Here is a 115343-nt window from a genome sequence, read left to right as displayed (position 1 = left end):
TAGCGGTGTCGTTATGCAAGACGGCAAGCCCGCCGGCGGGGCTGAGATCCGCGTCAGTGCACATGTCTCGAGTGAAGTCCGCGCAGCCATCGCGGGTCCAGATGGCCGATTCAACACCGAATCCATTCGTAAGCTGCTACTCACGGCAACTCTCATTGGCGATCCGCTCTACGGCTACACAGTGGAAATTCGCAGCGCTGGCAACGTCTACTCGGGTTTCGTGGACTTCAGTGTTGGCTATGCGCCGTCCGCCATCCGCCTGAACTGCGATCTTTCGCGTCCTGTCGGTCGCGTTGGCCATCAGGTCTATTGCACAGCAACCGACGATCGGGACTCATCATGAAGACTTTGCGGCCCAGCCCATCATTCCAGCGGACGCCTAGCGGCGCCGCTGAATTCAGACGTAGGCCGCATGACCGTGTCGTCTGACGTCATCTTCCAGTTCGATTTCTTCACGCTCACTGCGCGTGCCGCGTCCTCGTGGATTCTTGCTACCAGCCTTGTGGTCAAGGTGGCCTCCACTCTCTACGGGCTGCGTCAGCGAGCGGTCGGACGATTGACAGTGTCGACTTGGTGGTGCTCCAAGTTGTCGGCGCTCATCCTATGCCTGGCAGCGGTTGCGCTGGCTGCTGAGTCTGGCAACTCATCAGCGGCCATCGCCTTCAGTCTCTTGTTTGTTGCCGCCTCTTTTGCCGTTGTCGGCATGGCTCGTCGACGCGCCGCCACATCTATCAAGCCCTTGTCGTGAGGTTCGCGGAATGACGTGCAGGTTGCTGCCTGACCCGCTGTTGCAGCCAACGCCAAACGGCACGGCTGAACGCAATCGGTCAGGCTCGCGGCTGCCCATCAGCCGCCGATCTTCTTCCCCTCCGGTTCGATAGCAGCTGGTCAAAGGCTGCTTCCGCCGTCAGCCGTGGCCGCTGCCGCCACAGCCGCATCCATCACCCCCGCTCATCCTTCGGCGAGTCCATCACGATATAGCTCGTGATCATGCTGACCTGGGGCAATCCCCCCAGCACGTCGGCATGGAAGCGCTTGTAGGCCGGCAGGTCGGTCACCTCCACGCGCAGCAGGTACTCGAACGAGCCCGTCACGTTGTGGCATTCGCGCACGACGGGACAGTCGCGCATGGCCTGCTCGAAGCCCAGCTGCTCGTCCAGGGTGTGGCGCGACAGGCCGATGGCCACATAGGCGACGAAGCCCAGGCCCAGGCGCGCCGGGTCCAGCACCGCCCGGTAGCCTTTGATGACGCCGAGCCGCTCCAGCTCCTGCACGCGGCGCAGGCAGGCCGAGGGGCTCAGCGCGATGCGCTGGGCCAGCTCGGCATTGGTGACGCGCCCGTCCTTGACCAGCTCGCGCAATATCTTGTCGTCAATCGCATCCATGACGGCAGATGATTGCACATCTGGCGATTCCCCCACCGCAGAACGCAAGCCCATTCGAGCCGCGCCTGCCTAGAGTTGCGCCCCATGGAAACCAGCGCCACCTTGATCGCCCTGACCGGCTTCGCCTTCGTCACCTCCATCACCCCGGGCCCCAACAACCTGATGCTGCTGGCCTCGGGCACCCGCTTCGGCTGGCGGCGCAGCCTGCCGCATCTGCTGGGCATCAGCTTCGGCTTTGGCGTCATGCTGGTGCTCGTCGGCCTGGGCCTGGGCCAGGCCTTCACGCGCTGGCCCGGCCTGCATGACGTGTTGAAGTGGGCGAGCCTCGCCTATCTGCTCTATCTGGCCTTCAAGGTCGCCACGGCACCGCCGCCCAGCGCGGCGGGCGACGCCCAGGGCCGGCCCATGGGCTTTGGCGCCGCGGCTCTCTTCCAGGTCATCAATCCCAAGGCCTGGGCCATGGCGCTGACGGCCGTGACGGCCTATGCCGAACTCGGCATCGCTGCACTGACCGCGGTCTTCGTCCTCGTCAACCTGCCCTGCTGCGGTTCCTGGGCCCTGCTGGGTGAGCAGATGCGCCGCTGGCTGCACCGCCCGCGCGCGCTGCAGGCCTTCAACTGGGGAGCCGCGGCGCTGATGGTCGTGTCGGTGCTGCCCTTGCTGAAAGCCTAGGGCTGCGAATGCCATGGCAATGGGCCGCGCAGGCCCTGCCGCGGCCGCTCTATCATCGGGCCACCATGTCAGCACATCGAGGCGTTAGCCCAGCCGGCATGGCCCTGCCAGCTCCGGGAGACAGCTCTGGCCCAGCCCGACACGCGTGCCACATCCCCTGCCCACCGGGCCTTGCCGGGCCTGCTGTTCGCGGCCGGCTGCGCACTGACGCTGGCCCTTGCGGCCTGGTCCGTGCAGCGCAATGCCACCGAACGCCAGGCCCTGGTCGCGCAACGCGCCGAGATGCTGCGGCTGTCGCTGGCTGCCGCCGTGCGCAGCCAGCTCGACCTGCTGCCCGCCCTGCGCTTGGCCGCGAGCGGCCCGGTGCCGCTGGATGACGCCCGCTTCGCCCGGTATGCCAGCAGCGTGCTCGGCTCGGGCCGCTACCCCGGCCTGATCCTGAGCTTCGTCGCCGAGCGCGTCGACGCCGGCGGCCTCACGGCCTATCTGCAGCGGGTGCGTGGCGACCGCAGCGCCGATGCCGCCGGACACCCGAGCTTCGATATCCAGCCACCCGGCGAGCGGCCCGAATACATGCTGCTGCGCCACCAGGTCCCGGCCGATGCCACCAACGACGGCTACGACCTCTACGATCCCGGCCAGCACTACCGCCTGGCCGTCGAGCGCGCCATCGCTGCCGGTGATCTCGTCGCCACCGCGCCGCTGCTGCTGGCACGCGACCGCCACCGCCCCAACCACCCCGAGCTGACCAGCATCGTCGTGCGCGCCGCCACCTATCGCGACGGCCGCCTGCCCGCCAGTGTGCAGGCGCGTCGCGCGGCCGCCACCGGCGTCGTCGGGATCGCCTTTCGCAGCGCGGAGCTGGTGCGCAGCGCCCTGCCCGCCGACCTCACGGCCCGCGTGCGCGTGACCGACGCGGACAGCCCCATGCCGGTCTTCGACAGCGCCCCCGCCGCCGCGCCGACGACGCCGGCCGTCAGCTTCGAATTGCCGGTGGCCGACCGGGTCTGGCGCGTCGAACTGGCGCCGCCCGCGCTGGCCTGTTGGCAGGACGCCGACGAGGGCACGCTGGCCCTGGTGCTGGCCGGCCTGGCCTGCGCTGCTTCATTGGCCTTGTTGGCGCGGCCCCCCCGGCAACCCGCCGCGACCCTCGAAGCCGACGCCGACGCGGTCCAGTGGCGCGCCTTCTTCGACCACGGCCTGCTGCCGGTTTTCAAGATCCATCCCGGCGGCGGCATCATCGCGGCCAACCCGGCGGCGCAGCGACTCTTCGGCCGCAGCGAAGCCGAACTCATCGCCAGCAAGCGCGCCGAGATCCTCGACCTCGAAGACCCGCGCCTGGCCGCTCTGCTGGCCCGGCGCGCCGCCCACGGTCGCGCCCAGGGCCGCATCCGCATGCGCCGCCCCGACGGCCGCCCCTTCGAGGCCGAGATCAGCGTCGTCGTGCATCGGGACAGCGAAGGCCGCGAACTGGCCAGCGTCGTCGTGCGCGACCTGGAGGCCGCCGACGAAGCCGAAGTCCTGGAAGACTGGCGTTAGCCGTCGACGGGCTCGACGGTGACACTCACCCGCAGCGTCGCCACGCCGCCGCCGCGCAGCACGCCGCGCAGCGGTGCCACGTCGGCATAGTCGCGCCCCCAGGCCAGGGTGACATGGTCCAGGCCCGCCGGCACGGCATTGGTCGGATCCAGGGCCAGCCAGCCCTGCTCGGGACACCACAGCTCGGCCCAGGCGTGCGAGGCATCGGCGCCGACCAGCTTGGGGCTTCCGGGGGGCGGGCGGGTCAGCAGATAGCCCGACACATAGCGCGCCGCCAGGCCCAGCGAGCGGCAGGCGGCGATGAAGACATGGGCGAAGTCCTGGCAGACGCCGCTGCGCTGGGCCAGGGCGTCGGCGGCGCGCGTCGCCACCGTCGTGCTCTGCGGCAGATAGCGCAGGTCGGCATGGATCTGGTGCATCAGCGACAACCCGCCGGCAGCCACGCTGCGGCGGGGGGTGAAAGCGCGGCGCGCGTAGGCGGCCAGCGTGGCATCGGGCGCGGCATAGGTGGACGCGAGCGCGAACTCATCCGCCTCCTGCAGGGCGCGGCCGGCGCGGTAGCGCAGGCCCTGGGCGACCGCCTCCCAGTCGGGGCCGCGCAGGGCGTCCGGCGGCGGGCGGTCCTGCAGCTCGGCGATGAAGCGGCTGTCGACGACCAGCTTCTCATGCACCCGCGCATGGCCAAAGCTGAGATGGCGGTTGCCCCAGGGGTCGCGGCGCAGATGACGGGCCAGCTCGGTGGCGTCCAGCTCCAGGCCCTCGACGCCCCAGCCGTCGGGCAGGGGATCGATGCTGAGCTGCCAGCCGCTGGCGTCCTGCCAGGGCGTGTCCCGCGGCGCCAGGCAGGCGGCGTGGTGGGCCCATTCCACCGAGTCGTCGTAGGTGTACTCGGTGACGTGGTGGACGGACAGCTTCATTGCCATACGCGTTGCTCCGCACCGATGACATGGGCGAAATAGCGCTGGCTGATCAGGCTGGACAGTTCGGCCGCCTGGGCCGCCGCGCGCTGCAGATGCTCGACCAGGGCCGGCCCCGGTGCGGACAGCTCGGCCAACGACCAGGCCTCGGGCACGGGCAGGTCGGCGGCGATCTCGGCCGCCCAGCCCGGGTCGTGGCGGGCCAGCTTGGTGAAGCGCTCGCGCATGGTGCGCGCCACCCAGCCCAGCGAGCGCGGGTTGTCGGTGTCGTGCACCAGCAGATGCAGCAGCGGCGCCGTCTCGCGGCGGGCCTGGAACTGGGCGCGGTAGGTGATGGTGGAGTCGAACACGCCCAGCAGCAGCGCGAAACCGTCCTCGGTCAAGGCCAGCCCCTGTTCAAACGTCTCGGCCAGCACCTCGGCATGGAAGGACAGGCGCTCGAGCTGGCGGCCGATGGACAGCAGCCGCCAGCCATCGTCGCGCGTCATGCGGTCGGTCTGGGCGCCGGTGATGGCCGCCAGATGGGTGTCGGCGCGGGCCAGCACGTTCAGCACGTCGGTGACCGAGGCGTTGGGGCCGGGACGGTCCAGCACGGCGCGCAGATGCTGCTCGAACTGGGCCGCCGTCTCGTGGATCAATCGCCAGGCCTCGGGCGACAGGCGCTCGCGCAGGGCCTGGGCGCAGCCCTGCAGGGCGCGCAGATTCCAGCCCACGCTGGTGACGCCGGAGCTGGGCAGCAGGGCCGTCAGCAGGGCGCGCTCGAAGCCGCGCGGGTCGTCAAAGGCATGCGGCGCCTCGGGCCCGACCAGGCCGTGGCGGCGCGCCAGCGCGTCCAGCAGCGGCAGCATGGGCGGCGGCATGGCGCCGCGCTGCACCATGACGCTGGCCTCGATGACGTAGCGGGCCAGCCGGGCGCTGTTCTCGGCGCGCTCGGTGTAGCGGCCCAGCCAGAACAGGTTCTCGGCGGCGCGGCTGGTCACGGTCCAGTGCACGTCGCGCAGGTCGGCGGCCTCCAGGCGCGGCGCCAGCAGGGATGTCGGATCGACCTCGCCGTCGGTCATGACCCAGGTGTCGGCGCTGAGTGACCCGCGCTGGATGGACAGCCAGGCGTCGGCCAGCGGGTCGCGGCGCGGCGCCACGCGGGTCAGGCCGCCGGGCAGCACCTTCCAGCCGCCCTGGCCGTCGGTCATGGCGAAGACGCGCAGCACGGCCACGCGCGGCTCCAGCGCGCCGCGCGTCCACACCGGCTGCTTGGTCGGTTTGACGCGGGCCTGCAGGGTGTAGGCGGTGGGGTCGGCGTCGATGCGCTCGGCCAGTTCGCGCAGTTGCTCATCGCTGAGCTCGGCGGCGACGATAGGGGCGAAGCTGCGCGTCGTGCTGCTGGCCGAGAAGGTGGCGACGACGATGAACTCGGCCAGCCGCGGCCGCAGCTTGCCCCAAGCGCTCTCCTCGCCGCACCACCAGCTCTGGATGGCGGGCAGCTTCAATTCCTCGCCCAGCAGGGTCTCGGCCACGCCGGGCCAGAAGGCGGCCAGGCCGGGGCTTTCCAGCCAGCCCGAGCCCGGTGCATTGGCGATGATGACCTCGCCGGCGCGCGCGGCCTGCAGCAGGCCCGGCACGCCGAGGATGGAGTCGGGGCGCAGCTCCAGCGGGTCCAGCCAGGTGTCGTCGACGCGGCGCAGCAGCACATGCACGCGCTCCAGGCCAGCCAGGGTCTTCAGATAGACCTTGTCGGCGCGCACCGTCAGGTCGGCGCCTTCGACCAGGGTGATGCCGAGGTAACGCGCCAGGAAGGCCTGCTCGAAATAGGTCTCGTTGCGCGGGCCCGGCGTCAGCAGGGCGACGCGGCTGCGCTCGCCGGCGGGCGACAGCCTGGTCAGCGTCTGGATGAAGTCGCGGTAGCTGGCGGCCAGGCGCTGCACGGCCATCTGGCGGAAGGCCTCGGGAAATTGCTGGGCAATGATGAGGCGGTTCTCGAGCACATAGCCCAGGCCCGACGCGGCCTGCGTGCGCTGCCCGACCACCCACCAGTGGCCGTCGGCGCAGCGCGTCAGGTCGAAGGCCAGCACATGCAGGTGCACGTCGCCACGCGCCGCGCTGCCGTGCATGGCGCGCAGGTATTGCGGATGGGCCAGCACCAGGGAGGCCGGCAGCAGGCCCTGCTGCAGCAGACGGCGCTCGCCATAGGTGTCGGCCATGACGGCGTCCAGCAGGCGGGCGCGCTGGGCGATGCCGGCCTCGATCTCGCGCCACTCCTGCGGCTCGATCAGCATGGGCAAGAGCTCCAGCGGCCAGTGGCGGGCCAGCGGCGCGCCATCCCGTTCATCCTGGCCCGGCAGGGGCGGGGCATCGCTGTGGACGTTGTAGCTGGCGCCGTCGTCCAGCACGCGGCGCTGCACGCGCAGGGCCTTGGCGCTGAGCTCCTGCCAGCCGGCCGAGCCGCCCGCCGCGAAGAAGCGCTGCCAGCGTTCGCTCAGGCCGCCCTGGGGCTCGCCGGGCTGGTTGACCTGGCCGGTCAGCTCGTAGAAATGGCCATCGCGGCTGCGCAGGGCGGCCGACAGGGCCATGGCCAGCGGGTCGGGCGCCAGCACCTCCTCGGGCTCGTCGGGGAGCAGGCTCCATTGGCTGGGAGTGAGCTCAGACATGGGCGAGGCGGGTCGATGCGGTCATGCGGCGCGTGGAAGGCGAAAGGGCATTGTCGAGCAATGTCCGCGCCACTCACCCATGAGCAAACACCGACGGCGCATACTGGCCGCCCCTATTCCTGTCTCGGAGATCTGTCTCATGCAGCAACGAGTTCTGAAGTGGAGCCTGGGCCTCGCCGCCCTGGCCGTCGCGGGCGGCCTGTTCGCCCAGGCCAACGGCCTGACGCGCACGGTGGTGGGTCGCGCCGACGTGTCGGTCCCGGGCCGCGAGGCCATCGTCGCCCGGGTCGAACTGGCGCCGGGTGCGATGGCCGCCCGGCACACGCATCCCGGCGACGAAATCAGCTACGTGGCCGAGGGCCAGGTCGAGCTGCTGATCGATGGCCAACCGCCGCGCATCGTCAAGGCCGGTGAGTCCTTCGTCGTGCCGGCCGGCACGGTGCATGCGGCCCACAACGCCACGGAGGCGACGACGCGCCTGATCGGCGTCTACGTGCTGGAGAAGGGCAAGCCGCTGGCCACGCCGGCTCCCTAGAGAAGCTAGGCCAGGAAGGCCCGCAGCACGCGCTCGGCAGCCTCGGGGTCGTCACGCCATGCGCCATGGCCGACGCCGGCAAAGCGCTCGAACTGCACACATGGCGCCGGCAGGGCCGCGACGATCTCCTCGGCGTCCTGCGGCGGCGTGACGGGGTCTTCCTCGCCGGCCATCACCAGCACCGGGCACTGCACCTTCGCCAGGCCCGGCCGCAGGTCCATGTCGCGCAGCTCGGTGCGGGTGTGGGTGAACAGGATCTCGGGCCTGAACATCATCCAGCCGCCCGCGTTCGGGTTCTTGGGCCGGGTGTTGTAGAGGTGGCGGCAGTGCTTCTCGTAGACCGCCCAGCTGGCCGGGCCGGGGTTCTCCCAGAACTCGCGCGTCGCCGCGGCGGCGTCGGGCCCGCCCAGGGCGCCGAAGCGGGCGATCTTGCGTTCCAGGCCGAAGTGGTGCGAGGTGCTGGACAGCACGACCTTGCTGGGATGCCCGGGGTGGCGGGCCAGGTAGCGCTGGGCGACGAAGCCGCCAAAGCTCTGGCCCAGCACGATGGGCTTGCTGACGCCGAGGGCATCGCAGAGCTTCACGACGTCGTCGGCGAAGACGTCCAGCACCCACTCGTCCGCCGGCCTCGGGTCGCTGCGGCCATGACCGCGCTGGTCGAAGTAGACGACCTGGCAGAGGTCGGTGAAGCGGCTGAAGAAGGGGCGGAAGGCGGTGTGGTCGAAACCCGGGCCGCCGTGGATGAGGATCAGCGTCGGCTTCTGGCGCAACTCCGGGCCGTTGGGCTCGTAGCCCAGGCCCTCGATGTCGACGAAGAGGCGGACGCCGGGTTCAATCTCGATATGCATCCGTTCAGGATACTTTGCGCAGGTCCAGCGTGAACGGGAACTCCAGGCTTCGCTGCGGCTCTTGCACTTCGACACGTCCCGGCGTGTGGCCGTGGGCGGTGAAGCGCGCCAGGCGGCGGCTTTCGGCCTCGTAGGCGTTGACCGGCAGCGTCGCGTAGTTGCGCCCGCCCGGGTGTGCGACGAAGTAGCGGCAGCCGCCCAGCGACTTCTGCTGCCAGGTGTCGACCAGGTCGACCGTCAGCGGCGCATGGATGCCGATGGTGGGATGCAGGGCCGACGGTGGCAGCCAGGCGCGGTAGCGCACGCCGCAGACGAACTCGCCGACGCGGCCCGTGGGCTGCAGCGGCACGGGCTGGCCGTTGACCGTGACGCGATGGCGCGGGTCGACCAGGCCGCTGACGTGGATTTCCAGCCGCTCCAGCGAGGCGTCCACATAGCGCACCGTGCCGCCGGCCGAGCCTTCCTCGCCCATCACATGCCAGGGCTCCAGCGCGCCGCGCAGCGTCACATGCACGCCGCGTGAGGCGAACTCGCCATACTTGGGGAAGCGGAACTCGTAGTGGGGCGCGAACCAGGCCGCGTCCATCGCGTAGCCGGCGTCCTGCATGTCCTGCATGACGTCGGCGAAATCGTCGCGGATGAAGTGCGGCAGCAGCCAGCGGTCATGCAGCTCCGTGCCCCAGCGCACCAGCGGTGCACGGTAGGGCTGCTTCCAGAAACGCGAGACCAGGGCGCGCAGCAGCAACTGCTGCACGATGCTCATGCGCGCATGCGGCGGCATCTCGAAGGCACGCAGCTCCAGCAGGCCCAGGCGCCCCGTCGACGAGTCCGGCGAATAGAGCTTGTCGATGCAGAACTCGCTGCGATGGGTGTTGCCGGTCACGTCCACCAGCACATTGCGCAGCGTGCGGTCGATGAGCCACGGCGGCGCGTCGTCGCCCAGCTTGTGGATTTCGCCCAGCGCAATCTCCAGCTCGCGCAACTGATCGTTGCGGGCCTCATCCACCCGCGGCGCCTGACTGGTCGGGCCGAGGAAGAGACCGCTGAACAGATAGCTCAGCGAGGGGTGGTTGTGCCAATAGGCCAGCAGCGAGGCCAGCAGCGCGGGCCGCCGCAAGAAGGGCGAGTCGGCCGGCGTGGCGCCGCCGAGCACGAAGTGGTTGCCGCCGCCGGTGCCACTGTGGCGGCCGTCGATCATGAACTTCTCGCTCGACAACCGCGTCAGCCGCGCGGCTTCGTAAAGGAATTCGGTGTGGGCGACCAACTCGCCCCAGTTGTGGGCCGGGTGGATGTTGACCTCGATGACGCCGGGATCGGGCGTGACGGCCAGCAGCTTCAGGCGCGGGTCGCGCGGCGGTGGATAGCCTTCCAGCACGATCTTGTAGCCGGTGTCCTCGCAGGCGGCTTCGACCGCCGCCAGCAGTTCCAGATAGTGTTCGAGCTTCTCCAGCGGCGGCATGAAGACGTAGAGCACGCCACTGGCCCTGCCCTTGCCTTCGGCGGCGGGGCCGTTGGCGCGGCGCGGATCGCGGGCCTCGACGCACAGCGCCGTGCGCGTGATGTCGTGGGCGCTCTCGAAGCGGGCCGGCGCCGATGGCGCCATGGCGTTGGCCGTTCCGGCGCCAGCGCCGGCGACGCCCGGCCGGCCCCCGGAGCGCAGGCCTGCGACGGGCCCGGCCGATGTGACGCCCAGGGTCTGCACGCGCAGCGCCGCCGCCGCGGGCAGCATGCCGCGCGGCGCAAACGGGTCCTGCTCGATCAGATAAGGGTAGTCGCCCTTGCTGACCCAGGGCAGCGAATCGAGGGGCAGGCGCCAGCCCATCGGCGAGTCGCCGGGATGGAGATAGAGGCGTTCGTCGCGGAAGAACCAGGGGCCCGTCTGCCAGCGCGGCCCGCTCAGCGAGGGCTGGCCGGCGTGGCGCAGGGGCAGCACATAGCCGACGACGTGCGAGAGCCCCTGGTCGAAGATGCGGCGCAGGCGCACCCGCTCCATCTCGTCATCCAGGCGCGAGTCGAAGGGGTCGACATTGACCGGCAGGCGACGCTCGCGCCACAGGTAGTAGAAGGTGTCTTCATAGGCCGGCTGGACATGCCTGTCGGGCAGGCCCAGGCGCCGGGTCAGCGCGCTCATGAACTTCTGGGCATGCTCGCTGGTGTAGGCGTGACCCTCGCGCTCGTCGGCGAACCAGTCGGGGTTGCGCCAGCAGGGTTGGCCGTCGGCGCGCCAGTAGATGGACAGGGCCCAGCGCGGCAATTGCTCGCCGGGATACCACTTGCCCTGGCCGAAATGCAGGAAGCCACCCTGGCCGTATTCATCGCGCAGCTTGTGCGTCAACTGCTGGGCATAGAGGCGCTTGGTGGGGCCCAGGGCCTCGGTATTCCATTCGGGCGCATCGCGGTCGTCGATGGCGACGAAGGTGGGCTCGCCGCCCATGGTCAGGCGTACATCGCCGGCGACGAGTTCGCGGTCCACCTGGGCGCCGAGCTGGAGCACCTCGGCCCATTGCTCTTCGGTGTAGGGCTTGGTCACGCGCGGCGACTCATAGATGCGCGTGACACTCATCTCGTGGTCGAACTCCACCTCGCTCTTGTCGACGCCGCCGCTGATGGGCGCCGCGCTGCCCGGCGTGGGCGTGGCGGCCAGCGGGATATGGCCTTCGCCGGCCAGCAGACCCGAGGTGGGGTCCAGGCCTATCCAGCCGGCGCCCGGCAGATAGACCTCGCACCAGGCATGCAGATCGGTGAAGTCCACCGTCGTGCCGCTGGGGCCGTCGAGCGCCTTCTCGTCGGGCGTCAGCTGGATCAGATAGCCGGACACGAAGCGCGCGGCCAGGCCCAGGTGGCGGGCCAGATGCACCAGCAGCCAGCCCGAGTCGCGGCAGGAGCCCGAGCCCTTTTCCAGCGTCTCCTCCGGCGTCTGCACGCCGGGCTCCATGCGGATCAGGTAGGAGACGCGGTTCTGCACGCGCTGGTTGAGGTCGACGATGAAGTCGATGGTGGCGCGCTCGGTGCGCGGGATGTCCTTCAGATAGGCGGCCAGCAGCGGCGTGGCGGCTTCGACCTGCAGATAGGGCGCCAGCTCGACCTGCTGGGCCTCGTCATAGGCGAAAGGGAACTTCTGGGCGTGCGGCTCGAGGAAGAAGTCGAAGGGGTTGTAGACCGCCATCTCGGCGACCAGGTCGACCGTGACGGTGAACTCGGTCGTCTTCTCGGGGAAGACCAGCCGCGCCAGGTAGTTGGCGAAGGGATCCTGCTGCCAGTTGATGAAGTGATCGGCGGGCTCGATGCGCAGCGAATAGCTCAGCACCGGCGTGCGGCAATGCGGCGCCGGGCGCAGGCGCACGACCTGGGGGCCGAGGCTGACCGGCCGGTCGTATTTGTAGCGCGTGACGTGCTTCAGCGCGACGTGGATAGACATGTCAGCCCCTCGTCCGACGGTTACGTCGGCCGATCCCCCGAGGGGATGCGGGCCGGCTTGGGGCGGCCCGGCGCTCGGCCCGCTGGTGATGGTTGTTCATGCGCATGCCCCGTTCACACGAGAAAGTCCTTGCTGATGCGGTCACCCAGGTCCGACACCTCGGCGAGGAAGCCGTCCAGGAAGGGGTGCAGGCCCTCGGCCAGGATCTCGTCGATGCTGCCGAAGGCGAGCTTGGCTTCCAGGCGGCCGACCCGCCTCAGCGTCTCGCCCGACTGCGGATTGGCCACGCGCTTGAGGTTGGCCTGCATGCGCGTGATGCAGTGCGACAGCGAGCGCGGCATGTCGGGCCGCAGGATCAGCAGTTCGGCGACCTTGTCGGGCTGGATGACATTGCTGTAGACCTTGCGGTAGATCTCGAAGCCCGACACCGAACGCAGCACGGCCGACCAGTAATAGAAGTCGCGCGCGGCGTCGTGCTCGGTCTGGGTCTGCTCCTGGCGGTAGAACTTGACGTCCAGCAGACGCGCCGTGTTGTCGGATCTCTCCAGGAAGGAGCCGATGCGGATGAAGTGGAAGGCCTCGTCCTGCAGCATGGTGCCGACCGTCACGCCGCGCGACAGATGGCTGCGGTATTTGACCCACTCGAAGAACTGCGAGGGGTCACGCTGCAGGGCGCCTTCGCGCAGCAGGCGGCGGAACTCCAGCCAGGTCTGGTTCATGGTCTCCCAGACCTCGGTCGTCAGCGACCCGCGCACGGCCCGCGCGTTCTCGCGGGCGGCCCGCAGGCAGTTGAAGATGGACGAGAGATTGCTCTCGTCGGCCACCATGAACTCCATGACATTGCGCCCGTTGATGACCGAGTACTTGCCGGCGAAGAGGGTGTTCAACTCGGAGATGGACACCAGGCTGCGCCAGGTCTGCTCGGACTCGTCGGCCGATTGCGGCTGCAGGGAGGTCTGGTACGCGATATCAAGCAGTCGCGCGGTGTTCTCGGCACGCTCGATGTAGCGGGACATCCAATAAAGATGGTCAGCAGTCCTAGACAGCATGCTTCGACTCCGAATCGTTGGCCGAGAACACCGCACGCGCTGACGCGCGTCGCCGTGTTTTGCCTTCGGCACAAGCGCTGTGCGCTTGAACGGCCCGCTCGATGTAGCGGGACATCCAACAGAGGTGATCTGCGGTTCTTGACAGCATCTATTAGTCCTCCAGCACCCAGGTGTCTTTCGTCCCACCGCCCTGGCTGCTGTTCACCACCAAGGAGCCCTCCTTCAACGCCACCCGTGTCAACCCGCCCGGCACCATGCGCACCGACGACCCCGACAGCACGAAGGGTCGCAGATCGATATGACGGGGCGCGATGCCCGATTCGACATACGTCGGGCAGGTCGACAGCGACAGCGTCGGCTGGGCGATGTAGTTGCCGGGGTTGGCCAGCAGGCGGGCGCGGAAGGCCTCGACCTCGTCCTGGGTGGCGGCCGGGCCCACCAGCATGCCGTAGCCGCCGGCGCCATGGACCTCCTTCACCACCAGTTCGGAGAGATGCGCCAGCGTGTAGGCCAGGTCCTCCTTCTCGCGGCAGACATAGGTCGGCACGTTCTGCAGGATGGGTTTCTCGCCGAGATAGAACTCGACCATCTTCGGCACATAGGGGTAGATGGACTTGTCGTCCGCGATGCCCGTGCCGATGGCGTTGGACAGCGTCACCTTGCCCGCCTTGTAGGCATTGACCAGGCCCGCGCAGCCCAGCTGCGAGTCGGCGCGGAAGACCTGCGGGTCGAGGAAGTCGTCGTCCAGGCGGCGGTAGATGACGTCGACGCGCTTCGGCCCCCGCGTCGTGCGCATGTAGACGAAGCCACCGTCGACGAAGAGGTCCTGGCCCTCGACCAGTTCCACCCCCATCTGCTGGGCCAGGAAGGCGTGCTCGAAGTAGGCCGAGTTGTACATGCCCGGCGTCAGCACGACGACCGTCGGGTCGGACACGCCCGATGGCGCCACGCTGCGCAGGGTGTCCAGCAGCAGGTCGGGGTAGTGGGCCACCGGCGCGATGCGGTGGTTGACGAAGAGCTCGGGGAAGAGCCGCATCATCATCTTGCGGTTCTCGAGCATGTAGCTCACGCCGCTGGGCACGCGCAGGTTGTCTTCCAGCACGTAGTAGTCACCCGAGCCGTCGGCATTGCCGGCGCGCACGATGTCGACGCCGGCGATGTGGCTGTAGACATTGCCCGGCACGTCCACGCCCATCATCTCCTTGCGGAACTGGGCGTTGTTGAGGATCTCGTCGGCGGGCACGATGCCGGCCTTCAGGATCTCCTGGTCGTGATAGACGTCGTGGATGAAGCGGTTCAGCGCCGTCACGCGCTGGGCCAACCCGGCCTGCATGGAGGTCCACTCGCTGGCAGGAATGACCCGCGGGATCAGGTCGAAGGGAATGAGGCGCTCGGTGCCCTCCCCCGAATCCTTGTCGCCATAGACGGCGAAGGTGATGCCGACGCGGCGGAAGATCAGCTCGGCCTGCTCGCGCCGCTCCCGCATCAACGACTCGGGCTGGTCGGCCAGCCAGCGGGCGTAGGACTCGTAGTGGGCGCGGGTCAGGGGCCCCGCGGCGTTCATTTCGTCAAACGCAGTCTGCATCGATCACCTCCAACCGGAGACTCCGCAAGAAGCGGGCCGGGTGTGACGGTAACCGATGCGGGCGTCGTTTTATGCGGCCCGGGGTTTGAACAGCAAGGCCGCCCCCAGGGCCACGAGGGCCAGGGTCCAGACGATGACCGCGCCAGAGGGCAGATCGGCCAGCGCCGACAGCGCCAGCCCCAGTGCGTAACCCAGGGCGCCGATGCCGAAGCCCACCGACCAGCGCCGCCCGTTCAGGGTCCGCGTGGCCAGGGCCGGCACGATGAGGCTGGTGAACACCAGGTAAACCCCGACCACCTGCACCGAGGCGGTGACCGCCACCGCAAATGCACCATAGAAGCCAAAGCGCCCCAGTTTGGTGACCAGCCCCAGGGCCATGGCGGCCAGCAGCAGCGCGGTGATGGCGGCCAGCCAGCCGATCTGGGCCCAATCCACCCAGAGGATCTGGCCCACCAGCAACTCCTTGAGGTGCTCGCCGCCATGCGGGTTGCCCGACAGCAGCAGCAGGCCGGCGCAGGCGGCCAGGATGAACATCACCCCGATCAGCGCCTCCTGCTGGTGCGCCGCGCGCTTTTCCGTCCAGGTCAGCAGGGCGGCGCCCAGCAGCGCCGCCACCAGCGCCGCGCCCTGCACCGCCAGGCCGCCTTCGGGCAGGCCCATGGCGTCGGCCGCGATCACGCCCAGGCCGGCGATCTGGGCAATGGCCAGGTCGATGAAGACGATGCCGCGGTCCAGCACCTGCGTGCCCAGGGGCACATGGGTCAGCAGCACCAGCAGGCCGGCCACGAAGGCCGGGCCCAGGATGCTCAGGTCGAGAGCGCTCCAGTTCATTTCGGCAGGCCTCCGAGCAGGCGCGCCAGGGTGTCGTCGAACAGGCCGAACAAGTCCTTGGCGCCGTCGGTGCCGCCCACGGTGAAAGGCAGCTTGACGGCGGGGATGCCGGCGTTGCGGCTCATCCAGTCACTGGGCCGCGAGTCCTGGTAGGCCGAGTACAGCACCAGCTTGGCCGGCGTCGCCTTCAGCGTGGTCTGCACCGCCTGCAGATGGGCCGCGCTGGGCTCCACGCCCGGCTTGGGCTCCAGCACCGCCACCTCCTTCAGGCCCAGCCAGTCGTAGAGGTAGACGAAGCCCTTGTGCTGGGACACCACCGGCACGCCCTTGAGCGGCGCGGCCTGGGTGTTCCAGCGCGCCAGGGCCTGGTCCCAGCGCTGCTTGAAGCTGGCCAGGCGCTGGGCGTAGTCGGCCGCGTGGGCGGCGTCCAGCTGGGCCAGGCGGGCCGACAGCACGGGGGCGATGGTGGCGATGTTGCGCGGGTCGGTCTGGATGTGCGGGTTGCCGGCGGCGTGCACGTCACCCTGGGACCGGTCCACGCTGCTGGGCACGTCCAGCTTGCGCACCGAGTCGGCCACGGCGAGGTTGCCCGGCTGGCCGGGCTGCACCTTGGTGTTGCCCGACTGCTGCAGCAGCACCGGCAGCCAGCCCACCTCCAGTTCGGCGCCGGTGCAGACCACCAGATCGGCCTTGCGCGCACGGGCGATCAGGCTGGGCTTGGCCTGGATCTGGTGGGGGTCCTGCAGGGCCGTGGTGGCGCTGCTGACCTCGGCCAGCGGGCCGGCCAGTTCCTGCGTCAGCGCGGCCCATTCGGGTTCGCAGGCCAGCACCTGCAGGGCGGCATGTGCCGGCAGCGTGACGACGGCCACCAGGGCGAGAGAAAGACGTTTCAACATGGTGATCGCTCCGATCAATAGCTGTGGGCGCCGTGGGCGCCCAGGCTCATCTGGTATTGCAGGACCCACTGGCGGTCGGTCATGCCGGGCTGTGCGCGGTCCTGCGCGGTCTGCAGGCGGATGCGCGAGAACTCGCTGGGGCTCCAGTCCAGCATCAGGCTGGTCTTGCGCGGCGCGTAGTCCTCCAGCACGCCGCTGGACGACAGGCGCTCGGTGCGCAGGCCCACGCGCCAGGCCGGCATGAACTGATAGACCGCCTGAAGATAGCCGCCGCTGGTGCGAGCCGCCTCCGGCGCGCCGCCCAGGTCGCCGCTGCGGCTGCCGCGCAGCCATTCGCCCTGCAGCTTGAAATAGGTGCGCGTGGCATTGCCGTTGGGCGCCCATTTCCAGACCGCGTCGGCCACCCAGACGCGGCTGCGCCCGCTGAAGGCGGCATCCACGAGGCTGCCGTCGGCCTGGGGCACGCGCAGGCCCTGGTCCTGCGCCTTGGCGTCGAGCAGCGAGATGCCGGCGCGCCAGCTCTGGCTCTCGCCGATGTCGCCGCCGGTGTGGGCGAACAGCGTCCAGGCGCCGGCGCCGTTGCGCGAGACCGAACTGCCGGGGAAGGTCCGGCCGCGGCCCAGCTCGGCGCCCAGCTCCAGGAACTGGTCGGTCGGCGCCAGCCACTTGAGCTGCACGCCATCGTCGTTGAACTGCGTGCCCAGCAGGGCCTGGTAGGCCAGCGGTGCGTCGGCAAAGTCCCAGACATGGGCGTGCTGGCTGTTCAGATAGCCGATGCCGGAGAAGAAGCGGCCCGCCGTGAGGTTGAAGCCGCTGCCCAGCGAGGTGGTCTGCACATAGGCCTCCTCGACGCTGATGCTGTCATCGCCATGCACGGAGATGTTGGCCACGCCGCGCCACCAGGGATCGACATTGGCCACGAAGCCCAGCTCGGACTCACCGAGGTTGAAGCTGCGCCCGCCCGGGCCGATCTCGGCATCGGAGGGCAAGGCCACGCCGCCGATGCGGTAGGCGGCCGGGTCGCGGCGGCTGGCGTTGAACTGGCCGGACAGCACCAGGGAGGTCGCCAGGATGGGTCCGGCGGCGGGTGCCGCAGCGGCGGGGACGGGTTGCGGCGGCGGGGCGGCCGGGGCTTCGGCAGCCTTGGCTTCGGCTGTTTTCAGCCGCTCTTCCAGCGCCTGCAGCCGGGCTTCATAGGCCGCACGCAGGGCGGCAATCTCCTGGCGCACGGCCTGGAGGTCGGTGGGTTCGGCCGCCAGCGCAGAGCTGGCAGCCACGGCGAGCGCAAGGCCCGCGGGGATTCGGAAAGACACGGTGGATCCCGTTGAACAAATGGTCGACAAGCCGCAAGCCTCCCGGGGAGGCGCGGCGGGCGTTCAATTCGTCAGCGAGGGTGGCGCGCGGCAGTGGTAAGGCAGGGTCTCGCACCCGGCCCGGCCCGCTTCCATGAACGGGATGGCCGCCTGGCCGGCGGGCGCCGACAGCACGGGTGCACCGGCCGCCAGGGGCGGCGCCATGCTGCCCAGGGCCGCCGCGGCGAGGCACAGCTCGCAATGCTCGGCCGTCAGGTCCAGGCGCTGGGTGCGCTGCTCGCCGAAGTGGGAGATCTCATGCCGCACGGCCGCCGCCTGCGCCAGGGGCAACAGCAGCGCCAACCACAGGGCCAGGGCCAAGCGGTGGGAGCGGTTGAACAGGCGGGTGAGGTTCATGGGCAGCCGCGATCCTATGCTGGTCCCCTTACAAAGGCATTGGTCATGCGCCGCCTCAGAACGGCTTGCTGAGCGCGAGGTAGAACGAACGCCGCATGCCGAACTGCGGCGCCCCCACGCCGATGCCGGAGCCGTCGCGCAGCTGGTACACGTGGTCGAACAGGTTCACGACCGCCAGCCGGGCGTCGAGCTTGCCGAAACTGCCCCCGAAATCGAAGCTCTTGGCCAGGGCGGCATTCGCGCTCACATAGCCCGGCAGATGCTCGGTGTTGGCGAAGCCCCGGCGCAGGCCGCTGCCGAAGAGCAGGTCGGCACTCGCGCTGACATCCGCACCGAAGCGGTAGGACACGCCCGCCGAGCCGCTCAGCCGCTGTTCGTGGTCGAGGTGCACCCAGTGGCCGCTGATGTAGTCCAGCTCGTCCTGCTCGAAATTGAACTGCCCGGTCTCTATGCCCTGGGCACGGGCCTGGCTCAGGCCCAGGTTGACGTAGCCGGAGGCCCGGTCGCCCTTGTAAGTCGCCGACAGATCCAGGCCCTGGATGCGGCCCTGCTCGTAGTTGAAGGCCGAGAAGATCAACGCGTTGCCGAACTGCCCTTCGTCCTGCAGGTGTTTGACCTGGCGGTAGTAGCCGTCGATGCCCAGCGTCAGCTGCGGCGACACCTGGTAGGCCAGGCCGAGGTCGAAATAGTTGGAACGCTCGGACCGGACCGCCGTGTTGGCGTCCGACGGCAGGGCGTTGGTGGTGCCGACGAACTTCTGCACCGAGGTGGTGTCGATCTTCTCCGTGGGCGGCGGCGTGAAATAGCGCGCATAGCCCGCATGCAGCCGCAGGTCCTGGGTCAGGTCGTAGACCACGCCGAGACGTGGGCTGAGCTGGCTCTCGTCGACGACGGTGCGGACCTGGTCGTAGCGCAGGCCGTAGTTGATGGTGAGCGCCTTGACCGGCCGCCATTCGTCCTGCAGATAGGCGCTCCAGAGCCTGCCGCTGATGCGCGAGTTGTCCTGAATGAAGAGCGGCACGCCACTGGTCTGCGCGCCATCGTCATCGGCCGGGAACACCGACGCACCGTTGTTGACCGTGAACCTCTCCTGCTGGGCGAACAGGCCCGCCCGCAAGGTGTGGGCCGTGTTGAGCTTGTAGCTCAGGTCGGCCTGCAGCCCGCTGGCGTCGTTGCGCCTCAGGATGTCCGCGCCAATGCCGTTGAACTGCAGGTCACCCGCCACGTCGGGCCGGTAGTGCACGTCCGTCAGGCGGTTGAAGACCGAAACCTGGTAATCCACACTGGTGCCGACCGAGCCCTGGTAGGACAGCACCACGAAGCGGTTGCGCTCGTTCTGGCGGGCGTCGAGCAGGGACGAGTCGGCCGGCGGTGCGCCGTCCAGCACGAAGCCGGGCGTCTGCCCAGGCAGGTTGGGGATCTGGAAGCGGTTGTTGGTCGTGCCGAACATCAGGCTGATGCGGCTGTCGTCGCCCAGCAGATAGGACAACTGCCCGAAGGACTTGGTCTGCCGGGTGGTGTCGTGCAGGGCGCGCCGCTCGGGCGTCGGGTTCTCGATGCCGATGTCGTTGCCGAGGTAGGAGCCCGTCAGGAAATAGCTCCAGGGGCCGTGGGTGGCGCTCACGTCCACGCTGGTCTCGGCATGGCCCTGGCTGCCGATCATCAGACCCACATGGCCCTCGTTCTCCAGCGTCTCGCCCTTGCTCTGGATGTCCACCACCGCCGCATTGCGCAGCCCGTACTGCGCCGGCAGCGCGCCGGTGAGCACGCTGAGATGGTCGGCAAAGCGGGTTTCCAGCGCCTGGCCGAAGCCGCTGATGGACTCGGGAATGATGACGCCGTTGATGCGGTACTGGACATTGGCGTGATCGCCGCGGACGTGCAGCTGGCCGTAGGAATCCTGCACCACGCCCGGCGTCTGCAGGATCACCTGGTTGAGCGGCGTGCCCTCCCCCAGCGGCAGGTTCTTGATGTCCTGGCGCTCCAGGCGGTAGATGCTGCTGCCGGTGTCCGGCGACAGGCCGTTGCGCGCCGCGTCGAGGCGCTGACGGGTGCCGCTGACCTCCACACGCTGGAGGCTCTGGGGCTCAACCGCGGAGGCTGCCGGGTCGGCGGGTGCTGCCGCATCGGCGGCGTGGGACAGGGACGGATAGGCGAAAGTGATGGCGAGCGCGAGAACGCGCAGGCGGGGTGCGTGCATGATGGATTTCCTCTGGACATGGATGACGGCCGCCCATCCCGCTTCCGGCTCAGGAAGCGATGGGCGGCATCACGAAGTTGCTGTCAGAGGAAGGCCGGTGGGCCGCGGTTTCGCTGGGAAGGAAGTTCGGCGGCCTGCCCGAGGTCGGCCTGGACGCTGGGGCATGCGTACGAAAGGTCCAGCGCCAAGACCGCAGCCGGCAGCTGCGGCGCCGCGGCGGCGCCCACCTGGGCGAAGGCCAGGCACACCTCGCAGGCGGCGGCATGGCCGTCCTGCCCTTGCTGGCGCTGTTCGGCCGTGCCCAGGTGCGAGAGCTCATGCCGTACCGCCGCCGCTTGCGCGAACGGCAACAGCAGCGCCAGCCACAGGGCCAAAGCCAGGCGGTTGGAGCGGTTGAAAAGGCGGGCGAACGTCATGGCCGGCCGCAATCCTAAACTCGACGTCTCACAAAGGCATTCGTCATGAAGCTCATCGACACCATCCTGGCCGACGCCCCGGCCATCACGGCCATCCGCCGCGACCTGCACAAGCACCCGGAACTCTGCTTCCACGAGGAGCGCACCGCCGACGTCATCGCCAAGGCGCTGACCGACTGGGGCATCCCCATCCACCGCGGCCTGGGCACCACCGGCGTGGTCGGCATCGTCAAGAACGGCACGTCCGACCGCGCCGTCGGCCTGCGCGCCGACATCGACGCCCTGCCGATGACCGAGCGCAACCAGTTCCCCCACGCCAGCAGCTATCTCGGCCGCATGCACGCCTGCGGCCACGACGGCCACACGGCCATGCTGCTGGCCGCGGCCAAGCATCTGGCGACGAACCGCAACTTCGACGGCACGGTCTATCTGGTCTTCCAGCCCGCCGAGGAAGGCGGTGGCGGCGCCCGCGAGATGATCAAGGACGGCCTGTTCGAGAAATTCCCCATGGAGGCCATGTTCGGTGCCCACAACTGGCCCGGCATGAAGGCCGGCCAGTTCGCGCTGAAGACCGGCCCTGTGTTCGCCAGCAGCAACGAGTTCAAGATCACGCTGAAGGGCAAGGGCTCGCACGCCGCCATGCCGCATCTGGGCATCGACCCCGTGCCGGCGGCCTGCCAGCTCGTCACGGCCTTCCAGACCATCGTCAGCCGCAACAAGCGGCCCATCGACCCCGGCGTCATTTCCGTCACCATGATCCATGCCGGCGAGGCCACCAATGTCGTGCCCGACACCGTCGTCATGGAAGGCACGGTGCGCACCTTCACGCTGGAGCTGCTGGACCTGTTCGAGCGCCGCATGAAGGAGATGACCGAGCAGCTGGCCGGCGCCTTCGAACTGCAGGCCGAGTTCGAGTTCCGCCGCAACTACCCGCCCACCATCAACCACCCGGTCGAGACGGAGTTCGTGCGCCAGGTGCTGACGGACATGGTCGGTGCGCCCAATGTTCAGGAGTTCGAGCCCACCATGGGTGCCGAGGACTTCAGCTATTACCTGCTGGAAAAGCCCGGCTGCTATTTCCTGATCGGCAATGGCGAAGGCGAGCACCGCATCGGCGGCCACGGCATGGGGCCCTGCACCCTGCACAACCCGAGCTACGACTTCAACGACGACCTCATTCCGCTGGGCGGCTCGATGTGGGTGCGTCTCGCCGAGGCCTGGCTGAATCGCAGCTGAGAAAACCAACACAGCCACAGAGACACAGAGGCACAGAGACAGCACCAATTTCTCTGTGTCTCTGTGCCTCTGTGGCTGTGTTCATTGAGTTCACGCATGAATCAAGAACAAGTCATCGCCGACACCCGCGACTGGGTCGTCAAGGCCGTCATCGGCCTGAACCTCTGCCCCTTCGCCAAGGCGGTGCACGTCAACGAGCGCATCCGCTATGTCGTCAGCGAGGCGACCGAGCCGGAAGCTCTGCTGAAGGACCTCGCGCGCGAATTGCTGGCCCTGAACCGCGCCGACCCCGAAGAGGTCGACACGACGCTGGTCATCCATCCCGGCGTGCTGACCGACTTCCTCGACTTCAACGACTTCCTCGACGCCGCCGATGCGCTGGTCGAGAACCTGAAGCTCGATGGCATCCTGCAGATCGCCGACTTCCATCCGGACTACCAGTTCGACGGCAGCGAGCCCGACGACATCGCCAACTACAGCAACCGCTCGCCCTACCCGACCCTGCACCTGCTGCGCGAGGAAAGCATCGAGCGCGCCGTCGAGTCCATGCCCGACACGGCCTCCATCTACGAGAACAACCTCGAGACGCTGGACAAGCTGGGGCATGAGGGCTGGGAAGCCCTCGGGCTCAAGAAGTAGGCCTCACTCCTTGACCCAAGAGAAGCCGCCGGTTTTCTTGGGCGAATTGGCCCTGGTGCGCAGCACCGCGTCGAAGCCGCTCTTGCCGCCGTTCCAGATCGCCGTCAGCAGACTGACCACGTCTTCGCGGGTGTAGGCATCGAGGTCGTTGCGGAACTGCTTGATGGCCGCGGCCAGCATGTCGCGCGGCAGTTCCTGGTGGGTGGCCAGCACGATGAGCATGGCGGCATAGAGATCGGGCCAGGACGCGCACAGCGCCTGGATGCGCCGCAGTGCCTCGGCCGGCGCAAAGCGGTGGCCGGGCTGCAGCCAGTCCAGTTCGTCCGGGCCTTCGTCCTGCGCGTCATCGGCCATCGCGTCTCCTCGTGCCGCTCGCTGGCGGCTTGATTTATCACAGCGCCCGCCTAGTGTCAGTCATTTATGACCCAAAGCGTGCAGCAAACCACGTTTTGACGGCTTTTCGACACGTCCTGACGCCTCAGTCATGCGGCAAACTCCGCGGCTGCTCTCGAGTCCCCCGCCGCCATGCAACCCAAGACCCTCGCCCTCATCGACGACGATGCCGAGTACTCCGAGTTCCTGACTCAGTACCTGCAGGAGCAGCAGGGCATTGCGGTCAGCCGTTTCGACGACAGCAATGCGCTGCTGGCTTCGCCGGACGCCTTTGCCTTCGACTTCTATCTGGTCGACCTGATGCTGCCCGGCGTCAACGGTGTCGAGCTGATCAAGATCCTGCGCCGCCGCACCGATGCCGGCGTGGTCGTCGTGTCGGGCCGCCTGGGCCCCGAGGTCTTCCGCGAGGTCATCACGGCCGGTGCCGACATGTACCTGGTCAAGCCGGTGCAGTTCGAGCAGGTGTCGCTGGCCATTGCCGCCGTGCAGCGCCGCGTCGCCAAGCCCTCGGCCGCCGATGCGGTCTGGAAGCTGGACCGCGCCAGCGGCGAACTCGTCGTGCCCGACGGTACCCGCATCCAGCTCAGCGAGGCCGACCGCCAGTTGCTGGAATGCTTTGCCCAGGCCAATGGCGAGCCGGTCACGCGCGAGGCCCTGCTGAACAAGCTGGGCCGCGAAGTGCCGGACGGTGAGACCGATGACGGCCTGTCGGCCACCATCTACCGCCTGCGCCGCCGCATCGAGCGCGCCACGCCCACGCTGGTGCCGCTGCAGAGCAAGTCGCGCGTCGGCTATGTCTTCCGCGCGCCGCTGCAGCTGATCTAGACCCGCTTGCGAAACGCGCCTGGCGCCAGAGCCTCCAGGCTCACATGGCCGAAGGCCTCGCTGGCCCCCGTGAAGAACAGCCCGCCAGGCCGGAGCCGGGACAGCAGGCGCTCGACCAGCAGCTGGGCCGCGCGCGCGTCGAAGTACGGCAGGGCATGGCGCAACAGGATGGCATCGAAGGGCCCGAGCCCGTCGGCGGACTGGCGCAGATCCCATAGGCAGAACTCGACCCGCTCGCGCAGCGCCGGCTGCATCTGCACCAGGCTGGCCGATCCCTCACGACCGCGCAGACCATGGCGCATGAGCCGCTCGGCGGGCACATGGCGCAGCCTGTCCTCGGCATAGATGGCCTCGGCGGCGACGCGCAGCGCGCGCTCGCTGATGTCGCTGCCGAGCACCGACCAGTCCGCGCCAATGCGCCCCGCCTGCTGCAGGTCGGCCAGCAGCATGGCCAGGCTGTAGGCCTCGTCGCCGAAGGCCGTGGCCGCACTCCACAGCCGCAGTCGTTGCGGACGCAGCCGGCTCAGTTCGGACGCCAGCAGGTCGAAATGGGCCGGCTCGCGGAAGAAGTGGTTGTCGGGCTGGGTCAGCAGATCGACGGCCATCTGCAACTCGGCCTCGCCGTCCGGGGCGGCGAGCAGCTCGACATAGGCCTCATAGCCATCCAGGCCCAGGCGCTGCAGGCGCGGCGCCAGGCGCTGGGCAACGGCCAGCGGCCTGGCGTTTCCCAGGCTCACACCGGCGCGTGCCTGCATCAGCTCGGCGAGTCGCTCAAAGCTGGACTCGCGCAGTTCCCGCAGCAGCATCGATCAGGCGACCCTCATGGCTGCGGCTCGCTGACGGTGGAGGCAATGAGGTCGGCCAGGCCCAGGGCCCGGCAGGCATGGACCAGCACGTCGCTGGCGTGCGTCAGCTGAAGGCGCTGGCCGCGGGCGCTCAAGGCATGGGCCAGGGCCAGCAGGCTCTGGGCGCCGGCGGCGTCGAATTGCTCGACGGCCGAGCCGTCCAGCTCGACGGCCTCGCCACCGTGGGCCTGGTGTTCCAGCGCCACGAGCCACTGCGAGCGCAGCTCGGCGGCCGTGTACAGGCTCACCTCCATGGGCAGCTTGCCCCAGAAGATGCGGCTGGAAGGGGAAGCTATGGACATGGCGCCAGCCTAGGGGGCGCCTCTGCCCGTGGATGCGGGGAATTCTTGACGCCGCCTGTCGGGTGGCTTCCAGACCGCCCTCAGACCGTCGCTTCGGCCGTCTTCAGCACCACGGCATTGCGCCCGCCCCGCTTGGCTTCGTACAGCGCCGCGTCGGCGCGGTCGATCAGCGGGCGCACGTCGGCGTCGTCCGGCGAGGCCAGGCTGACGCCGACGCTGATGGTCAGCTTGCCGACCTCGGGGAAGTGGGCGGCCTCGACGGCGGCGCGGATCTTCTCCGCCGCCATGACAGCCTCCAGCGGCCCGGCCAGCTCGGGCAGCAACACCGCGAACTCCTCGCCACCGAAGCGGGCCGCGACATCGGTGACGCGCACCGAGTTCTGCAGCAGCTCGGCCACCAGGCGCAGCACGGCGTCGCCCGCCGGATGGCCAAAGTTGTCGTTGACACGCTTGAAATGATCGATGTCCACCAGCAGCAGGCCATGCACGCGGCCGTTGCTGGCGCCGTAGCGACGATCCAGGGCCTGGGCCTCGGCCAGGCGGGCGTCCAGGCTGCGGCGGTTGTGCAGACCCGTCAGCGGGTCGCGCGTGGCCAGATGCTCCAGGGCCGCGTTGGCCGTCTTCAATTCGGCGGTGCGCTGCTCGACCTGGGCCTCCAGTGTGGCATTGGTCTTTTGCAACTGCTGCTCGGTGTCGAGCAGGGAGGTCGCCATGGATTGCATGGCGTCGCTGAGCTGGGCCAGCTCCCGGGCGGCCGGCTTGGCCGGGAATTCGGGCACGCGGCGCTCGGCCTCGACGCGCTGGGCGATGCGGGCGAGCTGCTCGACGGGCTGGCTGATGCGCCGGGCCAGCAACAGCGCCGCCAGCGTCAGCGCGGCGGCCATCATGGCGCCCAGCAGCACCAGCTCGCGGCGCAGGTCACGCACCGGACGCAAGGCCTGCTCCAGTGGCTGGCGAGCGACGATGCGCCAGCCCAGCTCGGCGTTGGTGCGCGCCAGCAGGGGCGCCTCGCTGGTCAGGTAGTCCTTGCCGTCGCCGAAGGTCAGCGGGCCCTCGAAGCGGCCGTTGACGAGGTTCTTGGGCAGCACGCTCTCGCCGGCGGCCTGGGCGATCTTCAGCGCCTCGGGATAGAGGATGCGGCCCTGGCGGTCGAGGATGAGGGCGTCGATGCCGCTGCCGGGCTGCTGGCGGCGCGCCGTGCCGTCGACGATACCGGTGATCCAGCGCCAGTGCGCATGCGCGCCGACGACGCCACGCAGCCGGCCGTCGGCGTCGCGGATGGGAGCGGCGAAATCGATGAAGCGCGTCGGCTCGCCGTTGGGCTGGGCCGGCAGCATGGTGGCCAGCAGCTTGGCCTCGTGCACGTCGCCCACATAGACGCGCTCGCGCGCCGCGACAAACCATTCGCGCTGGGCGACGGAGCGGCCAGTCAGCATGCCGCCGGTGGCCTGCAGCACGGTGCCCTCGGGGTCGGCCACGCCCATCCACGCGAACTCGTCGTGAAGCGCCTGGCGGCGGTCCAGGGCCTCGCGCACCGCGGCCGCATCGAGCTTGCCTTCGGTGAGATGAGGCGCGATGCTGAGCAGCTCGATCTCGCGCTCGCGGTCGCGCAGCTGGGTGGCCAGCAGCTCGGCGGCCGCCTGGGCCGTGGCGCGCACGGCGGACTGCTGGGCGGTGTAGAGCTCGCTGGTGGCCAGGTTGCCGAGGTAGCCGCCGACGCCCAGCAGGATGGCCAGGGCCAGACCACCCAGGACGAGGCTGAGCTGGCTGCGCAGACTGAGCGGGCCCTTCATGCAGCCGGGGCGGATTCGGATCGCTGACGCGACAGGTCGCGCATCAGCCGGGCGACGACGAGACGCATCACATGGAAGCCGAGCTTGGGGTTTTGATAATAGAGCAGCGCCATCTCCTCGGCCGTCAGGCTGTAGACGACGCAGTCGCTGGCCGCCTCCAGCGTCAGCGTGCGGCGGTTGTCGGGCGCGAACAGGCCGATCTCGCCGACCAGGGCCCCCGGCTGCAGCAGTTCGTCGTACTCGGCCAGGCGCAGCGTGCCGGCGTCCAGATAGAGCATTTCGGTCGCCGCGTCGCCCTGGCGCCAGAGCGTGGTGCCGGCGGCCACGGTGCGGCGGTGCATATGCGGCAGCAGCCACTCGGACACCGGCGTGTCGTCCTTCGCGCGCTCGATGGACTGCACCAGCTTGCGCATCTGCAGCGTCTTCTTCACGTTGATGGGAATCAGCACGCCGTACAGCACCAGGGTGGGGATGGCCTGCTTCAGCGCCCCGTAGGCGACGAGAAAGCAGCAGGCCGACAGCGCGGCGATGCGCAGCGGCAGCATGCTCTTCATCAGATAGCTGGCCAGCATCAGCGCGGCGCCGATGAGGCCGAGGGCGGTGGCAAGGTAGTCGGTCATGGAGGGTCCGATGAAGTAATCCGGGATCAGCTCAGGCTGAGGGCAAACACCTCGACCTCGCTCGTCTTGCCCTTGAACTGCACCGGCCCGAGCGGCTCGCTGGGCAGCAGCCCGGCCAGTTCGGCGTGCGTGGCGGCATCGAAGAGCACCGCGCGGCCGACGGTCTTGGTGTGGGCCTCCAGCCGGGCGGCGATGTTGACGGTGTCGCCGATGCAGGTATAGGTGGCGCGCTGGCGCGTGCCGGTGTAGCCGGCCACGACCTCGCCGCTGGCCACGCCGACGCCGATCTGGATCTCGGGCCGGCCGTCGGCGCGCTGCTCGGCGCTGAACTGGGCCACCATCTCCACCATCTCGACCGCGGCCAGCAAGGCGCACTGGCAGGCAGCCTCCAGCGGCTGCGGTGCGCCGAAGACCGCCATCAGGCCGTCGCCGATCATCTGGTTGACGACGCCGCCATGGCCGTTGATGGCCGCGAACATCAGCGTGTAATAGGTGTTCAGCAGCTCGATGATTTCCTCGGGTGGCCGCGATTCGACCAGGGCCGTGAAGCCGCGGATGTCGCAGAACATCACCGTCGCCTGCACCGCCCGCCCGCCCAGGGCGAAACCCTCGGCCTCGAGGTTCTGGGCCACCTCGCTGGTGGCGAAGCGGCGCACCAGCTCGCGCTGCTGGTCGCGCAGCCGCTTGCGCTCCAGGCTGGCGTTGATGCGGGCCTTCAGCAGCACGAGGTTGACGGGCTTGTGCAGATAGTCCTCGGCGCCGAGCTCGACGCAGCGCACGACGGCGTCCATGCCCTCGACGGCCGAGGTGACGATGACGGGCAGCTCGCGCAGCTCGGGCTGGGCGCGCAGCTTCTCGAGCAGCTGCAGGCCGTCCATGCCGGGCATGTCGATGTCCAGCAGCAGCAGGTCGAAGGTCGATTTCTGCATGTGCTCCAGCGCCGCGAGACCGTCCTCCACCATCTCGACCTGGTGGCCCAGCAGCTCGACGTGGCGGGCCAGCAGCAGGCGGTTGACCCGGTTGTCCTCGGCCAGCAGGATGCGGGCGGACTTGGCGCGGCGGTCACGCATGGCGGCGCTCCAGCAGGTCGGCACGCACCGCGCCGAACAGCTGCGCCAGCGCATCGACGCGGCCTCCGGCCGTACCGCCGAGATCGGCCAGGGTCGCATGCTCGAGCGCGCGCGCCGCCTCGGCAAAAGCCATCGCGCCGAAGGTGGCACCGTTGGACTTCAACGAGTGCGCATGGCGCCTGAAGGCCACGGCGTCGCCGGTCGCCACCGCCGCGTGCAGCGCCGCCAGGCCCTGCGGCGCGTCCTCGAGGAAGGAATCCACCAGCTCGACGACGAAATCGGCGCCGGCGCTGTCCTGCAGCTCGGCGAACACCTGCTCATCGATCACCCCGCTAGCCATCGCTCACCTCCTCCTTGTTGGCCTGCATCAACGCCTGCACCAGCTCGGCGACGCGGATGGGCTTGGTCACGTAGCCATCCATGCCGGCAGCGGCCGCGGCATCCCGGTCGGACTGCATCGCGCTGGCCGTCATCGCCACCATGCGGGGTCGCCGGTCGCCCAGCCTGTCGACGAGCTGACGCGCCGCCTGCAGCCCATCCATTTCCGGCATCTGTACATCCATCAGCACCAGATCGTAGGAGCCCGCCATGACGGCGCGCACCGCCTCGGCACCATTCACCACCAGGTCCGCCTCGTAGCCCAATTGACCAAGCAAGCGCAGGGCCAGCTTCTGGTTCACGACGTTGTCCTCGGCCAGCAGGATGCGCAGCGGATGGCGCCGCGCGAGGTCGGGCGTGGCGGCCACCGCCGGCGCCCCGGCCTGGGCTGGCAGCTCGGCGGCCGGTGCCTGGATGCTGAAGCTGAAGCAGCTGCCCTGCCCCGGTCCGGCACTGCTCGCCGTCATGCCGCCGCCCATCAGCTCGGCCAGCGTGCGGCTGATGGCCAGTCCCAGGCCCGTGCCACCGTACTGGCGCGCGGTGCCGTCATCGGCCTGGCTGTAGCGCTGGAAGAGGCGGCCCAGCGCCTCGGGTGTGAGGCCGATGCCGCTGTCACTCACTTCGAAGCGCAGCAGATCGCCTTCGCCGCGGCCGACCGTCAGCCTGACCGAACCCTGGGGCGTGAACTTGACGGCGTTGGACAGCAGGTTCAGCAGGATCTGGCGCAGCCGCGTCGGGTCCGCGGACACGGCGGCCGGCACGTCGGCCCCGACCTGCAGCGACAGCATCAGGCTCTTCTCGGCCGCCCGGAAGCGCAGCACGTCCAGGCAGGACTCCAGCAGCGGCCGCAGCGCAAACGGCAGTCGCTCCACCGTCATCCTGCCGGCCTCGATCTTGGAGAAGTCCAGGATGTCGTTAATGACCGTCATCAAGGCCTCCGCCGAGTCCCGGATGGTCTGGGCGTGCTCACGCTGCTCGTCGTTCAGCGGCGTGTCCAGCAGCAGCCCGCTCATGCCGATGACGCCGTTCATCGGCGTGCGGATCTCGTGGCTCATGGTGGCCAGGAACTCGCTCTTGGCCTGGCTGGCGGCTTCCGCGGCCCGGGCCAGGGCATGCTCCTGCTCGGCCTGGACGCGCAGGCGGCGGCCCTCCAGTTGATGGTCACGCGCCCGCCGCAGCATGGCGTAGACGAACAGCGCAGGCACCAGCAGGGTGACCAGGCTCTGCGTCAGGATCGAGGGCAGGAACCGGCTGACGTCGACCGGCCACCACAGGCTGATCAGGCCCGCGACCACCAACGGCCCCCAGGCGAGCAGGGAGGCCAGCCAGACGCCCGCCACCAGCAAGCCCATCCGCACCCCGCGCCGCCACGCCATCAAGGAGGCCGGGAAACCCACCAGCCAGACCGCCAGGCCGACGAGCTGCAGGGCGCGGGCACCCACGCCGCTGACCCCGTTGTCGTGGAGGAACCAGGGGATGGTCAGCAGGTAGGCAACGGCCAGGGCGACGAGGGCGCGGCCCAGGCGCGGTGCCACGCGCGGCAATTCCATCAGCATCACGCAGACGAGCAGGGACAGGCAGTTCTCGACGGGGTCGAACAGCGAATTCAGCCAGCTCGCCGCCGTGAACTGCGGCGTCAGGCTGAGCGCCAGGCCGGAGCTGGCCCATTCGCCGACCACGAGCCAGGCGAACAGCAAGGCGAACAGCAGCTGCCGGCGGTCCCGGCCGGTGGCCGCCAGCACGAGGGCGACCACCGCCATGCCGGCACAGCCGACGGCAAAGACCAGATGCAGGAACTCGTAGCCGCGATCATCGGCCAGGGCCACCGTCAGGTCGACGGCGTCGATGCGTACGGTGTAGAACGAACGCTCGACGCGCAGCACCAGCCCTCCCGCGCGACGCGACAGGTTGGGAAAGCTGACGCTGCCCAGGCCTTCGCCCGCGGTCACCAGGGCCTGGTGTCGGGGACCGAAGTCGACCGCATCGGCCAGCAGACGCCCCTGATCGTCGCGGACCTCCACGGCCTTGCGTCCCGCGGCGCCGGTCAGGCGAAGCGTCCGACCCTCAGGAATGGCCGTCGCATCCAGCCGCACCCAGCAGGGATTGCCGAACAAGCCCCGGAGCTTGCCGTCGCCCACCGGCTTCCACGCCGCAGCGGGCACGGCTGCCACCCCGCCCGCCGCGGCGGGACCGCAGGCGTAGTCGAAAGGCAGCGCGTCATCGGCCCGGCAGACGCCAGCCGCCAGAGCCAGCGACAGGCCGATCAACCACCGCAGCAGCACAAGGGCAACGCTCATGCCATCGCCTCCACCGCCTGCAGGGCCGCCACCAGCGCCTCGACGCGGATGGGCTTGGTCACGTAGTCGTCCATGCCGGCGGCCAGGCAGGCCTCGCGGTCGCCCTGCATGGCATTGGCCGTCATGGCCACGATGCGCGGTCGCCGCTCCGACTGGCAGATGCGCCGGCTGGCTTCCAGGCCGTCCATCTCCGGCATCTGCACGTCCATCAGCACCACGTCGTAGGGCTGCCGCTGCACCGCTTCCAGCACCTCCACGCCGTTGGCGGCCACGTCGGCCCGGTAGCCCATCTGCTGCAGCAGCCGCAGCGCCAGCTTCTGGTTCACGACGTTGTCCTCGGCCAGCAGGATGCGCAGCGGATGGCGCTCGGCCACGCCGGCGTCCACCCGCGGGCGCTCCGTCGGCTCGGCAGCCAGGACCTCGCCAGCCAGCAGGCCCATCAAGGTGTCGTGCAGCTGACTCTGGCGCAGCGGCTTGTGCAGATAGGCCGCGAAGCTGCCCTCGCTGTCGCCCACCTCCTTGCGTCCCAGCGAGCTGAACAGCACGCGCGGGAGCGCCGGCGCGACATCCTGCATGCGGCGCGCGAGCGCGAGCCCGTCCATGCCGGGCATGTGCATGTCCAGGATGGCCAGGTCGAAGCGCTCGCCGCCGGTCAGCCACTGCAACGCCTGTTCGGGCGACTCGGTGTCCCTGGGCACCATGCCCCACTTCGCCACCTGCAAGGCCAGGATGCGCCGGTTGGTGGCGTTGTCGTCCACCACCAGCAGTCGCCGGCCCTTGAGCGCCGGCTGGGGGCCGAGGAACTCGCGCCGGCCCGCCGTGGGAAGTTCGGCCTCGGGTGCCTGGATGGTGAAATGGAAGCTCGAACCCTGGCCGGGCCCGGCGCTCTCGGCCCACATGCGCCCGCCCATCAGCTCGGCCAGCAGCTTGGAGATGGCCAGACCCAGGCCGGTGCCGCCGTATTTGCGCGTGGTCGACGCATCGGCCTGGCTGAACTTCTGGAACAGCCGACCCATCGCTTCGGACGAGAGGCCGATGCCGGTGTCGCGCACGGTGAAGTGCAGCAGGCGGCCCTCGCCGGTCTGCTCGTCGCCCTCGACGGCCACGCTGAGCACCACCTCGCCGGCCTCGGTGAACTTGACCGCGTTGGCCAGCAGATTCAAGAGCACCTGGCGCAGCCGCGTCACGTCGCCGCGGATGGCCGCGGGCACCTCGCCCTCGAACAGATAGGCCAGGTCCAGACGCTTCTCCGCCGCACGCGCGCCCACCAGATCGAGGGCCGTCTCCACACAATCGCGCAGGTCGAAGGGCTGGGCCTCGATGTCCATGCGTCCGGCCTCGATCTTGGAGAAGTCCAGGATGTCGTTGATGATGGTCAGCAGCGCGTCGCCGCTGTCGCGGATGGTGGCCGCGAAGTCGCGCTGCTCGGCCGTCAGCGGCGTGTCCAGCAGCAGGCCGCTCATGCCGATGACGGCATTCATCGGCGTGCGGATCTCGTGGCTCATCGTCGCCAGGAAGGCGCTCTTGGCCTCGTTGGCGGACTCAGCCGCGGCGCGCGCCGCCTGGGCTTCATGGAAGAGGCGCGCGTTCTGGATGGCGATGGCCGCCTGGTCGGCAAAGATCTGCAGCAGGGCCAGTTCGCTGTCGTTGAAGGCATCGCCGGGCCGGCGGATGACGTTGATGACGCCCAGCGCCCGGTCGTTCCACAGCAGCGGGGCCATCGACATTGAGAAGTTCTCGCCGAAGTCCGCGGCCAGCTGCCGCAGGGTCGGTGGCACCTCGGGGTCGTTGGCCACGTCATGGAAGCTGACGAGACGCTTCTCGCGCAGCGCCAGCTCGCTGGCGGTGCCGGCGATGGGCATCGGGTAGGTGCGCTCGGCGCGGGCCCGCTCCTGCGAGCTGCCGACATGGGCAGCCAGGTGCAGGCAGCCGTCGTCCCCGGCCAGCAGCATCACCATGCGCTGGCTGCGGAACAGCCTTGCACAGCTCTGCAGGATGTCGTCGAACACCGGCTTGGGGTCGGCCACCGAGCGGCTGATGGTCTGCAGCACGCCAGCCAGCGCGGTCTGGCGCTCCAGGGCCTCCTTGGTCTCGTTGAACAGGCGGGCGTTCTGCAGCGCGACGACAGCCTGGTCGGCAAAGGAGCGCAGCAGCGCCAGCTCGCGCTCGTTGAAGTACTCGCCGGGCTCGCGAATCACGTCGATCACGCCGAGCGGCTCGCCCTCCCAGATCAGTGGTGCCATCGCGATGGCAAAGCTCTGGCCGTTCTGCACTGCCACATCGCGGGTGCTGGCCGGCACGTCGTCGTCGTTCAGCACGTCACCGAAGGACTGCACCTCGCCCGTCTTCAGCGCCCGCTCGGTGAGCGAGCCGGCCAGCGGCCGCGGATAGCGCTGCCGCGCCAGCACCCGGTCCTCCTCCGTACCCTCCACCGCCGCGAGTTCCAGCAGGCCTCGGTCGCTCGCCCTGACCAGCAGCATGCGCCGGGCGCTCAGCAGGCGTGAGCAGACGGCCAGGATCTTGTCGAACACCGGCTGCGCATCCGCCATCGAGCCACTGATCACCTGCAGCACCTCGGCGCTGGCGGTCTGGCGCTCCAGGGCCTCGCGGGTCTCGTTGAACAGCCTCACGTTCTGCAGCGCCACGCTCATGCCTGCGGCCAGGGTTTCGAGCAGGCGCTGGTCGGCGTCGGAGAAGGCGTGCTCGCGCTCGAGGTCATCCACGCTGACGGCGCCGAACACCGTCTCGCCGTCGACCAGCGGCACCATCAGCATGCTGCAGGCCTCCTGCACGTGCTCGGGCAAGACGCCGCCCAGACGACGCCTTGCCCCCACCAGATCGGCGTCGATGCGCAGCGTGCGGCGGGTGCGCATGACCTCGCCGGTGAAAGCAGTGGTGGCCAGCGGCTGCGGCGCCACCTCACGGCGCTCGCCATGGTCGGTCCAGTAGGGAAAGTGCACGCTGCCGGCGGCGGCGTCGATGAGGGTGATGGTGATGTCGCGCCCCCCGAACAGCTGCAAGAGGCGGTCGCCGACGAGGTCGATGACGCCATTCATGTCGAGCCGCGAGGCCATGGCCTGCTGGATACCGTTGATGACGGCCAGCTCGGCGTTGCGCCGCTCGGTCTCCTTCAAGAGGCGCTGGGTCTCGTCGAACAGCTTGGCGTTGACCAGGGCCACCGCCATGCTGTTGGCCAGGGTCTGCAGCAGGCGCACATCGGCCTCGTCGAAGGCATGCTCCCGGTGCATGTCGTGCAGGGTCAGCACCAGCGGTGTCTCGCCGGCCACGACCATGGGCACCAGCAGCTGCGACCTGGGCTGGGCGCCCAGGCCGGGCAGCACCACGCTGCCCAACTGCTCGGCACGAGCCTGCAGGTTCTCGTTGACCAACAGGGGCTCGCCGGTGCGCACCACCTCGGCCGTGAAGCCGCGCAGCGCACTCTCGAAGTTGGAGACGTCGCGCCGGCCGTCGGCCAGCTGGTAGGCGTAGCGCACCCGGCCACGCTCTCTCTCGATGACCCGGATCGTCACGCCCTGCTCACCGAAGATCTTGGCCAGCTCGTCGCCGATGACCTCGTAGATGGCCTGCATGTCCAGCCTGCCGGCCAGGGCCGTCTGCACGGCGTTGATGAGGGCCAGCTCGGCGTTGCGCTGCTCGGTTTCGTTCAGCAGGCGCTGGGTCTCGTCGAGCAGGCGCGCGTTCTCCAGCGCCGAGGCGAGGCTGTGGGTGATCAGTTCCAGCAACCGCACATCGCCTTCGGTGAAGGCGTCGAAGCGGTCCATGTTCTGCAGGCTGATGTAGCCGAACACGCGCCCCTCGTGCTGCAGGGGCACGAAGATGACCGACTTGGGCCAGCCGGTGCCGCCGATGGGGACGGCGCTGTCGGCGCTGGCCGGGGCCTGGACCTCGACGCGGTTCTCCCAGAGCGTCCGACCCGTCTCGATCAGCTGGCGCCGGATCCAGTTGAGGGGGCGCGGTGCCGAGTCATGGTGGCGGCCGAGCTCCCAGTGGTAGCCGAAATGCTCGACACCGGCCGCGTGGTCGAACAGCCCGATCAGGAAACCCTGGGCGTCGAAGACCTCGCGCAGCTTGTCGCCCACCAGACGGTGGATCTCGGGCAGGGACAGGCGCGCCGACAGGCCGCGCTGCACGGCCTGCAGCACGGCCAGTTCGGCTTCGCGCTGGGTGGCGCGCGCCTGCCAGTCCACGTCGCTCATCGAGGCACCTCCGCGGAGGGCGTCTGCGCGAGGGCGTCCACCAGCGATTCGACGCGGATGGGCTTGGTGATGTAGCCGTCCATGCCGGCGGCCAGACAGGCCTCGCGGTCGCCCTGCATGGCATTGGCCGTCATCGCGACGATGCGCGGCCGGCGGCTGCCCAGCTGCTGGTGGGTGCGCCGCGTGGCCTCCAGGCCGTCCATCTCCGGCATCTGCACGTCCATCAGCACCAGGTCATAGGTCTGGCGCTGCACCGCCTCGACGGCTTCGATGCCGTTGGCGGCCAGGTCGGCCCGGTAGCCCATCTGGGCCAGCAGGCGCAGGGCCAGCTTCTGGTTCACGACGTTGTCCTCGGCCAGCAGGATGCGCAGCGGGTGTCGCTGGGCCATGGCCGCGTCCAGCCGCGGCCGGCCGGGCGCTGGCTCCAGGGCAGCGGGCTGGCCGCCGAGCAGGCTCATCAAGGTGTCATGCAACTGGCTCTGGCGCAGCGGCTTGTGCAGAAAGGCCGAGAAGCGCTCGGCGCCCTCGGCCATCTCCAGGCGGCCCAGGGAGCTGAACAGCACCAGCGGCAGGGCCGGCGCCAGCGCGTGCAGGCAGCCGGCCAGCTCGACGCCGTCCATGCCGGGCATGTGCATGTCGAGGATGGCGAGGTCGAAGCTCTCGCCGTCGCCGACCCATTGCAGGGCCTGCTGCGGCGATTCGGTGTCGCGCGGCACCATGCCCCATTTGGCGACCTGCAGGGCCAGCACGCGGCGGTTGGTGGCGTTGTCGTCCACTACCAGCAGGCGCCGGCCCTTGAGCGCCGGCTGGGTGCCGATGAACTCGCGGCGGCTGGCGGCGGGCAGCTCGCAGGCCGGCGCCTGCAGCGTGAAGTGGAAGGTCGAACCCTGGCCGGGGCCGGCGCTGTCGGCCCACATGCGCCCGCCCATCAGCTCGGCCAGACGCCGGGAGATGGCCAGGCCCAGGCCGGTGCCGCCGTATTTGCGCGTCGTCGACGCATCGGCCTGACTAAACTTCTGGAACAGCCGCCCCATCGCCTCGGGGCCCAAGCCGATGCCGGTGTCGCGCACGCTGAAACGCAGCTGCCCGTCCTCGACGGCCACGCTCAACACGACCTCGCCGGCGTCAGTGAACTTGACCGCGTTGGACAGCAGGTTGAGCAACACCTGGCGCAGCCGTGTGACGTCGCCGCGCACGGCGCCAGGCACCTCGCCTTCGAACAGATAAGCGAGGTCGAGATGCTTCTCGGCGGCGCGCTGGCCGACCAGGTCCAGGGCCGACTCGACGCAGTCGCGCAGGTCGAAGGGCTGGGCCTCGATGTCCATGCGCCCGGCCTCGATCTTGGAGAAGTCCAGGATGTCGTTGATGATGGTCAGCAGCGCGTCGCCACTGTCGCGGATGGTGGCGGCGTAGTCGAGTTGCTCGGCCGTCAGCGGCGTGTCCAGCAGCAGGCCGCTCATGCCGATGACGGCATTCATCGGCGTGCGGATCTCGTGGCTCATGGTCGCCAGGAAGGCGCTCTTGGCCTCGTTGGCGGCCTCGGCGGCGGCGCGGGCCGCACGGGCCTCGTTGAACAGGCGCACGTTCTCGATGGCGATGACGGCCTGGCGGGCGAAGGTCGAGATGACCCGCCGCAGCGCCTCGGCCACGCCGCCGGCCTCGCGCCAGCCCAGCGTGATGACGCCGATGGGCTGGCCGTCGAGCAGCAGGGGTTCACCGTAGACGCGCTGCATGCCGGCACGGGCCAGGCCGGGGTCGTAGTCGGCGTCCTGGGCGATGTCCTCGATGACGACGGCGCGGCGCTCGAGCACGACCCGCCCGGCGCAGGAGGCCCGAGTCAGCGCGATCTCGGTGGCGGGTGGCATCACGTAGGCGCTGTCGGCGTCGGCCTTGCTCAGCGAGGCCAGCCGCAGGCTCCCGCCCTCGAGGCGGAACAGCAGGGCCCGGTCGGCACCGGCGAGCTCGCGGGCCAGGGCCACCACGCGGTCGAACACCGGCTGCACGTCGGTGGGCGAGTCGCTGATGACCTTGAGCACCTCGGCCGTGGCGGTCTGGCGGGCCAGGGCCTGCTGGGTCTCGTCGAAGAGGCGGGCATTCTGCAGCGCGACGGCCATGGCACCGGCCAGGGTCTCGAGCAGGCGCTGGTCGCTGTCGCTGAAGGCGTGCTCGCGCTCGAAGTCCATCAGGCTGATCAGGATGGGCGCGTCGCCGTCGAGCAGCAGGGGCACCAGCATCTGCGCCAGGGGCTGGCCGCGCGCCGGGTCGACGGCGAAGCTGCCCAGGCGCTCGCCCACCTCCTTCAGCCCCTCGTTGACGACGAGGGAGCGGCGCAGGCGCAGCGTCTCGGCCGCAAAGCCCGCCAGCCTGATGGTGATCGGCTCGCCACGGCTGCGGTAGGCGAAATGCTGGGTCTGCCGCGCGAGGTCGATGATGCGGATGTTGACCTCGGCCTGCGAAAAGATCTCGCCGATCTTGCGGCCGACCACCTGGTAGATGCCCTGCAGGTCGAGTTGGCCGGCCAGGGCCTGCTGCACGCTGTTGACCACCGCCAGCTCGGCAGCCCGCTGCTCGGCCGTCTGGCGCGCGGCCTGGGTGTCGGCAAACAGCTGGGCATTGCGGATGGCAATGCCCACGCCGGCCGCCAGCGTGGCCAGCAGGTTCTGGTCGGCCCGCGTGAAGCGGCCCTCGCGCTGGGTGCTCTGCACGCTGATGACGCCGACGCTGCGGTCGCGCACCCGGATCGGCACGCCCAGGTAGGACGCCGCCTTCCTGCCCAGCTGCGCGGCGCCCATGGCCTCGGCCGCCTCGTCGACGTCCTCGTTGAGCAGCAGCGGCTGGCCGGTCTCGATGATCTTGCCGGTCAGGCCCTCACCCAGGCGCTGCTCCGACAGGCTCTCGCCATGGACATAGGGGAAGCGGATCAGGCCAGCCGCGTCGTCCACCAGGGCCACGTAGACGATGTCGGCGTGGAAGGTCTCGCGCATGCGCTCGCCCACCGCCTGGATCAGCTCGGCCAGGTCGATCTTGCCGGACAACGCCTGGCCCAGGGCATTGACGGTAGCCAGCTCGGCGGCGCGCTGCTCGGCCTGCGCCAGCAGGGTCTGGGTCTCGTGGAAGAGGCTGGCGCTCTCCAGCGCCACGCTCATGCTGCCGGCCAGCGTGCCCAGCAGGCGCACGTCGGTGTCGGAGAAGGCCCGTTCGCGGTCGAGGTTGTCCATGCCCATCAGCGCGACGACCTGGGCGCCGCGCTTGATCGGCACGCGCAGCAGGCTGCGCGGTGGCTGGGTGCCGGGCACGACGAGAAGGGTGATGCCCAGCTCGCGCAGGCTCGTCTCGACGTTCTCGTTGACGAGCAGGGGCTCGCCAGTGCGGATGACATGGCCGGCCAGCGTGGAGATGGGGCCATCGGCCGCCTGGTGGCGCTGGCCGCGCTCGATCAGGTATTCGAAGCGCCGCAGGCCAGTCGCGTGGTCGAAGCTGGCGATGCTGATGCTCTGCGAGTCGGTCAGCTCGCCCAGCTTCTCGCCCACCAGCTCGTAGATGCCATGGGCATCCAGCTTGCGGGCCAGGCCCTGCTGCACGCTGTTGATGACGCTCAGCTCGGCGGCGCGCGCCTGGGTCTCGTCGAACAGGCGGGCGTTCTCCAGCGCCACGCCCATGGAGGCGCAGACGGTTTCCAGCAGCCTCACCTCGGCCGGGCCGTAAGCATGCTCGCGCTGGTGGTCCTCCAGCACGATGACGCCCAGCACGCGGTCGCCGGCGAAGATTTGCACGTTCAAGTAGGACAGGGCCTGATCCGTGCCCGCCACCAGCTTGACGCCGCCCGCGGCCTGCTCGGCCACCGTGCCGAAGACCCGCGGCGGACGTGCCACCGTCAGCTCGGGCCACATCGGCATGGCCGGCAAGTCCAGCCGCTGGCCATGCTCGTACTCGTACAGGAAGCGGGCGACGCCGGCCTCGCGGTCGAACCAGCGGATGCCGATGTCTTCGGTCTTCAGCACTTCGCGCAGCTTGTCCCCCACCAGGTTGACGATGGCGTGGAAGTCCAGCGACCCCGCCATGCCCTGCTGGATGCTGTTGATGACGGCCAGCTCGGCGTTGCGCTGCTCGGTCTCCTTCCACAGGCGCTGGGTCTCGTCGAACAGCCTTGCGTTCTCCAGCGCCACGCCCATGGAGGCGCAGACGGTTTCCAGCAACCTCACCTCGGCCAGGCCGTAGGCATGCTCGCGCCGGTGATCCTCCAGCACGATTTCGCCCAGCACGCGCTCGCCAGCCACGATCTGCACGCTCAGTGAGCACAGGGCCTGGTCGGTGCCTGGCAAGGCAGCGAGGTCGGCGGCCATCTGCTCGGCCAAGGTGCCAAGGTTGCGCGGCAGCCGCGCCACCAGGCGTTCCGGCTTCAACGGTGCCGCCGGCAGCGCCAGGCGCTGGCCATGCTCGTACTCGTACAGATAGCGGGCAACGCCGGCCTCGCGGTCGTACCAGCGGATGCCGATGTCGTCGGTCTTCAGCACCTCGCGCAGCTTGTCGCCCACCAGGTCGACGATGCCGTGGAAGTCCAGCGACCCCGCCATGCCCTGCTGGATGCGGTTGATGACGGCCAGCTCGGCATTGCGCTGCTCGGTCTCCTTCAGCAGGCGCTGGGTCTCGTCGAAGCGCTCTGCGCTCTGCAGCGCCACGCCCATGGCCGAGGCCACGGTCTGAAGCAGCCGGATCTCGGCCGGACCGAACGCGTGCTCGCGCTCATGGTTCTCCATGACGATGCTGCCCAGCACCTGGTCCCCGCCGATGATGGAGATGCGCGCCGAGCACTTGGCGATGTCGGTGCCGGGGACGATGCCCAGCATTTTCTGTTCGGCCGCGGTGTTGAGCACCCGGGGTTCGCGAAGCGAGACCAGCTCTTCCCAGCTCATGCTGCGCGGCGCGGCCGACGGGATATGCAGCCGCACGCCATGCTCGGTCTCGTAGAGGTAGTGGGTCACGCGGCGCTCGTGGTCGTACCAGCGGATGCCGATGTCGTCGGTCTTGAGCACCTCGCGCAGCTTGTCGCCGACCAGGTCGACGATGCCCTGGAAGTCCAGCGACCCCGCCATGCCCTGCTGGATGCTGTTGATGACGGCCAGTTCGGCGTTGCGCTGCTCGGTCTCCTTCAGCAGGCGCTGGGTCTGGTCGAACTGGCGCGCGCCCTGCAGCGCCACGCCCATGCCGGCACAGACCGTGGTCAGCAGCCGCAGTTCCGATTCGCCAAAGGCGTGCTCGCGCTCGTGGTCCTCGATGGACACCGAGCCCAGCAGCGTCTCGCCGCTGAGGATGGGCAGGTGCACCGAGGACAGGCTGGCATCCGTGCCGGGCAGGACCATGATGCCCAGCGCGGCTCTCTCGGCCGGCGTGTGAGTGACGACGGGCCGGCGGGTTTCCAGCAGCCGGCGCATGACCGCCCCGGTCAAGGGCTGGGGCGGGATGTGCAGGGGCTCGCCATGCTCGTATTCGTAGAGATGATGGACCAGCCGCGTCTCGGGGTCGATCCAGCGGATGCCGACGTCGCCGGTCTTCAGCACCTCGCGCAGCCTGTCGCCGACGACGTTGACGATGCCCTGGAAGTCCAGCGCGCCGGCCATGCCCTGCTGGATGCTGCCCAGCACGGTCAGCTCGGCCTCGCGCTGCGCCGCGCGGGCCTCGGCGGCCTGCAGCCGCGCCAGCAGTTCCGCTTCGCTCATCCTGCCTCCTCCAGCGGACGGGTCCGCTCCAGCGCCGCGACCAGGGCCTCGACGCGTATGGGCTTGGTGATGTAGTCGTCCATGCCGGCCGCGAGGCAGACCTCGCGGTCACCCTGCATCGCGTTGGCGGTCATCGCGATGATGCGGGGACGCGCGCTGCCCAGGTGCTCGACGATGCGGCGGGTCGCCTCCAGCCCGTCCATCTCGGGCATCTGCACGTCCATCAACACCAGGTCATAGGTCTGGCGCAGCACGCACTCCAGCGCCTCGACGCCGTCCGCCGCGACGTCGGCACGGTAGCCCATCTGCTGCAGCAGGCGCAGGGCCAGCTTCTGGTTCACCGCGTTGTCCTCGGCGAGCAGGATGCGCAGCGGATGGCGCGCCGCCAGGCCAGCGTCCAGGCGCGGCACCTGCAACGGCACGCGGGTTTGCGGGGCCTCGTCGCGGTGCAGCACGGTGACCAGGGTGTCGAAGAGCTGGCTCTGGCGCAGCGGCTTCATCATGACTGCGGTGAACAGATTCGCATCCACCTCGCGCCGGCCCAGCGAGGTGAACAGCACGCGCGGCAGCGCGGGCTTGAGTTCGCGCAGGCGCCCGGCCAGGGTGACGCCGTCCATATGGGGCATGTGCATGTCCAGCACGGCGATGTCGAAGGGCTCGGACAGGGCCAGCTGCAAGGCCTCCAGCGGCGACTCGGTGTCGCGCACCACCATGCCCCATTTGGCGGCCTGCAGGGCCAGGATGCGCCGGTTGGTCGCGTTGTCGTCGACCACCAGCATGCGTTGGCCCTTGAGCGCCGGCTGGCTGCCGATCAAGTCGCGCCGCGCACCGGGTGACGCATCCGTGGCCGTCGCCGGCAGCGTGAAATGGAAGCGGCTGCCCTGACCCGGGCCATCGCTCTCGGCCCACATCCGGCCGCCCATCAACTCGACCAGCCGGCGACTGATGGCCAGGCCCAGGCCGGTGCCGCCGTATTTGCGCGTCGTGCTGCTGTCGGCCTGGCTGAAGCTCTGGAACAGCCGCGCCAGGCCTTCCTCGCTCAGGCCGATGCCGGTATCGCGCACCGTGAAATGCAACTGCCCCGCTGCGGCCTTCAGGCCGACGACCACTTCGCCAGACTCGGTGAACTTGACGGCGTTGGACACCAGGTTGAGCAGCACCTGGCGCAGCCGCGTCACGTCGCCCAGCAGCACGACGGGCAACTCGCCCTCCGGCTCGTAGGCCAGGTCCAGGTGCTTGTCGGCCGCCCGCGGCGCGACCAGGTCCAGGGCCGACTCGACGCATTCCCGCAGGTCGAAGGGGTGGGACTCGACGTCCATGCGGCCGGCCTCGATCTTGGAGAAGTCGAGGATGTCGTTGATGATGGTCAGCAGCGTCTCGCCACTGTCGCGGATGGTGGCCGCGTAGTCGCGCTGTTCTTCGTTCAGCGGCGTGTCCAGCAGCAGACCGCCCATGCCGATGATGGCGTTCATCGGCGTGCGGATCTCATGGCTGACCGTGGCCAGGAAGGCCGATTTGTGGGCGCTGGCGGCCTCCAGCACGGCCGTGCGCTCGCGCACGCGCTGTTCGGTCAAGGCCTCGTTCAGCCGCTGGTTCTCGAAGCGCATGCGGATGGACGCCACCAGGGTCCGGGCGAAGTTGTGCGCATAGGTCAGCATGCAGACCTGGACGAGCAGCAGGGTGGCTGCAAACATGCGCGACACCTTGTCGGGCTCGAAAGCGGCCCGCAGGATGAGCAGGGCGCTGAAGGGCAGGAGGAAGGCGTAGGCATGCACCACCCGCACCGCAGCGGCCGGGCCGACGCTGACCATCATGGCCACCTGCAGCACCAGCAGCACGGCCAGCCGGGGCATCGCCGGCGTGAAGAAGAGCCAGCCCGACAGCCCCCAGCTCACGCCCAGGGCCACGCCGAAGATCTTCAGCGCGCGGTCCCAGCGCTCGATCTGCCCCGCCGCCTTCCAGGCGGCCATGCGAGGCCAGAGGACGGCGTAGAAGAAGCCGATGTGCGCCAGCACCAGCGCGGACCACAGCGCATAGACCGGCACGTCCAGCGGGCCGCTTGCCTGCAGGCCGACCGGCAGGATGGCCAGGCCCACACTGCCGCCGACCAGGCCGGCGCGCATATTGCGCGACAGGATGTCCAGCCTCACCTCGTCCAGGTGCCGGCGATCCCCCTCATCGATCTCGTCCCTTGCCATCAGCCCCCCCGGCATCGGATTTCTCTGGGAAGTCTCACGGTTCGCTGCGGTGAGATGCGCGCTCGAGACCAGCACGGTAGCCCAAGTCTTCGAGGCGGCGCAATCGGCGATTGCGCCTGTACCGGCCCCGGCAGCAAGCTCGACGACAGCGGGCTGGCCGGCCGCGGTCAGTCCGCCTGCGGCAGGCTGAGTCGCATGACAGTCCCCAACGGTCCGGTGCGCAACAGCTCGGCCGTGCCACCGTGCATGTCCATGACGCGGCGCACGATGTACAGGCCCAGGCCGTGGGCCGACTCGGTGCCGCCGCTGCCGCGCGCGCCGCGCGTGAAGAGGCGGGGCAGCAGTTCGCGGGGAATGCCGGGGCCGGCGTCGGCCACCTCGAACTGCAGCACGGCGGGCTCGTCGAAATCGATGACGTGCAGGGTCACCGGGCTGAGGCCGGGCGCGTACTTGAGCGCGTTGGACAGCAGGTTGCGCAGGGCCAGGCGCAGCAGGCTCATGTCCATCAGCGCCGTGCGCGTGGCCGTGTGGCGGTGCACGACGACGCGGTCGCGCTGCTCGCGCGGCAGGTCGGCAATCGTCACGGCGATCAGCGTGTCGATGTCGGCATCCTCGCGGGCGATGCGGCCGCCCCCGGCCAGCAGGCTGGCGGCGGCCAGGGTGTTGTCGACACCGGCCAGCACGGTGCCCAGCACGGCCTGGGCCCGCGTCAGCCTCTCCTGGGCCTGGCGCTCACCGCGGCCGGCCAGGCTGGCGGCGGCGCTCTGCAGGGCGGCGCTGGCGTTGTTCAGCGGCTGGCGTACCTCATGGGCCAGCACGTCCAGCATCTCGGAGCGTTCGTGCAAAAGCTGGTCGAGCTCCTGCACGTGGCGCTCGGTCTGGCGGCGCATGCGCTGCTCGTGGGCCAGCTCCGCGCGGCGCTGCAGGTCTTCGGTGATGTCGTCCACCAGGGCCAGGGCACGCAGCGGCCGGCCGTCGGCCGTGTACTCGGCAACGGCCGAGACCAGCACGTCGCGCAGCCGGCCGTCGGCACAGATCAGCTGCACCGGGCAATCGCTGACATGGCCGTCGCGCCACATGGCCGGACGGTAGACCTCGCGCACCTGCTGCGAGGACTCGGGCGTCATGAAGTCGTCCATCGCCCGGCCGATGACCTGCTGGCGCTTGTAGCCCAGGCGCTCCAGCCAGCGGTCGGACACGCTGAGCACGCGGCCGGCGGCGTCGACGGAATGCATCAGCGCCGGCGTCGATTCGTAGAGCGCCCGCAGGCGCTGGCGGTTGTGCTCCAGCTCGACGGCGGCGCGGTGGTGCTCGGTGACGTCCTGGAAGGCGCCCACCAGCCGCACCGGCACACCGTCCTGCCAGTCGACCTGGCCCTGGGACAGCACCCAGATCTCGCGCCCCTTGGCGGTGACCAGCGGCAGCTCCAGGCTCCAGGGCTCGCCATGCTGCATGCCGCGCTGCACCGCGGCCTGGATGACGACGCGCGCCTCGGGCTTGTAGTAGTTGATCGCCTCGTCCAGCGAGGGAACGTGGCCCGGCTCGAGGTCGTGGATGCGGCAGGTCTGGTCGCTCCAGACGATGGCCTCGGTCTGCAGGTCCAGGCTCCAGCCGCCGATGCCGGCGACGCGGCCGGTGCGGTCCAGCAGGGCCTTGCTCTCGTTGAGCTCGCGCTCCGCGGTGATGCGATCCGTGACGTCCTCGGTGATGCCGACATAGCCGCGCAGCCGGCCATCGGGCGCCAGCAGCGGCCGGGCGCGGGTCCAGACCTGGCGCACGCCATGGCCGTTGCCACCGCGGCGCGCCCGGTAGCGCATCTCGAAGGGCAGTTGCTGGGCGACGCAGCGCTGCCAGTGCTCCAGCACCGAGGCGCGGTCCTCCGTTGTCAGCGTGGCGGCCCAGCCCTCGCCGAGGGCGGCGCGGGCCGACAGGCCGCAGATGCGCTGCCAGTTGGGATTGGTGAAGATGAACTGGCCCGCCGCATCGGCGCGGAAGATGCCCAGGGGCGTCGTGTCGGCCAGTACCCGGAAGGGTTGCTCGGCGTCCTCCGCGTCGGCCCGGCTCAGGGCACGCTCGCGCATCATCAAGGCTTCGGCCGCGGCGTCGGCCAGGCGGGTCAGGGCCTCGCGCTGGGATTCGCTGAGCTCGCGCGGCTTGAAGTCGACGACGCACAGCGTGCCCGGGTGGCTGCCGTCGTCGAGGCGGATGGGAACGCCGGCGTAGAAGCGCAGCGGCGGGCTGGCCAGCACGTCGGGATGATCGGCAAAGCGCTCGTCCCGGCTCGCGTCCTGCACCTCGAACAGGCCGTCGGCCAGCAGGGTATGGGCGCAGAAGGTCTGGGCCCGCGGCGTCTCGCTGCGACCGAAGCCGACGGCGGCCTTGAACCACTGGCGCTTCTCGTCCAGCAGGCCGAGCAGGGCGACGGGCGTGCCGCAGATCTGGGCAGCCAGGGCGGTCAGGTGGTCGAACAGCGGTTCGGGCTCGGTGTCCATGACGGCCAGCGCCGCCAGGCGGGCGAGGCGGCGGTCTTCGTCGGGCGGCGGGGGCGGGGTCACCATGGAAGACAGCTTAGGGCAGGTCTTGAAGCCCTGCCCTCGCGCCGACTCAGGGCGCCGCGCGACCCAGGTTGCGCAGCCAGAAGGCCTCGTACTTGCGGTGCCAGCCGGCCGGCTTCACGATGCCGCCGAGAGCATGCACGCCGTCCGGGTCGAGGAAGAGTTCGACCAGGGACTCCTTGCCCGAATCCAGCAGCTCGCGGTAGACGTTGACCGTGTCCTGGTAGAGCACGTTGGGGTCCTGCATGCCGTGCACCAGCATCAGCGGATGCTTGAGGCCCTTGGCCAGCGGCAGCAGCGAGTATTTGCGCAGCACGGGCTTGGTCCGGTCGGTGGCCTTGCCGATGGTGCGGCCGCTGTACCAGCTGTTGTAGTTCTCCCATTCCGTCGGGCCCGCACCGGCGATGCCGGCGGCGAAGACGTCGGGGTGGGTGTACATCGTGTACTGGGTCTGGAAGCCGCCGAAGCTCCAGCCGTTCAGGCCGATGCGGGTGGCGTCCACGCCGTATTGCGTGGGCAGCAGCTTGGCCAGGTCTTCCAGGTCCTCGGCCTGGGGTTCGCCGGCGCGCTCCCAGTTGGCGTCGGAGAACTTGCGGCCGTAGTTGCTGTGGCCGCGCGGGTCGACCGAGACGGTCACATAGCCGTATTTGGCGGCCATGTACTGGCCGAACAGGTAGGCGGTGTTCTGGAAGCTGTCGACCTCGACAATGTGGCGGTCGTTCAGCGGGCCGCCGTAGACGTAGACGATGGCCGGGCGCTTGTCCGTCGCCTTCCAGCCGGCGGGCTTGAAGACATAGGCCTCGATGCGGTCGCCATGGCGGTTGGCGTAGTTGAAGCGCTCGGGCTGCAGCAGCTTGAGCTGGGCCAGGGCCTTGTCGCTGCTGTCGGTCAGCGTACGTGGCGCCGTCTTGCCGTCGGCGGCCAGCAGCTTGAGCTCGGGGCGCTGGGCCCAGTTGCCGGCATTGGCGGCCACCCAACGGCCGTCTTCCGACGACGCGGCGGCACGGTGGTATTCGCCGGCCGCACCCAGGGCCTGCGTCGCGCCGCTGGCGAGGTCGACGCGCAGCACATTCATGGCCGCCGTGTCGCCCTGGTTGGCCAGCACGAACATGGCCTTGCTGTCTGCCGTGAAGCCGACGACCTGGTGAGCCTCGAACTCGCCCTTGAGCAGCGGGCGCAGGGCCTGGCTGGCGACGTCGATGGCATAGGGCTGGCGCCAGCCGCCTTCGTCCAGCGTCAGCACCAGGGTCTTGGCGTCGGGCGTGAAGCGGGGATTGAGCACGTTGACGACCTCGTGGCCTACATCGCCGCGACGCTCCAGCACCATCTCGGGCTTGGCGCTCTCGTCGGCGTTGCCCAGGTAGACGCGCAACAGCTCCTTGTCGCGCTCCCAGGTCGTGAAGGCATAGTGGCTGCCGTCGCGGGCCCAGGCCACGTCGCTCATCTCGAACCAGACGTCGCCGCCGGCATTGGTGAACACCGGCTCGGCCTGCTTGCGCGGCGCTTCATTCGCGGCCGGCACCCGGCGGATGTAGAGGGCCAGCGGCTTCTCGGTGCGCTTGTCGTCCGAGACCTCGCGGTTGACCTTCTTGGCCGTGGCCCAGCGGTCGCTGTAATTCATGATCTCGACCTGGCGACCCGCCGGGGCCGGCTTGTCGTCGGCGCCCTTCAGCGGCGCCTTGCCCACCAGGGCCATCCAGCGGCCGTCCTCGCTGATGGTGGTCTCGGCGATCTTGTATTTCTTCTGCTGCTCGTCATCGCCATGGATGAGCTCGCGGTTGACGACCTGGATGCCGGCCTGCTTGAAGCTGGCGCGCAGCACGCGGGTGTCGTCGGTGAACAGCACGCCGGCGTCGTCGCCCGTGTAGGCCACCAGGCGCAACTCGCGCTGGGTGGCGACGATGGACGTCGGCGCGTTGTCCTCCGGCTTCCAGCGGTAGAGGCCGCCGCGGTACTGGAAGACCAGCTCGTCGGCCTTGTGGGCCCAGACGAACTGGGCCGCGCCGGGGTAGAGGTCGCTGGGCTTGAGCTTGTCGCGCGCCAGCTTCTTCTTCAGCTCGTCGCGCAGTTCCCAGGTTTCCTTTTCCTTGTCGTCCTTCTTGTCGGGCGACGAGGCGGCCGAAGCGGGTGCGGCAGCGGGGACCGGCTTGCCGGCGCGCTTGGCGGCCAGCGCGGCCATGGCCTGCTTCTCGGCGTCGGCCTCGGCCTTGTCGGCAGCCTTCTGCACGTCGTCCTTGGCCTTCCTGTCGGCCAGCTCCTGCTTCAGCGTGGCGAGCTGGGCGTTCTCCCACTGCGACAGGTCAACCTTGTCGCCGCGCAGATAGGCCTGCTGCGCGACCTCACGGGCCTGGCGCTCGGCGTTCTCGGTGTTGCGCTGCTTGAGCTTTTTGTCGAAGCGCTCCATGTCCTCGGGCGACTCGAAGCCAGCCATGACCTGGGGCGAGGTGACCCGCACCGTCTTGCCTGTCTTGGTGTCGTGCACCCAGAGGTCGGTGCCGGGCTCGCCAAAGGGACTCCACAGATAGGCCAGGTAGCGGCCGCTGCGGCTGAAGGCCGCTTCCTTGGCGTTCTCGCCGCGGTAGGGCTCGGCGCGGAAGATCTGCTCGAGGGTGGGGACGGTGGCGGGGGCGGTCTGCGCCTGCAGGGGCGCGGCGGCTGACAAGGCCAGGGCAAGGGCCAGGCTGCCGACGGCAGCGAAGGTCACGGGCTTCAAGGGGGTCTCCTGAGTTGGCCCCAGGGAAGCGCTGAACAGGCCTCGCGCGCGCCGCATGACGAGGCCTATTCAGCGCTTCCCTAAGGTTAGGGGCGGCGCATTTTAGGAAGCCTCCGCCCCCGGCCCATTCGTCACGGCCTAGAGCCAGTGGCTCAGTGCCGCGCCCAGGCCGGTGACACCACTGGAGGCGCCGATCAGCCAGACGTCGCGGCGGTCGTTGCGCAGGCGCCAGGCCTGCCAGGCGGAGGTGCCGAGCACGGCGGCGAGAAGGGCGAGGCAAATCGTCGAGGAATCCATCATTCGAGCGGGTTCAGGTTGAAGAGGAGAGGTGGGGCGCGCTGGATCGCGCCGACTTGCGCCACAGCGCGACGCCGACATGGATGGCCAGGCCGATCACCAGCAGCAGCAAGGCGCCCAGGGCCCACACCACCCAGGCCAGCACGGTGACGCTGCCCGACAGCGACGGCAGCGCGCCGGCCAGCGACTGCAGCTGCGGCGACAGGGTCTCGACCGTCGAGACCAGCCAGTCGCCCACTGCCGTCGGCAGCCAGTCCCTCAGCGACTCCGGCAGGCTCCAGCCGCCTGCGCCCAGCGTGCCGGCATGGGCCAGCAAGCCAGCGAGAAACGACTGCACGGCCACGACCAAGCCTGACCACAGGGCCAGCAGCAACAGGACCAGCACCCAGCCGACAAGAAAAGCCATCGCAGCGCTCCGTCAATCGAAGGCCGCAGTGTGCGCGACCCCGTGGCGGCGAGGAAGAAGCCGGCGGCTCAAGCAGGCTTCAGGAAAACCGAAGCGAACTCAAGCCACCCGTGCCAGCACCGGCTTCAGCGCCACCCCCGTATGGCTGCCGCTCGCCACCACCTGCTCCGGCGTGCCTTCGACGACGACACGCCCCCCCGCATCGCCGCCTTCCGGGCCCAGGTCCAGCACCCAGTCGGCCTCGGCGATGACGTCGAGGTCATGCTCGATGACGACGACCGAGTGACCGCCGGCCACCAGGCGGTGCAGCACGCGGATCAGCTTCTCGACGTCGGCCATGTGCAGGCCCACCGTCGGTTCGTCCAGCACATACAGCGTGTGCGGCGCCTTCTGGCCGCGGCGCGTGACGTCGTCGCGCACCTTGACCAGCTCGGACACCAGCTTGATGCGCTGGGCCTCGCCGCCCGACAGCGTCGGTGACGGCTGGCCCAGGGTCAGATAGCCCAGGCCGACGTCCTTCAGCAGTTGCAAGGGATGGGCGATGGACGGCATGGAGGCGAAGAACTCGACCGCTTCGTCGACCTCCATGGCCAGCACGTCGCCGATGCTCTTGCCGCGCCAGGACACACCGAGCGTCTCCGGGTTGAAGCGCTGGCCGCGGCACTGGTCGCAGGGCACCTTGACGTCGGGCAGGAAGCTCATCTCGATGGTCTTCATGCCCTGGCCTTCGCAGCCGGGGCAACGGCCCTCACCGGTGTTGAAGCTGAAGCGGCCCGGCGCATAGCCGCGCGCCTTGGACTCCAGCGTCTCGGCGAACAGCTTGCGGATGGCGTCCCAGAAACCGATGTAGGTGGCCGGGCAGGAGCGCGGCGTCTTGCCGATGGGGGTCTGGTCGACCTCCAGCACGCGGTCCACCTGGGCATGGCCCTCGATGCCGTCGCAGCCCACCCACTTGGCGGGCGCCTTGCGCAGCGGCACGGCGACGGCCATATTGGCCAGCAGCACGTCGCGCGCCAGCGTGGACTTGCCGGAACCCGACACACCGGTCACGCCGACGAGGCGCTGCAGCGGCACATCGACAGTCACGCCCTGCAGGTTGTGCAGGGCCGCATTCAGCACCTTCAGCCGGGGCGTGTCGGCGTCCACGGCGCGGCGATCCTGCAGCGGGTGGATCAACGGCCTGGCCAGCATGCGGCCCGTCGTCGAATCCGCCACCGCGGCCAGCTCGGCCGCCGTGCCCTGGGCGACGACGCGGCCACCACGTTTGCCGGCGCCGGGACCGATGTCGATGATGTGGTCGGCGCGGCGGATGGTGTCCTCGTCGTGCTCGACGACGACCAGGGTGTTGCCCTTGTCACCCAGCGTGCCGAGGGCCTTCAGCAGAATCTGGTTGTCGCGCGGATGCAGGCCGATGGTGGGCTCGTCCAGCACATAGCAGACGCCCTGCAGATTGCTGCCGAGCTGGGCCGCCAGGCGAATGCGCTGGGCCTCGCCGCCCGACAGCGTGGGCGCGGCGCGGTCCAGGGTCAGATAGCCCAGGCCGACTTCCTCGAGGAACTCCAACCGGCCCAGGATCTCGCTGACGACGTCGCGGGCGATGTCGGCATCACGGCCTTCGAGACGCAAGCCCTCGACCCATTCGCGCGCCTGGCCGACGCTCCAGGCCGCGACGTCGCCAATGCCCCTGTCGTTGAACTCGACGGAGCGCGCCGTCGCATTCAGCCGAGTGCCATGGCAGTCCGGGCAGGGCGAATCTTCCAGGCCCTCGACTTCGGCCTCCTCGGCCGGGAAGCCCTGCTCGCGACCGCGGTTGTCGTCGGCCTGGACGCTGTCGTCCAGGGCCTTGCGCTGCTCGCGCGTCAGCTGCAGGCCGGTGCCGACACAGCTGGTGCACCAGCCATGCTTGGAGTTGTAGGAGAACAGCCGCGGGTCCAGCTCGGGATAGCTGGTGCCGCAGACCGGGCAGGCGCGCTTGGTGGAGAACACCTTGACCGAGCCGACACCGGCGCCGGTGCCGCCATCGGCCAGGCTGAGGCCATCCAGCGGCGCCAGCACGTGCAGCACGCCCTTGCCGGCGTCCAGGGCCTTGGCCAGCAGCTCGCGCAGTTCGGCTTCGTGCTCGGGCGCGATGACGAGGTCACCGACCGGCAGCTCCAGCGTGTGTTCCTTGAAGCGGTCGATGCGCGGCCAGGGCGAGGTGGGCAGGAATTCGCCGTCCACGCGCAGATGGGTGTGGCCGCGACCCTTGGCCCATTTGGCGAGGTCGGTGTAGACACCCTTGCGATTCACCACCAGGGGCGCGAGCAGGCCGACGTGCCGGCCGCGGTAGTCGCGCATCAGCTGGGCGGCGATGGACTCGACGCTTTGCGGCCGCACCGGCGCTCCGTCGTTGACGCAGTGCTGCACACCCAGCTTCACGTAGAGCAGGCGCAGGAAATGCCAGACCTCGGTCGTCGTCGCCACCGTGCTCTTGCGGCCGCCGCGGGACAGGCGCTGCTCGATGGCCACGGTCGGCGGAATGCCCCAGACCGCGTCCACCTCGGGCCGGCCGGCCGGCTGCACGATGGAGCGCGCATAGGCGTTCAGCGACTCGAGATAACGGCGCTGGCCTTCGTTGAACAGGATGTCGAAGGCCAGGGTCGATTTGCCCGAGCCCGACACGCCGGTCACGACATTGAACTTGCCGCGCGGGATGTCGACGTTGACGCCCTTCAAGTTGTGCTCGCGGGCATTGACGATCCTGATGGCCTCGTCGGCGGCGCGGCGCGCCTTGATCAGGGCCTGCAGCGGGCGGCCCTCTTCCACGGCGACGGCCGGGCGGTCCATGTGCAGGGCGTAGTCGCGCAGGGCCGCTGCCGTATGCGAGGTCGGGTGTTGGGCCACCGCTTCGGGCGTGCCGACGCAGACCAGCTCGCCACCACCCTCCCCGCCTTCGGGGCCGAGGTCGATGAGCCAGTCGGCCGCGCGGATGACGTCGAGGTTGTGCTCGATGAGGATCAGCGAATGGCCGGCGCTGAGCAGCTTGCGCATGGCGCGCATCAGCTTGGCGATGTCGTCGAAATGCAGGCCGGTGGTCGGCTCGTCGAACAGGAAGAGCGTGCCCTTCTTGGCGACGCCGAAGCGCGGGCTGCTCGCCGCCTCGGCCAGGAAACCGGCGAGCTTCAGGCGCTGGGCCTCGCCGCCAGACAGCGTGGGCACCGGCTGGCCCAGCTTCACATACTCCAGGCCCACGTCGACGATGGGCTGCAGCTTGGCGACGACGGCGCGATGGGGGCTGAACAGGTCGACAGCCTCGGCGACGGTCAGCTCCAGCACGTCGGACACGCTCAGGTCGCGGCCCTTCAGGCTGAGCTTGACGTCCAGCATCTCGGCGCGGAAGCGCTTGCCGTCGCAGTCGGGGCAGCGCAGATAGACGTCGCTCAAGAACTGCATCTCGACGTGCTCGAAGCCCGAGCCGCCGCAGGTCGGGCAGCGGCCGTCACCGGCGTTGAAGCTGAACATGCTGGCGGTGTAGCTGCGCTCGCGGGCCAGCGGCGTGTCGGCCATCAGCTTGCGGATCTCGTCCCAGGCGCCGACATAGCTGGCCGGGTTGGAGCGGGCCGTCTTGCCGATGGGCGACTGGTCGACGAAGACGGCGTCGGCCAGATGGTCGGCACCCAGCAGGCGCTCATGCACGCCGGGCGTCTCGGTGGCCTTGCCGAACTGGCGGGCCAGGGCCGGGTAGAGCACGTCCTGCATCAACGTGCTCTTGCCCGAGCCGGACACGCCGGTGACCACCACCATGCGCTGCAGCGGGAACTCGACGCTGACGTCCTTCAGGTTGTGCTCGCGCACGCCTTCGAGGATGAGCTTGGGCGTGGACTCGTCCACCAGGCGCTTCAGCCCCATGCCGACATGCTTGCGCGCGCCGAGGTAGGCGCCGGTCAGCGTGTCCGCCGCACGGATGCTGTCGGGCGTGCCATCGAAGACGATCTGGCCGCCGCGCTCGCCGGGGCCGGGGCCCATGTCGATGAGGCGGTCGGCGGCCAGCATGACGGCGGGGTCATGCTCGACGACGACCAGGGTGTTGCCCGCGTCGCGCAGGCGCTGCATGGCCTGCACGATGCGGCCCATGTCGCGCGGATGCAGGCCGATGCTGGGCTCGTCCAGCACGAAAAGCGTGTTGACCAGCGAGGTGCCTAATGCCGTCGTCAGGTTGATGCGCTGCACCTCGCCGCCCGACAGCGTGCGGCTCTGGCGGTCCAGGGTCAGATAACCGAGGCCGACGTCGCAGAGATAGCGGCTGCGATGGCGGATCTCGTCCAGCAGCAGCTTCAGCGCCTCGTCCAGCATGGTGCTGGGCAGCTGCAGCTCGTCGACGAAATTGCGCAGCTTCTGGATGGGCAGCTGCATCAGGTCGTGCAGGCTCAGTCCCGGCAGCGCTTCGAGCTGCTCACGCGACCAGTCCACGCCCACCGGCAGGAAGCGCTGCGCCGCCGGCAGCGCGACATCCGCCAGCGCCTTCGAACCGACACGCCACAGCAGGGCCTCGGTCTTCAGCCGCGCGCCGCGGCAGCTCGGGCATTCGGTGTAGCTGCGGTATTTGGACAAGAGCACGCGGATGTGCATCTTGTAGGCCTTGCTCTCCAGGTAGTCGAAGAAGCGCTTGACCCCGTACCACTGCTTGTTCCAGTTGCCGTTCCAGTTCGGCGTGCCATTGATGACCCAGTCGCGATGGGCCGGGCTCAGCTCCTTCCAGGGCGTGTCACGCGGGATGCCGGCCTCGCCGGCGTACTTCAGCAGGTCGTCCTGGCAGTCCTTCCAGGCCGGCGTCTGCATGGGCTTGATGGCGCCGTTGCGCAGGGTCTTGCGCTCGTCGGGGATGACGAGGCCAAGGTCCACGCCGATGACGCGGCCGAAGCCGCGGCAGCTGTCGCAGGCACCGAAGGCCGAGTTGAAGGAGAACAGCGCCGGCTGCGGATCGGCATAGCGGATGTCGCTTTCGGGACAGTGGAGGCCGGTGCTGAAGCGCCAGAGTGTGGCGCCATCGTCACCGACGTGAACATTCACCCGCCCCATGCCGCGCTTCAAACAGAGCTCGATGGCCTCCATCGCGCGCTGCTTGTCGGCGCCGAGGATGCGGAAGCGGTCGGCGACCACGTCCAGCACTTTTTTACCTTCGACTTCGCGCTCGCCCTGCACCCGCGTGAAGCCGCTGGCGGACAGCCATTGCTGCACCTGCTCGGCCGAGGTGTTGCCGGGCAGTTCCACGGCGAAGGTCAGCACCATCCTGGGGTCGCCGTCGGCTTCGGCGCGCGCCATCAGCTCCACATAAATGCTCTGCGCCGTGTCATGCCTGACCGGCAAGGCCGTCTTGCGATCAAAAAGCTCCGCCGCGCGGGCGTAAAGCAGCTTCAAGTGGTCGTTCAGCTCCGTCATGGTGCCGACCGTGGAGCGGCTGGTGCGCACCGGGTTGGTCTGGTCGATGGCGATGGCCGGCGGCACGCCGTCCACCTTGTCGACGGCGGGTCGGTCCATGCGATCGAGGAATTGGCGCGCGTAGGCAGAGAAAGTCTCCACATAGCGACGCTGGCCCTCGGCATAGAGGGTGTCGAACACCAGGCTGGACTTGCCCGAGCCGCTCGGCCCGGTGACGACGGTCAGCTCGGCGGTGCGCAGATCGAGGTCGAGATTCTTGAGGTTGTGCTGGCGGGCACCTCGGATGCGGATCAGACCTTCAGACGACATGGGAGGGGGGTCAAAACGGCAAAGGCGAGCAGTGTAGGGAGCCGTGATGTCGAAAACTGTCAGCACTCGCAGCCGACGGGCGGTCGATTCAGGCGACATGGGCGGCGGTTATTCGCACCGTATTCGTGGGGCAAGCGGTTGCGCCGCGGCGCCGGCTGAGGCAACAATGGGCCACGGCCCCAGGACGGGCCTGATAAGAACAAGCTGACACAAGGACATGGGGATGGACAAGTCGAGGTTGCCCGAGCCAGCGCTGGCGCTGACTCCGTACTGGCTCAATGCCACCACCGAGGGTGCGGGTGTCGACGCGCCGCACCCCGACGAAGACGGCTCCTCCAAGAGCCAACGCCAAGCCCAGGTCCTGCTGGTCGAGGACAACCACATCAACCAGGTCGTCGCGCTGGAATTCCTGGCGCTGATGGGCATCCAGGCCCGTCTGGCCAAGAACGGCCTCGAAGCCCTGGCCGCTTGCGCCGAAGCCGCTCCCGACCTGGTGCTGATGGACATCCAGATGCCTGGCATGGACGGCCTGGAATGCGCCCGGCGCATCCGCATCCAGCAGCGCGAAGGCAAGCTGCCGGCCTTCCCCATCCTGGCCCTGACGGCCCACGCGCTGGACGCCGACGTCGCCGCCAGCCTCGAGGCTGGCATGGACGAGCACCTGACCAAGCCGCTGGACTTCGTTGCGCTGCGCACGAGACTGCAGCGCTGGTTGAAGTTGCCGATGGCGAATTGAAGCCCCTCGCCCAGTCTCGCCACGCTGAACGCGGGCAAGCCTAGTCGGTCCCCCGAGGGGACGGCGATGCTTGCGGCATCGAGCCGCAAGCACATCGCCAGACGGGCCGGCTCGGGAGCGGCCCAGCGCTCGGCCCGAATACAGGCACTACGGCCGCGACGATCAGATCAGCTGGCCGGAACGTAGACGTAGCCGACGTTCCTGACAGTCTTGATCACTTCCGGCTTGTCGGGGTTGCGCTCCACCTTGCGGCGCAGGCGCATGACGCGCAGGTCGATGCTGCGGTCGAACACATCCCAGCCGCGGTTGTGGGCCTGTTCCATGATCTGGTCGCGGTTCAGCGGCCGGTTGGGATGACGCGCGAACAGGGCCAGCAGGTCGAACTCGGCAGCCGTGATGTCGATCTCCTCGCCGCCGGCGCCGAACAGCTTGCGCTGGGCCATGTCCAGGGCGCAGGGGCCGAAGGCGACGCGCTCGGGGTCTGCACTCACCGGCGCCGGCGCAGCCGTCACCTGCAGGCGGCGCAGCACGGCACGCACGCGGGCCAGCAGCTCGCGCAGCTCGAAGGGCTTGGCCACGTAGTCGTCGGCGCCCACTTCCAGGCCGACGATGCGGTCGATGGCCTCGCCGGCCGTCGTCAGCATGACCAGGCCCAGGCGCGGATGCGATTCGCGCAGGGCCCGGGCCAGGGACAGGCCGTTCTCGCCCGGCATGTTGATGTCGAGCACGGCGACGTCGGGCACGCGCTCGGCCACCAGGGCGCGGGCAGCCGCCGCGCTCTCGGCCTGCATGACGATGAAGCCGCTGCGGCCGAAATATTCGGCCAGCAGCGCGCGCAGTTCGGGCTCGTCGTCGACGAGCAGCACGGTGGACGGGGCGTTGGTGTCTGCCATGGCGACGAATGATAGGCAGGCGCCGCGCCGCCGGGCGGCCTGCTGAAACAAACGCAACACACGGGCCCGCCGGTGAAGCGGCAGTGAAACCGGCGCCTCCGACAGTGGCGACACCCCAACCGGAGACCGCCATGCACTACCGCAGCGACAACCCCATGACCGACTGGCCGGAAACCATGGCCGTCATCTACCGCAGCGAGGCCTTCGCCGAGGACCTCGATGACCTGTCCACCCCGCCGGCCCCGGCCTGGCACCCCCTGGAGCGTCTCGTCGCGGCCCTGCCGCTGCTGTGCGTCTTCGCCCCGGCATTCGATGCCTATTTCCGCACCTGAGAGCCCTTCCATGACCCCCGAGCAAATCCACCTCATCCGCAGCAGCTTCGAGCCGCTCAAGCCCCTCGCCCCCACGGTGGCCGAGGCCTTCTATGCCCAGCTCTTCGCCCGCGACCCGGCCTTGCGCGCCCTCTTCCGCGGTGGCGACATGAGCGAGCAGGGCGCCCGCCTGATGCAGATGCTGTCCGCCGCCATCGAGCTGCTGGACCGCCCCCACTCGCTGAACCCGGTGCTGCTCAAGCTCGGCCAGCGCCATGCCGGCTACGGCGTCGTCGAGGCCCACTACGCCAGCGTCGGCGCGGCCCTGCTGGACACCCTGTCCGCCGGCCTCGGCGATGGCTTCACGCCCGAGGTGCGCGAGGCCTGGACGACGATGTACGGCCACGTCGCCCAGACCATGCAGCAGGGTGCTGCCGCTTCCACCGACGCGATCGCGGCTTGAGCCTACTTATCATCGGCGGCGCCCAGCGGAGAGCGCTTCAATGACCGATGACTTCCATTTCCATCCTGCGCCGGACGCCGGCGTCGGCGAGCTCGGCGGCGTGGTCAAGGCCACGCTGCCCCTGCTCGTCCAGCTGCTGGAGGCCGTGCCGGCCCGCGTGGTCGTCATCGACGTCAACGAATGCTTCGTCTGGGCCAACCACGAATTCTTCAAGTTCACCCGCCTGCATCCCAAGCAGGTGCTGGGCCAGCCCATCGGTCGCATCCTCGGTGACATCGCCTACGCGGGCTACAACGCCGTGCGCCAGCGCCTGGCCACCGGCCAGACCGTCGCCTGGGAGGGCTGGACCGAGCTCGCCGGCGTGGGCCGCCGCTATATGCGCGAGCACCTCGTGCCGGTGGACGTGCGCGAAGGGGTGCCCCAGGCGACGGTAGCCATCAGCCTGGACCTGACCGAGCTCAAGCTGCGCGACGCCCAGCTGTCGGCCAAGGTCGCCGAGCTCGAAGCCACGCAGGCCCTGAAGTCCTCCATCTTCGACAACGCCATGGCCGCCCTCGTCTCCACCGACGAGACCGGCCATATCGTCGAGTTCAACCCGGCGGCCGCGGGCATGTTCGGCATCCCGCGCGAGCAAGCCCTGGGTCGGTCGGTGGCCGACGTCATGATCCCGCAGCGGCTGCGGGCCGCCCACAACGCCGGCATGGCGCGCGTGACGGCCGGTGGCGAACAGCGCGTCATGGGCCGGCGCGTCGAGATGGCAGCACTGCGCGCCGACGGCACGGAGTTCCCCGTCGAGATGCTGCTGTGGCGCACCGCCGTCGGCAGCCAGACCTTCTACACCGCCTCGCTGTTCGACCTTTCCGAGCGCCAGACGGCGCAGAGCGAGATCGAGCGCCAGCGCGAAGCCCTGCGCCAGAGCGAGAAGCTGACGGCCATGGGCAGCCTGCTGGCCGGCGTGGCCCACGAGCTGAACAACCCGCTGTCCATCGTCATGGGCCGCGCCTCCCTGCTGGCCGAGAAGATGAGCGGCCATGCGCTGGCGGCCGACGCCCAGCGCATCCACGAGGCCGCCGAGCGCTGCGGCCGCATCGTGCGCACCTTCCTGAACATGGCGCGCAGCCGCCCGGCCAACCGCAGCGAGGTGGCGCTGAACGACCTCGCCACGGCCGCGGTCGACATGCTGGGCTATGTGCTGCGCAGCCATGGCATCGCCGTGACGCTGGACCTGCTGCCCGGCCTGCCGCCCGTCAAGGCCGATGCCGACCAGATCGGCCAGATCGTCCTCAACCTCATCGTCAATGCCCAGCAGGCCCTGGGCGCGCGCGACCATGGCCGGCAGCTGACGGTCTCCACCGGCGTGGCGCCCATGACCGACGGCGACCGCCGCCGCGTGCCACGCGTGTGGCTGCGCGTGCGCGACAACGGCCCCGGCATCCCGTCCGAGCTGCAGGATCGCATCTTCGAACCCTTCTTCACGACCAAGAGCGAGGGCGTCGGCACGGGCCTGGGCCTGGCGGTGTCACGCTCCATCGCGCGCGACCATGGCGGCGAGCTGACCCTGCAGGAAGACGGCGGCGGCGCCTGCTTCTGCCTGCAGATGCCCGTCAGCGGCGAGCCCGAAGCCAGCGAGACCGAGCCCGTGCCGCTGCCCGCGACCGATGAATGCAGCGCCCGCGTCCTGGTCGTCGACGACGAAGCCGAGATTGCCGAGCTCATCGGCGAGATGCTGTCGGGCGCCGGCTACGAGGTCATGACGGCCGAATCCGGTGCCGTGGCCCTGGCCATGCTGGCCGAGGCCCGCTTCGACGCCATCGTCAGCGACCTGCACATGCCCGACATCGACGGTGCCCAGCTGTGGCGCGAGGTCAGGCAGGGCCAGCCCCAGCTGGCGCGCCGCATGCTCTTCGTCACCGGCGACACCCTGTCGCCCATCGCCCGCCAGTTCCTCGACGAGGCCCGCTGCGACAGCCTCAACAAGCCCTTCTCCAAGCAGGAGCTGCTGGGCCGCGTGACGGCACTGCTGCAACCCTGAGCCCTGCCCATAATCCGCGCACCAAGATGGACTGAGCGGCCATGAATCTCTATTCCGCCCTGCGTGCCGGCTTCCCGGCCGATCTCGATGCGACGGCCATCGACAATGACCGCCTGCTCTACAGCTGGCGCGATCTCGACAACGGCAGCGCCATGCTGGCCAACTGGCTGGGCAAGCTGGCCCTGCCCGCCGGCAGCCGTGTCGCCGTGCACACCGACAAGAGCGTCGAGAACCTGATGCTCTACCTGGCCGTGCTGCGCGCCGGCTTCGTCTACCTGCCGCTGAACCCGGCCTATCACGCCGCCGAGCTGGAGCACTTCATCAGCGACGCGGCGCCCGGCGTCGTCGTCTGCGCGGGCAAGAACTTCGGCTGGGTCAGCAAGCTGGCCTTCCAGCGCGGCGTGCGCTGGGTCTTCACGCTGAACGACGACCGCAGCGGCACCCTGCTGGACCGCGCCGCGCAGATGCCGCTGGCCCATGAACCGGTGAAGCGCGCCGACGACGACCTCGCCGCCATCCTCTACACCAGCGGCACGACGGGGCGCAGCAAGGGCGCCATGCTCAGCCACGGCAATCTGCTGAGCAACGCGCAGACGCTCAAGACCTTCTGGGACTGGCGGCCCGACGACGTGCTGCTGCACGCCCTGCCCATCTTCCATGTGCACGGCCTCTTCGTCGCTTCCCACGGCGCGCTGCTGAACGGCAGCAAGATGCTGTGGTTCAACAAGTTCGAGGCCGGCGCGGTCGCGCGCCGCTTCCCCGAGGCCACCGTCTTCATGGGCGTGCCGACGCTCTATGTGCGGCTGCTGCAGGAAAAACAGCTCGACACGAAGAACATCCGCCTCTTCATCAGCGGCTCGGCGCCGCTGCTGATCGAGACCTGGCGCGACTGGCAGGCCCGCACCGGCCACCTCATCCTGGAGCGCTATGGCATGAGCGAGACGCTGATGCTGACCTCCAACCCCTGCAAGCCGGAAGATGGCGCGCGCATCGGTGGCACCGTCGGCCCGGCCCTGCCCGGTGTCGGCCTGCGCATCCTCGACGACGACGGCCGGCCCTGCGCGGTCGACGCGATCGGCCACGTGCAGGTGCGCGGCCCCAATGTCTTCAGCGGCTACTGGCAGATGCCGGAGAAGACGGCCGAGGAGTTCACCGCCGACGGCTGGTTCAAGACCGGCGACGTCGGTCGTATCGGCAAGAACGGCTATCTGACGCTGATCGGCCGCAGCAAGGACCTCATCATCAGCGGCGGCTTCAATGTCTACCCGGCGGAGATCGAGGGCTTCCTGAACGAACTGCCGGGCGTGGGCGAATCGGCCGTCATCGGCGTTCCGCATCCGGACTTCGGCGAGGCCGTCGTGGCCGTCATCACGCCCGCCGGCCAGCCCGACCCGGAAGGCCTCATCAAGGCGCTGAAGGAGCGCATCGCCGGCTTCAAGGTACCCAAGCGCGTCATCGTCGCCGCCGAGCTGCCGCGCAACGCCATGGGCAAGGTGCAGAAGAAACTGCTGCGCGAGCAGCACGCCGGCCTGTTCAGCGCGAAATAGCACCGCCCGCTGGCGGGGCTGCGGCGCAAAATGAGCCGCAAACCCCGCCCGCAATGAGCGACGCCCCACCCCTCGCCGAGCCGCCGCCGCTGGCCCGCCGCCGCCGCTGGCGCGAACGCGCCCTGCTGCTGGCGCCGGCCCTGGCCTTCGGCTCCGTCGTGCTGACGATCTGGGTCGTGGTGGGTTGGTATGCCGTCGAGAAGCCGCGCGAACTGCTGGCCCAGCAGCGCCAGGAGCTCGCCACCGGCGTGCGCGCCGTCGCCATGCAGACCGAACCGGTGCTGCGTCAGGCCGAGAGTGCGCTGCGGGTCGTCGACCTGTGGCTGCTGACGCGACGCGGCGACCGCCCGCTGGCTGACTCCATGCTGCGCCAGTTCGTCGACAGCGTGCGCAGCGGTTCGCGCCAGCTCGTCGACATCGTCCTCGTCTCACCCACCGGCAAGGTGATGCGGCTGCAGGCCGGCGCCGAGGACGACGACGCCAGCATCGCCGGCACCGCGGCCTTCGGCGAGATCGCCGGCCTGGTGCCCGAAGGCATCACCCTGGGCCTGCCGCTGCGCCTGGGCGGCCATGGCGACGACGGCCGCCTGCGCATGCCGCTGCTGATGCGGCTGTCCAGGCCGCTGGACGACTACGAGTTCGTCATGGCCACCATCGACCTGCAGCGCCTGCACGACGCCCAGGGCCTGTTCACGCCGCTGCCGCCCTCCTCCCTCGTCATGCTGCGCGCGGACGGCCTGGCCCTGTCGCGCCGGCCCGAGGTCCCCGGCTTCGCCGGCCGCAACCTGTTCGAACAGTTCCCCACGGCCCGCCGCGACCTCAGCGGCCACGAGGGCTTCTACGCCAGCAGCGGCGCGGCCACCGACGGCCGGCCGCGCGTCGGCGCCTTCGTCACCCTGTCCGACTACGGCCTCAAGCTGCTGCTGTCCGGCGCCGAGGAGGATGTCCTCGAACCCTTCGGGCGCCAGCGCAGCCTGCTGCTGGCCGCCGCCGCGATCGCGACCCTGGGCCTGGTGCTGCTGGCACGCTGGCTGGGTCAGCTGCAGCGCGCGGCACGGCTGCGCGAGGCGACGCTGCAGGCCACCAGCAATGCCATGCCCCTGGGCCTGTTTCGCACCGACGAGACCGGCCGCATCGTCTACGTCAACGACAGCTATCTGCGCGTGCATGGCCTCAGGCGCGAGGACATCGCCTGGGGCTGGACGACACTGGTGCATCCCGAGCAGCGCGACATGCTGATCCAGCGCTGGAAGCATCACATGGCCACCGGCGAGCCCATCGACATGGTGCGCAAGATGAAGCGCGGCGACGATGGCCGCATCCGCTGGATCGCCGTGCGCACGGCGCCGCTGTACTTCGGCGGCAAGGTCGCAGGCCAGTCCGGCACCGTCGAGGACGTCACCGAGCGCGGCGAGCAGGAAAAGGCCCACAAGACGCTGGCGGCCATCTTCGACATGACGCCCGACTTCGTCTGCCAGGCCCACGAACAGGGCGCCCTGAGCTATCTCAATCCCGCGGCCCGCGCCCGCCTGGGCATGGCCGCGGACGCGCCGCTGGACGACGCCCACATCGCCGACTATTTCTCCGCCGAGCAGCTCGACCTCTACGAGAAGTTCGTGCTGCCCGAGGCCCTGCGCCAGGGCCATTGGCGCGGTCGCGTCAGCGTGCAGCTGGGCCAGGCCCGCGTGCCGGTGGACTGCCTCATCATCATGCACCGCGACCTGCGCGGCCGCATCGAGACCATCTCCGTCATCCTGCGCGACATGTCCGAGCAGGTGCGCGCCCAGCGCGAGCGCGAGCGCAGCGAGGCCATGCTGCTGGCCGTCGCCCACACCGCGCAGGCCCAGTTCCTCGTCGGCGACACCGAGGGCCGCGTGATCTTCTTCAATGCCGCCTTCGAGGAGCAGCGGCGCGTGCAGCTCAAGGACTGGGTGGGCCGGCCGCTGGCGGAGCTCTTCGGCGCGCCGGCCTACGCCCGGCGCGCCGAGCTGATTGCCGGCGCCCTGGCGGGCGAGACGCGCCGCCTGGATCTCGCCGACGGCGGCGAACGCGACGCACGCAGCTTCGACGTGCAGTACGCGCCGCTGCGCGTGCAGAGCGGCAATATCGAGGGCCTGATCGCCATCGAGGTGGACGTGACCGAGGCCCGGCGCGAGGAGGCGCGCCTGCGCCTGGCCTCGCAGACCGACGCCCTCACCCAGTTGCTCAACCGCGCCGGCTTCGAGGAGGGCGCGCGCCACCTGCTCGATCAGGCCCAGGGCCAGCGCGTCGCCCTGCTCTACCTGGACCTGGACAAGTTCAAGCCCGTCAACGACCAGCACGGCCACCCGACCGGCGACGCGCTGCTGAAGGCCGTGGCCCTGCGGCTGCGCCATGCGCTGCGTCCGACCGACCTCGCGGCCCGCCTGGGTGGCGACGAGTTCGCCGTGCTGCTGCCGCAGATCCACGCGGCCCAGGCCGCCGCCGCGGTGTCGGCCAAGCTGCTGCAGGCCATCAGCGCGCCGTATCACATCGGCGAGCTGGAACTGGAGATCGGCGTCAGCGTCGGCTACTGCGTCGCGACGACGGGCACGGCCAGCCTGGAGCAACTGGTGGAGAAGGCCGACGCAAGCCTGTACGAGGCCAAGCGCGCGGGCCGCGGCTGCTGGCGCGGCGGCGAGCTGACGGGGCCCTGAAGACCGTCCGCCCAGGGCACGCCCCCAGCCGGTAAGCTGCGCCCATGAGGATTGCATGCATAGGCTGGGGCTCGGTCGTGTGGAAGCCGGGGGTGCTGCACTGCGCCGCCCCCTGGCAGACCGGCGGGCCGAGCCTGCCCGTCGAGTTCGCCCGCACCGCCCAGGATGGCCGCCTGACGCTGATCCTGCTGGACGGCGTGCCGTTGGTGCCGACCCGATTCGTCGAGCTGTCCTATGCCACCGGCGAGCAGGCCCAGGAAGCGCTGGCGGGCCGCGAGGGCAGCGGCGTCGAGTCCATCGGGCTGTGGCCGGGTCCCGAGCCGAAATATCCCGTCGGGGCGGCGGCCGTAGCCGCATGGGCCGCCACCAGCGGCTTCGACGCCGTGGTCTGGACGGCGCTGCAGCCCAAGTTCCGCGGTGTCTTCGGGCAGGTGCCTGAAGACACCGACGACGTGCTCCGCTACCTTCGCGAACTCGACGAGGAGACGGCGGCGCGCGCCCGCGAATACGTCTGCAACGCGCCGCCGGAAGTGCGCACGCCCTATCGTGCGGCCATCGAGGCCGCGCTGGGCTGGCTGCCCGCCGGTGAACCCTAGGCAGCGACGCCGTTCTTGATCTCGCCGAGGGCCAGCTGCAGCACGCGCGCGTCGCTGCTGGCGCGGTGGCGGGTCAGGCGCTGGCGCTGGCGCACGACGTCGACGACGCCACGCCAGTGCAGGGCCTCGGCTTCGTTGAGCAGGCCACGCAGATCGTCCAGCTTGAAGCGCAAGCCCACGCCAGCAGCGTCGTAGAGGCGCGCCAGCCACGGGTAGTCCTGGCCCCAGCCGTCGCAATAGACGGTCTGGCCGGCCAGGCGGGCGTTGAGCTGCTCGGCCATCCAGCGCACCGGCCGGCCGTGGCGCCGCAGCAGCTCGCGGCTGATGCCGTGCAAGGCCTCGGCGCCGGCGTCCCAGTGCTGCCATTCGGGCTCGGGAACGATCAGGCCGCAGAACAGGGCGCCCTCGCCACTGCAGAAGCCGATCTCGATGGGATAGCTGCCGCGGCCAAAGCCCGAGGCTTCGATGTCGAGGATGGCAGGCAGCTGCATGCGGCCGAGTATCAAGCGGCCGGATGCGGAAGTTACACAGGGTTGTCGCCGAGACGCTAGCCCGGCTCGTTCTCGATCACCTGCTCGGACTCGAACAGCTGCACGGCCGCGCGCCCGACCTGGCGCGTGTCCCAGTAGGCATAGGCGCCGACGCCGGCCGCGCCGACCAGGGGCACCCAGCGTGACAGGGCACGGCTTGCCGCCTTCTTGCCCAGATGCACGCCGACCGCCTCGGCCGCACGCTGCAGCAGCAGCTGGGCGGCCGGCCGCACGATGATGCGCTCGCCGACCCGAACGCCGAGATCACGCAGGGCCTGCGCCGCCGTGTGGCGGAACAGGCACCACAGCATCTGCGCCGGGCCGAGTTCGGCGCTGCGGCCATACAGGGCGGCGATGTCGGCGACGAGCTGGCGCTGGATATGCCAGACGGCCAGCATCTCCGGCGCGATGGTGGCCCAGCCCAGCGGCCCGGGTGGCAGGGCCAGCGTACCGGCAGCCAGGCCGGCCTTGGCCGCGGCGCCCTCGATGGCGCGCGCCGCAGCATCCTGGGGCCGCGGGCTGGGCGCGCAGTCCGCCAGGGGCGGCTCCACCACCAAAGCGAGGACTTTTTCACCCAGATTGCCCGTGACAGCCATGACCGTTCCGCCTTACGCTGCACCGCGCTTCGCGATGCGATGGCAGAGGATGACACAAGACGGGCAGCCCGAGCCGGCTCGTCCAGCCACGGGAGAAACAACATGCGCTTTCTGAACGACCTGCGTATCGGCCGCCGTCTCGGGCTCGCCTTCGCGTTGTCCATCATGTTCAGCGTGCTGCTGGCCGGCTACGCACGCAGCCAGTTGCACCAGATCAACGCGGCCCTGGAGCTGATGGTGGAGGACCGCATGGTCAAGGTCCAGCAGCTCGAGCAGATCAAGGACCATGTCAACGAGATCGCTCAATCCGTGCGCGACGTCGTCATGCTGAGCGACGAGGCCGCCAAGAAAAAGGAACTGGCCGACGTGACAACCGCCCGCGCCGAGATCTCCGCGTTGGAGAAGAAGCTGGATGCCATCCAGGACCCGCAGGGCCGCCAGTTGCTGGCCGCGGCGGCGCAGGCGCATTCACCTTATGAAGCGTCGGTGCAGCGCGTCATCGATCTCGGCATGAAGAACGAGGCGGATGCGGCCCGCGATCTGCTGCTGGCCGAGACCCGGGCCCTGCAGGACCGGTATTTCGCGGCGATCGAAGCCCTGGTCGGCTATCAGAAGACCTTGATGCATGAGGCTGCCAAGACGACCGACAACCATGTCGACTTCGCCGCCGTTGCCGTGGTCGTGGCTGCCTTGGTGGCCGCGGCCGTGGGTGCGGTATTGGCGGTGCTGATCACGCGTTCCGTCGTCACCCCCATCGATGAGGCGGTGGCCGCTGCCGAGACCGTGGCCACCGGCGACCTGCGCCTGCGCCTGGACACCAGTCGCAAGGACGAGCCGGGCCAGCTGTTGTGCGCGCTGCAGAAGATGAACGATGCGCTGGTGACCATCGTCGGCACCGTGCGCGGCAATGCCGACAGCGTCGCCACGGCCAGCGGCCAGATCGCCGAGGGCAATGCCAGCCTCAGCCAGCGCACCGAGGAGCAGGCCAGCAGCCTGGAGGAGACGGCCGCCTCCATGGAGGAACTGAGCGCCACCGTGAAGCACAACACCGACACGGCCCGCCAGGCAGCGCAGATGGCCGACAGCGCCGCACGCGTCGCCGAGACGGGCGGGCAGGTCATGGTGCAGGTGGTCAGCACCATGGAGCAGATCACGACCAGCTCCCGCAAGATCGCCGACATCATCGGCGTCATCGACGGCATCGCCTTCCAGACCAACATCCTGGCCTTGAACGCCGCCGTGGAGGCCGCGCGGGCCGGCGAGCAGGGCCGCGGTTTCGCGGTGGTGGCCGGCGAGGTGCGCACACTGGCCACGCGCAGTGCCGAGGCGGCGCGTGAGATCAAGTCGCTGATCGGCGCCAGTGTCGAGCGCGTCGACGCCGGCCACAAGCTGGTCGGCGAGGCCGGCCGCACGGTGGACGAGGTCGTGACCCAGGTGAAGCGCGTGGCGGACCTGATCAGCGAGATCAGCGCGGCCAGCGGCGAGCAGAGCAAGGGCCTGGGCCAGATCGGCGAGGCCGTCAACCAGCTCGACCAGGTCACGCAGCAGAACGCCGCGCTGGTGGAGGAGAGCGCCGCGGCGGCCGAGAGCCTGCAGCACCAGGCCAGGCAGCTGGCCGAAACGGTGGCTGCCTTCAAGCTGGACGGTGCCGTTGCCAGACCGCTCTGATCCCGCCATGAAGCGCATCCAGATCATCGACTCCCATACCGGCGGCGAGCCGACGCGCGTCGTCGTCGACGGCTTCCCCGATCTGGGCGGCGGCGGCATGGCCGAACGCCGCGAGCGCCTGGCCCGCGCGCACGATGCCTGGCGCCGCGCCACGCTGCTGGAGCCGCGCGGCAGCGAAGTCCTCGTCGGCGCCCTGCTGTGCACACCGCAGGATCCGGCCCACACGGCCGGCGTCATCTTCTTCAACAACACCGGCTACCTCGGCATGTGCGGCCATGGCACCATCGGCCTGATCGTGACGCTGGCGCATCTGGGCCGCATCCAGGCGGGCGACCACATCATCGAAACGCCGGTGGGCGACGTGCGCGCCACCCTGCACGCCGATGGGCGGGTCAGCGTGCGCAATGTGCCGGCCTATCGCCTGGCCGCGGGCGCCAGCGTGCAACTGCCGACCGGCCAGACCGTCACTGGCGACATCGCCTGGGGCGGCAACTGGTTCTTCCTTTGCGCCGACCATGGCCAGGCCGTGACACCCGACCGCGTGGCGGCGCTGACCGACTACGCCGCCATGGTGAGCGAAGCCCTGCATGCGCAGGGCCACCGCGGTGCCGACGGCGCCGTCATCGACCACATCGAGCTCTTCGTCGACGTCGACCCGGCCCTGGCCGATTCGCGCAGCTTCGTGCTCTGCCCCGGCCGCCAGTACGACCGCTCGCCCTGCGGCACCGGCACCAGCGCCAAGCTGGCCTGCCTGGCGGCCGCGGCCAGGCTGGCGCCCGGCGAGGTCTGGCGCCAGGCCAGCGTCATCGGCAGCGTCTTCGAGGGTTGGTACGAGCTGGATGCGGCCAGCGTCGTGCCCACCATTCGCGGCCAGGCCTTCATCAGCGCCGAAGCGACGCTGCTGATTGATCCAGATGACCCGTTCGGCTGGGGGCTGCCGGGCAGCTGATTCAGCGCCCCTATCGCGGGCATTGACACTTTGAGACCGCAAGCCGTGCGGCCAGGAGGCAAACTTGCCACGAGCCCTCGAGTCCTTGCCGCACATGCTGTCCGTGCCCGCCCTCCCTCTCGAAGCGCCGACCATCCTGCGCGAACTGCTGGCGCGCGCCGACGTGCATTTCAACGGCGGCCGGCCCTGGGACCTGCGCGTCAACCACAACCGCCTCTACCACCGCCTGCTGACGCAATGGTCACTCGGTGCCGGCGAGTCCTACGTGGACGGCGACTGGGACTGCGAGCGCCTGGACATGATGTTCGAGCGCCTGCTGCGTGCCGACCTCGACCGCACCGTGCCCGGCCTGGCCAAGCTGCAGCTCGTCATGGAGAGCCTGCGCCAGCGCCTCTTCAACCGCCAGAGCGTCGAGCGCGCTCACCAGGTCGGCGAGCGTCACTACGACGCCGGCAACGACGTCTTCGAGGCCATGCTGGATTCGCGCATGATCTATTCCTGCGCCTACTGGGAACATGCCGCGGATCTGGAGGAGGCCCAGCAGCACAAGCTGGCCATGATCTGCCGCAAGCTCGAGCTCCAGCCGGGCGAGACCCTGCTGGACATCGGCTGCGGCTGGGGCGGGCTGGCGCGCTACGCGGCCGAGCACCACCGCGTGCGCGTCACCGGCATCACCGTCAGCAGGGAGCAACTGGCCCTCGCCGAGCAGCGCTGCCAAGGCCTGCCCATCAGGCTGCTGCTGCAGGACTACCGATCGCTGCAGGGCCGCTTCGACAAGATCGTGTCGGTCGGCATGTTCGAGCATGTCGGCCTGAAGAACTACGCCACCTACTTCGACACCGCGCGCCGCCTGCTGGCGCCCGACGGCCTTTTCCTGCTGCACAGCATCGGCGTGGACCGCCGCGCGCCGCACACCGATCCCTGGATCGAGCGCTACATCTTCCCCAACGGCAAGCTGCCCTCGCCGGCCGAACTGGCTGGCGCCGTCGAAGGCCGCTTCCTCATCGAGGACTGGCACAACTTCGGCCCGGACTATGACCGCACGCTGATGGCCTGGGCCGAGCGCTTCGAGGCCGCCTGGCCGCGCCTCGCGCCCCGCTACGAAGAGGGCTTGCGCCGCATGTTCCGCTACTACCTGCTGAGCTGCGCCGGCTTCTTCCGCTCCCGCCAGGGCCAGCTGTGGCAGCTGGTGCTGAGCCGGCCGGAGCGGCGCGGCGCCTATCGCTCCTTCCGTCCCGCAAAGGCTTAAGCTCGCGGCTCCGCCGTCACGGAGCCCGCCATGCCCCTGCACCGCCCCCTGCTGCTGGCCGCCCTCTTCGCCAGCTCCGCCACGCTGGCCGAAGCGCCGCCCGCCAAGGTCGCGACCTGTCAAGCCTGCCATGGCGCCGCGGGTGTCAGCGTCGCGCCGGACATCCCCAATCTCGCCGGCCAGAAGGCCACCTATCTGTCGCGCCAGCTCGAAGCCTTCAAGGCCGGCACGCGCAAGAACGACCTGATGGCCGCCATCGCGGCCCAGCTGTCGACGGACGACATCAAGGTGCTGGCGACCTACTGGAGCAGCCTGCCGCCCTCTCCGGCCGATGCGACGCCGGCCGCGCCGCATGCGGCAAGCCTGTCGGCCATGGCCCTGCCCAAGGACTTCCCGCAGGCGTTCGTCGAATACAAGCGCGAGCAGGACGAGGCCAACAAGACGCTGACGCTGCGCTATGCCAACAAGCTGGCCGTCGATGCCGCGCGCGCCGGCAAGCCCTTGCCCGAAGGATCCATCCTGCTGACGGTCAACTACACGCCGCAGATCGCCGCCGACGGCCGCTGGACGCCGGGTGCGGTCAAGACCTACGTCGGCATGGAGACCCGTGCCGGCTGGGGCGATGCCATCCCGCCGCTGCTGCGCAACGGCAACTGGAACTACGGCGTCTGGAGCGCCGACGGCACGCCCCGCATTGCCCTGCAGCAGCCACGCTGCCTGGCCTGCCACCAGCCCAAGGCAGCGGACAGCTATGTGTTCACGCTGGCAGCCTTGAAGGGCGCGAACCCGTAGCCGCTTGTTCGCCGCGGCGGCGCTGCTGCAGTGCGTCCGCCACCTGCGCGAATGCGGGCACGAGCTCGCCCCAGGCGTGGCGGTCGAACCGCCCCGGCCGACGCGGTACGCCGGGACGCGCGCCCTCCGAAGTGACGCCGGGTCCGGCAAATGCGATGGTGTTGCTGCACTCGCTGTCGCTGACGAAGAGCACGTCGTCGTCGAAGGCCTTCTCGATGCGGGCGGCATGCAGGGCGAACTCGGGGTGGGCGGTGTGCAGATTGACCACCAGCATGCCGTCGGCACGCAGGATGTCGCGGCAGTCGTCGTAGAAGGCCTGCGAGCACAGCGCCGGCGGCTGCCCCTCGTGGTCGAAGCCGTCCACGAGCAGCACGTCCAGCCGGCTGCGGCCCTGGCGCACGAAGTCGGCGCCGTCGCCGCGGCGGATCTGCAGTCGCCCGTCGTCGGGCGGTATGCGGAAGTCGTCGCGCAAGGCGATGACGTGGGGGTTGATCTCGACGACCTCGAGGTGCGTCCCCGGCAGGTGGCGGTGGCAGAACTTGACCAGCGACCCACCACCGAGACCGATCATCGCCAGCCGCTCGGGCTGCGGCACGAACAGCAGGAAGGCCATCATCGTGCGCGTATAGGCGAGGTCCAGCGCATGAGGACGGTCGATGCGCATGCGGCTCTGGATCTCGCAGATCGAGAAGTGCAGGGCCTTGCTGTCCAGGGTTTCGTAGACGAAGGGCTTGATGAACGGCGTGGCGTCGGCGGTATCGGGCATAGGGAACAGGATTCAGGCGCGCTGCAGGTCGACGATCAGCGGCGGCGACGCCATCAGTACCAGCAGCAGCGCGATGGGAAGGGTGGCCGTGAAGCCGAAATGCTTGAAGGCCAGGGCGCCGACGACGCCGCCCAGGAAGAACAGGCCGAGCACGATGCCGTGGATTCGCAGCTTGTCGCGGTTGGCGCGCACGAAGTGCACCGAGCCGGGGTCGGTCGAGCGGTTCCAGTAAAGCAGGCGGCCCAGCTCGATGCCCAGGTCGGTCACCACCCCTGTCATGTGGGTGGTGCGAATCTCGGCCTGCGAGATCTTGGTCACGATGGCGTTCTGCAGGCCCATGATGAAGCACAGCAGCAGCACGGCCGTCGGCACCAGCAGGTGTGCCAGCGTGCTGAGATGGGCGCCGAGCAGGCCGAACAGCAGCAGCAGGCCGGCTTCCAGCAGCAGGGCCAGGGCGTATTTGCCATGCATCTGGCGGCGCCGCGCCCAGTTGATCAGCACAGCCGTGCAGGCCGCGCCTGCAGTAAAGGCCAGCAGCGAGGCCAAGCCCGCCAACGCCAGCGCGAAGCCACCGGTGGCGAGGTCGTCGGCCACGCCGGAGATCACGCCCGTCATGTGCGAGGTGTAGCGCCGCACCGCCAGGAAGCCGCCCGCATTCACCGCGCCGGCCACGAAGGCCAGCACCGCCCCCAGTTGCCGGTTGGCCGACCGCGTGCGGTGCTTGCCGGTGAGGCGGTGGAGGAAGGTGATCGTCACAACACGAATTTAATGTGATTTAACCTTGAATGCAATTATCATATTATTAACATAGGAGCCGACATGGAGCAGAAAACCGCACGCCTGACGGTCTTGATCGATCCGAACAAGAAAAAGGCTTTCGAGACGCTTTGCGCCCAGCAGGACGTGACGCCCTCGCAAGTCGTGCGGCGACTGATCCGCGATTACCTCGTGGCCCACGGCGCGGCGTTCACGCCCGCCGGCAGCGAGGATGGCGCCGCCGGCGGCTGAGCCGAACCGGCAAGAGCGATGGACTCAGTCGTCGCCGCGGCCGATGTAGGCGCGGATGGCGGCGATACGACCTTCGGAATCGAAGTCGAACACGTCGACGACATGGATCGTGTCCTTGCCGTCGATGCCTATCTTCAGTTCGGCCGCGGCACCGCCTTCCCGCTCGTAGGCGGCCAGCACGTCGATGCTCAGGCTCTGGATCGACTCGAAGTTCTTGCGCGTCTCGGCCAGGGCCGCGGCCTTGCCGACAACGCGGATCTTCCAGTCACGCAGGGTGATGGCGTCGGCGAACATGGGCTCCACGGCGGCAAGGTCGCGCGCGGCATAAGCGGCCAAGTAGGCACGCACGAGATCGAGTCTTGCCGTCATCACCAGGTGTCCACGAAGCGGTAGTTGGCCAGGGGCCGGATGATCGCCGAGGCCAGGCCGCGGGCCAGCCATGAGCGCGTCTCGGCGGGGTCGATCACCGCATCGATCTCCAGCGTCGCTGCGAGATTGATCGCCTCGCCATTGGCGTATTGCTGGGCGACAAGCCGCTGGAACAGGGCCTCGCGCTCGGCACCGGCCGGCAGCGCCTCCAGCTCCTTGCGATAGCCCAGCCTCACCGCCCCTTCCAGGCCCATGGCGCCGAATTCGCCCGTCGGCCAGGCGATGGTGAACAGGGGGCGATGCAGGCCACCGGCCGCAAGCGCCATCGCGCCCAGGCCATAGCTCTTGCGCAGCACGACCGCGAAGAAGGGCACGCGCAAGGCGCCGGCCGTGACGAAGAGGCGGCTGACATGTCGCACCTGGGCCTGCACCTCGATGTCGGGCCCGACCATGAAGCCCGGCGTGTCGATCAGGCTGACGAGAGGCAGGCCATGAGCATTGCAGAGCTGCATGAAGCGGGCCGCCTTGTCGGCCGCATCGGCATCGATGGCGCCGCCCAGGTGCAGCGGGTTGCTGGCCAGCACGCCGACCGGGCGCCCTTCGATGCGCGCCAGCGCCGTGTGGATGCCGGCGCCGAAGCCGCTGCGCAGCATCAGCACGCTGCCTTCGTCGAACAGGGCCGGCAGCGCCGCGCGGCTGTCGTAGACGCGCAGCCGGTTCTCGGGCACGACGTGGCGCAGGGCTCGCGTGTCAGGCGCCGTCCATTGCGGCATGCGCCCCTGGAAGAAGGACAGATAGTGCTTGGCCGCGGCCACCGCACCGGCCTCGTCGTCCACCAGCACGTCGATGACGCCATTGGCATGCTGGACCGCCGCCGGCCCGATCTGCTCGGGCTTGAAAACGCCCAACCCGCCGCCCTCCACCATGGCCGGGCCGCCCATGCCGATATTGCTGGCCCGCGTGGCGATGATGACGTCGCTGCAACCCAGCAGGGCCGCATTGCCGGCAAAGCAGCGCCCCGCCGCAATGCCGACGACGGGCACTCGGCCGGACAGCGCCGCATGGCTGGCAAAGGTCGGCACATGCAGGCCGGCGACCACGGGCATGTCGGTATCGCCGGGCCGGCCGCCACCGCCTTCGGCGAACAGCACCAGCGGCAGCGCCTGCTCGGCCGCAATGCCCAGCATGCGGTCCGTCTTGGCGTGGTTGCGCGCACCTTGCGTGCCGGCCAGCACAGTGGCGTCGTAGGCCATGACGACGGTGCGCGATTTCTCCTCGCCGAAGTCGCGGCCGTTGACCGCACCGATGCCGGTCACGATGCCGTCGGCTGGCGTGTTGGCGATCAGGTCTTCGGGCGTGCGGCGGCGCGACTGGGCGGCGACGGCCAGGGCGCCGTATTCGATGAAGGAGGCCGCGTCGCAAAGGTCGGCGATGTTCTCGCGCGCCGAGCGCAGGCCCTGGGCATGGCGCTTGGCGATGGAGTCCGGGCGTGCCGCATCGGCCGTGAAGGCAGTGCGGTCGACGAGGCGCTGCAGGTCGGGGCGGATGCGGCCGGGGTCGCCCGCCGCCCTGCCCGCTTCGGTCGGCGCGTCGGCTTCGTCGTCGGGCTCCAGCAGGACCAGGGGCTGACCGGCTTCGACGATGGCGCCCGTGGCCACGTTCAGCGCGGCGATGCGGCCGGCGCGCGGGGCTGCAACGACATGCTCCATCTTCATGGCCTCGACGATGGCCAGCTCGGCGCCGGTGGTCACGGGGTCGCCCACCTTCACGCTGAACTGCAGCAGGCGACCGGGCGTCGTCGCAGCAACGGCATGCGGATCGGCCGGCTGCGCTGCGGGCGCCAGCTCGGCCAGATGCTCTTCCAGCCAGCCAGTGTGCAGCTCTGCGCTCGCCAGCTCGGGCCGAGCAGCCAGACGACGCAGCAACTCGACATTGGTCGCCACGCCCTCGATGCGGCATTCCGCCAGCGCCCGCTGCGAGCGCCTGAGCGCATCCTCGAAGCGCGGGCCGCGCACGACAAGCTTGGCGAGCAGGCTGTCGTAGTCAGGTGAAGTCGACATGCCGGCCACGACATGCGTATCGACACGCACGCCCGGGCCCGCGGGCAGGTCGAGGCGATCAACCCGGCCGCCCAGGGACTCGGCATTGATGCGCCACTGGATGGCAAAGCCCTGCGGTTGCGGCGCTACCGTCAAGCCGAGATTGACCAGGCTAGAGCCGGCGGCCAACTGGATCTGCAGTTGCACGAGATCCAGGCCCGTGACTTCCTCCGTGATGGTGTGCTCGACCTGCAGCCGTGCATTGGTCTCGATGAAGGCGAAGTCGTCGCCCGCCACCAGGAATTCGAAGGTGCCCAGGCCGCGATAGTTCACTGCGCGAGCCATGCGCAGGGCCGCGTCGGTCAGACGCTCACGCATCGCCTCGTTCAGCATCGGGCTGGGCGCGATCTCGACCAGCTTCTGGAAGCGCTGCTGCAGCGTGCAGTCGCGCTCGCCCAGGGCCAGCACCGCACTGCCGTCGCCCACCACCTGGACCTCGATATGCCGGGCGCTGCGCATCAGCCGCTCGGCGTAGACCGTGTCGATGCCGAAGGCCGAGCGCGCTTCGGAACGGCAGCGCTCGTAGGCAGCGGCCAGATCTTCGGCCCGCGTCACGGCACGCATGCCACGACCACCGCCGCCGGCGATGGCCTTCAGCATGAGGCCCTCACCGCCCTGGGTGGCAAAGAAGGCCTGGGCCTGTTCCAGCGTCAGCGCGCCTTCGCTGCCCGCCAGCACGGGCACACCACATTGCCGGGCCAGCGCGCGGGCGCGGGCCTTGTCACCAAACAACTCGAGCTGCTCCGGCGTCGCGCCAATGAAGACCAAGCCCGCTGCCGCACAGGCACGAGCGAAGTCGGCCCGCTCGCTCAAGAATCCGTAGCCAGGGTGAACCGCGTCGCAGCCCCTGCGCTTCGCGACCGCCACCAGCCCCTCGACATCCAGATAGGCCGCCGGCCCGCTGCCCGGCAGGGCGACGACCTCATCGGCCACCGCCGCGGGCGTGTCGTCCGCCGCATGCACGGCCACGCCGCGGCTCCCCAGGTCGTGCAGGGCTCGCAACACGCGCAGGGCAACCTCACCCCGGTTGGCGACGAAAACTTTCGTAAAGGCGGGCATCGTGGCGGCGGTCCTGGCAGAGAGGAAATCATCCTAGTCGGCGGCCTGACCCGCCCCTGTCCGCGGGATGACACGCAGACGAAACCTGGCTTCGCGCCAGGACAATCCCGCCCCCATGAACCGACTCCAACAAATGGCGGCCCGCATCCCCGAGGGCTCGGCCGTCCTCTTCCTGATCCAGGTGTTCGCGACCCTGGGCTTCGCCGTCCTGCAGTTCACGCTGACGCTGTACACGACCCGCCACCACGGCTTCACCAGCGAACAGGCGGCGCTCATCACCGGCGTGTTCGGCGCCTTCAACTACGGCCTGCACCTGTTTGGCGGCTATCTGGGCGGGCGCTTCCTGAGCAACCGCAACCTCTTCGTCGGCGGCATGCTGCTGCAGGTGCTGGGCTGCGGCACCGTCGCCGGCGGCAGCCTGGAAGGCCTGTACTGGGGCATGGCCCTGTTCCTGACCGGCAGCGGCCTGAACGTGACCTGCGTGAACATGATGCTGACGCAGCGCTTCAAGCCCGAGGACGACCGCCGCGAGGCCGCCTTCCTGTGGAACTACGCCGGCATGAACGTCGGCTTCTTCATCGGCTTCACGGTGTCGGGTGTGTTCCAGCTCAGCGAGGACTACCACTCGCTGTTCTGGTTCGCGACCCTGGGCAATGCCGCCTCCATCGCGGTGGCGCTGATCTTCTGGCGCACGCTGGCCGATCGCAGCACCCCGCTCATCCAGCGCAGCGGCGCCGACTTCTGGGGCCGCTTCGCCATCGGCGTCGCCATCCTCGTCGGCCTGGTGCCCCTGCTGGTCTGGCTGCTGAAGCAGCCTGGCGACACCGCCATCGGCATGAAGGCCTTCTGCGCCCTGGTCGCCATCGTCCTCGTCGTCCTGACCGTGCGCCATCCGGTGCGAGCCGAGCAGCAGCGCATGCAGGCCTATCTGGTGCTGACCGTCGGCTCGCTGGTGTTCTGGTCGCTCTACCAGATGTCGCCCAACGGCCTGCAGCTCTATGCGGTGGGCAATGTGCTGATGAATGTCTGGGGCGTGCCGGTGGCGCCGCAGTGGGTGCAGAACATCAACGCCTTCTCCATCGCCATCGGTGGGCCGCTGCTGGCCTGGCTGTTCGCCCGCTGGCGCGCGCGCGGCTGGCCGGTGGACATCCCGATGCAGTTCTCGGCCTCGCTGGTGCTGATGGGCCTGGGCTTTCTGGCGCTGCCCGTCGGCATCCATTTCGCCGACGGCACGGGCAAGTCGGACTTCTTCTGGCTCTTCCTCAGCTACGTGCTGCAGAGCGTCGGCGAGTTGCTGATCTCGCCCATCGGCTACGCCATGATCGGCCGCCTGGCGCCGCGCCAATACCAGGGCATCATGATGGGCAGCTGGATGCTGGTGACGGGCCTGGCCTCGCTGTTCGCGGGCGACTTCTCGGGCATGGTGTCCCAGCCCGTCAACGGCTCACCGCTGACGACCAACCCGCAGTACGCCGCGCTGTTCACCCAGCTGGCCGTGGGCAGCCTCGTCACCGGCGCCGTGCTGTTCGCGCTGCGCCCGTGGCTGAGGCGGTTGATCGACAGCCAGGCGCCGGCTCACTCCGGATAGGCCTTGCTCAGCGCTTCGAGCTGCTGCTTCGTCACGCTCATCATGAAGCCGTGCCTCAGCGTCGCCGGCATCTCGAAGCGGTTCCACTCCTTGATGCCCGAGTTGCCCCAGACCTCGATCCACGGGCCTTCCAGCCGCGGCGCCATCGACAGGCCATAGCTGGTGCCGGCGTACTGCTCGTAATACAGCAGCCAGTCCTGGCCGTTGGGCGCGCGGATCAGCGTCGGCGCTTCGCGGAAGGCGGGACTGAGCGGCCGGCCGGGCTCGGGATAGGGGCCGAGCAGGTTCGCCGCGCAGCTCATGCGGATGGTCTTGCCCGTCGTCCAGATATAGGACGGGAAGCGCTCGTCCTTGACCACCGCGCAATAGCCGCCCTCGGGGTTGTCGACGAGGAAGACGTCGATGGTGGCCATATCCCAGTCGAACAGCCGCTTGGGTGGCCCCTTGAACTCGCGCAGGTCCGGTGAGGTGACGTAGAGCGTGCGCTGGCTGGACCAGTAGCGCTCGGGGTCGTCGGGCGAGCCGGGCACATTGGGCGTGTGCCACATCAGCACGAACTGCTTGCTCGCCTTGTCGAAGAAGAGCTTGGGCGCGCCGATGCGCTGCAGTGGATGGGGCTGGCCCACGGCCGCGGCGAGGTCGGGCTTGTAGCTGCCGAACTTCGTCCATTTGACGAGGTCGTCGGAGACCCAGAAGCGGATCTCCTCATCGTCGTCGCTCTTGTTGCCGACGAGGTAGTAGCGGCCATCGCCGCCTTGCACGATGAAGGGATGGCCGTGATAGTCCTCGTTGACGGCCTTGCCCTGGTTGAGGCGCTTCCAGTGCAGGCCGTCGGTGCTGACGGCGTAGTGCAGCACGCCGTAGCGGGCATGCGTCATGTGGGCGAAGAGATAGCCGCCGGGTGCCACATCGGCAGCACGGGCCAGGCCCGTGACCGCGATGAGCAAACCCGCGAGCCAGGTTTGCAACTTCGTCATTGAGTCTCCTTAGGGCGCCAAGAGCTGCCAACGCTGGCAGTCGCCGCCCAGCCATTCCCACTGGGCCACGTTGGCGCCGTTGGCGGTCGAGCAGCCGGCCACATCGAGCACCCGGCCGCTGTTCTTGCTGACGATGCGGTAGTAGCCCGAGCCCACCGACTCGATGCCCCAGCGCTGGGCCGGCGCGTTGTTGCTGGTCCACTGGCGCACATTGGCGCCCATCTGCAGCGAGGCGTTCTCGACGTCCATCCGCAGTCCGCTGTTGACCGAGGTGAATTCGTAGAAGCCGTCGGGCATCAGCGTCACTGTCCAGCGCTGGCAGTTGGCGCCGCTGTAGGGCCACTGCTGGATATTGCCGCCGGCGGCCGTCGAGCAGGCATTGACGTCCAGCGCCTGGCTGCTGTGCTTGGCGATGACCTTGTAGGTGGCGTTGGCCACCGAGTTGGGGCTGACGCGCTCGAAGTGCCAGCGCTGGCAGTCGCCACCCAGCCAGGTCCACTGCTGCACATTGGCGCCCGCCGCCGTCGAGCAGGCATTGACGTCCAGCACCAGGCCGCTGTTCTGGTTGATGACGCGGTAGTAGCCGTCACCCACCGGCTCGATGCGCCACTGCTGGCAGGCCAGGCCGTTGGCGGTGTACTGCTGCACATTGCCGCCGGCCGCGGTGGAGCAGCCGTTCACGTCCAGGGCCTGGCCGCTGTGCTGGGCGGTGATGGTGTAGATGCCGTTGGCGGTGTTGGCCACCTTCCAGCGCTGGCAGTCGCCGCCGATCCAGTTGTACTGCTGCACATTGGCGCCCGGTGTCGTCGAGCAGCCGGCCACGTCCAGCACCTGGCCGCTGTGCTTGGCGACGACGCGGTAGACGCCGTCGTTGACGGGATTGTTCAACGGGCCGCTGGCGAACTGGATGCGGCAGCTCATGCCGGCCAGCTGCAGCACGCGGCTGTTGTCCGCCGAGGCCAGCAGCTGGCTGCTGTAGTTGGTGCAGGCGTCGCCGCCGGTGAAGACAGGCGTGGCCAGCGGCGTGGCGGCCTCGGTCCAGGTGCCGGTGCCGCCCGCGGTGTTGAACATGTAGACGCGGCCGGTGGCGTCCTCGTCCACGCTGTTGTCGCTGTTGCGGCGGAGCATCTGGCCGATCAGCAGCAGGCGACCTTGCGAGCTGCCGTCGTTCATCCAGGTGATGGTCGGCGTGTTGCTGAAGTGGTGGCCGGCCGTGGACTCGACCCGCGTGCCCATATTGCTGGCCGTGCCCCAGTTGCTGCCGTTGCTGGAGGTGCGGATGTAGACGTCACAGCCGCGCGAGCCGCAGATCTCGTAACTCATCGCATACGTGCCGTTGGGCAGCCTGCGCACCACGGCCATGCCGGGGCGCAGGTCGCCGCCGTCGCTGATGCCGACGTCGATGGTGTCGGCACTCCAGCTCACGCCGCCGTTGGTGGACACCTTGTGGGCCAGCAGCTGGTTGTAGCCGCTGCCCTTGTACTCCTCGCTGGAATAGAACATCAGCAGGCGGCCGGCGCTGTCGACGATGAACTCGGGCTCCCAGATGCCGGTGCTGCCGGTGGCGGGCACGGACAGCTGGGTCCAGGTGCGACCCACGTCGGTGCTGCGGTAGATGCGCAGCGAATAGGCATTGGTGCCGTTGCGGCCGGTGGTGGCCCAGAACAGCGTGCCGGCCGTGGTGGCGCCCAGGGTCTGCGGCACCTCCCACAGCGTGCTGCAGCAATGCCAGGTCTCGGGCACCGTGATGCTGCCGACCTGGGTCCAGCTGGCGCCCTGGTTGGTGCTCTCGTAGATCAGCGACTGGCTGCCGCCGAGGTCGTGCGAGGCGATCAGCCGCCCGTTGGCCGCGCCGCTGGCGGCGAGCCGGATCATGCGCGGGTAGAAGCTGTCCTGCGTGGTGTTCAGCACCACGTCGGCCGCGCGGGCCTGCGTGCTGAACAGCGCGCACAGCGCCATCATCAAAGCGAACAAAGCTCTCATGCCTGTCTCCTGTCGATTGGAAGAAGGCGGCTCTGACGGCCGCTCAGCGTGGGTGCCCCCAAAGAATCAGCGGCCGAACTGGATCAGCTCCCGGTTGGCCTTGCGCACGCGCTCGAAGTCCAGCTTCTGCACCTGGCGGTCGTAGGTGAAGAAGCCGTTCAGCTCCTCCTCGACGTCGGTCGTCTCGGTATAGACCGCGGCGCTCAGGCCTTGCGTCGCCGCGTACTCGCGCAGCCGCGCGGCCTGCTCGACATAGACTTTGGTGACGGCCTCCTTGCTCTCGTAGAGCAGGTAGCAGCACTTGGAGTCGGGCCGGTACATATGGCCGGGCGTGCGCAGGCTGTTGCCGCCGTACTCGCCCAGCACGGCGATGCGGCCGGGCTGCCAGTTCACCCAGGCCGGACCGGGGTAGTCGTGCAGGTCGATGAGGTCGCCCTTGCCCTGGTCGGCCGGCTCGAAGTTGATGCCGGAGTGGGTGTTGACGAGGCGGCTGGGGTCCAGGGCCTTGAAGGCATCGGCCATGCGGCGATGGTCGAAGTCGCCCCAGCTCTCGTTGAAGATGACCCAGGTGACGATGGAGGTCATGGAGCGAAGCTGGTCGACGATCTCGCGCATCTGGCCTTCGGCGCGCGTGCGCACGGTCAGGTCGGTCTCGGCGTCCCAGGTCTGGGGCATGTCCTGCCAGACCAGCAGGCCCAGCTTGTCGGCCCAGTAGAACCAGCGCGCCGGCTCCACCTTGATGTGCTTGCGGACCATGTTGAAGCCCAGGTCCTTGGTGGCCTGCAGGTCGAACTTCAGCGCGGCGTCGGTCGGCGCGGTGTAGAGGCCATCGGGCCAGAAGCCCTGGTCCAGCGGGCCGAACTGGAAGACGAATCGCCCGTTCAGCAGCGGGCGCGGCACGCCGGCCACATTGCCGATGGCGATGCTGCGCATGCCGAAATAGCTGTCGACCTGGTCGACCACCTTGTCGTTGCGGCGCAGCGTGACCTTGAGGTCGTAGAGGAAAGGATCGTCGGGCGACCACAGGCGGGGCTTGGGCAGGCCAATAGTCAGCTCGGTGCCGGGGCGACCGGTGACGCGGCCGACGGGTTTGCCGTCCTTGAGAGCCACAGCCTCGACTTCCGACTCCGCATCGGCACGCACGATGAGCTGCAACTGCTGCTTGGCGACATTGGGCGTCACGTCCAGCCGCGCCACGTGGGCGGCGCCCACCGGCTCCAGCCACACCGTCTGCCAGATGCCGGAACTCGGCGTGTAGAAGATGCCGCCGGGCTTGAGCGACTGCTTGCCCAGCATGCCGTCGCCGGTGCTGGGGTCGAAGGCGGCGACGACGACCTCGTTGCGGCCGGCCTTGAGCTGGTCGGTGATGTCGAAGCTGAAGGCCGTGTAGCCGCCGTCATGAAAGCCGACGCGGGTGCCGTTGACGTAGACGGTGGCGATGCGGTCCACGGCGCCGAAGTTGATGCGCACGCGCTGGCCGGCCCAGCCGGCGGGGATTTCGAAGCTGCGTCGGTACCAGAGGTTGACCTCGCCCAGGCGCTCGATGCCCGACAGGCGCGACTCCACCGGATAGGGCACGCGCACCTGCTCGACCTTGGCCGGGAAGGCCGGCGCCGTGGCCGGTACGTGGCGGGCATCGGGTGCGCCCTTGCCGCCCCAGTAGTCCCAGGCGCCATTCAGGTTGAGCCATTCCTTGCGCACGAGCTGGGGGCGCGGGTACTCGGGCAGGGGCACGGCGGCCTTCTCGGCCTCGGCAGTCCAGGGCGTGGTCAGGCGCACGCCGGGCACGAAGGGCTTGTCGGCGTCCTCGGCGTGAGCAGCCATGCCGGCCAGCGCCAGGACGAGAGATGAAATCAGCAGTCTCATGAGGGACCTCGTTGAACGAATCAGGGGATGGCGCGACGGCGCCCGCTCAGCAGCACCAGGAGGCGAGTCTTGGGAAGCAACACCAGAAGGCGTTGCAGGCCGCAGAACAGGCCCAGCAGCGCGCCGATGACGATGCGCGTCCACCAGGAGCTCAGGCTGCCGTCGAAAAGGATCAGGGTCTGGATCAGGCCGAGCATCAACACGCCGGTCAGGGCGCCCAGCAGATGGCCGGTGCCACCGCTGAGCAGGGCGCCGCCGATGACGACGGCTGCGATGGCATCCAGCTCCAGGCCCTGGGCATGCAGGCCATAGCCCGACAGCGTGTAGATGCCGAAGAGCACCCCGCCGAGGGCCGCGCACAGGCCGCTGACGGCATAGACGCCGATGCGCGTGGCCGCGACGGGCAGGCCCATCAGCCGCGCCGACGTGGCCTGGCCACCCAGGGCATAGACCGCGCGGCCAAAGCCGGTCGAGCGCGCCACCCACACGGCGAACACCAGCACCGCCAGCGCGCAGACCGCGCCCGGCGTGATCTCGCCCAATGGCCCGAGCGACCAGCGCGCCTGCGACCAGGCGGCCAGGGTCTCGTCGCCGATGGCGATGGAGTCAACGCTGATCAGATAGCAGAGGCCACGGGCCAGGAAGAGACCGGCCAGCGTGACGATGAAGGCCGGCAGCTCGAAGGCATGGATGACCCAGCCCATCAGCGCACCGAAGGCCGCGCCGGCCAGCAAGAGCAGCGGGATGAGCAGCCAGGGCGACAGATGCGCGCGCTCGACGCCCCAGGCCAGGCCCATGGTCGTCAGCGCCACGACCGAGCCCACCGACAGGTCGATGCCGCCGGACAGGATGACGAAGCTCATGCCGACGGCGACAACCAGCAGGAAGGCGTTGTCGATGAGCAGGTTGAGCAGCACCTGGCCCGACAGCAGGCCGGGGTAGGCCATGGCGCCGCCGAGGGTGGCCAGCACGAGCAGCAGCAGCGAAGCCAGGCTGGGCAGGTTCTGCCGGTTCATCATGACTTGCGCCTCCACACCGCCGACTGGCTGATGGACACGGCGAAGACGACGGCGGCCTTGACCACCAGGGTCACCTCGGGCGCGATGCCGAGTGCGTAGATGCTGGTCGTCAGCGTCTGGATGATCAGCGCGCCGAGCAGGCTGCCGCGCAAGCTGAAGCGCCCACCAAGCAGCGAGGTGCCACCCAGCGTAACGGCCAGGATGGCGTCCAGCTCCATCATCAGACCGGCGTTGTTGGCGTCGGCGCTCTTGATGTTGGCGGAGATCATCAGCCCGGCCACGCCGGCGCACAGGCCGCAGGCGATGTAGACGGCCAGCAGCAGCACGGCCGCGGGCACGCCGGCCAGCCGGGCCGCGGCGGGGTTGGCGCCGCTGGCCTGCAGGAACAAGCCGAGCGCCGTGCGGTGCTTCAGCGCGCCGAGCAGCAGCGCGAGCGCCAGCGCCAGCCAGGGCGCGAACGGCAGGCCGAACAGGAAGCCGTTGCCGATGAAGGCATAGCGCTCGTCGGCGATGGTCAGGATCTGGCCGTCGGTGATGAGCTGGGCGATGCCGCGGCCGGCCACCATCAGGATCAGCGTCGCGATGATGGGCTGGATGCCGCCGGCGACGACGAGCAGGCCGTTGAACAGGCCGCAGACCGCCGCAGCGCCCAGGCCGGCGGCAATCGCGAGTGCCAGCGAGCCGCTGTCGTTGACGAGGCTGGCCGCAATGGCCGCCGTAATGGCAACGACGGCACCGACGGAGATGTCGATGCCGCGCACCGCGATGACGAGGGTCATGCCCATGGCGACCACCATCAGCGGCGCGGCGCGGTTGGCGATGTCGATCAGCGGGCCGTATGCGTGGCCGTCCTGCCAGCGCAGCGAGACGAAGCCGGGGTTGAGGACAGCGTTCAGCATCCACAACGCGACGAGGACGATGGCCGCGTGCCTCATGCGGCCTCCGCCATCAGATGCAGCAGCTTGGCTTCGCTCAAGCCCTGGGCGGGCAGCTCGGCCACTTGGCGGCGCTCGCGCATGACGACGACACGGTCACTGGCGCGCAGCACCTCGGGCAGCTCGGAGGAGATGAAGACCAGGGCCATGCCGCTCTGGCACAGCATCAGCACCTGAGCCATCAGGTCCTGCTTGGCGGCGATGTCGATGCCGCGCGTGGGCTCGTCGAGGATGAGCAGTCGCGGCTCGGTGGCCAGCCAGCGCGCCAGGATGGCTTTCTGCTGGTTGCCACCGGAGAGCAAACCCATCGGCGTCTCGGCGTCGGCGGTCTTGATGCCGAGCTGGCGGATGAAAGTCTCAGCCAACTCGCGCTGGGCCGCAGGCGACACCATGCGGAAGACGCCGCGACGGGCCTGCAGTGCCAGCACGATGTTCTCACGCACGCTGAGCTCGGCCACGATGCCGTCGACCTTGCGCTCCTCGGGGCAGAAGGCCAGTCCTGCGCGGATGGCATCGCGCGGGCCGCGCAGTTGCAGCGGGCTGCCGTCGATGCGCAGTTCGCCACGGTCGGCACGGTCGGCGCCGAAGAGCAGGCGGGCCGTCTCGGTGCGGCCGGCGCCGAGCAGGCCGGCCAGGCCCAGCACCTCGCCGGGCGCGACACCGAGATTCACGCCGCCGACGGCATTGCCGCGGCCGAGGTCGGTGGCCTGCAGCAGCGGCGCGGCCCGGGTCTCGCCGCGGTCTTCGCGTTCCGACGTCGTCGCCGACAGCTCGCGGCCGATCATCAGCTGCACCAGCTTCATGCGCGGCAGCTCGGCCGAGTATTCGCCGACGAACTCGCCGTTGCGCAGCACCGTGAAGCGGTCGGCCACGGCATAGGCCTGGTCGAGGAAATGGGTGACGAGGAGGATGGCCACGCCCTCGCCGCGCAACTGGCGCAGCAGGGCCAGCAGGCGGGTCGTCTCGGCCTCGTCGAGGCTGGAGGTGGGCTCGTCGAGGATGAGGACGCGGGCCTGCTGGTGCAGGGCGCGGGCGATGGCGACCATCTGCTGCATGGCGACTGGCAGTTCGCCGAGCGGGCGCGTCACGTCGACGGCCAGGCCCAGGCGCCGCAGCGCCTCGTCGGCCTCGAGGTGGGTACGCTTCCAGTCAATGCCCCACCAGCGCCGCGGCTGGCGGCCGGCGAGCAGGTTCTCGGCCACCGACAGATTGGGGCAGAGCTGCACCTCCTGGTGCACGACGGCGATGCCGGCGTCTTGCGATTGCAGCGGCGTGCGCGCGGCGAATGGCTTGCCGGCGAGGGCTATGCTGCCGCCGTCACGCCCCTGCACACCGGCGAGGATCTTGATCAGCGTCGACTTGCCGGCGCCGTTCTGGCCCATCAGCACATGGACTTCGCCGGCGCGCAGCGTCAGCGCCGCGTCCACGAGGGCGGGCACGCCGTTGAAGGCCCGCGCCACGCCGCGCGCCTGCAGGACCACGGTCTTTTCCGTCATCAGTAGCGGCGCCTGGGCAGTTCTTTCGCGGCGACCTCGGCGGGGAAGACGCCCTCCTCCGTCACCATGCGGCGCGGCAAAGTCTTGCCGGCCTTGAGGTCCTTGACGGCCTGCATCAGCGCCGGGCCGAGCAGAGGGCTGCATTCGACCGTCACGTTGAGCTTGCCCGCCACCATGGCCTCGAAGGCGCCACGCACGCCGTCGACGGAGATGACGAGGATGTCCTGGCCGGGCCTGAGGCCAGCCTCCTCGATGGCCTGGATGGCGCCCAGGGCCATGTCGTCGTTGTGGGCGTAGAGGGCGTGGATCTTCTTGCCGGCCTCGGCCTTCAGGAAGGCCTCCATGACCTCCTTGCCCTTGGCGCGGCTGAAGTCCGCGGTCTGGGAGCGCACGATCTTCAGGCGCGGGTCGGCCTTGATGGCCTCCTCGAAGCCTTGTCTGCGGTCCAGGGCCGGCGCGGCGCCGACGGTGCCCTGCAGCTCGACGATGCGGACCTCGTCCTTGCCACCCCCATTGGCTTTCAGCTTGTCGACGAGCCAGCGGCCCGCACGGCGACCTTCCTCGACGAAGTCCGAGCCCATGAAGCTGACCCACAGGCTTTCGTCGGCTTCCTTGACGAGGCGGTCGGTCAGGATGACGGGAATGCCCGCGGCCTTGGCCTCGCGCAGCACCGTACCCCAGCCGGTCTCGACGACAGGCGACAACGCGATGACGTCGACCTTCTGTGCGATGAAGGCGCGCAGCGCCTTGATCTGGTTTTCCTGCTTCTGCTGGGCATCGGCGAACTTCAGCTCGATGCCGGCGTCTTTCGCCGCCTGCTTGATGGACGCCGAATTGGCCGTGCGCCAGGCCGACTCGGCACCGATCTGCGAAAAGCCGAGGACGATCTTTTTGCCGTCGGCGGCCCAGGCGGGCAGCGCGGCGGCAGCAAGAGCGGCGAGGGCGAGGCGTCGTTGCATGGCAATCTCAAAGAAAAAGGCCGCCCCGACACGCTCTCAAACGAGAGCGTGCACGAGGCTGGCATGAAGGTGGCGCCGAACCTTGCGCCACACGGAGTCAATCAGTGCCTGGGTCTTCCGGGCCGAGCGCTGGGCCGCTCCCGAGCCGGCCCGCTTGGCGATGTGCGTGCGGCTCAATGCCGCATGCATCGCCGTCCCCTCGGGGGCTTCGGCCGGACACATTGCGCCCAGTGGGCGCGATGTGCCTGCCGAAGCGCTGCGGCACTGGCGCAGCGCGGTCCCGACCAGACTTGCCCGCGTTCAGCAGGCAAGGCCAGACGAGGGGCCAACAGTCCTACAGCTTGAAGTTGAAGCTCAGGCCGTAGAACTTGTCGTCCGAACGGATGTCGTGCGGGAAGCTCTCGTTCTGGAAGTAGCTGTGGTACTTCGAGCCGGTCAGGTTGTTGGCGTTGAAGCTGACACTGAGCTGCTCGGTGAACTGGTAGCCCACGGCGAGGTCCAGGCGGCCGTAGGCCTTGACGCGGTTGTAGGTCGGCGGCACGCCGGGGTCGCAGGCCGCGACGGTCATGCCGTTCTCGGCCGGCGGGGCCAGCAGGCAGCCGAACTGGCCTTCGTTGAACTTGTCGCGCCAGGTGTAGGTCAGGCGGCTGGTGAAGCCGTACTTCTCGTAGAGCAGGCCGAAGTTGGCGCTGTGCTTGGAGACGCCCAGCAGCGGCTTGCCGAACAGCGGGTCGCTCGGGGTCTTCACCTTGCTGTCGGCCAGCGTGTAGTTGCCGAACACGCCCAGGCCGCTCATCGCGCCGGGCAGGAAGTCCAGGAACTGCTGAGCGCTGAGCTCCAGGCCGCTGAGGGTGGCCTTGCCGACGTTGCGCGGGCGGGTGATGTCGTAGGTGATGCCGCCGATGACTTCAGGATAGGAGGCGCTGGCGACGCGGTCCTTCAGCGTGCGCTGGTAGATGGCCGCCTGCACATAGCTGCCCTTGCCGAAGTACTTCTCGACCGACAGGTCGTAGGCCGTGCTCATCTGGTCCTTCAGGTCGGGGTTGCCACCGCCGCCGCTGGGACGAATGTTGAGGTTGCTCGGCACCGTGTAGTTCAGCGTCGGGTTCAGCGCACCCAGGTCGGGGCGCGACATGGTGACGCCGGCGGTGGCGCGCACCAGCAGGTTGGGCGCCACTTCCAGCTTGGCGCTGGCATTGGGCAGGAAGTGGGTCTTGGAGCCCGTCGCGGTCTGCGGCGTGACGACGCCGTTGACCATGCCGGCGCCGGAGATGGTGCGCTCAGAGCGAACCAGGCGGCCGCCGAAGACGCCGTCCAGGCGCATGCCGCCCAGCGAGGTCTCGTAGTGCGGCTGGACATAGGCCGCGTAGGTCTTCTCGCTGGAGTCGTAGTTGTTGACCGGGGCGAAGGCCGGATCGCCGGGCTGGCTGCCGTAGAGCACGCGCAGCTTGTCGGTGTTGTCGCGCAGGTAATCAGGGTTGGGCGTCATCCAGTGCTGGCAGCCGTTGATCTGCGGAATGCAGTTGGGCGACGAGATCAGGAAGTCGGCCGGCAGGCTGGTGGCCGAGCTGACCAGGGTCACGCGGTTGCCGCCCGGGGCGCCGGGGCCACCGGCCTGGTTGGCGCGCCACTCGGACTTGCGGCTGGTGGCACGCAGGCCGAAGTCGATGGAGGAGATGAAGCCACCGAGCTCGTAGTTGCCGCTGAAGGCCACGGCGTCCTGGCGGCTGTTCGCCTTGTTGATGTCCTGGAACAGCGAGTTGGCGAAGCGGAAGTCGGTGGCCGAGCCGAGCGGGTTGCCGGGCATGTCGGTGGTGCCGTGGCCATCGTCATTGATGGCGATGTTGACGGAGCCGATCTGCTTGCCGATGTCGACGATGATGTTGCGGTTGCGGTTGTTGGACCGCATGTGCGAGACGTCCAGCGTCGTCGACAGCGGGCCCGCGTTGTACTTCCAGCCGCCGGCCAGCACGGCCTGGTCGGTCATGCCGACCTTGGCCTGGGTGCTGGTCAGGCCGGGCACGTTGTTGAAGGTGGCCGAGATGCCGTTGCACAGGTGCTGCACGCCGAGCGCGGAGCCGCCCAGGAAGCCGGCGCCGTCGACGTGGGCGTCGAAACAGTCGGTGCTGGCCTTGGCATTGGTGATGTTCTGGGCCGCGAAGATGTCCGAGAAGATGAAGTAGGTGCCGAACTTGGCGCGGTAGCCGGCGTACAGGCCGTCGACGTAGAACTCGTTCTCCTTGTTCGGGCGCCACTGCACCGCGGCATTGACCTGCGGGCGCTGGTAGTTGCCGGTGTCGGTCAGGCCGCCGACGCAGGTGGGCAGCACCACGCCGGGAGCACCGGCCGGCCCGTTGTTGCCGGAGCGCGGGTCGCAGTTGAAGGAGATGGGGCGGTTGAACTTGTGGTCGGCGTAGGAGATGTCGACCAGAGCGCCGATCTCGCCGCCGCCGTCCAGGGCGGTACGGTAGGAGCCGAGCACGCCGAGCTTGGTGCTGGGCTTCTTGATGAAGTCGCCGGTGCTGGCGCGGCCGTTGACGACCAGCGTCGTGCCCTTGCGGAACTCCATGGGCTTGCGCAGCTTCAGGTCGATGGCGCCGGCCACGCCGCCTTCGACGAGGTTGGCGCCCGCCGACTTGTAGACGTCGGCGCGCGAGATGGCTTCGGCGGGCAGATCCTGGAAGGCGAAGCCGCGGCCGGTGCCGGTGAACATCTCGCGGCCGTCGACGGTGGTGATGATGTCGCCGATGCCGCGGATCAGCGGGTTGACGATTTCGTTGTTCCAGTTCACGACGGTCTGCACGCCCGGCACGCGCTGCAGGGCTTCGGCCACGGTGTTGTCGGGGAACTTGCCGATGTCGTCGGCGACGATGGATTCGACGACCTGGTCGGCATCGCGCTTGGACTGCACCGCGGCGTTGCGGCTGGCGCGCTGGCCGATGATGACGACCTGGTCCAGCTTGTTGGCGTCAGCCGGCTTGGCGGCTTCCTGCGCCACGGCCTGCTGGCCCGCGAGGGCCAGCGCCAGCATGGCGGCGGCCGAGATCGGCGAGAGAGTGAATCGCTGGGTCATTGTTGTGTCTCCTGAGGCTTGGTGCGGACTGCGCCGCCTTGGGCCGGTTATGAATGAATCTTGCGCACCGCGTACGGCGCATCCCCTTCAGTGCTGAGCCGCGGCGCGATGGCCTCGGCATCCAGTCATTACAAACAACTTTTCTTGCAACATTTGGCGCAATGAGGCCCCGGATCAGGGCTTGGCACCACCCGGCCCGCTGGCAATCTACCTCGGGCCGGCCTTCAGAAACCGTTCATTCAGTGATCAGCGCAGGCCCGGGTCGAAGGGCTCTTTCCGATCATTGAATTGATTATTCGCCAATTTACTTGTTATAAAACTATCGCAAACCATGAGTTGCCTCCGTGTCACTGGGCCAGGAAACGCGATTCGCGCTCCAGCAGGCGGTTGATGCGCTGCTGGCCCTTGGCCAGCGTGGCTTCCATAGGCTCGCCCGAGACGACGATGGCCGACACGGTTTCGCCCAGCAGGCCCATCACGCGGGCCTGGCGCGCGACGGTGGTGGGCAGGCCGGTGCCAATCTGGGCAACGGGGCCAAGGGCGGCGCGCATGGGCAAAGACTTGAAGGCCGGGCTGTCGACCGCGGATTGGCGAGCCGGCAACTGGCCGGTGCGGGCCCAGGCCAGGCTCTCGTCATTCAAGAAGCGCAGGAAGGCATGGGCCGCTTCGCGCTCGGCCGCGGTCTGGCGCGGGTTGCGCAGCATGACCCAGACATGGCTATCGGCCCAGGTGGCCGGCCTGGCGTAGAGCTGGGGCTCGGGCACGGCCTCGTAGCTGTGGCTCAGCGGGTTGCCGGGCTGGGCCGCGCGGTCGTTGAGCTGGCCAAGCAGCCAAGTGCCATTGAGCATGACGCCGCCGCCGCCCGACATGAAGGACTGCAGCGCGGCGCTGTAGTCCATGTGGCGGGTGGACAGGCCTTCCGCATAGATCGTGCGCATCAGCGTGATGGCCGCCTTCACTTCTGGCGTATCGAGAGCGATGGCGCGGTCGGTCTTGGGGAAGAGGCTGCCGCCCTGCTGGTTGACGAAGCCGAGCACGCCGCGGGCGAAGAAGCTGGGGTCGTTCAGCGTCAGCCAGACGAAATAGGGCTTGCCGGTGGCGCGCTTGAAGGCACGTGCCTGTTCGAGCAGCTCCTGCGGCGAGTGGGGCTGCCTGGCGTGGCCTTGCGCGTCGACCAGCCCGGCCTGCTTCATCAAGCCGAGGTTGATGTGCCAGATCATGGCGTGGCTGTCGTAGGGCAGGGCCAGCACATGGCCGCTGAAGCTCACGCCATGGCGGGCATGGGGCGTGAAGCTGCTGGCGTCGATGGCGTCGTCCAGCGGCTGCAGCAGGTCGCGCTTGGCGAAGTCGCCCAGCACCGAGCTGTGCATGATGGCAATCGTCGGCAGGTCGCCGCCGACGATGCGGGCGCCGAGCTGGGGGTAGTAGGCCGAGTGCTCCACCACCTGCGTGTTGACGTGGATGCGGCCCGATTGCCGTGCATTGAACTTGTTGGTCAGCACGGTGACGATGCCGCATTCGCTGCTGACCTGGGACGGGTCGGTCACCTGGCCGTATTCGGCATCGCAGCTGCCGAAGAAGCGGGCCAGCGTGATCTCGACCGGCGCGGCCTGTGCCGCACCGGCGAGCAGGGTCACGAGGAGAACGAGGCGCTTCATGCCTTGCCTCCCGACACCGCGGCCACGATGTGGCGCTGGAAGAAGGCATACAGCACCAGCACCGGCAACGCGGCGAACACGGCCTGCGCCATCAGAAAGCCCAGGCCCTCGGACTGCGCGAAATTGGTCTGCGTGGACGCCAGGCCCAGGGTCAGCGTGTACATCTCGGGCCGGGTCGCGGAGATCAGCGGCCACAGATAGTCGTTCCAGGCGGCCAGGAAGCTGAAGATGCCCAGGGTCGCCTGCGCCGGCAGGGTCTGCGGCAGGATGACGCGCCAGTAGATGGTCCAGCGCGAGGCGTTGTCCATCAGCGCCGCCTCCTCCAGCTCGCGCGGGATGGCCTTGAAGAACTGCGTCATCAGGAAGACGCCGAAGGGCGCGGCCAGGCGCGGCAGGATGAGGCCGGCATAGCTGTTGTGCAGGCCTAGCTCGGCGAAGAAGCGGTGCAGCGGGATGACGACGGCCGGCTCGGGCACGGCGAGGCCCGCGAGCACCAGCGCGAAGACGAGGCGCTTGCCGCGGAAGTCGCAGCGGGCGAAGCCGTAGCCGGCGAGCGACGACAAAAAGAGCACCAGCAGGGTCTGCACGCCGGCCACGACGCAGCTGTTCAGCACCCAGCGAAAAACGGCCGAGTTGCCCAGGATGTCGGCGTAGTTGCGCAGCGTGAAGGGCGTCGTCAGCAGCGCGTCGGTGCGCTCCATCAGCACGGCGTTGGACTTCAGGGACAGCGCCAGCACCCAGGCCAGCGGCAGCATCCACAGCAGGACCAGGACGATGGCGCCGGCCAGCAGTGCGCGGTCGAAGAGAGAGGTTCTCATGCGCCCTCCTCCCGTTTTTCCGCCCAGCGCTGCACGGACACGCCCAGCACCAGCAGCACGAAGAGCAACTGCGCCGCGGCGGCCGAGTAGCCCAGGGCCCATTGGTCGAACAGCGCCTCGTAGATGAACATCACCATCGTTCGCGTGCTGTTGTTGGGCCCGCCATTGGTCAGCAATTGCGCCTGGCCGAAGACCTGCAACTGGCCGAGCAGCTGCACGATGGCGACGAGGATCAGCGTGCGGCGCAGCGCCGGCAGCGTGATGTAGCGGAAGGAGCGCCAGCGGCTGGCGTTGTCCAGGGCCGCGGCTTCGTAGAGGTCCTTGGGCACCTGCTGCAGCGCCGCGAGGATCAGCGTCATCGGCAGGCCGATGCCCCACCAGACGGTGACCAGGGCGATGAAGGGCAAGGCCAGGCGCTCGTCGGTCAGCGGCGCGAAGCCGGGCAAAGCCTGACTCAACAGGCCGCGGTCGGGCAGCAGCACCAGGCGCCAGATCAGCGTCACCACGGTCACCGACAGCACGTTGGACGCGAAGAAGGTGCCGCGCAGCCAGGCGCCCAGCTTGCCGGGGCGGTTCAGCACCAGCGCCAGCGCGAGACCAAGGCCGACAAAGGCCGGCGTGCAGAGGGCCGCGAACAGCACCGTGTTGGCGGCGCAGCGCAAAAAGATCTCGTCCTTCACCAAATCGATGAAGTTGGCCAGGCCGACGAACTGGCCCTTGCCGGTCAGCAGGTCCACCGCATTCAGCGACAGCCAGAAGCCTTCCAGCACCGGCGCGGCGAGCAGGCCGAGATAGCACAGCAAGAAGGGCGCGACGAAGGCCCAGCCCACCCAGGCGGGCGCGGCCATCGCGGAGCGGTTGATGGTCGCCGAACTCATGCAGCGTCCGCGTGATGCGCCAGGCCTTCAGCGTCGAAAACGTGCACTTGGCCAAGCTCGGGCTGCAGGCTCACGGCTTCACCCAGGGCCAGCGGGCGCTGCACCGGCACCTCGGCGACGACGACGGTGCCATCGCCCAGGCCGACGTGGGCCAGGCTGCGCTCGCCCAGGCGCTCGATCAGCTCGACGTTGCCGGTGATGGCGCCGCCCTCGGCCAGCGTCAGGCCTTCGGGGCGCACGCCGATGCAGAGTTCGCGCGACTCGATGCCCGCGGCCTTCACCTGCGTGGGCAGCGCCGCACCGTTGGCCAGTCGCACGCTGACATAGCCCTGCGCATCCGGCATGCGTTGCGCCGGCAGGAAGTTCATGGCCGGGCTGCCGACAAAACCGGCGACGAAGCGGGTGCGCGGCCTTTGATAGATCTCCATCGGCTGGCCGACCTGCTCGATGCGGCCGCCGTTCATGACGACGATGCGGTCGGCCAGGGTCATGGCCTCGACCTGGTCGTGTGTGACGAAGACCATGGTCGAGCCCAGGCGCTTGTGCAGGCGGGCGATCTCGATGCGGGTGCGGTTGCGCAGCTTGGCGTCGAGGTTGGACAGGGGCTCGTCGAAGAGGAAGGCCTTGGGCTCCTTGACGACGGCACGACCAATGGCGACGCGCTGGCGCTGGCCGCCGGACAACTGGCCGGGCTTGCGCTGCAGCAGCGCGTCGAGCTCCAGCATCTGCGCCGCAGCCGTCACGCGCTGCTGCACCTCGGCATCGCGCATGCCGATATTTCGCAAGCCGAAGGCCATGTTGTCGAACACGCTCATGTGGGGATAGAGCGCGTACTGCTGGAAGACCATGGCCAGGCCGCGCTTGCCCGGCGGCAGCGGGGTCACGTCGGTGCCGCCGAGGACGATGCGGCCGCCCGACACACTCTCCAGCCCCGCCAGCATGCGCAGCAGCGTGGACTTGCCGCAGCCCGAAGGGCCGAGCAGCACGATGAACTCACCCGCGGCGATGTTCAGCGAGAAGTCGGGAATGATTTCGACGGCGCCGAAGCGCTTGGCGACACCGGCGAATTCGATGCTTGCGGTCAAGGGGTTTGTCTCCGTGGCAGGGCGACGTTCGTTGCGTCGCCTCTGGTGTCAATGCTCAGCGTGCGCGGGGAGCGCCATATTGCCGTAGCAGCTCCGCTTCTCGCTGTCGGTAAGGCGTGCCGTCGGTGTGCAGCACGTCGTGGAACCACACCAGCGGCGGGTGGATGGTGTAGGGGCGCTGCCAGGAGTCCCAGGGCATCTTGGTCTGGCTCTTGCCGTCCACAAACCCCCAGTTGATCATGCCGATGTCCTCGCGGGCGGCGATGGGCAGGGCAATGTCGAAGGTCGAGCCCAGGCTGCGCGCCATGTATTCGGTGCAGATCAGCGGCCGGCCATAGCTCTGCAGCTGCTTGATGCGGGCCTCGAACTTCTCGGGCCAGTTGTAGTCGTGGAAGCTGACCACGTCGGAGCATTCGAGCTGGGCCTTCTGCACCGCGTTCAGCTCGGGCGAATCCGGGCCCCAGTTGTCGCCCAGCCAGAGGCCGCTGGTCAGCGGCTGGATGGGGTTCTGCGCACGAGCCCAGGCAAAGGCCTGCGGGATCATCTCGGCGACCAGGGCGATCTTGTTCTTGGCCTCGCGCGGCAGGTAGTAGCCCATGCCGCCGCCCTGGTTGTCGGGCTCGTTCCAGATGTCCCAGTAGGTGATGCGCTTGTCCTGGCCGAAAGTCTTGACGATGTCCTCGACATAGGCGCGCAGCTGGGGCCAGGTCGAGCGGTCGGCCAACTGGGCGGCCGAGGGGCTCTGCACCCAGCCGGAGTTGTGCACGCCGGGGATGGGCTCGCGCTGGGGGCCGAGCTTGGGCTCGGGATCCCAGCAGGAGTCGAACAGCACGAACATCGTGAAGATGCCATGGCGCTCGGCGATGTCCAGGTACTGGGCAATGCGCTGCTTGAAGCCGCCGGCGTCCTGCGACCACAGCAGGTCGTGCAGGAAGACGCGCATGGTGTTCATGCCCAGCCCCCTGGCCCAGCCGAGTTCGAGGTCAATGCGCTCGGGGTCGAAGGTCTCGGCCTGCCACATGGCCAGCTGGTTGATGGCCGAGGCGGGCACGAAGTTGGCGCCCAGGGCCCAGGGCTGGGCCTTGAACCAGGCATGGGCCTGCTCGGGCGTCCAGCGGGCGGGAGAGGAAGTCGGGTTGCTCATGATCGGGGGGCCGGGGTGAAACGATAGATCAGCGTTTGACGGTAGATGTCGCCGGGGCGCAGTACGGCATCAGGCTGCGGCCACTCGGGGTGGTGGGGGCTGTCGGGCAGGGCTTGCGGCTCGAGAGCCAGGCCGGCGTGGGCGGCGTAGGTCCGCCCCTCGCGGTCGGGGGTGCGGGGCAGGAACTCGCCGGCATAGAACTGCAGGCCGGGGGCGGTGCTGTGCAGCTCGAGGGTCAGGGCCTCGTCGCTGGATTGCAGCGTCGCATTGCCGCCCAGCCAGCAGTGGTCGTGGCAGGCCGGCATGGCGCCCTTCAGTGCATCCAGGGCTTCACCGATGCGGCGCGGCATGCGGAAGTCGAAGGGCGTGCCGGCGACGGCGGCCTGCTCGCCGGTCGGGATCAGGTCCGTGCGGACCGGCAGGTAGCGGTCGGCTTCGATCTGCAGGCTGTGGTTGCGGATGTCGGCCGCATCGCCGTCGAGATTGAAGTAGGCATGACTCGTCAGGTTGCACAGCGTTGGTGCCGTCGTCGTGGCCTCCAGCGTCACGCTGACGGTCAGCGGCGCCTCGACGCGGTAGATGGCGCGCACGCTCAACTCGCCCGGGAAGCCCTGGTCGCCCTCCGGCGAGCACAGCGCGAGTTCCAGGCGGTCTTCGGCGTGCGAGACCACCTCCCAGAGCTTGCGATGGAATCCGCCCGCGCCGCCATGCAGTTGATGCTCGCCTTCGTTGGCTTCGAGTTGGATGCGCCGGCCGTCCAGCTCGAAGCCGGCGTAGGCTATGCGGTTGGCGTAGCGGCCGACGACGGCGCCGAGATAGCCGGGCTGGGTCAGGTAGTCGGCCGGCGCCTGGTAGCCGAGCAGCACTTCGCGCTGAGCGCCGTTGACCGGCACTCGGCAGGACATCCAGGCCGCGCCGGCATTCGTCACGGCGATGCTCAGGCCGTCGGCCGCCTTCAGCGTGAACACGTCCAGCACCGTCATGTCAGCACCCCGGCGCCGCCCGAGGCCGAACAGACGTGCACCTCGGCCTCGCGGCCGTCGGGCGAGCGATAGCCCGCGGCCACCGCGGCACGGACTTCTTCCACGGCGTCCTGGGGCGCCAGTGCAATGACGCAGCCGCCGAAGCCGCCGCCGGTCATGCGCGCGCCACCAGCGTCGCCGATGACGTCCTGCACCAGGGCCGCCAGCGCATCGATGGCCGGCACGGTGATCTCGAAGTCGTCGCGCATGGACCAGTGCGACTCGCGCATCAGGCGCCCGATCTCGCGCAGGTCGCCTCGCGCCATCGCGCCGGCCATCAGTTCGCAGCGCCGGCTGTCGCTGATGATGTGGCGGGCGCGGCGGCGCACGACGAGGTCCAGCTCGCCACCCCGGTGCGACCACAGCGAGTCGCTCACGTCGCGCAGGGCCTTCACACCCAGGCCGGCCGCAGCGGCTTCGCATTGCTGGCGGCGCAGGTTGTATTCGCTGTCCACCAGGCCGCGCTGGATCTTGGAGTCGATGACCAGCACCGCCGTGCCCGCCGGCAACGGGATGGGCCTCACATCCAGGCTGCGGCAGTCCAGCAGCAGGGCGTGCCCCGCCACACTGAGGGACGAGGACATCTGGTCCAGCACACCGCACTGGCAGCCGGCGTAGGTGTTCTCGGCCTTCTGCCCGGCCAGCGCCATGGCCTTGGGCGCAAGCTGCCAGCCATTCAGCGCGGCCAGCGCCTGGCCGACGGCCATCTCCAGCGAGGCCGACGAACTCAGGCCCGCGCCCTGGGGCACGTTGCCGGCGATGGCGAGCTGGGCGCCGCCGATGGGCAGTCCCTGTACCTTCAGCACGGCGACCATGCCTTGCACATAGCGCAGCCACTGCGGGCTGCCCTCCACGCGGGCGGCATCGCCGACGCTGAAGCGGCCCGTCGCGCCCTTCATGTCGCAGGCCAGCACCTCGATGACGTCGTCATCGCGCGGCGCCGCGGCCACGACGGTGTCGCGGTCGATGGCGCAGGGCATGGCGAAGCCCTCGTTGTAGTCGGTGTGCTCGCCGATGAGGTTGACACGGGCCGGTGCACGGCTGAGATGCTGCGGCGCCCCACCGTAGGCGCGAGTGAATCCATCCACCGCGCGCTGGCGCGGCATTGCCTGGGGTGTCGTGGTCATGCCGCCCTCGCCTGCCGCCGGTAGTGCACCGTGTCGCTGACTTCGCGCAGCCGCTGGGCGGCCGCCTCGGGCGTCAGGTCGCGCTGGGCCTCGCCCAGCATCTCGAAGCCCACCATGAACTTGCGCACCGTCGCCGAACGCAGCAGCGGCGGATAGAAGTGGGCATGCAGCTGCCAGTGGCGCAGGGACTCATCGTCCGCACGGCCGGCTTCATGCGGCGCGCCATGCCAACCCATCGAGTAGGGGAAGCTGGTGCGGAAGAGGTTGTCATAGCGCGTCGTCAGGCGGCGCACGGCAACGGCCAGGTCGTCGGCCTGCACGGCGCTCAGCGATTCGAGTCGCAGCGTGCGAGCCTTGGGCAGCAGCAGGGACTCGAAAGGCCAGGCCGCCCAGAAGGGCACGACGGCCAGCCAGTGTTCGGTCTCGACGACGACACGCTCCTGGGCCGCCAGTTCCTCGCGGGCATAGCGCACCAGCAGGGGCTCGCCTTGGCCGGCGAGGAAGGCCCGTTGATGCGCGTCTTCCTGCTCGGCCTCGTCGGGCAGGCGGTCCAGGCCCCAGACCTGGCCATGCGGATGCGGGTTGGAGCAGCCCATGGCCGCGCCCTTGTTCTCGAAGACCTGCACCCAGCGATGACGGCGGCCCATGTCGGCCGACTGCTCCATCCAGGCTTGCACGACGGCGCGCAGCGCGGCGGAGTCCAGTTCGGGCAGGGTCTTGGAATGATCGGGCGAGAAGCACAGCACGCGGCATTCGCCGGCGACGGGCTCGGTCCGCATCAGGCCGCCGACTGTCGCCATGGCCTGCGCCTCGCCGTCGGCCGGCTGCAGGGCAGCGAAATCGTTGCCGAAGACGAAGGTGCTGCGGTAGTCCGGGTTGCGCTGGCCGTTGGCGCGGGTGCTGCCGGCGCAGAGATAGCAGCTCGGGTCATGGGTCGGCAGGGGCGTGTCGTCGACGGCCTCCTGGGCGCCCTGCCAGGGGCGCTGCGTGCGGTGCGGCGAGACGAGGACATGCCGGCCCGTCAGGGGGTTCAGCCGGCGGTGCACGCGCTCACTGGGATCTCTGGAACTCATGCCGCCATTATCGCCAGTTTATTTGTTAATAACGAATCAGTCTTTACCCTAATGAGCCCGCTTTTCCCCAGGGAAAGCGCGCTGAGCGGCGCGCGAGGGGCCGCATAAACTCGCAACTTCTTTGGGTCCAAAGCGGGAAGCGAGGCGAGAACGATGGAGGTTGCAGGCAGCCGAATCCTGATGGTGGAGGGCGACGCCGCCCTGGCCGTGGCCAAGGCTCTGGCCTCGGACACCCGCCAGGCCATGCTGGGCATGCTGACCCACCAGGTGCTGAACGTGTCCGAACTGGCCTCGGCCATGGACCTGCCGCACTCGACCGTCAGCTTCAACATCAACCAGCTGCAGGCCGTGGGCCTGGTGTCGGTGGAAGTGGAGCCCGGCACGCGCGGCCAGCAGAAGCTCTGTTCCAAGCGCTACGACGAAGTGCGGCTGCGCCTGCCGGGTGCGGCGGTGGAGAGCAAGCCCAACGTCATCTCCATCAACATGCCCATCGGCAGCTACCGGCATGTGGAGGCCAAGCCCACCTGCGGCCTGGTCAGCGAGACCAAGATCATCGGCATGCTGGACGACCCGCGCTCCTTCTTCGAGCCCGAGCACGTCTATGCCCAGCTGCTGTGGTTCGGCGGCGATGGCTATGTCGAATACGCCTTCCCCAACAACCTGCCCTACGGCGCCGTGCCGAGTCACCTCGAGCTGTCGATGGAGATCTGCTCCGAGGCGCCGCAGTTCAACGAGGACTGGCCGTCGGACATCACGCTGTGGATCAACGACGTCGAGATCGGCACCTGGACCAGCCCCGGCGACTACGGCGGCGTGGCCTCGCTGCTGATGCCGTCCTGGTGGCAGACCGACCGCACGACGCACGGCCTGCTCAAGCAATGGAGCGTCGGTCCCAAGTCGTCCATGATCGACGGCGTCGAATTGAGCGCCGTTGGCATCGAGCAGCTGACCCTGCCGCAGACCAACCACATCAAGGTGCGCCTGGGCGTCAAGCCCGATGCCCGCAACCGCGGCGGCATGAACCTCTTCGGCCGCAAGTTCGGCAACTACCCGCAGGACATCGTGATGCGGGTGACGTTCGACTTCCCGCGCGGCACGGGCCCCGGAGCCACCTGAACGGTTGAAACCCCTCGCCCAGTCTCGCCCCGCTGAACGCGGGCGAGCCCGGTCGGTCCCCGAGGGGACGGCGATGCTGGCGGCATCGAGCCGCAAGCACATCGCCAGAGCGGGCCGGCTAGGGAGCGGCCCGTCGCTCGGCCCGCATCCATGCACTACGGCCGCGGGCTGCAAGCTTTCAGGAAACAACGTCGTAGCCGTTCGGGTTCTGCGACTGCCAGCGCCAGCTGTCGACGCACATCTGCTCAAGACTCAGCTTCGCCTGCCAGCCCAGGGTGGACTGCGCACGTGCCGGGTCGGCCCAGCTCTGCGCCACGTCGCCGCCGCGGCGCGGCACGAATTCATGGGCCAGCTCGCGGCCGCACGCACCCTCGTAGGCGCGCAGCACTTCCAGCACCGAGTTGCCCCGGCCCGTGCCGAGGTTGAAGACATGCCAGCCCGGCCGGCCATGCACATGACCCAGCGCCGCGAGGTGGCCGGCGGCCAGGTCCTGCACATGGATGTAGTCGCGCACGCCGGTGCCGTCGACGGTCGGGTAGTCGCGCCCGAACACCTGCAAGGACGAACGCCGGCCGACAGCGACCTGGGCGATGAAGGGCATCAGGTTGTTGGGAATGCCCTGCGGATCCTCGCCCAGCTGGCCGCTGGGATGGGCGCCCACGGGGTTGAAGTAGCGCAGCGCGCACAGCGACCAGCGCGGGTCGGCCGCGGCCAGGTCCTGCAGGATCTCCTCGACCATCAGCTTGCTGCGGCCATAGGGATTGGTCGTGCCGGTCGGCGCGTCCTCGCGCAGCGGCATGGTCTCGGCCAGGCCATAGACCGTGGCCGACGAACTGAACACCAGGGTGCGAACGCCGGTGGCGCGCATGGCGGCGAGCAGGCTGAGACTCCCCTGCACGTTGTTGTCGAAATATTCGAGCGGCTTCTTCACCGACTCGCCCACGGCCTTGAGCCCGGCGAAATGCATGACGGCCTCGATGCCGTGCTCCCACATCAGGCGGCGCAGCAGCTCGGTGTCGCGCACATCGCCCTCGCGGAAGACCGGGCGGCGCCCGGCCAGCCGGGCCATGCGCTCCAGCACGGCCGGCTTGGCATTGCTGAAGTTGTCCAGCACCAGCACGTCGTGACCGGCCTCCAGCAATTGCAGGGTCGTGATGCTGCCGATATAGCCGGCCCCGCCGGTCACAAGCACGCGCATGTCATCTCCAAATCCGTGTTTGCCCCATTATTAACCAATTTACTTGTTATAAACAAGAAAGACGAATAGCATCGCGTCGCCTCGAGGGCCAACCTGCCCGCGAGCGAGGAGACAACAGCCATGAACAACGACGACAAGCCCGGCTTGCCGCTGCAGCGCCGGGGCCTGCTGGGCTTGGCCGCAGCCGCCGGCCTGGGCCTGCCAGGAGCCGCGATGACCGCGCCGCAAGCCGATACCTTCACCAATCCCGTGCTGCCCGGCGTCGAGGCCGGCGACCCCTTCGTGGTCTGGCATGAGGGCCGCTACTACCTGACCGCCACCTTCGACCCCGAAGGCGGGCTGTGGGTCTACAGCTCAGCCAAGTTGAGCGACTGGCGTCAGGCCGAACGCCGCAAGGTCTGGACGCCCGAGCCCGGTGGTCCACGCAGCAAGATGATCTGGGCGCCCGAACTGCACCACCTCGATGGCCGCTGGTACCTCTACTTCACGGCCGCCGACGGCATCGACGCCAACCACCGCCACTACGTGCTCGAGGCCGAGCATCCGATGGGGCCCTTCGTCGACCGCGGCCGCGTCCATGCCGAGCATGAGCGCTATGCCATCGACGGCTCGGTGCTGCGCCTGGCGGACGGCCGCCTGTTCTGGATGTATGCCGACGACGGCCTGTGGATCGCGCCCATGAGCGGCCCGACCCGCGCCAGCGGCCCCGGCGTGCGCATCGTCCGCGGCGAGCACGACTGGGAGCGAGGTTGGCACAAGGTGGACGGCCGCTGGCAGCCGCAAAGCGCCAACTACTGGATCGAGGCGCCACAGGCCCTGCAACGCGATGGCCGCGACTTCGTCGTCTACTCGGCCGGCCACACCGCCGCCGTCTATTACCTCGGCCTGCTGGAGCTGACGGGCAAGGACCCGCTCGACCCCAAGAGCTGGACCAAGTCGCCCCAGCCCCTGTTCGGCCCGACGGACAGGGTCTTCGCGCCCGGACACAACAGCTTCACGCGCTCGCCCGACGGCAAGGAAGACTGGCTGGTCTATCACGCCAAGGACCAGGACGCCGGCGACGCGAGTGGCCGCACGATGCGCATCCAGCGCTTTGGCTGGGCGGCCGATGGCAAACCCGAGTTCGGCCCGGCGATAGCCAGCGGCGTACCTCAGCGCAAGCCCTCGGGCGAAGCCTAGGACCCACCCCACTCATGCATGCCCGCCGCAGCGCCCGCTGCGCCGCGGTGGGCCGAACTCATCCCTGCACAACTGGAGCGCAACAATGTCCCTCCTCATGAAGCTCTGGCAAAAACTCGCCATCACCGCCGCGCTGCTGCCGGCTTTGTTGCTGGCCGCTGCCTGCACGAGTTGCGGCGGCGGTGGCGGCGCTTCGTCGTCCACCCCGGCACCCACCACGCCGACACCGCCCACGCCGATCCATACAGGCACCCTGCTCAACGGCGAAGACGCGGCCTTCTATCCGCGCGCCATCCGCCTGGCCCACCAGGCCGACGCCTCGCTGAACGGTACCGTCATCGCCAGCACCATCGCCTTCAACGGCGGCCAGGGCCAGGGCCGCATCTTCATCAGCCGCGACGACGGCGCCAGCTTCACACTGCAGGGCTCGGTGAGCGACGCGGCCTGGCCCAAGGGCCTGTGCTGCGGATCGATCTACGAGCTGCCCTCGGCTGTCGGTGCCCTGCCCGCCGGCACCCTGGTCTGGTCGGCCTCCATCGGCCAGGACACGACCGGCACGCCGATGAAGCACCCGATCTACCGCAGCACCGATGCCGGCAAGACCTGGGCCTCGATGAACGCCAACTGCGGCGTCGGGCTCAAGGCCCGCGGCGGCGACGGCACCGGCATCTGGGAGCCCGAGCTCTTCGTCGCCAAGGGCGGCCAGCTGGTCTGCATGTATTCCGACGAGACCGAACCGGGTCAGTCGCAGGTGCTGAAGATCACCAGCACGGCCGACGGCATCACCTGGACGGCGCCACGCCTGCTGGTCGGCGGCGACAAGTCCAGCGACCGCCCCGGCATGGCCGTCACCAGCAAGCTGGGCGATGGCAGCTATCTGATGAGCTACGAGTTCTGCAGCACGGCCGGCCTGGACTGCCGCGTCTATCTGAAGCGCTCGGCCGACGGTCTGGACTGGGGCTCGCCCACCGACAAGGGCTTCGAACCCAAGACGGCCACCGGCCTGTGGTTCCGCCATGCGCCCACGCATGTCTGGCTGCCGGCGCAAAAGCGCATTGCCCTGATCGGCCAGATCCTCAACACCAGCGCCGGCAGCGTGGACGCTTCCGGCAACGGCGGCACCGTCTTCATCAGCGCCACGGCCGACGGCAGCGGCACGTGGACGACCATGGCCGCACCGGTCGTGCCCGTGCCGCCGCCGACCCAGACCAACTGGTGCCAGAACTACTCCACGCCGCTGTTGCCCACGGCCGACGGCAAGCAACTGCTGATGCTGGCCAGCGACTTCGAGACGGTCAACGGCGCCCAGGTCTGCCGCACGCGTTTTGCGCGCGGCGTCCTGCCTTCCTGAGTCCGCTCAGCGCAGCTGGTAGCTCAGGTTGACGAACCAGCTGCGGCCGCGCGGGTCGGTGTAGGTCGGGTCGAAGGTCGACAGGAAGTAGTAGGACTGGTTGCTGAACGGCGGCGCCGTGTTCAGCAGGTTCTGCACGCCGGCGCGCACACTGAACTGCTTGCTGAAGCGGTAGCTGGCGCTGGTATCCCACAGCGAATAGGCCTTGACCTTGCGCGGCGCGGTGTCGGGCAGGTAGCTGTCGTCGGTATAGCTGGAGAAGAAGCTGTTGCCGACCGTCAGCGACAGCGGGCCGAAGTCCCAGTCGCCCGACACGCGGTGGCGCCAGCGCTGGATGACCTGGTCCTGCAGGAAGCGACCGGCGTTCTCCAGGAAGCCCTCGGCCTGGCCGAACTGGCGCTTGTATTCGATGACATAGGTGCCGCTGAAGTTCAGGCCCACGCGGCCCATGTCGCTCGCGGCCGAACGCCAGCGCGCATCCAGGTCCAGGCCCGAGGCCTTGAGCCCGCCCTGGTTTTCCTTCTTCAGGATCAGCGTCGGGTAGTCGTCGGCCGGGTCGCGCTGGATGTAGCTCGCATAGCGCGTCGGGTTCTCCAGGATGATCTTGCCGGACAGGTCGCTGATGACGTCGGTCTTGGTGATGCGCCAGTAGTCCAGGCTGATCGTGCTGTCCTTGACCGGCTCGAAGACGATGCCGCCCGACATCTGCCGGCTCTTCTCGGGCTTGAGGTCGGGGTTGGCCACCTTCTGCGTCGGGTACTGGTCGAAGGCGTCGTAGACGCTGTCGTAGAGGAAGGCCGGGCTGGTGCCGTAGCTGGTCGGGCGGTAGAGCTCGCTGAAGCTCGGCGCGCGGAAGCCGGTGCCGGCGGAAGCGCGCAGCACGACGGCCTTGCTCGGCTGGTAGCGCAGGCCCAACTTGGGGTTCACGGAGCTGCCGACGTTCTCGTAATGGTCGGCACGCAGCGCGGCCTGGATCTCCAGGGTCTTGGTGACGGGCGCATTCAGCTCGGCATAGGCCGAGACGATGTTGCGGCCATAGCTGGTGGCGACCAGCGGCGGCGCCGTGACGGAGGAGTCGCGGTCGCCGCCGATGTTGTTGCCCACCAGCAGGGCCGAGGGCGTGAACTTCTGGGTCTCGCGACGCAGTTCGGCGCCCAGGGCCAGACCGAGGTCGCCGCCTTCCAGCTGGGCCAGGGTGCCGGTGATCTTGAAGTCCAGGCCCGAGGTCGCGCCCTCGCTGCGGCGGGCCACGTCGTCGATGCGCAGCGACTGGATCAACGACTGGCTGGATGCCGGCGACGGGCCGAAGGGGTTGATCTGGCCGGCCTTCACCGCGGCCAGCAGCTCGTTGAACTTGAAGTAGCCGTTGACATAGCGGTCCTTCACCTTGTTGACCGCGTAGCTGGCGCCGGCCGTGTAGTCCCAGTCGCCGAACAGCGTGCCCCTGGCGCCGACGACGACGCGGTTGGCATCGCTCTGCACTTCATTCGTGCGGTTGCCGAGTTCGGTGGCGCGGAAGCGCACCTCGAAGGTCCGCGAGTCATTGACGGGCTTGGGCAGGAAGGGGTTCACCGCGGCCCAGGTCACGCCGCTGAGCGTGGTCGGGTTGGGTGACAGCACATAGGTCGTCTCGGCACGGGCGAGCAGGGCTTCGGCAAACAGCTGGTGGCCGCCGCCGACGTCGACGATGCCGCGGGTCAGGAAGGAGGTCTTGTCGGCCTTGGGATAGATCTCGGTGTCCGCCATGTAGTCGTAGCCGCAGGCCTCGCTGCCGATCTGGGTCGGCGCATAGACCGAAGCCGGCGGGTTGCAGGCCGGCGCGAACAGGTTGACCGTGCGCTGGGTGTAGGGCTTGCCGTTGAAGGTGTAGCCGGCCGCGTTGATGGCGGCGAGCTGGGCCGCGCGCGTGGACGCCGTGCCCGACAGGCGGATGTTGCCGGGGTAGGGGCGGCTGGACAGGTAGTAGGGCACCGTGCTGACGAGCGGGCGCTCCTGGATGAATTCGCGCTGCGTGGAACGCAGCGCGTCCAGGCGCTGCACGTCCAGCGTCGCGAAGACGTTGTAGCCGTCCTTCGCCAGCTCGCCCACGCCGCCGCTGACGGTGAAAGTCTTCTTGCCCGCGCCGCCTTCCTGGGTGCCGGCGACGTAGGCATTGAGGTCCAGGCCGGTGTAGTCCTGGCGGGTGATGAAGTTGATGACGCCGCCGATGGCGTCGGTGCCGTAGATGGCCGAGGCGCCGTCCTTCAGCACCTCGACGCGTTGGATGGCACCGGCCGGGATGCTGTTCAGGTCCACGCCGGCGGCGTCGCCAGGCGAGGCGAAGTTGGCCAGGCGCCGCCCGTTCAGCAGTACCAGCGTGCTGCTCACGCCGATGCCGCGCAGATTGGCGCCGTTGAAGCCGCGCTGGCCGCCGGTGTTGTCGGTGATGGAGGCGCCGTCGCCCAGGTTGGCGGCGGCGGCGCTGATGTTCTTCAGCAGCTCGGCCGCCGTCGTCACGCCGGCCTTGGCGATGTCATCGCGCTTGATGGTCTGCACCGGCAGCGCCGTCTCGGCGTCCACGCGCTTGATGCTGGAGCCGGTGATCTCGACACGTTCGAGTTTCTGGTCTTGCTGTGCGTACGCAGGCAGCGCAATGACGCAGAGCAGGGCGGCATGCGCCAGCGGGTGCCGGGTGAAGGAGCGGGTCATGGAAAGGCCTCGTGATGAATGGGTGGGAGCGGATGCCATTCAGGTTAGGGAGGCGGTGCATGGCTTGCCTATGGGGTTTGGGCGCGGCGGTCGCTTGCACGCAAATGCGCGTCGCTTCTCGGCAAACGACACGAGCAAGCCCGCAACAGCGCTTGCATCCAAGCGACATGCACTTGCGTCCATGGTCCAGGCCGAGCCCAACCCGCTGGTCCGGCCTCGCCCCCGCTGACAAGATGGCCGCATGAGATTCCTGACCCGCTTCACCCTGGCCGCTCTGTGCTGCATCGGCACGGCCCATGCCGGCACGGCCATCGTCATCGGCGGTGCCCTGAAGACCGACAACGACACCGTCTGGCAACGCGTCGTCGAAGAGTCGGGGGGCGCCGGCGCGCGCATCGCCGTGTTCGCCACCGCCGCCGCCAATCCCGAACGCAGCGCCGACCTCATCGTCGCGGCGCTGAACCGCCACGGCGCCAAGGCCGAAGCCATTCCCGTCGCGCCGCGGCTGAAGGGCGTCGACCTTCAGGCCAGGCTCAACGACCCCCAGCTGATCGCCAAGGTCGCCGCGTCCAAGGGCGTCTTCTTCTCGGGCGGTTCCCAGGAATACATCGTCGACACCCTGCAGCCCAAGGGCGAGCCGACCCAGATGCTGAAGGCCATCCGCCAGGTCTTCGACGGTGGCGGCGTGGTAGCCGGCACCAGCGCGGGCGCGGCGATCATGAGCCGCATGATGTTCCGCGACGCCCAGGACAATCTGCAGATCCTCAAGGGCCAGTGGCGCGAGGGCCGCGAGTACGACCGCGGCCTGGGCTTCGTCGGCCCCGACCTCTTCGTCGACCAGCACTTCCTCAAGCGCGGGCGCATCGGCCGCATGCTGCCGGCCATGCGCGCCTTGGGCTACCAGCTCGGCCTGGGCGTGGAGGAGAACACGGCGGCCGTCGTCAAGGGCGGCGAGGTCGAGATCGTCGGTGCGCGCGGCGCCCTGCTGGTGGACCTGTCCGAGGCCAAGGCCGATGCCAGTCTGCCGGCCTTCAATCTGCGTGGCGCGCTGCTGAGCTATCTAGACCGCGGCGACCGGCACAACCTCCAGACCGGCGTCACGACACCCGCCGCCCACAAGCTGCGCGAGCCCAGGATCGACCCGGCCGCCAGCGACTACAAGCCCTATCTGCAGAACGACAACTACTTCCTCGACATGCTGGCCGACAACGCCATCGTCACCGCCATGGCCCAACTGCTGGACGGCCCGGCGCCCGAGGTGCGCGGCCTGGCCTATCGCGCCAAACCACGGCCCGGCGACCCAGCGCCGACGCTGGGCTTCGAGTTCCGCCTCTACAAAGGGTCGGGCCTGGTCGGCTGGTTCAGTGGCGCCCAGGGCGGTGAGGACTACACCGTGCTGAAGGCGCGGCTGGACGTCATGCCGGTGCGCATGGCTGCACCGTTGTTCACGCCCTTGGCTTCGAACTGACATGCGCAGCGTCTTCCACGAACTGCCGGCCGCCAGCGCTGGCACGCAGCGGCGTGTCCGCAGCCTGCATTTCGGCCACGGCGAGTCGGGCCGCAAGGCCTATCTCCATGCGGCCCTGCATGCCGACGAAGTGCCGCCGATGCTGGTCGCACAGTGCCTGATCGAGCGGCTGTCGGTCCTCGATGCGGCCGGCGCGATTGCCGGCGAGATCGTCCTGGTGCCCATGGCCAACCCCGTCGGCCTGGCCCAGGACATCCAGGGCACGGCCTTCGGTCGCTTCGACCTCGGTACGGGCGTCAACTTCAACCGCCAGTTCAGGCATCTGACGGCGGCGCTGATCCCGCTCGTCGAGCCGCTGCTCGGCGCCGACGTCACGACCAACACACTCACCATCCGCGCCGCCTGCCAGCAACTCCTGGCGGCCTGGCAGCCGATGAGCGAGGCCGAGGCCTTGAAACGCCTGCTGCAGACCCTCGCCATGGACGCCGACCTGGTGCTGGACCTGCACTGCGACAACCAGGCCGTCATGCATGTCTACACCGGCACGCCGCAGATCGAAGCCTTGCGCCCGCTGGCCGGCTTTCTTGGCGCCCAGGCCCTGCTGTTCAGCGAGGTGTCGGGCGACGATCCCTTCGACGAGTCCATCTCGCGCATCTGGTGGGAGCTGACCACGCACTTTGAAGGCCGCTTCCCCATCGCACCCAACGCCTGCCTGGCCGCCACCGTCGAGCTGCGCGGCGAGACCGACGTCACGCACGAGCTGGCCGAGCACGATGCCGATGCGCTGCTCGCGTATCTGCGCCACCTCGGCCACGTCGACGGCCTGGCGCCACCACCGCCACCGGGATGCGAGCCCACACCGCTGGAAGGCGTGGAGCCCATCACCGCGCCCACCAGTGGCATCGTCGTCTTCAACAAGGCCCCCGGCGACTGGGTCGAGGCGGGCGAGCTGGTCGCCGAGCTCATCGACCCACTGACCGACGCGCGTACGCCGCTGCACGCCCGCGCCAGCGGCCGCTGCTTCGCCCGCAGCGCGCGGCGCTTCGCCACGCGCGGCATGCGGCTGGCCAAGATTGCCGGCGCCACGCCTTATCGCAGCGGCAAGCTGCTCAGCCCATGAAGCTGCGCCTGCCCAACACCTATGTGCTGCTGTTCGCGCTGCTGGTGCTGATCGCGGCCGCCACCTGGGTCGTTCCCGGCGGGCGCTTCCAGACCGAGACGGTCAACGGCAAGACGCTGATCGTCGCCGGCAGCTTCCACCTCATCGAAGCCAAGCCGCAAGGCATCGCGGCGCTGCTGACGGCACCCATCAAGGGCTTTGTCGAGGCAGCGCTGATCATCGGCTTCGTCCTCATCGTCGGCGGCGCCTTCGCGGTACTGCAGAAGACCGAGGCCATCGATGCGCTGATCAAGTCCGTCGCCCGCGCCCACAGCCGCTCGGCCCTGGTGCGCGTGGCCGTCATCCCGGTCTTCGTCACGCTGTTCTCGCTGGGCGGCGCCAGCTTCGGCATGGCGGAAGAAGCCATCCCCTTCGTGCTGATCTTCATTCCGCTCGCGCTGGCGTTGAAACTGGACACGCTGACGGGTGTGGCCATTCCCTTCGTCGGCTCGCAGGTGGGCTTTGCCACGGCCTTCCTGAATCCCTTCAACGTCGGCGTGGCGCAGGGCATCGCCGGCGTGCCGATGTTCTCGGGCCTGGGCTACCGCGCCCTGTGCTGGGTCGTTGCGACGACGGTCACCATCGCCTTTTTGATGGGGTGGGCGGCGCGCATCAGGCGTGACCCGACGCTGAGCCCGACCTATGCGGTGGACCAGGAGCGCCGCAAGACGCTGGATCTCGCGAGCTTCGAGGCCTTCACCGGCATGAGCGGCCGCCACCGCACGGTGCTGTGGCTGTTCGCCGGCACGCTGCTGGTCATGATCTGCGGCGTCGTCCGATTCGGCTGGTACATCGAGGAGATCGCTGCCCTCTTCCTCGTCATGGCCGTGGCCGTCGGCGTTGTCGCCCGGCTGTCGGCAGACGAGTTCATGGCGGCCTTCCTGCACGGCGCACGCGACCTCGTCGGCACGGCCCTGGTCATCGCCCTGGCCAAGGGCACCGTCATCCTGATGCGCGAGGGCCAGATCATCGACACGCTGCTGAATTCGCTGGCGCCGCTGGTGGCGTCCAGCACGCCGGTGCTGGCGGCGCAGAAGATGTTCGCCATCCAGTCGGTCATCAACTTCTTCATCCACTCCGGCACCGGCCAGGCCGCGCTGACCATGCCCATCATGGCGCCGCTGGCCGATCTCGTCGGCGTCACACGCCAGACCGCCGTGCTGGCCTTTCAGTTCGGCGAGCTGACCACGCCCATCATCCCGACCTCGGGCATCACCGTCGGCGTGCTGGCCCTGGCCCGCGTGCCCTTCGGCCAGTGGGTGCGCTGGATGCTGCCGCTGCAGGGTCTCTACCTCGCCATGGCCCTGGCCCTGCTGGCCTTTCCTGCGCTCACGGGCTGGGTACAGTGAGCGCATGACGCCACCCGTCCGCCGCATCGGCCTGCTGCTGGAGCCGGGTTTCCCGCTGCTCGCGCTGGCCGCCGTCGTGGACAGCCTGCAGGCGGCCAACGAGCTGCAGGATGAGGTCGTCTATCGCGTCGAGGCGTTGTCGATGGCCGGCGGCGCCATCGCAGCACAAGGCGGCGTGTTGTTGCAGACGAGTACCGCGGCGGCGCCCGCCGACTGGCATGCCGTCTTCGTCATCGTGGCCGAACCGCCACCGCCGAACGAACCCACGCTCGCCCTGCTGCGGCGCTGGGCGGCCGATGGTGTCGTGCTCGGTGGTCTCGCCGCCGGCGCCGCCTGGCTGGCCGCCGCCGACCTGCTCGACGGCCAGCGTGCCTGCGCCGACTGGCCGCTGCTGGACGGCCTCGCCGATGCCCACGCCAACGTCGCCTGGGCCCAGGGGTTGTGGGACATCAATGCCGCCGGCGACCGGCTGAGCGCCGCCGGCACCGCGGCCATGGACCTGTGCTGCGCCTGGCTGGCCGCCCGGCATGGCGAACGCCTCGGCCCCGAGCTGATGCAGGCCCTGGGCTTGACGGGCCTGCGCCCGCGCGACGAGCGCCAGCGCGGCGGCTACAGCGAGCAGCGCGGCGCCGGCAGCCCCAAGCTGGCCGAGGCCCTGGCGCTGATGGAAGCCAACCTCGGCGAGCCGCTGCCGACCGAGGAAGTCGCCACCTTGGTGGGCGTGTCGCGCCGCCAGCTGGAGCGCCTGTTCAAGCAGCACCTCGACACCCTGCCCTCGCGCCACTACCTGGAGCTGCGCCTGGCGCGCGCCCGCCGGCTGCTGCAGCAGAGCTCGCAATCCATCCTGCAGATCGGCCTCTCCTGCGGCTTTTCGTCCGGTCCGCATTTCTCCAACGCCTACCGCGCCCACTTCGGCCGCACGCCGCGCGACGAACGCAGCCAGCGCGCCCAGGCCTGGCGCGCCGAACCCTCTTCCGGAGACCGCCCATGAACACCCTGCTGCTGCGCCCCGTGGCGGCGGCCGACCTGCCCGACCTCGTGCGCATGGCCGCGGCCAGCGCCGACGGCATCAGCTCGCTGCCCAATGACGAGGCCAAGCTGCGCGCGCGCATCGCTGCCTCGCTGCAGTCCTTCGCCAGCCCCGACGACGCCAGCGGCGAGGAGACCTATCTCTTCGTGCTGGAAGACGCCGGGCGCATCGTGGGTTGCTCCGGCATTGCCGCCAGCGCCGGCTTCTTCGACCGCTTCTACAGCTACCGCAACGAGTTCGTCGTGCACGCCAGCACGGCGCTCGGCGTGTCGCAGCGCATGCACACCCTGCACCTCTGCCACGACCTGACCGGCACCACGCTGCTGACGTCCTTCTACCTGGAGCCCGACTACGAGCAGGGACCGGCCGCCCAGCTGCTGTCGCGCGCGCGCCTGCTCTTCATCCGCGACAACGCGGCGCGCTTCTCCGAGCGCATCGCAGCCGAAAGCCCCGGCATCACCGACGCCGCCGGCCAGAGCCCCTTCTGGGACGCCGTCGGCCGGCGCTTCTTCGGCATGGCCTACCCCGAGGCCGAGGCCATCATCGGCGGCCGCAGCCGCGCCTGCATCGCCGACCTGATGCCGCCTTCGCCCATCTACGTGGCCCTGCTGCCCGAGGCCGCGCAGTGGGCCCTGGGCCAGCTGCATCCGGTGGGCGAACTGCCCTTTTCCATCCTGCAGGACGAGGGCTTCGACGCCGACACCTATGTCGACATCTTCGACGGCGGACCGACGGTGGAGGCGCCGCTGGCGTCGCTGCGCAGCGTGAGGCTGGCGCGGGATGTGATCGTTCAGGACGACCGCCAAGGTCCGAGCGAATGGGCGCTCGTCGCTTGCACGGAGCGGGCGCGCTTTCGCGCCGTGCTGGCCGAAGTCGGCCACGACGTGGACGCGGCCACCGCGGCGCGCGTGGGGGCACAGCCGGGTGAACGGCTTCTCGTGACGCCGCTGCAGACGGAGGTGGCCGAATGAGTCCCCTGCTCATCCCCAGAATCGGCCTGCAGCTGCCGCGCTACCACTTCCGCCTCGGGCGCGTCGTGCATGCGGCCGCCGAGCTGGACCTGTTCCGTGTGCAGACAACATTGCTGCTCGGCAACGACCACACGGGCGCGGCCGAGCTGACGCAACTGGAACCCACGCCAGAGTTGCCGCAGCTCATCGCCGCCGCCCAGCAGCAGCTGCGCGAGCGGCCGGCGGACTTCGGCGACACCCTGGTCTGCGAGCTCCCCGGCTGGCGCGATGCGCAAGGCCGTTCGCCCTTCTGGCAGGCCCTGGGCGCACGCTTCTACCCCGGCGACCCGGCCGAAGCAGAAGCTCGCCTGGGTCCCGACTGGCGCAGCCATCTCGCGGCCCTGCTGCCGCGCCAGACGGTCTATCTGTCCTTCCTCGGCGATGCTGCGGAACGCCACGTGCTGGACGTGCCCGACACGCACAAGCCGGTGCTCGCAGCATTGAAGGCAGCAGGCTTCCAGCCGCCGGTGCACGCACGCATCGACGATGGCGGCCCGGTGCTGACCTGGCGGGCTTCCTAAGGGGCCACCCGCCCGGGACATTCCCGAGGCCGGCACAGCGACGCAAGTCGGCGTCGCCCCGCTGCAAGTCACTACCTTTCGCCGACACGGCCCCGTCACTACCGTGCACTCCAGGGTCCGAGGCCGCCATTCCGGCGCCACCCTCCTCCTCTGGAGTGCACATGAAGAAGACATCAGTCGTTGGCATCGTGTTGTGCGGCTTGCTTGCCGCAGCCTCCCTGCCGGCTGCGGCCGGCAAACTCTTCCTCTCCGGTGGCGCCTATGAAGACGCCAACACCGACCTCTTCGTCAACGGCCTGCGCAAGGCCACCGGGCGCGACTCGGGCTTCACGCCCAACATCAGCAGCACCAGCAACTGCGGCACGAACTGGAACACCACGGCCTGCCCGCGCATCGCCGTCATCACGGCCGCCAAGGACAGCTACGCCACCGGCCTGGATGCCTTCAACAACGACATCCCGGCCAGCGGCTCCACGCCGCTGAAGCGCGGCTACTACAACCTCTTCCAGACCCACGGCTTCAGCCCGAAGTTCATCACCGCCCACATCGACAACTACGGCGTGCACACCAGCGCCAGCACGCCCGAGGGCCAGGCCAATATCGCCATCCTCAACCAGGCCGACGCGGTGTGGTTCGTCGGCGGCGACCAGGCCAAGATCATCCGCACCCTGCTGACCGACAGCGGCGCCGACACGGCCCTGGCCGCCGCGCTGCGCAGCCGCTGGAGCAATGGCGGCGGCAGCATCGTCATCGCGGGCGACTCGGCCGGCAACCACGCGCTGAACGTCAACATGCATGCGGCCGGTGTCAGCTACGGCTATCTCTACTACGGTGCCGACCTGCCGGCCACGCCCGTCACCGGCTGGCAGACGCTCGGCGACACGCGCGACGGCCTGACGGCCCTGCGCTATCTCGAGAACGGTGCGACCATGAAGGCCCTGGGCTATCTGCCGGCGGGCATCCTCAGTGACACGCATTTCGACAGCCGTTCCGGTCGCCTCGGGCGCCTGGCCGCGGCCCTGCGCGACCTGGGCGTGGCCCAGGGCTTTGGCGTGGACGAAAACACCGGCGTGGTCGTCGACACCTCGGCGCAGACGGCCACGGTCTATGGCGCCAACAAGTTGCTCATCGTCGACACGGCCGGCGCGAGCGTGCAGACCGGCAGCTACTACAAGGTCAACGGGCTGCGCGTCAGCCTGCTGACGCCGGGCGACAAGTACAACTGGTCGAGCAAGGTCGTGACCAGCAGCAAGAGCGCCATCGGCACCGCCTACTACTACGGCAGTGCCTACAACTCGGCCGACATCTTCGCGGCGCTCGAAACGTCCAAATCCCTCAGTCGCACCGTCGACCAGACGCCGACGGTCAACGTGGGCATGGCGCCGGTGCCGGTCTACAGCAGTGGCCCCAGCTACCCAAGCGGTTCACCCGTCATCCATCTGCGCTTCACGCGGGATGCAACGAGCAAGGGCTACTACGGCAGCGGCAAATACACGGTGGACAAGGTCAAGGTGGACATCTACTGATCACCCCAACGGGGCCGCGGCGCGGTAGGCTGCGCGAATGACGCCCATTCGTGTCAGCTCGACAGCCCAAGTCCCGTCACGCCGGCTGCGCCGCTCGGTCCTCGGCGCGCTGGCCGCCTTGTCCGCTGGCGTCGCCCTGGCCCAGAACGACTCGACGACCGGACCACCGCGGCGCGTCGTCTTCCTCGCCCAGGACTTCCGCAACGGCGGCATCACCACCGTCTACCGCGGCTTCGAGCAGGCCTGCCAGGAGCTGGGCTGGAGCTTGAGCATCGTCAACGGCAAGGGCGACAAGGCGATCATCCGCAAGCTGTTCGACGAAGCCTTGGCGGCGGGTGTCGATGGCATCGTGCTGGGCGGCTTCGACGAGAGCGACATCGCCGACCGGCTGGCCGGGGCATCTCGCGCCCTGCCCGCGCTGGTGGGATGGCATGCATCGGCGCGCCTCGGGACAACGCCTCATCTGTTCGCCAACGTCAGCACCGACCCCAATGCCGTCGCCGACATGGCCGCGGCCCTGGTGGACCCGCCGGCCGGCAGCCAGGCCGGCGTCGTCATCTTCAACGACAGCCGCTTCGACATCGCCAACGCAAAAACGCTGCGCATGCGTGAGGCCCTGTCGCGCTGCGCGCGCTGCGAGCTGCTGGCCGTCGAGGACCTGCCCATCTCCAACGCCGCCAAGGCCATGCCGGCGGCGCTGGAGAAGCTGCAGCAGCGCTTCGGCAAACGCTGGACCCATGTGCTGGCCATCAACGACGTCTACATGGACTCCATGCACTTCCCGCTGCAGGCCCTGGGCCGCGCCGACATCGTCGGCATCGCTGCCGGCGACGGCTCGCGCTCGGCGCTGAGCCGCATCCGCTCCGGTCGCTCGCAGCAGCTGGCCACCATCGCCGAACCCACCGGCCTGCAGGGCTGGCAACTGGCCGACGAGCTGAAGCGGGCCTTCTCCAAGCAAGCGCCCAGCGGCCGCGTCGCCCGCCCCATCGCGGTCACGACGGAGCTGCTGCGCCAGCTCGGACAGCTGGAAGTCGACGACCTGCTGCCCTACCGCGTCGAGTATCGCCAGCAGTGGTCGATCATGCCGCCCAGCGCGTCGAAGGCCCCCTAGGCCCCTGCCGGCCGACCGATCTGTAAGCAGCTCGACGTCCTACAGCCGGGCGACGTGCCACAGGCCATCGTTCAGGGGCGCTCACGGTTGAGCAGTGCAGGCCCTGGCATGAGGACTCCCTTTCGACTGACCGTGCCGAACTGGTTCGGCAACCTCGACCCTGAAGCGTTCAGGGCGTACGCGGTGCCGCTGCCGTTGTGGCGCCGTGCGCGTGAACATCGACCGACGACAGGCCGGCCGATGCCGGGCGCGCAGCCTCCCCATGCCAGGCCGGCACGCGCATGAGCGGCTTCTGGATCTCGACGCCCTTCTCGCAGCAGCCGCGCATCGTGCTCGTGCGCTGGCGGGCCTGGGAGGTGCAGGTGCCGAGCTACGACGCGCCGACCTGGCATCTCGTCGGCTATCTCGAAGACCAGCACTGCGCCAAGGTCTCCTCGGCGGTGGCCTTCGTGCACATCGACACCGAAGAAGTCACCACCAAGACGGGCCGCACCTATGCGCTCAAGGGGCCCGCCAGCATCGACGCCGATGCCGCCCATCTCTGGGACATCTGGCGGCAGCGGCATGGTGCCGTCGTGCTGCGCGAGGTCACGACGGACATCCTCGATGGCCACCAGCCCATGGCCGTCAACCTGGTCCAGCCGGCGGGCTAGCTGTGAAGGTTCAATAGGTTGTTGCGGGTGTTCACCCGGCGAGGTTTTGAGAGACTGGAAATCGCCAAACCC

General features: G+C 69.1%; 88 protein-coding genes (1 of these 88 running past the window's edge). 33 read left to right on the top strand and 55 right to left on the bottom strand.

Annotation, left to right across the window (positions count from 1 at the left end):
* Window positions 1–343, top strand: partial view of a transthyretin-like family protein gene (locus tag AC3WOE_RS28675; protein WP_492695572.1) — the 3' portion only. 23 nt of this gene lie to the left of the window's left edge; only the last 343 of its 366 coding nucleotides appear in the window; its start codon lies off the left edge, out of view; it ends in the stop codon at window positions 341–343.
* A gap of 69 nt (window positions 344–412) precedes the next feature.
* Window positions 413–748, top strand: a complete 336-nt coding sequence (locus AC3WOE_RS28670; RefSeq protein WP_492695570.1) for a hypothetical protein — start codon at window positions 413–415, stop codon at window positions 746–748.
* 193 nt (window positions 749–941) lie between these two features.
* On the opposite strand, the gene AC3WOE_RS28665 is transcribed toward AC3WOE_RS28670, so the two are convergent.
* Entirely contained in the window at window positions 942–1385 is a 444-nt protein-coding gene (locus AC3WOE_RS28665; RefSeq protein ID WP_492695568.1) for an Lrp/AsnC family transcriptional regulator, read from the bottom strand.
* A gap of 84 nt (window positions 1386–1469) precedes the next feature.
* Between AC3WOE_RS28665 and AC3WOE_RS28660 the strand changes: the two genes are divergently transcribed.
* Both AC3WOE_RS28660 and AC3WOE_RS28655 read left to right on the top strand, forming a co-directional pair.
* Window positions 1470–2057: a LysE family translocator gene (locus tag AC3WOE_RS28660; protein WP_492695567.1), complete on the top strand. Its 588-nt coding sequence runs from the start codon at window positions 1470–1472 to the stop codon at window positions 2055–2057.
* Window positions 2058–2228: 171 nt separating this feature from the next.
* On the top strand, window positions 2229–3596 hold the full coding sequence (locus AC3WOE_RS28655; RefSeq protein ID WP_492695565.1) for a CHASE domain-containing protein: 1368 nt from the start codon (window positions 2229–2231) through the stop codon (window positions 3594–3596).
* On the opposite strand, the gene AC3WOE_RS28650 is transcribed toward AC3WOE_RS28655, so the two are convergent.
* Complete coding sequence (locus AC3WOE_RS28650) at window positions 3593–4513, bottom strand: transglutaminase family protein (RefSeq protein ID WP_492695563.1); 921 nt, start codon at window positions 4511–4513, stop codon at window positions 3593–3595. The genes AC3WOE_RS28655 and AC3WOE_RS28650 overlap by 4 nt on opposite strands.
* Window positions 4510–7158, bottom strand: a complete 2649-nt coding sequence (locus tag AC3WOE_RS28645) for a circularly permuted type 2 ATP-grasp protein (protein WP_492695561.1) — start codon at window positions 7156–7158, stop codon at window positions 4510–4512. Before AC3WOE_RS28645 ends, AC3WOE_RS28650 begins: the two co-directional genes overlap by 4 nt.
* Before the next feature lie 139 nt (window positions 7159–7297).
* Here AC3WOE_RS28645 and AC3WOE_RS28640 point away from each other — a divergent pair, with 139 nt between their 5' ends.
* Window positions 7298–7693 carry a cupin domain-containing protein gene (locus tag AC3WOE_RS28640; RefSeq protein ID WP_492695559.1) on the top strand — a complete coding sequence of 132 codons (396 nt, stop codon included), beginning with the start codon at window positions 7298–7300 and terminating at the stop codon, window positions 7691–7693.
* Between the two features lie 5 nt (window positions 7694–7698).
* Here AC3WOE_RS28640 and AC3WOE_RS28635 read toward each other — a convergent pair whose 3' ends face one another.
* The 11 genes from AC3WOE_RS28635 to AC3WOE_RS28585 all read right to left on the bottom strand — a co-directional run bounded on the left by AC3WOE_RS28635 (window position 7699) and on the right by AC3WOE_RS28585 (window position 20645).
* A complete protein-coding gene (locus AC3WOE_RS28635; protein ID WP_492695557.1) occupies window positions 7699–8541 on the bottom strand; it encodes an alpha/beta fold hydrolase in 843 nt (280 codons plus the stop codon).
* Window positions 8542–8545: 4 nt separating this feature from the next.
* Entirely contained in the window at window positions 8546–11959 is a 3414-nt protein-coding gene (locus AC3WOE_RS28630) for a transglutaminase family protein (protein ID WP_492695555.1), read from the bottom strand.
* 113 nt (window positions 11960–12072) lie between these two features.
* On the bottom strand, window positions 12073–13008 hold the full coding sequence (locus AC3WOE_RS28625; protein WP_492695553.1) for an alpha-E domain-containing protein: 936 nt from the start codon (window positions 13006–13008) through the stop codon (window positions 12073–12075).
* Complete coding sequence (locus tag AC3WOE_RS28620; protein ID WP_492695551.1) at window positions 12998–13156, bottom strand: alpha-E domain-containing protein; 159 nt, start codon at window positions 13154–13156, stop codon at window positions 12998–13000. Before AC3WOE_RS28620 ends, AC3WOE_RS28625 begins: the two co-directional genes overlap by 11 nt.
* Window positions 13157–13159: 3 nt before the next feature.
* A complete protein-coding gene (locus AC3WOE_RS28615) occupies window positions 13160–14593 on the bottom strand; it encodes a circularly permuted type 2 ATP-grasp protein (RefSeq protein WP_492695549.1) in 1434 nt (477 codons plus the stop codon).
* A 69-nt stretch (window positions 14594–14662) separates the two neighbouring features.
* Window positions 14663–15424 (bottom strand): metal ABC transporter permease, encoded by a 762-nt coding sequence (locus AC3WOE_RS28610; protein ID WP_492695547.1) that lies wholly within the window; start codon window positions 15422–15424, stop codon window positions 14663–14665.
* A complete protein-coding gene (locus tag AC3WOE_RS28605) occupies window positions 15421–16320 on the bottom strand; it encodes a metal ABC transporter substrate-binding protein (RefSeq protein WP_492695545.1) in 900 nt (299 codons plus the stop codon). Before AC3WOE_RS28605 ends, AC3WOE_RS28610 begins: the two co-directional genes overlap by 4 nt.
* 14 nt (window positions 16321–16334) lie before the next feature.
* Entirely contained in the window at window positions 16335–17597 is a 1263-nt protein-coding gene (locus AC3WOE_RS28600) for a porin family protein (RefSeq protein WP_492695543.1), read from the bottom strand.
* Window positions 17598–17696: 99 nt separating this feature from the next.
* The gene (locus AC3WOE_RS28595) at window positions 17697–18029 is read right to left on the bottom strand and encodes a hypothetical protein (protein ID WP_492695541.1); all 333 of its coding nucleotides are present in this window, start codon (window positions 18027–18029) and stop codon (window positions 17697–17699) included.
* A gap of 55 nt (window positions 18030–18084) precedes the next feature.
* Entirely contained in the window at window positions 18085–20229 is a 2145-nt protein-coding gene (locus AC3WOE_RS28590) for a TonB-dependent receptor (protein WP_492695539.1), read from the bottom strand.
* An 83-nt stretch (window positions 20230–20312) separates the two neighbouring features.
* Window positions 20313–20645 (bottom strand): hypothetical protein, encoded by a 333-nt coding sequence (locus tag AC3WOE_RS28585; protein ID WP_492695537.1) that lies wholly within the window; start codon window positions 20643–20645, stop codon window positions 20313–20315.
* A gap of 45 nt (window positions 20646–20690) precedes the next feature.
* Here AC3WOE_RS28585 and AC3WOE_RS28580 point away from each other — a divergent pair, with 45 nt between their 5' ends.
* Together AC3WOE_RS28580 and AC3WOE_RS28575 are read left to right on the top strand one after the other, a co-directional pair.
* Entirely contained in the window at window positions 20691–21881 is a 1191-nt protein-coding gene (locus AC3WOE_RS28580) for a M20 aminoacylase family protein (protein ID WP_492695535.1), read from the top strand.
* Between the two features lie 96 nt (window positions 21882–21977).
* Window positions 21978–22520: a DUF1415 domain-containing protein gene (locus AC3WOE_RS28575; RefSeq protein WP_492695533.1), complete on the top strand. Its 543-nt coding sequence runs from the start codon at window positions 21978–21980 to the stop codon at window positions 22518–22520.
* A gap of 3 nt (window positions 22521–22523) precedes the next feature.
* On the opposite strand, the gene AC3WOE_RS28570 is transcribed toward AC3WOE_RS28575, so the two are convergent.
* A complete protein-coding gene (locus tag AC3WOE_RS28570) occupies window positions 22524–22874 on the bottom strand; it encodes a hypothetical protein (protein WP_492695530.1) in 351 nt (116 codons plus the stop codon).
* Between the two features lie 171 nt (window positions 22875–23045).
* Here AC3WOE_RS28570 and AC3WOE_RS28565 point away from each other — a divergent pair, with 171 nt between their 5' ends.
* Window positions 23046–23738, top strand: a complete 693-nt coding sequence (locus AC3WOE_RS28565) for a response regulator transcription factor (RefSeq protein ID WP_492695528.1) — start codon at window positions 23046–23048, stop codon at window positions 23736–23738.
* Here the strand turns inward: AC3WOE_RS28565 and AC3WOE_RS28560 are convergent.
* The 15 genes from AC3WOE_RS28560 to uvrA all read right to left on the bottom strand — a co-directional run bounded on the left by AC3WOE_RS28560 (window position 23735) and on the right by uvrA (window position 54873).
* Complete coding sequence (locus tag AC3WOE_RS28560; RefSeq protein ID WP_492695526.1) at window positions 23735–24544, bottom strand: CheR family methyltransferase; 810 nt, start codon at window positions 24542–24544, stop codon at window positions 23735–23737. The genes AC3WOE_RS28565 and AC3WOE_RS28560 overlap by 4 nt on opposite strands.
* Window positions 24545–24558: 14 nt before the next feature.
* Window positions 24559–24885 carry an STAS domain-containing protein gene (locus tag AC3WOE_RS28555; RefSeq protein WP_492695524.1) on the bottom strand — a complete coding sequence of 109 codons (327 nt, stop codon included), beginning with the start codon at window positions 24883–24885 and terminating at the stop codon, window positions 24559–24561.
* A gap of 80 nt (window positions 24886–24965) precedes the next feature.
* On the bottom strand, window positions 24966–26678 hold the full coding sequence (locus tag AC3WOE_RS28550) for a diguanylate cyclase (protein WP_492695522.1): 1713 nt from the start codon (window positions 26676–26678) through the stop codon (window positions 24966–24968).
* Window positions 26675–27298, bottom strand: a complete 624-nt coding sequence (locus tag AC3WOE_RS28545) for a Crp/Fnr family transcriptional regulator (protein WP_492695520.1) — start codon at window positions 27296–27298, stop codon at window positions 26675–26677. The genes AC3WOE_RS28550 and AC3WOE_RS28545 overlap by 4 nt, the downstream gene beginning before the upstream one ends.
* A gap of 26 nt (window positions 27299–27324) precedes the next feature.
* On the bottom strand, window positions 27325–28368 hold the full coding sequence (locus AC3WOE_RS28540) for an adenylate/guanylate cyclase domain-containing protein (protein ID WP_492695518.1): 1044 nt from the start codon (window positions 28366–28368) through the stop codon (window positions 27325–27327).
* On the bottom strand, window positions 28361–28708 hold the full coding sequence (locus tag AC3WOE_RS28535) for an Hpt domain-containing protein (protein ID WP_492695516.1): 348 nt from the start codon (window positions 28706–28708) through the stop codon (window positions 28361–28363). The genes AC3WOE_RS28540 and AC3WOE_RS28535 overlap by 8 nt, the downstream gene beginning before the upstream one ends.
* Window positions 28701–31043 carry a hybrid sensor histidine kinase/response regulator gene (locus AC3WOE_RS28530; RefSeq protein WP_492695514.1) on the bottom strand — a complete coding sequence of 781 codons (2343 nt, stop codon included), beginning with the start codon at window positions 31041–31043 and terminating at the stop codon, window positions 28701–28703. Before AC3WOE_RS28530 ends, AC3WOE_RS28535 begins: the two co-directional genes overlap by 8 nt.
* A complete protein-coding gene (locus AC3WOE_RS28525; RefSeq protein WP_492695511.1) occupies window positions 31040–35260 on the bottom strand; it encodes a GAF domain-containing protein in 4221 nt (1406 codons plus the stop codon). Before AC3WOE_RS28525 ends, AC3WOE_RS28530 begins: the two co-directional genes overlap by 4 nt.
* Window positions 35257–40977, bottom strand: a complete 5721-nt coding sequence (locus AC3WOE_RS28520) for a GAF domain-containing protein (protein WP_492695509.1) — start codon at window positions 40975–40977, stop codon at window positions 35257–35259. The genes AC3WOE_RS28525 and AC3WOE_RS28520 overlap by 4 nt, the downstream gene beginning before the upstream one ends.
* Window positions 40974–43175, bottom strand: a complete 2202-nt coding sequence (locus AC3WOE_RS28515; RefSeq protein ID WP_492695507.1) for a response regulator — start codon at window positions 43173–43175, stop codon at window positions 40974–40976. The genes AC3WOE_RS28520 and AC3WOE_RS28515 overlap by 4 nt, the downstream gene beginning before the upstream one ends.
* Window positions 43176–43342: 167 nt before the next feature.
* Window positions 43343–45733, bottom strand: coding sequence for a PAS domain S-box protein (locus tag AC3WOE_RS28510; RefSeq protein ID WP_492695506.1), 2391 nt, complete (start codon window positions 45731–45733; stop codon window positions 43343–43345).
* A gap of 46 nt (window positions 45734–45779) precedes the next feature.
* A complete protein-coding gene (locus AC3WOE_RS28505; RefSeq protein ID WP_492695577.1) occupies window positions 45780–48434 on the bottom strand; it encodes a S9 family peptidase in 2655 nt (884 codons plus the stop codon).
* 147 nt (window positions 48435–48581) lie between these two features.
* Entirely contained in the window at window positions 48582–48743 is a 162-nt protein-coding gene (locus AC3WOE_RS28500; protein WP_492695504.1) for a hypothetical protein, read from the bottom strand.
* Between the two features lie 10 nt (window positions 48744–48753).
* On the bottom strand, window positions 48754–49146 hold the full coding sequence (locus tag AC3WOE_RS28495; RefSeq protein ID WP_492695502.1) for a hypothetical protein: 393 nt from the start codon (window positions 49144–49146) through the stop codon (window positions 48754–48756).
* Between the two features lie 99 nt (window positions 49147–49245).
* On the bottom strand, window positions 49246–54873 hold the full coding sequence (uvrA, locus tag AC3WOE_RS28490) for an excinuclease ABC subunit UvrA (protein ID WP_492695499.1): 5628 nt from the start codon (window positions 54871–54873) through the stop codon (window positions 49246–49248).
* A gap of 223 nt (window positions 54874–55096) precedes the next feature.
* On the opposite strand from uvrA, the gene AC3WOE_RS28485 reads away from it, so the two are divergent.
* Window positions 55097–55609, top strand: a complete 513-nt coding sequence (locus tag AC3WOE_RS28485; protein WP_492695497.1) for a response regulator — start codon at window positions 55097–55099, stop codon at window positions 55607–55609.
* A 167-nt stretch (window positions 55610–55776) separates the two neighbouring features.
* Here AC3WOE_RS28485 and AC3WOE_RS28480 read toward each other — a convergent pair whose 3' ends face one another.
* Window positions 55777–56502 carry a response regulator gene (locus tag AC3WOE_RS28480; protein ID WP_492695494.1) on the bottom strand — a complete coding sequence of 242 codons (726 nt, stop codon included), beginning with the start codon at window positions 56500–56502 and terminating at the stop codon, window positions 55777–55779.
* Window positions 56503–56633: 131 nt separating this feature from the next.
* Here AC3WOE_RS28480 and AC3WOE_RS28475 point away from each other — a divergent pair, with 131 nt between their 5' ends.
* The 6 genes from AC3WOE_RS28475 to AC3WOE_RS28450 are packed head-to-tail and all read left to right on the top strand — an operon-like array spanning window position 56634 to window position 64126.
* Window positions 56634–56834: a hypothetical protein gene (locus tag AC3WOE_RS28475; protein WP_492695491.1), complete on the top strand. Its 201-nt coding sequence runs from the start codon at window positions 56634–56636 to the stop codon at window positions 56832–56834.
* Window positions 56835–56844: 10 nt separating this feature from the next.
* The gene (locus AC3WOE_RS28470) at window positions 56845–57276 is read left to right on the top strand and encodes a globin family protein (protein WP_492695488.1); all 432 of its coding nucleotides are present in this window, start codon (window positions 56845–56847) and stop codon (window positions 57274–57276) included.
* A 40-nt stretch (window positions 57277–57316) separates the two neighbouring features.
* Window positions 57317–59308 carry a hybrid sensor histidine kinase/response regulator gene (locus AC3WOE_RS28465; protein ID WP_492695486.1) on the top strand — a complete coding sequence of 664 codons (1992 nt, stop codon included), beginning with the start codon at window positions 57317–57319 and terminating at the stop codon, window positions 59306–59308.
* Window positions 59309–59349: 41 nt separating this feature from the next.
* Window positions 59350–60855 carry a malonate--CoA ligase gene (locus AC3WOE_RS28460; protein WP_492695484.1) on the top strand — a complete coding sequence of 502 codons (1506 nt, stop codon included), beginning with the start codon at window positions 59350–59352 and terminating at the stop codon, window positions 60853–60855.
* Window positions 60856–60908: 53 nt separating this feature from the next.
* A complete protein-coding gene (locus tag AC3WOE_RS28455) occupies window positions 60909–63530 on the top strand; it encodes a diguanylate cyclase domain-containing protein (protein ID WP_492695482.1) in 2622 nt (873 codons plus the stop codon).
* Window positions 63531–63574: 44 nt separating this feature from the next.
* Entirely contained in the window at window positions 63575–64126 is a 552-nt protein-coding gene (locus AC3WOE_RS28450; protein ID WP_492695480.1) for a hypothetical protein, read from the top strand.
* Here the strand turns inward: AC3WOE_RS28450 and AC3WOE_RS28445 are convergent.
* Both AC3WOE_RS28445 and AC3WOE_RS28440 read right to left on the bottom strand, forming a co-directional pair.
* The gene (locus tag AC3WOE_RS28445; protein ID WP_492695479.1) at window positions 64123–64617 is read right to left on the bottom strand and encodes a hypothetical protein; all 495 of its coding nucleotides are present in this window, start codon (window positions 64615–64617) and stop codon (window positions 64123–64125) included. The genes AC3WOE_RS28450 and AC3WOE_RS28445 overlap by 4 nt on opposite strands.
* Window positions 64618–64673: 56 nt before the next feature.
* Window positions 64674–65252, bottom strand: coding sequence for a hypothetical protein (locus AC3WOE_RS28440; protein ID WP_492695477.1), 579 nt, complete (start codon window positions 65250–65252; stop codon window positions 64674–64676).
* A gap of 102 nt (window positions 65253–65354) precedes the next feature.
* Between AC3WOE_RS28440 and AC3WOE_RS28435 the strand changes: the two genes are divergently transcribed.
* The 4 genes from AC3WOE_RS28435 to AC3WOE_RS28420 all read left to right on the top strand — a co-directional run bounded on the left by AC3WOE_RS28435 (window position 65355) and on the right by AC3WOE_RS28420 (window position 69910).
* Entirely contained in the window at window positions 65355–66920 is a 1566-nt protein-coding gene (locus AC3WOE_RS28435; RefSeq protein ID WP_492695475.1) for a methyl-accepting chemotaxis protein, read from the top strand.
* 7 nt (window positions 66921–66927) lie between these two features.
* On the top strand, window positions 66928–67869 hold the full coding sequence (locus tag AC3WOE_RS28430) for a 4-hydroxyproline epimerase (protein WP_492695472.1): 942 nt from the start codon (window positions 66928–66930) through the stop codon (window positions 67867–67869).
* 94 nt (window positions 67870–67963) lie between these two features.
* On the top strand, window positions 67964–69118 hold the full coding sequence (gene cfa / locus AC3WOE_RS28425) for a cyclopropane fatty acyl phospholipid synthase (protein ID WP_492695576.1): 1155 nt from the start codon (window positions 67964–67966) through the stop codon (window positions 69116–69118).
* 30 nt (window positions 69119–69148) lie between these two features.
* The gene (locus tag AC3WOE_RS28420; RefSeq protein ID WP_492695471.1) at window positions 69149–69910 is read left to right on the top strand and encodes a cytochrome P460 family protein; all 762 of its coding nucleotides are present in this window, start codon (window positions 69149–69151) and stop codon (window positions 69908–69910) included.
* On the opposite strand, the gene AC3WOE_RS28415 is transcribed toward AC3WOE_RS28420, so the two are convergent.
* Complete coding sequence (locus AC3WOE_RS28415; RefSeq protein ID WP_492695469.1) at window positions 69876–70676, bottom strand: spermine/spermidine synthase domain-containing protein; 801 nt, start codon at window positions 70674–70676, stop codon at window positions 69876–69878. The genes AC3WOE_RS28420 and AC3WOE_RS28415 overlap by 35 nt on opposite strands.
* 12 nt (window positions 70677–70688) lie before the next feature.
* Entirely contained in the window at window positions 70689–71432 is a 744-nt protein-coding gene (locus AC3WOE_RS28410; RefSeq protein WP_492695467.1) for a YoaK family protein, read from the bottom strand.
* 63 nt (window positions 71433–71495) lie between these two features.
* On the opposite strand from AC3WOE_RS28410, the gene AC3WOE_RS28405 reads away from it, so the two are divergent.
* Window positions 71496–71684 (top strand): CopG family transcriptional regulator, encoded by a 189-nt coding sequence (locus tag AC3WOE_RS28405; protein WP_492695465.1) that lies wholly within the window; start codon window positions 71496–71498, stop codon window positions 71682–71684.
* Between the two features lie 24 nt (window positions 71685–71708).
* Here the strand turns inward: AC3WOE_RS28405 and AC3WOE_RS28400 are convergent, their stop codons facing one another.
* Together AC3WOE_RS28400 and AC3WOE_RS28395 are read right to left on the bottom strand one after the other, a co-directional pair.
* Window positions 71709–72053 (bottom strand): nuclear transport factor 2 family protein, encoded by a 345-nt coding sequence (locus tag AC3WOE_RS28400; RefSeq protein WP_492695463.1) that lies wholly within the window; start codon window positions 72051–72053, stop codon window positions 71709–71711.
* The gene (locus tag AC3WOE_RS28395) at window positions 72053–75211 is read right to left on the bottom strand and encodes an acetyl-CoA carboxylase family protein (RefSeq protein ID WP_492695461.1); all 3159 of its coding nucleotides are present in this window, start codon (window positions 75209–75211) and stop codon (window positions 72053–72055) included. The genes AC3WOE_RS28400 and AC3WOE_RS28395 overlap by 1 nt, the downstream gene beginning before the upstream one ends.
* A gap of 115 nt (window positions 75212–75326) precedes the next feature.
* Here AC3WOE_RS28395 and AC3WOE_RS28390 point away from each other — a divergent pair, with 115 nt between their 5' ends.
* The gene (locus AC3WOE_RS28390) at window positions 75327–76799 is read left to right on the top strand and encodes a peptide MFS transporter (RefSeq protein WP_492695460.1); all 1473 of its coding nucleotides are present in this window, start codon (window positions 75327–75329) and stop codon (window positions 76797–76799) included.
* On the opposite strand, the gene AC3WOE_RS28385 is transcribed toward AC3WOE_RS28390, so the two are convergent.
* From AC3WOE_RS28385 to AC3WOE_RS28310, 16 genes are all read right to left on the bottom strand, one after another.
* Entirely contained in the window at window positions 76787–77776 is a 990-nt protein-coding gene (locus tag AC3WOE_RS28385; protein ID WP_492695458.1) for a glycoside hydrolase family protein, read from the bottom strand. The two genes, AC3WOE_RS28390 and AC3WOE_RS28385, sit on opposite strands and share 13 nt — an antisense overlap.
* A 9-nt stretch (window positions 77777–77785) precedes the next feature.
* Window positions 77786–79759 (bottom strand): RICIN domain-containing protein, encoded by a 1974-nt coding sequence (locus AC3WOE_RS28380; protein ID WP_492695456.1) that lies wholly within the window; start codon window positions 79757–79759, stop codon window positions 77786–77788.
* Window positions 79760–79825: 66 nt separating this feature from the next.
* The gene (locus AC3WOE_RS28375; RefSeq protein ID WP_492695455.1) at window positions 79826–81625 is read right to left on the bottom strand and encodes a sugar-binding domain-containing protein; all 1800 of its coding nucleotides are present in this window, start codon (window positions 81623–81625) and stop codon (window positions 79826–79828) included.
* A 20-nt stretch (window positions 81626–81645) separates the two neighbouring features.
* Window positions 81646–82641, bottom strand: a complete 996-nt coding sequence (yjfF, locus tag AC3WOE_RS28370; RefSeq protein ID WP_492695574.1) for a galactofuranose ABC transporter, permease protein YjfF — start codon at window positions 82639–82641, stop codon at window positions 81646–81648.
* The gene (locus tag AC3WOE_RS28365; protein ID WP_492695453.1) at window positions 82641–83579 is read right to left on the bottom strand and encodes an ABC transporter permease; all 939 of its coding nucleotides are present in this window, start codon (window positions 83577–83579) and stop codon (window positions 82641–82643) included. Before AC3WOE_RS28365 ends, yjfF begins: the two co-directional genes overlap by 1 nt.
* On the bottom strand, window positions 83576–85075 hold the full coding sequence (locus tag AC3WOE_RS28360) for a sugar ABC transporter ATP-binding protein (RefSeq protein WP_492695451.1): 1500 nt from the start codon (window positions 85073–85075) through the stop codon (window positions 83576–83578). The genes AC3WOE_RS28365 and AC3WOE_RS28360 overlap by 4 nt, the downstream gene beginning before the upstream one ends.
* Entirely contained in the window at window positions 85075–86034 is a 960-nt protein-coding gene (locus AC3WOE_RS28355; RefSeq protein WP_492695450.1) for an ABC transporter substrate-binding protein, read from the bottom strand. Before AC3WOE_RS28355 ends, AC3WOE_RS28360 begins: the two co-directional genes overlap by 1 nt.
* Before the next feature lie 334 nt (window positions 86035–86368).
* Window positions 86369–89107, bottom strand: coding sequence for a TonB-dependent receptor (locus tag AC3WOE_RS28350; RefSeq protein ID WP_492695448.1), 2739 nt, complete (start codon window positions 89105–89107; stop codon window positions 86369–86371).
* A gap of 347 nt (window positions 89108–89454) precedes the next feature.
* Window positions 89455–90765 (bottom strand): extracellular solute-binding protein, encoded by a 1311-nt coding sequence (locus AC3WOE_RS28345; protein WP_492695446.1) that lies wholly within the window; start codon window positions 90763–90765, stop codon window positions 89455–89457.
* On the bottom strand, window positions 90762–91583 hold the full coding sequence (locus AC3WOE_RS28340; protein ID WP_492695444.1) for a carbohydrate ABC transporter permease: 822 nt from the start codon (window positions 91581–91583) through the stop codon (window positions 90762–90764). Before AC3WOE_RS28340 ends, AC3WOE_RS28345 begins: the two co-directional genes overlap by 4 nt.
* Window positions 91580–92461 carry a carbohydrate ABC transporter permease gene (locus AC3WOE_RS28335; protein WP_492695442.1) on the bottom strand — a complete coding sequence of 294 codons (882 nt, stop codon included), beginning with the start codon at window positions 92459–92461 and terminating at the stop codon, window positions 91580–91582. The genes AC3WOE_RS28340 and AC3WOE_RS28335 overlap by 4 nt, the downstream gene beginning before the upstream one ends.
* A complete protein-coding gene (locus AC3WOE_RS28330; RefSeq protein WP_492695440.1) occupies window positions 92458–93546 on the bottom strand; it encodes an ABC transporter ATP-binding protein in 1089 nt (362 codons plus the stop codon). The genes AC3WOE_RS28335 and AC3WOE_RS28330 overlap by 4 nt, the downstream gene beginning before the upstream one ends.
* 55 nt (window positions 93547–93601) lie before the next feature.
* Window positions 93602–94690, bottom strand: coding sequence for a glycoside hydrolase 5 family protein (locus AC3WOE_RS28325; protein ID WP_492695439.1), 1089 nt, complete (start codon window positions 94688–94690; stop codon window positions 93602–93604).
* Window positions 94687–95673, bottom strand: a complete 987-nt coding sequence (locus AC3WOE_RS28320) for an aldose epimerase family protein (RefSeq protein WP_492695437.1) — start codon at window positions 95671–95673, stop codon at window positions 94687–94689. Before AC3WOE_RS28320 ends, AC3WOE_RS28325 begins: the two co-directional genes overlap by 4 nt.
* Complete coding sequence (gene galK, locus AC3WOE_RS28315) at window positions 95670–96839, bottom strand: galactokinase (RefSeq protein WP_492695435.1); 1170 nt, start codon at window positions 96837–96839, stop codon at window positions 95670–95672. The genes AC3WOE_RS28320 and galK overlap by 4 nt, the downstream gene beginning before the upstream one ends.
* Window positions 96836–97912 (bottom strand): UDP-glucose--hexose-1-phosphate uridylyltransferase, encoded by a 1077-nt coding sequence (locus tag AC3WOE_RS28310; RefSeq protein WP_492695434.1) that lies wholly within the window; start codon window positions 97910–97912, stop codon window positions 96836–96838. Before AC3WOE_RS28310 ends, galK begins: the two co-directional genes overlap by 4 nt.
* Before the next feature lie 153 nt (window positions 97913–98065).
* Here AC3WOE_RS28310 and AC3WOE_RS28305 point away from each other — a divergent pair, with 153 nt between their 5' ends.
* Window positions 98066–99028, top strand: coding sequence for an ArsR/SmtB family transcription factor (locus tag AC3WOE_RS28305; protein WP_492695433.1), 963 nt, complete (start codon window positions 98066–98068; stop codon window positions 99026–99028).
* A 178-nt stretch (window positions 99029–99206) separates the two neighbouring features.
* On the opposite strand, the gene galE is transcribed toward AC3WOE_RS28305, so the two are convergent.
* Window positions 99207–100226, bottom strand: coding sequence for a UDP-glucose 4-epimerase GalE (gene galE / locus AC3WOE_RS28300; protein WP_492695432.1), 1020 nt, complete (start codon window positions 100224–100226; stop codon window positions 99207–99209).
* Between the two features lie 120 nt (window positions 100227–100346).
* Here galE and AC3WOE_RS28295 point away from each other — a divergent pair, with 120 nt between their 5' ends.
* Window positions 100347–101405 carry a glycoside hydrolase family 43 protein gene (locus AC3WOE_RS28295; protein ID WP_492695430.1) on the top strand — a complete coding sequence of 353 codons (1059 nt, stop codon included), beginning with the start codon at window positions 100347–100349 and terminating at the stop codon, window positions 101403–101405.
* Between the two features lie 97 nt (window positions 101406–101502).
* Window positions 101503–102756: a sialidase family protein gene (locus AC3WOE_RS28290; protein WP_492695428.1), complete on the top strand. Its 1254-nt coding sequence runs from the start codon at window positions 101503–101505 to the stop codon at window positions 102754–102756.
* Window positions 102757–102762: 6 nt separating this feature from the next.
* On the opposite strand, the gene AC3WOE_RS28285 is transcribed toward AC3WOE_RS28290, so the two are convergent.
* The gene (locus tag AC3WOE_RS28285) at window positions 102763–105444 is read right to left on the bottom strand and encodes a TonB-dependent receptor (protein WP_492695426.1); all 2682 of its coding nucleotides are present in this window, start codon (window positions 105442–105444) and stop codon (window positions 102763–102765) included.
* Window positions 105445–105685: 241 nt separating this feature from the next.
* Here AC3WOE_RS28285 and AC3WOE_RS28280 point away from each other — a divergent pair, with 241 nt between their 5' ends.
* From AC3WOE_RS28280 to AC3WOE_RS28240, 9 genes are all read left to right on the top strand, one after another.
* A complete protein-coding gene (locus AC3WOE_RS28280) occupies window positions 105686–106912 on the top strand; it encodes a cyanophycinase (RefSeq protein WP_492695424.1) in 1227 nt (408 codons plus the stop codon).
* 1 nt (window position 106913) lies between these two features.
* Window positions 106914–108032, top strand: coding sequence for a succinylglutamate desuccinylase/aspartoacylase family protein (locus AC3WOE_RS28275; RefSeq protein ID WP_492695423.1), 1119 nt, complete (start codon window positions 106914–106916; stop codon window positions 108030–108032).
* Window positions 108029–109420, top strand: coding sequence for a YfcC family protein (locus AC3WOE_RS28270; RefSeq protein WP_492695420.1), 1392 nt, complete (start codon window positions 108029–108031; stop codon window positions 109418–109420). The genes AC3WOE_RS28275 and AC3WOE_RS28270 overlap by 4 nt, the downstream gene beginning before the upstream one ends.
* A gap of 4 nt (window positions 109421–109424) precedes the next feature.
* Complete coding sequence (locus tag AC3WOE_RS28265) at window positions 109425–110411, top strand: GlxA family transcriptional regulator (protein ID WP_492695418.1); 987 nt, start codon at window positions 109425–109427, stop codon at window positions 110409–110411.
* Complete coding sequence (locus AC3WOE_RS28260; protein ID WP_492695416.1) at window positions 110408–111421, top strand: arginine N-succinyltransferase; 1014 nt, start codon at window positions 110408–110410, stop codon at window positions 111419–111421. Before AC3WOE_RS28265 ends, AC3WOE_RS28260 begins: the two co-directional genes overlap by 4 nt.
* Window positions 111418–111981, top strand: coding sequence for an arginine N-succinyltransferase (locus tag AC3WOE_RS28255; RefSeq protein WP_492695414.1), 564 nt, complete (start codon window positions 111418–111420; stop codon window positions 111979–111981). Before AC3WOE_RS28260 ends, AC3WOE_RS28255 begins: the two co-directional genes overlap by 4 nt.
* A gap of 161 nt (window positions 111982–112142) precedes the next feature.
* Entirely contained in the window at window positions 112143–113507 is a 1365-nt protein-coding gene (locus AC3WOE_RS28250; RefSeq protein WP_492695410.1) for a cyanophycinase, read from the top strand.
* Window positions 113508–113544: 37 nt separating this feature from the next.
* Window positions 113545–114618 (top strand): substrate-binding domain-containing protein, encoded by a 1074-nt coding sequence (locus tag AC3WOE_RS28245; protein ID WP_492695408.1) that lies wholly within the window; start codon window positions 113545–113547, stop codon window positions 114616–114618.
* 281 nt (window positions 114619–114899) lie between these two features.
* Window positions 114900–115271 carry a hypothetical protein gene (locus AC3WOE_RS28240; RefSeq protein ID WP_492695406.1) on the top strand — a complete coding sequence of 124 codons (372 nt, stop codon included), beginning with the start codon at window positions 114900–114902 and terminating at the stop codon, window positions 115269–115271.
* Window positions 115272–115343: the final 72 nt, after the last annotated feature.

The organism is Roseateles sp. FW305-36 (genome assembly GCF_058787015.1).
Note: the sequence above shows the minus strand (reverse complement) of the source record. Positions and strands in the feature narration are given on the sequence as shown.

Bases quoted from the DNA above. Each gene is read 5' to 3' on its own strand.
- AC3WOE_RS28565 (WP_492695528.1), top strand. From the start codon at position 23,046: ATGCAACCCAAGACCCTCGCCCTCATCGACGACGATGCCGAGTACTCC.
- AC3WOE_RS28630 (WP_492695555.1), bottom strand. From the start codon at position 11,959: ATGTCTATCCACGTCGCGCTGAAGCACGTCACGCGCTACAAATACGAC.
- AC3WOE_RS28545 (WP_492695520.1), bottom strand. From the start codon at position 27,298: ATGACCGACTACCTTGCCACCGCCCTCGGCCTCATCGGCGCCGCGCTG.
- AC3WOE_RS28350 (WP_492695448.1), bottom strand. From the start codon at position 89,107: ATGACCCAGCGATTCACTCTCTCGCCGATCTCGGCCGCCGCCATGCTG.
- AC3WOE_RS28275 (WP_492695423.1), top strand. From the start codon at position 106,914: ATGCGCAGCGTCTTCCACGAACTGCCGGCCGCCAGCGCTGGCACGCAG.
- AC3WOE_RS28400 (WP_492695463.1), bottom strand. From the start codon at position 72,053: ATGACGGCAAGACTCGATCTCGTGCGTGCCTACTTGGCCGCTTATGCC.
- AC3WOE_RS28450 (WP_492695480.1), top strand. From the start codon at position 63,575: ATGAGGATTGCATGCATAGGCTGGGGCTCGGTCGTGTGGAAGCCGGGG.
- AC3WOE_RS28615 (WP_492695549.1), bottom strand. From the start codon at position 14,593: ATGCAGACTGCGTTTGACGAAATGAACGCCGCGGGGCCCCTGACCCGC.
- AC3WOE_RS28375 (WP_492695455.1), bottom strand. From the start codon at position 81,625: ATGAGACTGCTGATTTCATCTCTCGTCCTGGCGCTGGCCGGCATGGCT.
- AC3WOE_RS28480 (WP_492695494.1), bottom strand. From the start codon at position 56,502: ATGGCAGACACCAACGCCCCGTCCACCGTGCTGCTCGTCGACGACGAG.
- AC3WOE_RS28380 (WP_492695456.1), bottom strand. From the start codon at position 79,759: ATGAGAGCTTTGTTCGCTTTGATGATGGCGCTGTGCGCGCTGTTCAGC.
- AC3WOE_RS28260 (WP_492695416.1), top strand. From the start codon at position 110,408: ATGAACACCCTGCTGCTGCGCCCCGTGGCGGCGGCCGACCTGCCCGAC.
- AC3WOE_RS28420 (WP_492695471.1), top strand. From the start codon at position 69,149: ATGCCCCTGCACCGCCCCCTGCTGCTGGCCGCCCTCTTCGCCAGCTCC.
- AC3WOE_RS28645 (WP_492695561.1), bottom strand. From the start codon at position 7,158: ATGTCTGAGCTCACTCCCAGCCAATGGAGCCTGCTCCCCGACGAGCCC.
- uvrA (WP_492695499.1), bottom strand. From the start codon at position 54,873: ATGTCGTCTGAAGGTCTGATCCGCATCCGAGGTGCCCGCCAGCACAAC.
- galK (WP_492695435.1), bottom strand. From the start codon at position 96,839: ATGACCACGACACCCCAGGCAATGCCGCGCCAGCGCGCGGTGGATGGA.
- AC3WOE_RS28290 (WP_492695428.1), top strand. From the start codon at position 101,503: ATGAAGCTCTGGCAAAAACTCGCCATCACCGCCGCGCTGCTGCCGGCT.
- AC3WOE_RS28570 (WP_492695530.1), bottom strand. From the start codon at position 22,874: ATGGCCGATGACGCGCAGGACGAAGGCCCGGACGAACTGGACTGGCTG.
- AC3WOE_RS28515 (WP_492695507.1), bottom strand. From the start codon at position 43,175: ATGGCAAGGGACGAGATCGATGAGGGGGATCGCCGGCACCTGGACGAG.
- AC3WOE_RS28385 (WP_492695458.1), bottom strand. From the start codon at position 77,776: ATGACGAAGTTGCAAACCTGGCTCGCGGGTTTGCTCATCGCGGTCACG.
- AC3WOE_RS28270 (WP_492695420.1), top strand. From the start codon at position 108,029: ATGAAGCTGCGCCTGCCCAACACCTATGTGCTGCTGTTCGCGCTGCTG.
- AC3WOE_RS28320 (WP_492695437.1), bottom strand. From the start codon at position 95,673: ATGACGGTGCTGGACGTGTTCACGCTGAAGGCGGCCGACGGCCTGAGC.
- AC3WOE_RS28340 (WP_492695444.1), bottom strand. From the start codon at position 91,583: ATGAGAACCTCTCTCTTCGACCGCGCACTGCTGGCCGGCGCCATCGTC.
- AC3WOE_RS28280 (WP_492695424.1), top strand. From the start codon at position 105,686: ATGAGATTCCTGACCCGCTTCACCCTGGCCGCTCTGTGCTGCATCGGC.
- AC3WOE_RS28550 (WP_492695522.1), bottom strand. From the start codon at position 26,678: ATGAAGGGCCCGCTCAGTCTGCGCAGCCAGCTCAGCCTCGTCCTGGGT.
- AC3WOE_RS28595 (WP_492695541.1), bottom strand. From the start codon at position 18,029: ATGAACCTCACCCGCCTGTTCAACCGCTCCCACCGCTTGGCCCTGGCC.
- AC3WOE_RS28390 (WP_492695460.1), top strand. From the start codon at position 75,327: ATGAACCGACTCCAACAAATGGCGGCCCGCATCCCCGAGGGCTCGGCC.
- yjfF (WP_492695574.1), bottom strand. From the start codon at position 82,641: ATGAACCGGCAGAACCTGCCCAGCCTGGCTTCGCTGCTGCTGCTCGTG.
- AC3WOE_RS28335 (WP_492695442.1), bottom strand. From the start codon at position 92,461: ATGAGTTCGGCGACCATCAACCGCTCCGCGATGGCCGCGCCCGCCTGG.
- AC3WOE_RS28455 (WP_492695482.1), top strand. From the start codon at position 60,909: ATGAGCGACGCCCCACCCCTCGCCGAGCCGCCGCCGCTGGCCCGCCGC.
- AC3WOE_RS28530 (WP_492695514.1), bottom strand. From the start codon at position 31,043: ATGAGCGTTGCCCTTGTGCTGCTGCGGTGGTTGATCGGCCTGTCGCTG.
- AC3WOE_RS28285 (WP_492695426.1), bottom strand. From the start codon at position 105,444: ATGACCCGCTCCTTCACCCGGCACCCGCTGGCGCATGCCGCCCTGCTC.
- AC3WOE_RS28415 (WP_492695469.1), bottom strand. From the start codon at position 70,676: ATGCCCGATACCGCCGACGCCACGCCGTTCATCAAGCCCTTCGTCTAC.
- AC3WOE_RS28345 (WP_492695446.1), bottom strand. From the start codon at position 90,765: ATGAAGCGCCTCGTTCTCCTCGTGACCCTGCTCGCCGGTGCGGCACAG.
- AC3WOE_RS28405 (WP_492695465.1), top strand. From the start codon at position 71,496: ATGGAGCAGAAAACCGCACGCCTGACGGTCTTGATCGATCCGAACAAG.
- galE (WP_492695432.1), bottom strand. From the start codon at position 100,226: ATGCGCGTGCTTGTGACCGGCGGGGCCGGCTATATCGGCAGCATCACG.
- AC3WOE_RS28265 (WP_492695418.1), top strand. From the start codon at position 109,425: ATGACGCCACCCGTCCGCCGCATCGGCCTGCTGCTGGAGCCGGGTTTC.
- AC3WOE_RS28590 (WP_492695539.1), bottom strand. From the start codon at position 20,229: ATGCACGCACCCCGCCTGCGCGTTCTCGCGCTCGCCATCACTTTCGCC.
- AC3WOE_RS28250 (WP_492695410.1), top strand. From the start codon at position 112,143: ATGAAGAAGACATCAGTCGTTGGCATCGTGTTGTGCGGCTTGCTTGCC.
- AC3WOE_RS28355 (WP_492695450.1), bottom strand. From the start codon at position 86,034: ATGCAACGACGCCTCGCCCTCGCCGCTCTTGCTGCCGCCGCGCTGCCC.
- AC3WOE_RS28360 (WP_492695451.1), bottom strand. From the start codon at position 85,075: ATGACGGAAAAGACCGTGGTCCTGCAGGCGCGCGGCGTGGCGCGGGCC.
- AC3WOE_RS28365 (WP_492695453.1), bottom strand. From the start codon at position 83,579: ATGAGGCACGCGGCCATCGTCCTCGTCGCGTTGTGGATGCTGAACGCT.
- AC3WOE_RS28440 (WP_492695477.1), bottom strand. From the start codon at position 65,252: ATGGCTGTCACGGGCAATCTGGGTGAAAAAGTCCTCGCTTTGGTGGTG.
- AC3WOE_RS28325 (WP_492695439.1), bottom strand. From the start codon at position 94,690: ATGAGCAACCCGACTTCCTCTCCCGCCCGCTGGACGCCCGAGCAGGCC.
- AC3WOE_RS28255 (WP_492695414.1), top strand. From the start codon at position 111,418: ATGAGTCCCCTGCTCATCCCCAGAATCGGCCTGCAGCTGCCGCGCTAC.
- AC3WOE_RS28430 (WP_492695472.1), top strand. From the start codon at position 66,928: ATGAAGCGCATCCAGATCATCGACTCCCATACCGGCGGCGAGCCGACG.
- AC3WOE_RS28665 (WP_492695568.1), bottom strand. From the start codon at position 1,385: ATGGATGCGATTGACGACAAGATATTGCGCGAGCTGGTCAAGGACGGG.
- AC3WOE_RS28670 (WP_492695570.1), top strand. From the start codon at position 413: ATGACCGTGTCGTCTGACGTCATCTTCCAGTTCGATTTCTTCACGCTC.
- AC3WOE_RS28520 (WP_492695509.1), bottom strand. From the start codon at position 40,977: ATGAGCGAAGCGGAACTGCTGGCGCGGCTGCAGGCCGCCGAGGCCCGC.
- AC3WOE_RS28640 (WP_492695559.1), top strand. From the start codon at position 7,298: ATGCAGCAACGAGTTCTGAAGTGGAGCCTGGGCCTCGCCGCCCTGGCC.
- AC3WOE_RS28660 (WP_492695567.1), top strand. From the start codon at position 1,470: ATGGAAACCAGCGCCACCTTGATCGCCCTGACCGGCTTCGCCTTCGTC.
- AC3WOE_RS28295 (WP_492695430.1), top strand. From the start codon at position 100,347: ATGAACAACGACGACAAGCCCGGCTTGCCGCTGCAGCGCCGGGGCCTG.
- AC3WOE_RS28560 (WP_492695526.1), bottom strand. From the start codon at position 24,544: ATGCTGCTGCGGGAACTGCGCGAGTCCAGCTTTGAGCGACTCGCCGAG.
- AC3WOE_RS28585 (WP_492695537.1), bottom strand. From the start codon at position 20,645: ATGACGTTCGCCCGCCTTTTCAACCGCTCCAACCGCCTGGCTTTGGCC.
- AC3WOE_RS28240 (WP_492695406.1), top strand. From the start codon at position 114,900: ATGAGCGGCTTCTGGATCTCGACGCCCTTCTCGCAGCAGCCGCGCATC.
- AC3WOE_RS28575 (WP_492695533.1), top strand. From the start codon at position 21,978: ATGAATCAAGAACAAGTCATCGCCGACACCCGCGACTGGGTCGTCAAG.
- AC3WOE_RS28465 (WP_492695486.1), top strand. From the start codon at position 57,317: ATGACCGATGACTTCCATTTCCATCCTGCGCCGGACGCCGGCGTCGGC.
- AC3WOE_RS28475 (WP_492695491.1), top strand. From the start codon at position 56,634: ATGCACTACCGCAGCGACAACCCCATGACCGACTGGCCGGAAACCATG.
- AC3WOE_RS28510 (WP_492695506.1), bottom strand. From the start codon at position 45,733: ATGGTGACCCCGCCCCCGCCGCCCGACGAAGACCGCCGCCTCGCCCGC.
- AC3WOE_RS28470 (WP_492695488.1), top strand. From the start codon at position 56,845: ATGACCCCCGAGCAAATCCACCTCATCCGCAGCAGCTTCGAGCCGCTC.
- AC3WOE_RS28610 (WP_492695547.1), bottom strand. From the start codon at position 15,424: ATGAACTGGAGCGCTCTCGACCTGAGCATCCTGGGCCCGGCCTTCGTG.
- AC3WOE_RS28445 (WP_492695479.1), bottom strand. From the start codon at position 64,617: ATGCAGCTGCCTGCCATCCTCGACATCGAAGCCTCGGGCTTTGGCCGC.
- AC3WOE_RS28435 (WP_492695475.1), top strand. From the start codon at position 65,355: ATGCGCTTTCTGAACGACCTGCGTATCGGCCGCCGTCTCGGGCTCGCC.
- AC3WOE_RS28485 (WP_492695497.1), top strand. From the start codon at position 55,097: ATGGACAAGTCGAGGTTGCCCGAGCCAGCGCTGGCGCTGACTCCGTAC.
- AC3WOE_RS28650 (WP_492695563.1), bottom strand. From the start codon at position 4,513: ATGAAGCTGTCCGTCCACCACGTCACCGAGTACACCTACGACGACTCG.
- AC3WOE_RS28535 (WP_492695516.1), bottom strand. From the start codon at position 28,708: ATGGCTAGCGGGGTGATCGATGAGCAGGTGTTCGCCGAGCTGCAGGAC.
- AC3WOE_RS28245 (WP_492695408.1), top strand. From the start codon at position 113,545: ATGACGCCCATTCGTGTCAGCTCGACAGCCCAAGTCCCGTCACGCCGG.
- AC3WOE_RS28555 (WP_492695524.1), bottom strand. From the start codon at position 24,885: ATGTCCATAGCTTCCCCTTCCAGCCGCATCTTCTGGGGCAAGCTGCCC.
- AC3WOE_RS28395 (WP_492695461.1), bottom strand. From the start codon at position 75,211: ATGCCCGCCTTTACGAAAGTTTTCGTCGCCAACCGGGGTGAGGTTGCC.
- AC3WOE_RS28580 (WP_492695535.1), top strand. From the start codon at position 20,691: ATGAAGCTCATCGACACCATCCTGGCCGACGCCCCGGCCATCACGGCC.
- AC3WOE_RS28635 (WP_492695557.1), bottom strand. From the start codon at position 8,541: ATGCATATCGAGATTGAACCCGGCGTCCGCCTCTTCGTCGACATCGAG.
- cfa (WP_492695576.1), top strand. From the start codon at position 67,964: ATGCTGTCCGTGCCCGCCCTCCCTCTCGAAGCGCCGACCATCCTGCGC.
- AC3WOE_RS28305 (WP_492695433.1), top strand. From the start codon at position 98,066: ATGGAGGTTGCAGGCAGCCGAATCCTGATGGTGGAGGGCGACGCCGCC.
- AC3WOE_RS28605 (WP_492695545.1), bottom strand. From the start codon at position 16,320: ATGTTGAAACGTCTTTCTCTCGCCCTGGTGGCCGTCGTCACGCTGCCG.
- AC3WOE_RS28620 (WP_492695551.1), bottom strand. From the start codon at position 13,156: ATGCTGTCAAGAACCGCAGATCACCTCTGTTGGATGTCCCGCTACATC.
- AC3WOE_RS28310 (WP_492695434.1), bottom strand. From the start codon at position 97,912: ATGAGTTCCAGAGATCCCAGTGAGCGCGTGCACCGCCGGCTGAACCCC.
- AC3WOE_RS28500 (WP_492695504.1), bottom strand. From the start codon at position 48,743: ATGATGGATTCCTCGACGATTTGCCTCGCCCTTCTCGCCGCCGTGCTC.
- AC3WOE_RS28625 (WP_492695553.1), bottom strand. From the start codon at position 13,008: ATGCTGTCTAGGACTGCTGACCATCTTTATTGGATGTCCCGCTACATC.
- AC3WOE_RS28460 (WP_492695484.1), top strand. From the start codon at position 59,350: ATGAATCTCTATTCCGCCCTGCGTGCCGGCTTCCCGGCCGATCTCGAT.
- AC3WOE_RS28540 (WP_492695518.1), bottom strand. From the start codon at position 28,368: ATGCGTGACCGCCGCGCCAAGTCCGCCCGCATCCTGCTGGCCGAGGAC.
- AC3WOE_RS28495 (WP_492695502.1), bottom strand. From the start codon at position 49,146: ATGGCTTTTCTTGTCGGCTGGGTGCTGGTCCTGTTGCTGCTGGCCCTG.
- AC3WOE_RS28525 (WP_492695511.1), bottom strand. From the start codon at position 35,260: ATGAGCGACGTGGACTGGCAGGCGCGCGCCACCCAGCGCGAAGCCGAA.